General features: G+C 68.6%; 102 protein-coding genes and 1 pseudogene (1 of these 103 cut by a window edge). 47 read left to right on the top strand and 56 right to left on the bottom strand.

Going from position 1 to position 111694, the window contains the following annotated elements:
- The 4 genes in view from P7A99_RS15555 to fdhD are tightly spaced (at most 51 nt apart) and all read right to left on the bottom strand, a layout consistent with a single transcriptional unit that may run on beyond the window.
- Positions 1-302 carry the beginning of a transcriptional regulator gene (locus tag P7A99_RS15555; RefSeq protein WP_277794714.1) on the bottom strand. It extends 604 nt beyond the left edge of the window, so the window shows 302 of its 906 coding nt (coding positions 1-302); the start codon lies at positions 300-302; its stop codon lies beyond the left edge, outside the window.
- Positions 303-318: 16 nt separating this feature from the next.
- Positions 319-1482, bottom strand: coding sequence for a GNAT family N-acetyltransferase (locus P7A99_RS15550; protein WP_277794713.1), 1164 nt, complete (start codon positions 1480-1482; stop codon positions 319-321).
- Positions 1483-1533: 51 nt separating this feature from the next.
- Positions 1534-3843 carry an FdhF/YdeP family oxidoreductase gene (locus P7A99_RS15545; RefSeq protein WP_277794712.1) on the bottom strand — a complete coding sequence of 770 codons (2310 nt, stop codon included), beginning with the start codon at positions 3841-3843 and terminating at the stop codon, positions 1534-1536.
- On the bottom strand, positions 3843-4658 hold the full coding sequence (gene fdhD / locus P7A99_RS15540; protein WP_277794711.1) for a formate dehydrogenase accessory sulfurtransferase FdhD: 816 nt from the start codon (positions 4656-4658) through the stop codon (positions 3843-3845). Before fdhD ends, P7A99_RS15545 begins: the two co-directional genes overlap by 1 nt.
- 345 nt (positions 4659-5003) lie before the next feature.
- Here fdhD and P7A99_RS15535 point away from each other — a divergent pair, with 345 nt between their 5' ends.
- On the top strand, positions 5004-7862 hold the full coding sequence (locus P7A99_RS15535; RefSeq protein WP_277794710.1) for a TonB-dependent receptor domain-containing protein: 2859 nt from the start codon (positions 5004-5006) through the stop codon (positions 7860-7862).
- A 204-nt stretch (positions 7863-8066) separates the two neighbouring features.
- On the opposite strand, the gene P7A99_RS15530 is transcribed toward P7A99_RS15535, so the two are convergent.
- The 5 genes from P7A99_RS15530 to P7A99_RS15510 form a co-directional block, all read right to left on the bottom strand.
- A complete protein-coding gene (locus tag P7A99_RS15530; protein ID WP_277794709.1) occupies positions 8067-10142 on the bottom strand; it encodes a S9 family peptidase in 2076 nt (691 codons plus the stop codon).
- A gap of 106 nt (positions 10143-10248) precedes the next feature.
- Complete coding sequence (gene galA / locus P7A99_RS15525) at positions 10249-12762, bottom strand: beta-galactosidase GalA (protein WP_277794708.1); 2514 nt, start codon at positions 12760-12762, stop codon at positions 10249-10251.
- A gap of 130 nt (positions 12763-12892) precedes the next feature.
- Positions 12893-15598 carry a TonB-dependent receptor gene (locus tag P7A99_RS15520; RefSeq protein WP_277794707.1) on the bottom strand — a complete coding sequence of 902 codons (2706 nt, stop codon included), beginning with the start codon at positions 15596-15598 and terminating at the stop codon, positions 12893-12895.
- Positions 15599-15804: 206 nt separating this feature from the next.
- Positions 15805-17178, bottom strand: a complete 1374-nt coding sequence (locus P7A99_RS15515; RefSeq protein WP_277794706.1) for a glycoside hydrolase family 53 protein — start codon at positions 17176-17178, stop codon at positions 15805-15807.
- A gap of 86 nt (positions 17179-17264) precedes the next feature.
- Entirely contained in the window at positions 17265-18149 is an 885-nt protein-coding gene (locus tag P7A99_RS15510; RefSeq protein ID WP_277794705.1) for a LysR family transcriptional regulator, read from the bottom strand.
- A 75-nt stretch (positions 18150-18224) separates the two neighbouring features.
- On the opposite strand from P7A99_RS15510, the gene P7A99_RS15505 reads away from it, so the two are divergent.
- The 5 genes from P7A99_RS15505 to P7A99_RS15485 all read left to right on the top strand — a co-directional run bounded on the left by P7A99_RS15505 (position 18225) and on the right by P7A99_RS15485 (position 22572).
- On the top strand, positions 18225-19445 hold the full coding sequence (locus P7A99_RS15505) for an MFS transporter (RefSeq protein WP_277794704.1): 1221 nt from the start codon (positions 18225-18227) through the stop codon (positions 19443-19445).
- Positions 19442-20143: an alpha/beta fold hydrolase gene (locus P7A99_RS15500; RefSeq protein WP_277794703.1), complete on the top strand. Its 702-nt coding sequence runs from the start codon at positions 19442-19444 to the stop codon at positions 20141-20143. Before P7A99_RS15505 ends, P7A99_RS15500 begins: the two co-directional genes overlap by 4 nt.
- A gap of 1 nt (position 20144) precedes the next feature.
- Positions 20145-20471: a gamma-glutamylcyclotransferase family protein gene (locus tag P7A99_RS15495; protein WP_277794702.1), complete on the top strand. Its 327-nt coding sequence runs from the start codon at positions 20145-20147 to the stop codon at positions 20469-20471.
- A 180-nt stretch (positions 20472-20651) separates the two neighbouring features.
- The gene (locus P7A99_RS15490) at positions 20652-22322 is read left to right on the top strand and encodes an MFS transporter (protein WP_277794701.1); all 1671 of its coding nucleotides are present in this window, start codon (positions 20652-20654) and stop codon (positions 22320-22322) included.
- Between the two features lie 40 nt (positions 22323-22362).
- A complete protein-coding gene (locus P7A99_RS15485; RefSeq protein ID WP_277794700.1) occupies positions 22363-22572 on the top strand; it encodes a hypothetical protein in 210 nt (69 codons plus the stop codon).
- A 6-nt stretch (positions 22573-22578) separates the two neighbouring features.
- On the opposite strand, the gene P7A99_RS15480 is transcribed toward P7A99_RS15485, so the two are convergent.
- Entirely contained in the window at positions 22579-23979 is a 1401-nt protein-coding gene (locus P7A99_RS15480) for a helix-turn-helix domain-containing protein (RefSeq protein WP_277794699.1), read from the bottom strand.
- A 131-nt stretch (positions 23980-24110) separates the two neighbouring features.
- On the opposite strand from P7A99_RS15480, the gene P7A99_RS15475 reads away from it, so the two are divergent.
- From P7A99_RS15475 to P7A99_RS15465, 3 genes are all read left to right on the top strand, one after another.
- Positions 24111-25643: an acyl-CoA carboxylase subunit beta gene (locus P7A99_RS15475; protein ID WP_277794698.1), complete on the top strand. Its 1533-nt coding sequence runs from the start codon at positions 24111-24113 to the stop codon at positions 25641-25643.
- Between the two features lie 145 nt (positions 25644-25788).
- Complete coding sequence (locus tag P7A99_RS15470; protein ID WP_277794697.1) at positions 25789-27762, top strand: acetyl-CoA carboxylase biotin carboxylase subunit; 1974 nt, start codon at positions 25789-25791, stop codon at positions 27760-27762.
- A 101-nt stretch (positions 27763-27863) separates the two neighbouring features.
- Positions 27864-28283: a MerR family transcriptional regulator gene (locus P7A99_RS15465; protein WP_277794696.1), complete on the top strand. Its 420-nt coding sequence runs from the start codon at positions 27864-27866 to the stop codon at positions 28281-28283.
- 132 nt (positions 28284-28415) lie between these two features.
- Here P7A99_RS15465 and P7A99_RS15460 read toward each other — a convergent pair whose 3' ends face one another.
- Entirely contained in the window at positions 28416-29594 is a 1179-nt protein-coding gene (locus P7A99_RS15460) for a vWA domain-containing protein (RefSeq protein ID WP_277794695.1), read from the bottom strand.
- 128 nt (positions 29595-29722) lie between these two features.
- On the opposite strand from P7A99_RS15460, the gene P7A99_RS15455 reads away from it, so the two are divergent.
- Complete coding sequence (locus tag P7A99_RS15455; protein WP_277794694.1) at positions 29723-31174, top strand: MFS transporter; 1452 nt, start codon at positions 29723-29725, stop codon at positions 31172-31174.
- Between the two features lie 141 nt (positions 31175-31315).
- Here the strand turns inward: P7A99_RS15455 and P7A99_RS15450 are convergent, their stop codons facing one another.
- The 6 genes from P7A99_RS15450 to P7A99_RS15425 all read right to left on the bottom strand — a co-directional run bounded on the left by P7A99_RS15450 (position 31316) and on the right by P7A99_RS15425 (position 36394).
- Complete coding sequence (locus P7A99_RS15450; RefSeq protein WP_277794693.1) at positions 31316-32377, bottom strand: Leu/Phe/Val dehydrogenase; 1062 nt, start codon at positions 32375-32377, stop codon at positions 31316-31318.
- Between the two features lie 143 nt (positions 32378-32520).
- On the bottom strand, positions 32521-33555 hold the full coding sequence (locus tag P7A99_RS15445) for an alpha/beta hydrolase (protein ID WP_277794692.1): 1035 nt from the start codon (positions 33553-33555) through the stop codon (positions 32521-32523).
- Positions 33552-34136, bottom strand: a complete 585-nt coding sequence (locus P7A99_RS15440; RefSeq protein WP_277794691.1) for a uracil-DNA glycosylase family protein — start codon at positions 34134-34136, stop codon at positions 33552-33554. Before P7A99_RS15440 ends, P7A99_RS15445 begins: the two co-directional genes overlap by 4 nt.
- Before the next feature lie 38 nt (positions 34137-34174).
- A complete protein-coding gene (locus P7A99_RS15435; protein ID WP_277794690.1) occupies positions 34175-35284 on the bottom strand; it encodes a hypothetical protein in 1110 nt (369 codons plus the stop codon).
- A 60-nt stretch (positions 35285-35344) separates the two neighbouring features.
- Positions 35345-36001 (bottom strand): glutathione S-transferase family protein, encoded by a 657-nt coding sequence (locus P7A99_RS15430; RefSeq protein ID WP_277794689.1) that lies wholly within the window; start codon positions 35999-36001, stop codon positions 35345-35347.
- A 90-nt stretch (positions 36002-36091) separates the two neighbouring features.
- A complete protein-coding gene (locus P7A99_RS15425; RefSeq protein ID WP_277794688.1) occupies positions 36092-36394 on the bottom strand; it encodes a DUF3253 domain-containing protein in 303 nt (100 codons plus the stop codon).
- A 112-nt stretch (positions 36395-36506) separates the two neighbouring features.
- Between P7A99_RS15425 and P7A99_RS15420 the strand changes: the two genes are divergently transcribed.
- Positions 36507-36968 carry a PaaI family thioesterase gene (locus P7A99_RS15420; RefSeq protein WP_277794687.1) on the top strand — a complete coding sequence of 154 codons (462 nt, stop codon included), beginning with the start codon at positions 36507-36509 and terminating at the stop codon, positions 36966-36968.
- Here P7A99_RS15420 and phaH read toward each other — a convergent pair.
- The 3 genes from phaH to rlmJ all read right to left on the bottom strand — a co-directional run bounded on the left by phaH (position 36965) and on the right by rlmJ (position 39848).
- Positions 36965-37654 (bottom strand): phasin PhaH, encoded by a 690-nt coding sequence (gene phaH / locus P7A99_RS15415; protein ID WP_277794686.1) that lies wholly within the window; start codon positions 37652-37654, stop codon positions 36965-36967. The two genes, P7A99_RS15420 and phaH, sit on opposite strands and share 4 nt — an antisense overlap.
- Before the next feature lie 84 nt (positions 37655-37738).
- Positions 37739-39019: a chromate efflux transporter gene (gene chrA / locus P7A99_RS15410; protein WP_277794685.1), complete on the bottom strand. Its 1281-nt coding sequence runs from the start codon at positions 39017-39019 to the stop codon at positions 37739-37741.
- A gap of 4 nt (positions 39020-39023) precedes the next feature.
- Positions 39024-39848, bottom strand: a complete 825-nt coding sequence (rlmJ, locus tag P7A99_RS15405; protein ID WP_277794684.1) for a 23S rRNA (adenine(2030)-N(6))-methyltransferase RlmJ — start codon at positions 39846-39848, stop codon at positions 39024-39026.
- A gap of 70 nt (positions 39849-39918) precedes the next feature.
- On the opposite strand from rlmJ, the gene P7A99_RS15400 reads away from it, so the two are divergent.
- Both P7A99_RS15400 and P7A99_RS15395 read left to right on the top strand, forming a co-directional pair.
- A complete protein-coding gene (locus P7A99_RS15400; RefSeq protein WP_277794683.1) occupies positions 39919-40149 on the top strand; it encodes a DUF2945 domain-containing protein in 231 nt (76 codons plus the stop codon).
- Between the two features lie 5 nt (positions 40150-40154).
- Entirely contained in the window at positions 40155-41165 is a 1011-nt protein-coding gene (locus tag P7A99_RS15395; RefSeq protein ID WP_277794682.1) for a DNA topoisomerase IB, read from the top strand.
- 3 nt (positions 41166-41168) lie between these two features.
- Here P7A99_RS15395 and P7A99_RS15390 read toward each other — a convergent pair whose 3' ends face one another.
- Positions 41169-42152 carry a helix-turn-helix transcriptional regulator gene (locus P7A99_RS15390; protein WP_277794681.1) on the bottom strand — a complete coding sequence of 328 codons (984 nt, stop codon included), beginning with the start codon at positions 42150-42152 and terminating at the stop codon, positions 41169-41171.
- A gap of 74 nt (positions 42153-42226) precedes the next feature.
- Between P7A99_RS15390 and P7A99_RS15385 the strand changes: the two genes are divergently transcribed.
- The 3 genes from P7A99_RS15385 (at position 42227) to P7A99_RS15375 (ending at position 45282) form a co-directional block, all read left to right on the top strand.
- Positions 42227-42571 (top strand): hypothetical protein, encoded by a 345-nt coding sequence (locus P7A99_RS15385; RefSeq protein WP_277794680.1) that lies wholly within the window; start codon positions 42227-42229, stop codon positions 42569-42571.
- Positions 42572-42888: 317 nt separating this feature from the next.
- Positions 42889-43710 carry a flagellin gene (locus P7A99_RS15380; protein WP_109100344.1) on the top strand — a complete coding sequence of 274 codons (822 nt, stop codon included), beginning with the start codon at positions 42889-42891 and terminating at the stop codon, positions 43708-43710.
- 222 nt (positions 43711-43932) lie between these two features.
- On the top strand, positions 43933-45282 hold the full coding sequence (locus P7A99_RS15375; RefSeq protein ID WP_277794679.1) for a phosphatidylinositol-specific phospholipase C domain-containing protein: 1350 nt from the start codon (positions 43933-43935) through the stop codon (positions 45280-45282).
- 21 nt (positions 45283-45303) lie between these two features.
- Here the strand turns inward: P7A99_RS15375 and P7A99_RS15370 are convergent, their stop codons facing one another.
- Positions 45304-45855 (bottom strand): GNAT family N-acetyltransferase, encoded by a 552-nt coding sequence (locus tag P7A99_RS15370; protein ID WP_277794678.1) that lies wholly within the window; start codon positions 45853-45855, stop codon positions 45304-45306.
- A gap of 130 nt (positions 45856-45985) precedes the next feature.
- Between P7A99_RS15370 and P7A99_RS15365 the strand changes: the two genes are divergently transcribed.
- A complete protein-coding gene (locus tag P7A99_RS15365; protein ID WP_277794677.1) occupies positions 45986-46351 on the top strand; it encodes a c-type cytochrome in 366 nt (121 codons plus the stop codon).
- A 168-nt stretch (positions 46352-46519) separates the two neighbouring features.
- On the opposite strand, the gene P7A99_RS15360 is transcribed toward P7A99_RS15365, so the two are convergent.
- The 14 genes and pseudogenes from P7A99_RS15360 to P7A99_RS15295 all read right to left on the bottom strand — a co-directional run bounded on the left by P7A99_RS15360 (position 46520) and on the right by P7A99_RS15295 (position 61417).
- On the bottom strand, positions 46520-47509 hold the full coding sequence (locus P7A99_RS15360; RefSeq protein ID WP_277794676.1) for a hypothetical protein: 990 nt from the start codon (positions 47507-47509) through the stop codon (positions 46520-46522).
- Between the two features lie 73 nt (positions 47510-47582).
- Entirely contained in the window at positions 47583-47957 is a 375-nt protein-coding gene (locus P7A99_RS15355) for a Rieske (2Fe-2S) protein (protein WP_277794675.1), read from the bottom strand.
- Entirely contained in the window at positions 47954-48958 is a 1005-nt protein-coding gene (locus P7A99_RS15350; RefSeq protein WP_277794674.1) for a fumarylacetoacetate hydrolase family protein, read from the bottom strand. Before P7A99_RS15350 ends, P7A99_RS15355 begins: the two co-directional genes overlap by 4 nt.
- A gap of 25 nt (positions 48959-48983) precedes the next feature.
- On the bottom strand, positions 48984-50261 hold the full coding sequence (hmgA, locus tag P7A99_RS15345) for a homogentisate 1,2-dioxygenase (RefSeq protein WP_277794673.1): 1278 nt from the start codon (positions 50259-50261) through the stop codon (positions 48984-48986).
- 36 nt (positions 50262-50297) lie between these two features.
- A pseudogene (locus tag P7A99_RS25230) lies at positions 50298-50376 on the bottom strand (hypothetical protein); the annotation flags it as partial.
- Between the two features lie 43 nt (positions 50377-50419).
- Positions 50420-51481, bottom strand: a complete 1062-nt coding sequence (gene hppD / locus P7A99_RS15340; protein WP_277794672.1) for a 4-hydroxyphenylpyruvate dioxygenase — start codon at positions 51479-51481, stop codon at positions 50420-50422.
- 31 nt (positions 51482-51512) lie between these two features.
- Entirely contained in the window at positions 51513-52625 is a 1113-nt protein-coding gene (gene hisC, locus P7A99_RS15335; RefSeq protein WP_277794671.1) for a histidinol-phosphate transaminase, read from the bottom strand.
- 340 nt (positions 52626-52965) lie between these two features.
- On the bottom strand, positions 52966-53436 hold the full coding sequence (locus P7A99_RS15330; RefSeq protein WP_277794670.1) for an Lrp/AsnC family transcriptional regulator: 471 nt from the start codon (positions 53434-53436) through the stop codon (positions 52966-52968).
- Positions 53437-53779: 343 nt separating this feature from the next.
- Positions 53780-55333, bottom strand: coding sequence for a cell division protein FtsZ (gene ftsZ / locus P7A99_RS15320; RefSeq protein WP_165259004.1), 1554 nt, complete (start codon positions 55331-55333; stop codon positions 53780-53782).
- A gap of 419 nt (positions 55334-55752) precedes the next feature.
- On the bottom strand, positions 55753-55914 hold the full coding sequence (locus tag P7A99_RS15315; RefSeq protein WP_277794669.1) for a hypothetical protein: 162 nt from the start codon (positions 55912-55914) through the stop codon (positions 55753-55755).
- 82 nt (positions 55915-55996) lie between these two features.
- Positions 55997-57322, bottom strand: coding sequence for a cell division protein FtsA (ftsA, locus tag P7A99_RS15310; RefSeq protein WP_058346810.1), 1326 nt, complete (start codon positions 57320-57322; stop codon positions 55997-55999).
- 33 nt (positions 57323-57355) lie between these two features.
- The gene (locus tag P7A99_RS15305) at positions 57356-58261 is read right to left on the bottom strand and encodes a cell division protein FtsQ/DivIB (protein WP_277794668.1); all 906 of its coding nucleotides are present in this window, start codon (positions 58259-58261) and stop codon (positions 57356-57358) included.
- Positions 58262-58821: 560 nt separating this feature from the next.
- On the bottom strand, positions 58822-60228 hold the full coding sequence (locus P7A99_RS15300; protein WP_277794731.1) for a M20/M25/M40 family metallo-hydrolase: 1407 nt from the start codon (positions 60226-60228) through the stop codon (positions 58822-58824).
- Positions 60229-60334: 106 nt separating this feature from the next.
- The gene (locus P7A99_RS15295) at positions 60335-61417 is read right to left on the bottom strand and encodes a serine hydrolase domain-containing protein (protein WP_277794667.1); all 1083 of its coding nucleotides are present in this window, start codon (positions 61415-61417) and stop codon (positions 60335-60337) included.
- 148 nt (positions 61418-61565) lie between these two features.
- Between P7A99_RS15295 and P7A99_RS15290 the strand changes: the two genes are divergently transcribed.
- From P7A99_RS15290 to spt, 10 genes are all read left to right on the top strand, one after another.
- A complete protein-coding gene (locus P7A99_RS15290) occupies positions 61566-62228 on the top strand; it encodes a TetR/AcrR family transcriptional regulator (RefSeq protein WP_277794666.1) in 663 nt (220 codons plus the stop codon).
- 196 nt (positions 62229-62424) lie between these two features.
- The gene (locus P7A99_RS15280) at positions 62425-63699 is read left to right on the top strand and encodes a D-arabinono-1,4-lactone oxidase (protein ID WP_277794665.1); all 1275 of its coding nucleotides are present in this window, start codon (positions 62425-62427) and stop codon (positions 63697-63699) included.
- 3 nt (positions 63700-63702) lie between these two features.
- Positions 63703-64851 carry a DSD1 family PLP-dependent enzyme gene (locus P7A99_RS15275; RefSeq protein WP_277794664.1) on the top strand — a complete coding sequence of 383 codons (1149 nt, stop codon included), beginning with the start codon at positions 63703-63705 and terminating at the stop codon, positions 64849-64851.
- An 87-nt stretch (positions 64852-64938) separates the two neighbouring features.
- Positions 64939-65553, top strand: coding sequence for an LPS export ABC transporter periplasmic protein LptC (gene lptC, locus P7A99_RS15270; RefSeq protein WP_277794663.1), 615 nt, complete (start codon positions 64939-64941; stop codon positions 65551-65553).
- 12 nt (positions 65554-65565) lie between these two features.
- The gene (locus P7A99_RS15265; protein WP_277794662.1) at positions 65566-66726 is read left to right on the top strand and encodes a glycerophosphotransferase; all 1161 of its coding nucleotides are present in this window, start codon (positions 65566-65568) and stop codon (positions 66724-66726) included.
- A complete protein-coding gene (locus P7A99_RS15260) occupies positions 66723-68138 on the top strand; it encodes a lipopolysaccharide biosynthesis protein (RefSeq protein WP_277794661.1) in 1416 nt (471 codons plus the stop codon). The genes P7A99_RS15265 and P7A99_RS15260 overlap by 4 nt, the downstream gene beginning before the upstream one ends.
- Positions 68135-69847: a fatty acyl-AMP ligase gene (locus P7A99_RS15255; protein ID WP_277794660.1), complete on the top strand. Its 1713-nt coding sequence runs from the start codon at positions 68135-68137 to the stop codon at positions 69845-69847. The genes P7A99_RS15260 and P7A99_RS15255 overlap by 4 nt, the downstream gene beginning before the upstream one ends.
- 1 nt (position 69848) lies before the next feature.
- On the top strand, positions 69849-70805 hold the full coding sequence (locus tag P7A99_RS15250) for an NAD-dependent epimerase/dehydratase family protein (RefSeq protein ID WP_277794659.1): 957 nt from the start codon (positions 69849-69851) through the stop codon (positions 70803-70805).
- Positions 70806-70884: 79 nt separating this feature from the next.
- Positions 70885-71136 (top strand): acyl carrier protein, encoded by a 252-nt coding sequence (locus P7A99_RS15245; protein ID WP_101711242.1) that lies wholly within the window; start codon positions 70885-70887, stop codon positions 71134-71136.
- Between the two features lie 3 nt (positions 71137-71139).
- Positions 71140-72354 carry a serine palmitoyltransferase gene (gene spt, locus P7A99_RS15240; protein ID WP_277794658.1) on the top strand — a complete coding sequence of 405 codons (1215 nt, stop codon included), beginning with the start codon at positions 71140-71142 and terminating at the stop codon, positions 72352-72354.
- Between the two features lie 62 nt (positions 72355-72416).
- On the opposite strand, the gene P7A99_RS15235 is transcribed toward spt, so the two are convergent.
- From P7A99_RS15235 to P7A99_RS15225, 3 genes are read right to left on the bottom strand one after another with little or no spacing between them, the layout of a single operon-like run.
- Positions 72417-73331 carry a hypothetical protein gene (locus tag P7A99_RS15235; protein ID WP_277794657.1) on the bottom strand — a complete coding sequence of 305 codons (915 nt, stop codon included), beginning with the start codon at positions 73329-73331 and terminating at the stop codon, positions 72417-72419.
- Positions 73328-74239 carry a diacylglycerol/lipid kinase family protein gene (locus P7A99_RS15230; protein ID WP_277794656.1) on the bottom strand — a complete coding sequence of 304 codons (912 nt, stop codon included), beginning with the start codon at positions 74237-74239 and terminating at the stop codon, positions 73328-73330. The genes P7A99_RS15235 and P7A99_RS15230 overlap by 4 nt, the downstream gene beginning before the upstream one ends.
- Positions 74239-75291, bottom strand: coding sequence for a CDP-alcohol phosphatidyltransferase family protein (locus P7A99_RS15225; protein WP_277794730.1), 1053 nt, complete (start codon positions 75289-75291; stop codon positions 74239-74241). The genes P7A99_RS15230 and P7A99_RS15225 overlap by 1 nt, the downstream gene beginning before the upstream one ends.
- 151 nt (positions 75292-75442) lie before the next feature.
- Between P7A99_RS15225 and P7A99_RS15220 the strand changes: the two genes are divergently transcribed.
- Positions 75443-76333: a metallophosphoesterase family protein gene (locus P7A99_RS15220; protein WP_277794655.1), complete on the top strand. Its 891-nt coding sequence runs from the start codon at positions 75443-75445 to the stop codon at positions 76331-76333.
- A 142-nt stretch (positions 76334-76475) separates the two neighbouring features.
- On the opposite strand, the gene P7A99_RS15215 is transcribed toward P7A99_RS15220, so the two are convergent.
- Complete coding sequence (locus P7A99_RS15215; protein WP_277794654.1) at positions 76476-76847, bottom strand: DUF2141 domain-containing protein; 372 nt, start codon at positions 76845-76847, stop codon at positions 76476-76478.
- 188 nt (positions 76848-77035) lie between these two features.
- Here P7A99_RS15215 and P7A99_RS15210 point away from each other — a divergent pair, with 188 nt between their 5' ends.
- Genes P7A99_RS15210 through P7A99_RS15190 form a run of 5 tightly spaced genes read left to right on the top strand, consistent with a single transcriptional unit; the run spans position 77036 to position 81669 of the window.
- Positions 77036-77473 (top strand): HIT family protein, encoded by a 438-nt coding sequence (locus tag P7A99_RS15210; RefSeq protein WP_277794653.1) that lies wholly within the window; start codon positions 77036-77038, stop codon positions 77471-77473.
- A 41-nt stretch (positions 77474-77514) separates the two neighbouring features.
- On the top strand, positions 77515-78699 hold the full coding sequence (locus P7A99_RS15205; protein WP_277794729.1) for an LptF/LptG family permease: 1185 nt from the start codon (positions 77515-77517) through the stop codon (positions 78697-78699).
- A complete protein-coding gene (locus P7A99_RS15200) occupies positions 78696-79757 on the top strand; it encodes an LptF/LptG family permease (protein WP_277794652.1) in 1062 nt (353 codons plus the stop codon). The genes P7A99_RS15205 and P7A99_RS15200 overlap by 4 nt, the downstream gene beginning before the upstream one ends.
- Positions 79757-80911 carry a ceramide synthase gene (gene bcerS, locus P7A99_RS15195; protein ID WP_277794651.1) on the top strand — a complete coding sequence of 385 codons (1155 nt, stop codon included), beginning with the start codon at positions 79757-79759 and terminating at the stop codon, positions 80909-80911. The genes P7A99_RS15200 and bcerS overlap by 1 nt, the downstream gene beginning before the upstream one ends.
- Complete coding sequence (locus P7A99_RS15190) at positions 80908-81669, top strand: NTP transferase domain-containing protein (RefSeq protein ID WP_277794650.1); 762 nt, start codon at positions 80908-80910, stop codon at positions 81667-81669. The genes bcerS and P7A99_RS15190 overlap by 4 nt, the downstream gene beginning before the upstream one ends.
- Positions 81670-81832: 163 nt before the next feature.
- On the opposite strand, the gene P7A99_RS15185 is transcribed toward P7A99_RS15190, so the two are convergent.
- The 4 genes from P7A99_RS15185 to P7A99_RS15170 form a co-directional block, all read right to left on the bottom strand.
- Entirely contained in the window at positions 81833-82057 is a 225-nt protein-coding gene (locus tag P7A99_RS15185) for a hexameric tyrosine-coordinated heme protein (protein ID WP_277794649.1), read from the bottom strand.
- Positions 82058-82155: 98 nt separating this feature from the next.
- Complete coding sequence (locus tag P7A99_RS15180; protein ID WP_277794648.1) at positions 82156-82638, bottom strand: hypothetical protein; 483 nt, start codon at positions 82636-82638, stop codon at positions 82156-82158.
- Between the two features lie 56 nt (positions 82639-82694).
- Positions 82695-83906 carry an NO-inducible flavohemoprotein gene (gene hmpA, locus P7A99_RS15175; protein ID WP_277794647.1) on the bottom strand — a complete coding sequence of 404 codons (1212 nt, stop codon included), beginning with the start codon at positions 83904-83906 and terminating at the stop codon, positions 82695-82697.
- A gap of 34 nt (positions 83907-83940) precedes the next feature.
- Positions 83941-84600, bottom strand: coding sequence for a DUF1971 domain-containing protein (locus tag P7A99_RS15170; protein WP_277794646.1), 660 nt, complete (start codon positions 84598-84600; stop codon positions 83941-83943).
- Positions 84601-84704: 104 nt separating this feature from the next.
- Here P7A99_RS15170 and P7A99_RS15165 point away from each other — a divergent pair, with 104 nt between their 5' ends.
- Both P7A99_RS15165 and P7A99_RS15160 read left to right on the top strand, forming a co-directional pair.
- On the top strand, positions 84705-85127 hold the full coding sequence (locus P7A99_RS15165) for an RrF2 family transcriptional regulator (RefSeq protein WP_277794645.1): 423 nt from the start codon (positions 84705-84707) through the stop codon (positions 85125-85127).
- A gap of 136 nt (positions 85128-85263) precedes the next feature.
- A complete protein-coding gene (locus P7A99_RS15160; RefSeq protein WP_277794644.1) occupies positions 85264-86184 on the top strand; it encodes a phosphodiester glycosidase family protein in 921 nt (306 codons plus the stop codon).
- Positions 86185-86377: 193 nt separating this feature from the next.
- Here P7A99_RS15160 and P7A99_RS15155 read toward each other — a convergent pair whose 3' ends face one another.
- From P7A99_RS15155 to P7A99_RS15125, 7 genes are all read right to left on the bottom strand, one after another.
- Positions 86378-86815 (bottom strand): hypothetical protein, encoded by a 438-nt coding sequence (locus P7A99_RS15155; RefSeq protein WP_277794643.1) that lies wholly within the window; start codon positions 86813-86815, stop codon positions 86378-86380.
- Between the two features lie 170 nt (positions 86816-86985).
- A complete protein-coding gene (locus P7A99_RS15150) occupies positions 86986-87747 on the bottom strand; it encodes an NTP transferase domain-containing protein (RefSeq protein ID WP_277794642.1) in 762 nt (253 codons plus the stop codon).
- A gap of 187 nt (positions 87748-87934) precedes the next feature.
- A complete protein-coding gene (locus tag P7A99_RS15145; protein WP_277794641.1) occupies positions 87935-88729 on the bottom strand; it encodes a DJ-1/PfpI family protein in 795 nt (264 codons plus the stop codon).
- Positions 88726-89139 carry a hypothetical protein gene (locus P7A99_RS15140; protein ID WP_277794640.1) on the bottom strand — a complete coding sequence of 138 codons (414 nt, stop codon included), beginning with the start codon at positions 89137-89139 and terminating at the stop codon, positions 88726-88728. The genes P7A99_RS15145 and P7A99_RS15140 overlap by 4 nt, the downstream gene beginning before the upstream one ends.
- 25 nt (positions 89140-89164) lie before the next feature.
- The gene (locus P7A99_RS15135) at positions 89165-90880 is read right to left on the bottom strand and encodes a tyrosinase family protein (RefSeq protein ID WP_277794639.1); all 1716 of its coding nucleotides are present in this window, start codon (positions 90878-90880) and stop codon (positions 89165-89167) included.
- A gap of 126 nt (positions 90881-91006) precedes the next feature.
- Complete coding sequence (locus tag P7A99_RS15130) at positions 91007-93079, bottom strand: multicopper oxidase family protein (RefSeq protein ID WP_277794638.1); 2073 nt, start codon at positions 93077-93079, stop codon at positions 91007-91009.
- Positions 93080-93217: 138 nt separating this feature from the next.
- Positions 93218-93838, bottom strand: coding sequence for a TIGR02466 family protein (locus P7A99_RS15125; protein ID WP_277794637.1), 621 nt, complete (start codon positions 93836-93838; stop codon positions 93218-93220).
- Positions 93839-93915: 77 nt separating this feature from the next.
- On the opposite strand from P7A99_RS15125, the gene P7A99_RS15120 reads away from it, so the two are divergent.
- The 4 genes from P7A99_RS15120 (at position 93916) to P7A99_RS15105 (ending at position 97854) form a co-directional block, all read left to right on the top strand.
- On the top strand, positions 93916-94155 hold the full coding sequence (locus P7A99_RS15120) for a FitA-like ribbon-helix-helix domain-containing protein (protein WP_277794636.1): 240 nt from the start codon (positions 93916-93918) through the stop codon (positions 94153-94155).
- Entirely contained in the window at positions 94152-94433 is a 282-nt protein-coding gene (locus P7A99_RS15115; RefSeq protein ID WP_277794635.1) for a type II toxin-antitoxin system RelE/ParE family toxin, read from the top strand. Before P7A99_RS15120 ends, P7A99_RS15115 begins: the two co-directional genes overlap by 4 nt.
- A gap of 19 nt (positions 94434-94452) precedes the next feature.
- Positions 94453-96372, top strand: a complete 1920-nt coding sequence (uvrC, locus tag P7A99_RS15110) for an excinuclease ABC subunit UvrC (protein WP_431307679.1) — start codon at positions 94453-94455, stop codon at positions 96370-96372.
- 141 nt (positions 96373-96513) lie between these two features.
- A complete protein-coding gene (locus tag P7A99_RS15105) occupies positions 96514-97854 on the top strand; it encodes a lipocalin-like domain-containing protein (RefSeq protein WP_277794633.1) in 1341 nt (446 codons plus the stop codon).
- A gap of 39 nt (positions 97855-97893) precedes the next feature.
- Here P7A99_RS15105 and P7A99_RS15100 read toward each other — a convergent pair whose 3' ends face one another.
- The 3 genes from P7A99_RS15100 to P7A99_RS15090 form a co-directional block, all read right to left on the bottom strand.
- The gene (locus tag P7A99_RS15100) at positions 97894-99570 is read right to left on the bottom strand and encodes a sensor histidine kinase (protein WP_277794632.1); all 1677 of its coding nucleotides are present in this window, start codon (positions 99568-99570) and stop codon (positions 97894-97896) included.
- 146 nt (positions 99571-99716) lie between these two features.
- A complete protein-coding gene (locus tag P7A99_RS15095; RefSeq protein WP_277794631.1) occupies positions 99717-100994 on the bottom strand; it encodes an MFS transporter in 1278 nt (425 codons plus the stop codon).
- Positions 100995-101171: 177 nt separating this feature from the next.
- On the bottom strand, positions 101172-101915 hold the full coding sequence (locus tag P7A99_RS15090; protein WP_277794630.1) for an SDR family NAD(P)-dependent oxidoreductase: 744 nt from the start codon (positions 101913-101915) through the stop codon (positions 101172-101174).
- A gap of 155 nt (positions 101916-102070) precedes the next feature.
- Here P7A99_RS15090 and P7A99_RS15085 point away from each other — a divergent pair, with 155 nt between their 5' ends.
- The 5 genes from P7A99_RS15085 (at position 102071) to P7A99_RS15065 (ending at position 105501) form a co-directional block, all read left to right on the top strand.
- Entirely contained in the window at positions 102071-102739 is a 669-nt protein-coding gene (locus P7A99_RS15085) for a phytanoyl-CoA dioxygenase family protein (RefSeq protein WP_277794629.1), read from the top strand.
- A gap of 254 nt (positions 102740-102993) precedes the next feature.
- Positions 102994-103611, top strand: coding sequence for a CDP-diacylglycerol--glycerol-3-phosphate 3-phosphatidyltransferase (pgsA, locus tag P7A99_RS15080; protein ID WP_277794628.1), 618 nt, complete (start codon positions 102994-102996; stop codon positions 103609-103611).
- 71 nt (positions 103612-103682) lie between these two features.
- On the top strand, positions 103683-103952 hold the full coding sequence (locus P7A99_RS15075; protein ID WP_277794627.1) for a type II toxin-antitoxin system Phd/YefM family antitoxin: 270 nt from the start codon (positions 103683-103685) through the stop codon (positions 103950-103952).
- Positions 103952-104380 (top strand): type II toxin-antitoxin system VapC family toxin, encoded by a 429-nt coding sequence (locus P7A99_RS15070; RefSeq protein ID WP_277794626.1) that lies wholly within the window; start codon positions 103952-103954, stop codon positions 104378-104380. The genes P7A99_RS15075 and P7A99_RS15070 overlap by 1 nt, the downstream gene beginning before the upstream one ends.
- Before the next feature lie 68 nt (positions 104381-104448).
- Positions 104449-105501, top strand: a complete 1053-nt coding sequence (locus tag P7A99_RS15065; protein ID WP_277794625.1) for an alpha/beta hydrolase-fold protein — start codon at positions 104449-104451, stop codon at positions 105499-105501.
- Between the two features lie 3 nt (positions 105502-105504).
- Here the strand turns inward: P7A99_RS15065 and P7A99_RS15060 are convergent, their stop codons facing one another.
- Together P7A99_RS15060 and P7A99_RS15055 are read right to left on the bottom strand one after the other, a co-directional pair.
- Positions 105505-105651, bottom strand: coding sequence for a hypothetical protein (locus P7A99_RS15060; protein ID WP_277794624.1), 147 nt, complete (start codon positions 105649-105651; stop codon positions 105505-105507).
- Between the two features lie 112 nt (positions 105652-105763).
- A complete protein-coding gene (locus P7A99_RS15055; RefSeq protein ID WP_058346786.1) occupies positions 105764-105964 on the bottom strand; it encodes a hypothetical protein in 201 nt (66 codons plus the stop codon).
- Between the two features lie 280 nt (positions 105965-106244).
- On the opposite strand from P7A99_RS15055, the gene P7A99_RS15050 reads away from it, so the two are divergent.
- The 3 genes from P7A99_RS15050 (at position 106245) to carB (ending at position 111230) form a co-directional block, all read left to right on the top strand.
- Positions 106245-106454 carry a cold-shock protein gene (locus P7A99_RS15050; protein ID WP_277794623.1) on the top strand — a complete coding sequence of 70 codons (210 nt, stop codon included), beginning with the start codon at positions 106245-106247 and terminating at the stop codon, positions 106452-106454.
- Between the two features lie 151 nt (positions 106455-106605).
- The gene (locus P7A99_RS15045) at positions 106606-107790 is read left to right on the top strand and encodes a patatin-like phospholipase family protein (protein WP_277794622.1); all 1185 of its coding nucleotides are present in this window, start codon (positions 106606-106608) and stop codon (positions 107788-107790) included.
- Positions 107791-107936: 146 nt separating this feature from the next.
- Positions 107937-111230, top strand: coding sequence for a carbamoyl-phosphate synthase large subunit (gene carB / locus P7A99_RS15040; protein WP_277794621.1), 3294 nt, complete (start codon positions 107937-107939; stop codon positions 111228-111230).
- The last annotated feature ends 464 nt before the right edge of the window (positions 111231-111694 follow it).

Here is a 111694-nt window from a genome sequence, read left to right as displayed (position 1 = left end):
AGGGCCGGATACCAGGCCTCGGCCCGGCGCAGCTGCACCCAGATGCGGCCTTCCTTGACGCCTTCCAGCACCTCGCGGCCCGGCAGGCGGCCGCGAGCGCCCGTGCGCATGGTCGCCTGTCCCTCGGCGTCGAAGTCGAACAGGTTGATGTCGTAGAGCTCGGCCGGATAGGCGTCGAGCAGACGCGCCAGCGCGTCGTCGTCGAACAGGCCGGTCTCGGCCAGGTTATGGCGGAAAGTGATCGGGCTCTTGCGGAAGCCCTGGACCTGGTCGTCCGACCAGGGCGCGACGAGACGGGTCATAAGCCTTGCTCCTCCCTCAGTCGGCCAGAAGGCCGATGCTCAAACCAAGACCGATGCCGACGCCGATCCCGGCCCCGACGGCCGGATGACGCCGGCCCAGGCCGGTGACGAAACTGGCGCCGCCCTTGACCTGGCCGATCAGGCCGGGCTCGCAGGCGGCGATGCGGTCGAGACGGCGGGCCAGGCGCTTGCCGACCTCGTCGATGCGGTCAGCGCCGGGCGCGCCGCGCAGGTGGGTCATCAGCGACGGCCGCATGGCGACCGCCCCCTCCAGCACCGGCTCCATCGGCACGGCGAAGTCTTCCTTGTAGGCTTCCTCGCTGGGCCCGAAGTCGACGCGGACGATCCCGCGCCCGGCCGCCACCCGCAGGGTCTCCAGCGTCATCAGCGCGCCGGGCGAGTAGCGGGCGAAGGCCGGGTCGTAGATCGGGAACCACAGGTGATGGCGATCGCCGGCGGTGAGGCCGAGCTCGGCCGCCACGATCGTGCCGCCGGCGCGCAGCACGGCCAGGCGCAGGCCGAAGTCCGGGGCATCGCTTTCGGCCAGGCGGTTGAGCAGTTCGATGGTCCAGCCGCAGGCGAAGATGTCGTGCTGGTGCGTCCGGCGGATCTGGGCGCGCTTCTGGGCGACCAGCCAGGCCAGCAGGTCGAGCGCCGGCCGCTCGAAGGTGAAGACCATCTGGCCGTGGTCGCGCTCCAGGGCGCGGGCCCGGCGGCGCTTGTCCTTCAGGAAGGCGGAACTGCGGGTCGCCTGATAGGCCTCGAAGCCACCCGACAGGTCTGCCGCCATGGCGTAGCGCACTGAAAGCTCGGGCAAGGGCACGGGCGAGATCAGACCGCTGACCCGCATGCGCTCGACGCCCAGCAGGGCCAGGACGGCCGGCAGGCAGACGTCGGGCTCGGCGACCAGGCCGTGAAAATCGCTCATCGGCGCGCCGAGCGGCTGGATGGCCGAGCCCCGGCGCTGGAACGGCAGGAAGCCGACGATGCGACCGCCGCGCTCCAGCACGGCGATCCGCGAGCCGGGCGCGCAGGCCGCGGCCGCCTCGATGTAACGGAGATCGAAGTACGGGCCGCCCAGCACCGGCTCGGCGTCGCGCAGGACGTTCCAGCGCGCACGCTCGGCGGCGTTCAGCTCGGCGGCCTCGACGACCCGCGCCTGCAAACCCGTATCCAGCACCCTGCTCCCCGTCCTCGCGGACTACGCCGGGCGTGGATCAGCGGCCCTCCGTCAGGCGCCGTGCAGGGTTAACCTCACAGGCGCCGACTTGTAGGCCGGCGTACCACTACGCCGGTCGTGATCCTCAAGTGCTACTAGAGCATTGGTTTCCGGATAGTATGCGGCCACGCACCCGCGCGGAATTTTTCGCGCCACGGCCGTGAAGCCGCGCACAACTCGCGCGCCGGTTTCATCGAAGGCGGCCGCCAGGTCGATGCGCTGCCCCTCCTCGACGCCCAGCGCCGCGAGGTCTTCGGGATTGACGAAAACCACGTCGCGTCGCCCGAAGACGCCGCGATAGCGGTCGTTCTCGCCATAGATAGTGGTGTTGTACTGGTCGTGGCTGCGCAGGGTGGTCAACAGCATCGCCGAGGCGTCGCCCCGGCGAGGATCATCCAGCCCGGTGTGCGGCAGGAAGTTGGCCTTGCCCGACGGCGTAGTCCACTTGCGGTCGGCCGGCGGCACCGGCAGGCGGAAGCCGCCCGGCTGGCGGATGCGGGTGTTGTAGTCGGTGAACTGGGTCGGGAAGACCTGCTCGATCAGGTCGCGGATCTTGTCGTAATCGGCCGTCAGTCCTTCCCAGTCGACCGCGTCGTCCGGGCCCAGCGCCGCCCGGGCGATCCCGGCGACGATGGCCGGCTCCGACATCAGATGCTCGGAGGCCGGCTGGTTCAGGCCGCGCGAGGCGTGAACCATCGACATCGAGTCCTCGACCGTCACCGACTGGCGCACCCCGCCCTGCAGATCCATCTCGGTTCGACCCAGGCACGGCAGCAGCAGCGCCTCGCGGCCGACCAGCAGGTGCGTGCGGTTGGGCTTGGTGGCGATGTGGGCGACGAAATCGACCTTGCGCATGGCCACGTGGGTGCGGACCGGATCGGGCGCTGCGACGGCGAAGTTGCCGCCCAGGCCGACGAACACCTTGGTCTCGCCGGCGCCCATGGCCTCGATGGCCTCGACGACGGTGTGGCCGTGGTCGCGCGGCGGTTCGAAGCCGAACACCTTGGCCAGAGAGTCGAGCAGCGCCGTCGACGGCTTCTCCCAGATGCCGACCGTGCGGTCGCCCTGGACGTTGGAATGGCCCCGCAACGGACAGATCCCCGCCCCCGCCCGGCCGATGTTGCCGCGCAGCAGCAGGAGGTTCACCAGCTGCTGCACGGTGCTGGACGAGCTGCGGTGCTGGGTCAGGCCCATGCCGTAGCAGAGGATCGTGGCGCTGGAGCGGGCGTAGATGGCCGCGGCTTCCTCGATCTCGGCCCGCGACAGGCCACCGACGGCCACGACCTCGTCCCAGGACAGCGCATCAAGGTGCGCCGCAAGGACGTCGAGGCCCGCCGTGTGCTCGGCGATGAAGTCGTCGTCGAGCACAGCCGGCTCGTCGGCGCCGCGCGCGGCGCGGTCGAAGGCCAGGATGGCCTTCATCAGCCCCTGCACCACGGCCGCATCGCCGCCGACGTTCACCTGATAGTAGCGCGAGGCGATCGGGGTCGACGACAGGGTCGCCATCTCGACCGGGTCCTGCGGCGAGGCGAACCGCTCCAGCGCCCGCTCGACCAGCGGGTTGAAGGCCATGATCGTCGCGCCGCGCCGCGAGGCTTCACGCAGGGTGGCCATCATCCGCGGGTGATTGGTGCCCGGGTTATGGCCGAAGCACAGGATCAGGTCGGCGTGGTCGAAGTCTTCCAGGCTGACCGAGCCCTTGCCCATGCCGATCGAGTCCGGCAGGCCGACGCTGGTCGGCTCGTGGCACATGTTCGAGCAGTCGGGGAAATTGTTGGTGCCGACCTTGCGCCCCAAGAGCTGGAACAGGAAGGCCGCCTCGTTGCTGGCGCGCCCCGAGGCGTAGAACTCGGCCTGGTGCGGGCTTTCCAGCGCCTGGATCGCCGCGCCGGTGCGGGCGAAGGCCTCGCTCCATTCGATCGGCAGGTAGCGGTCGCTGGCGGCGTCATAGGCCATGGGATGGGTCAGGCGGCCCAGATCCTCGATGGCGTGGTCGCTCCAGGTCAGCATCTCGCTGACGGTGTGGGCGGCGAAGACCTCGGGCGTGGCGCGCTTGGCCGTCGCCTCCCAGGCCACGGCCTTGGCGCCGTTCTCGCAGAACTCGAAAGACGAGGTGTGCTTGGGATCGGGCCAGGCGCAGCCGGGGCAGTCGAAGCCCTCGGGCTGGTTGGCCCGCATCAGGGTCTTGCCGCCCTCGACGATGGTTTCCTGGTCGGCCAGGGCCCCGGCCACGGCCTTCAGCGCGCCCCAGCCGCCGGCGGGGGCGTCATAGGGCTTCACGCCCGGGATCTTGCCCGGCGCGGAGTTGGAATCATCGGCCATCACGCAACCTCCAGCGCCGCCTCGACCAGCCGGTCGGGACGGGAAAACACCATGTGGCCGTCGGCCCTCGCCAAAGCGACCAGGGTCAGGCCCGACTCCTCGGCCCGGCGCACGGCCAGGTCAGTAGGGGCCGACACCGCGACGATCATGCCCGCGCCCATGCGCACGGCCTTCTCGACCATCTCGAACGAGCAGCGGCTGGTGACCAGAACGAAGCCCACGCCGGCGTCTCGGCCCTCGCGGGCCATGGCCCCGGCCAGCTTGTCGAGCGCGTTGTGGCGACCGACGTCCTCGGCCAGCAACACGACACGTCCTTCCGGGTCGCAGAAGGCGGCCGCATGGGTGGCGCGGGTGCTGCGCCCGAGCGCCTGGGCGGCTTCGAGATCCGCCAGGGCCGCCGGTACGGTCTCGTGGGCGATGCGCACGCCCTCGACGGCGGCCGGCAGCGGCCGCACCGCGTCGGCCAGGCGCTGCACGCCGCAGAGGCCGCAGCTCGAACGGCCTTCCAGGTTGCGCGGACGGGCCTTGCGCCGGACCACGCCCTCGGAAAGGCGCACGTCGACCAGAATGCCCAGGTCCTCGGTGCGCGCCTCGACCGAGACGATTTCGTCGGCCCGGGCCACGCCTTCGGTGATGGTGAACCCGCGCGCCAGATCCTCGACCTGGGCCGGGGTGGCCATCAGCACGGTGTGGGGCCGGCCGTCGAAGGACAGGCCTACGGCCACTTCCTGGGGGGTCCAGCGGTCGGTCGGCGCGGCGCGCCCCGGCGCGCGCCATTCCAGGGCGGATCGAAGGCGGGCGGAAGCATCGGACATGGCCGAAAGACTACAGTTTGGGCGCCGCCGCCGCCATGGCGAAAGACGAACACGGTGTGTGGCCGCCGAGCCACGCGGACAGTTTGCGTCAAGCACAACATAAAACGGCGATTTGCTTCAAAGACAGGACGACAGATTGCCGCCCGATATCCAATCCCACTGCAAGTCTCCGGTATACGATTGGAGCTAAATCACATTCCGCCGTTCCTGTAATTCATCCGAACGTTACAGAACTTTCACCTCACAATCACGAAACAAACCCCGCCCATCCCTGCCCCACGGCGAAATTTTATTCCGCCACCATGGCCTTGGCCGCGAAGCCTTGGCGAATACTGGGGACTATGAATGGCTAGAAATACCTATCTGCTGGGCGCTTCCGCGCTCGTCATCGCCATGACGACCGCGCCGGTGCTGGCGCAGGCCCAGACGACCGACGACACCTCCGCCGTCGAAGAAGTGGTGGTCACCGGCTCGCGCATCGCGCGCCGCGACTACGTCTCCAACAGCCCGATCATGACCATGGGCCAGGACGCGATCGAGAAAACCGGCTCGGTCACGGTCGACACCCTGCTCAACCAGATGCCGCAGTTCGTGCCGGCCGTGTCGGCCACCTCGAACAACCCGTCCAACGGCGGCCAGGCCAACATCGATCTGCGCGGTCTGGGGACCCAGCGCACCATGGTGCTGATCGACGGCCACCGCGTGGTTCCGTCCAACTCGGACGGCACGGTCGACGTCAACATCATTCCCTCGGCCCTGATCCAGAACATCGAGGTGATCTCGGGCGGCGCTTCGGCGACCTATGGCTCTGACGCCCTGTCGGGCGTGGTGAACTTCAAGCTCAACAAGAACTTCACCGGCCTGCAGATGGACGCCCAGTACGGCGTCACCGAGCAGGGCGACGGCAAGGAAAGCTCGCTCAGCCTGACCGCCGGCGGCAAGTACGCCGAGGACAAGGGCCACGCCGTGTTCTCGGTCAGCTACTCGCAGCGCGGCGAGGTCTACAACGCCGCCCGCGACTTTGCGAAGATCTCGGGAGCCTCGTCGACCACCCCGTACGGCCGTTATGACGCCACCGGCACGAACCTGCCGACCCAGGCCGCCGTCGACGCCGTGTTCGCCAAGTACGGATATGCCGCCGGTACGGTGAAGGCCGCCTCGAACCTCGGCTTCAACAACGACGGCACGCTGTTCTACAACGGAGTCAACTACACCGGCTCGGACGCGATCGACTATTCGACGATCCCGGTGGACGGCACCTACAACACCGGCGCCCTGAACCTGCTTCAACTGCCGCTGACCCGCTACTCGGCCTATGCGGCCACCGAGTACGAGATCAACGAGCACGCCGAAGTCTACGGCTCGTTCAACTTCACCCACTACGACTCGCGCACCATCCTGGCGCCGTCGCCGGCCGCCAGCTCGACGGGCTTTACCGTGCCCGTGACCAACCCGTTCATCCCGGACGACCTGTCGACCATCCTGGCCAGCCGCGCCGACCCGACCGCCGACTTCCTGCTGCGCAAGCGCTTCACCGACGTCGGGGCCCGCATCTCGGAAACCACCTTCAACGTGTTCCAGCTGGCGGGCGGGGTTCGCGGCGCCACCGGCTTCAAGGACTGGACCTACGACCTCTACGCCTCGTTCGGCCGCTCCGAACAGAACGAGACCCAGTCGGGCAACGTCAGCCACTCGGCGGTGCAGACCCTGCTGAACGCGGCCGACGGCGGCGCCAGCATCTGCGACGGCGGCTACGACCCCTTCGGCAACAACGCCCTGACGGATTCGTGCCGCTCGTACATCTCGCGTACGACCAAGAACTGGACCGCCGCCGAACAGCGCATGGTCGAGTTGAACTTCCAGGGCGGCCTGTTCAACCTGCCGGCCGGTGAAGTACGCGGCGCCTGGGGCGCGGACTACAAGTTCGACAGCTTCCAGTACGTGCCCGACAGCCTGCTCTCGACCGGCGACGTCGTCGGCTTCAACGCCGCCGACGCCATCAACGCCTCGAGCGACGTCTACGAGCTGTACGGCGAAATCCTGGTGCCAGTCCTGAAGGACCTGCCGTTCGTCAAGTCGCTGAACCTCGACGCCGGCTACCGCATGTCGGACTACGAGACCATCGGCACCGTCGGCGCCTACAAGGTCGACGGCGACTGGGAAATCGTCGACGGCTTCCGCGTCCGCGGCGGCTACCAGCGCGCCGTCCGCGCCCCGTCGATCGGCGAGCTCTACTCGCCGCAGAACCAGGACTATCCGTCGATCAGCGGCGACCCCTGCGCCTACAACAGCAGCTACCGGACCGGCGCCAACGCCGCCACCGTCCGCGCGCTCTGCCTGTCGCAAGGCGTGCCGACGGCGATCATCGACAGCTACACCTACGCCAACAGCCAGGTGAACGCCCTGACCGGCGGCAACCCGGACCTGAAGGAAGAGACCGCCGACACCTACAATGTCGGCTTCGTCTGGACGCCGCGCTTCGAGAACCCGCTGTTCGAGCGCCTGTCGCTGTCGATCGACTACTACTCGATCGACATCAAGGACGCGATCGGCACCATCGACGCCGCCACCGTGCTGGACAAGTGCTACAACGGCGACGCCAACAGCGCCTACTATTGCAGCCTGTTCTCGCGCAACAGCTCGACGGGCGAGATCGACACCCTCACCCTGACCAAACTGAACCTGGCCCGCTACAAGACCACGGGCGTCGACTTCCAGGCGGACTGGGCCTTCGGCCTGGGCGCGGTCGGTCTCGACGACAAGTACGGCTCGCTGAAGTTCAACGTGGTGGGCAACTACCTCGACAGCTTCAAGGTCCAGAGCCTGGCCGGCGAAGAGTTCCAGGAGCTGAAGGGCACGATCGGCAACACCTCGATCAGCTCGGTCGCCGTCTCCCACCCCGAGTGGAAGTTCGCGGCCTCGGCGAGCTGGGCGCTGGGTCCGGTGGACCTGGGCGTGCGCTGGCGCCACATCGGCGAGATGGTCGACGCGGCCGACGCCTCGGAGAAGATCGACGCCGTCGACTACCTCGACCTGAACGGCAACTGGCAGATCAACGACACCTACGCCATCCGCGGCGGCGTCACCAACCTGACCGACAAGCAGCCGCCGTACTTCACCTCGAACGTGCAGGCCAACACCGATCCGTCGACCTACGACGTGCTCGGCCGCCGCTTCTACGTGGCGATCAAGGCCAAGTTCTAAGCCTTCGGGTCTAGGACGAGATCAGGCGGCGAGGTCGAAAGGCCCCGCCGCTTTTTCTTCGGAAACAAGATGCTCCCCCTGAAGGGGGAGTTGTCGCGGAGCGACTGAGGGGGAAGTGAACGCCGCCGCTGCGGCCGCTTCAACCTCATCAGGACCTTCCCCCTCCGGCCCTTCGGGCCACCTCTCCCTTCAGGGGGAGGATCATTACTTCGGCGGCGACTGGAACTTCTCGAACCAGGCCAGGATCGCCGAAGCCTTCGCCGCCGACTGCGAGGGCCGCACGGCCAGGCCGCCGTGGCTGGCGCCAGGCACCTTGACCAGGGCCGTGGGCACGCCGCGCAGTTGCAGGGCCTGATAGTACTGCTCGGACTCGGCCACCGGCGTGCGCAGGTCCTGGTCGCCGACGACCACCAGGGTCGGGGTCTTGACGTTGCCCACCAGCGAAAGCGGCGAGCGCGCCCAGTACCCTTGCGGGTCCTCCCACGGCATCTTGCCGAACCAGTACGAGGCCATGAAGCTGTAGGCGTCGGTGGTCAGCACCTGGCTGGACCAGTTGATCACCGGCTTCTGGGTGGCGGCCGCGGCGAAGCGGTTGGTCTTGCCGACGATCCAGGCCGTCAGGGCGCCGCCGCCCGAGCCGCCGGTGACATAGAGCCGGTCGGTATCGACGAAGCCCTTGGCGACAGCCGCGTCGACCGCGCTCATCAGGTCGTCATAGTCGTGGCTGGGATAGTTGCGGTCGATCTCGTTGGCGAAAGCCTCGCCGTACGACGTCGAGCCGCGCGGATTGGCGTAGACCACGATGTAGCCGGCCGCCGCGTAGAGCTGGTTGTCGGTCGAGAAGCTGGGACCATAGGCCGAGAACGGACCGCCGTGGATCTCAAGGATCAGCGGGTACTTCTTGGCGGGATCGAAGTTGGGCGGCGTGACGATCCAGGCGCCGATGTCCTTGCCGTCGAAGGATGACTTCACCGGCAGGGCCTCGACCTTGCCAAGGGTCTTGGCGCCCAGCAGGTCGGCGTTCAGCGCGGTCAGGCGCTTGGCCTCGCCGCCCTTGCGGGCGATGGCGATATCGGAGGGGCGGCTGGTCGAGCCCTGGGTGAAGGCCACCGTCCCGTCGCGGGCCACGCTGAACGCGCCGCCGCTATAGGGGCGGTCCAGGCCCGCGCCGGTCAGGCCGGTCACCACCGTCTCGACCTTGCCAGACAGGTCCACCCGCGCAACGCGCACCGAACCGTTCTCGTCATAGGAAAGATAGAGGCCGCGGCCGTCGGCCGACCACACCGGGTTATCGATCGAGCGGTCGAGATCGCCGGTCAGCACGCGGCTGTTGCCGCCGTCGATGTCCATCACATAGAGGCGGGTGTTCTCGTAGCCTCGGCGGCGGGCGTCGTCATAGCCGACATAGGCCACCTGGCGGCCGTCGGGCGACACCACCGGATTGGCGTCCGGACCCACACGGGTGGTCAAGGCCTTCAGCGAGCCGTCGGCCAGGGTCAGGCGCCAGACCTCGGCCTCGGCCGGATTGCGCTCCCAGCCCTCGGCGCGGTTGGCCGAGAACAGCAGGTAACGGCCGTCCTTGGTGAAGGACAGCGGCCCCCGGTCGTCGAACTTGCCGAAAGTCAGCTGGCGCGGCGCGCCGCCCTCGGCCGAGACGGTGTAGATCTTCGAGAAACCGGTCTTCAGCGTGCCCTCGCCGTCGCCCCGGAAGGTGACGCGAGTCTCGACGGTCAAAGGCGGCGCCCACTTGGCGTTCTCGGGCTTGCCCTCAGGAGCCGAGCCCAGCTTCGCGCCATCGTCGGGCGTCAGCATGGTGAAGGCGATGGTCTTGCCGTCGGGCGACCAGGTCAGGTCGCTGGGCGCCTCGACCAGGGTGGCCAGGCGCGCGGTGCGGCCGGTAGCGACCCACTGCACGTAGAGCTGGGCGCCGGCGTCGGGCGTGACCTGCACATAGGCCAGTCGCTGGCCGTCAGGCGACCAGCGCGGCGACATGGCGGACCCCTGCCCCGCCACCAGCGGCGTCTGGGCGCCGGTCTTGGTGTCGATCAGCCAGATCGAGCGCACGGCGCGGTCGACAATGATGTCGTTGGAGGCCCGGACATAGGCGATCAGGTCGCCGTCGGGACGGATCTGCGGATCGGAGGCGACTTCCAGGCCGAACAGGTCGCGGCCCGTAAACAGGGCCTGGGGCGCCTCGCGGACGGCCGCGGCGCTGGCCATCGGGCTCGCCGCCGCCAGGGCCAGCAGCGAAACGAGCAGCAGTTTGGTCGGGCGGCGCATGGGCGATCCTGGCGAAGCTTGCGAAAGAAGGGGTGGATACTGCCGCGCTCGCGCCCAGCGTCCACCCCTAATTCCACGCCTCGCGCAAGGATCTTGCGCGGAGCCCTTAGCCCGCCTTCAGCGCCAGCGAGGCCGGCTTCAGGCCGTGAGCCGAGGCCAGCACCCGCACTTCACCGGTCTGGCCGCGCTTGGTGCGCACGATGACCTGGGCCAGGCCGTTGAACACCTTGCGCTGGCTTGCGACATCGCTCTCGTGGCTGGTCGGGTTGCCGTTGCCGACGCCGATCACCTCGCCCGGGCCCGTCACCGAGAACGTGACCAGATCCTCGGCCTTGGGCACGACGCGGCCCTTGGCGTCGACCACCTCGACCTTGAGGATGCCGACGTCCTGACCGTCAGCAGCGAGCGTGGAACGCTCGGTGGTCAGGCGCACCGCAGCGGCCGGACCGGCCGTCTCGCGACGCTGACGCAGGATCACCTTGCCGTCCTTGTAGCCGTGAGCCTCGATCACGCCCGGGGCGTAGGGCACCGACCATTCGACGTGATGGTTGGCCTTGACCTCGCGCACGCCCTGGCTCTTGCCGTTTAGGAACAGCTCGACCTTGTCGCAGTTGCTGTGCACCCAGACCGGGACGGGCTTGCCTTCCTGGCCATCCCAGTTCCAGTGCGGGAACAGGTGCAGCAGCGGCTCTTTCCGCCACCAGGCGCGGTAGTAGTAATAGTTGTCCTTCGGGAAGCCGCAGGTGTCGAGCGCGCCGAAGTGCGAGCTGATGCTGGGCCAGCGGTTGAAGGGCGTCGGCTCGCCGCGATAGTCGAAGCCGGTCCAGATGAAGCCGCCGGCCATCCACGGACGGTCGGCCGCGTGGCTCCACCACTTCTCGGCCGTGGTCGCCCACCAGGGGTGGTCGGTGTCATAGGCCGGGACATAGCTCTTGGCGTCGCTGCGCAGGTACTCGCCGCGCGTGGTGACCGTGCTGCCGCTCTCGCTGCCGATGATCGGCAGGTTCGGGAAGCGGGCGTGGAAGTCGTCCATCTTCTCGTGGCGGTAGTTGAAACCGATGACGTCGAGCTCGGCGGTGATGCCGTCGCCGAAGCCGCTGTCCATGGCCGCCGTGACGCCGCGGGTCGGATCGAGGCGATTGACCAGGCGACGCATGGTCTTGGCCACCTTGCGGCCGCGCGCCGTGCCCTGCTGCGGCTCCTCGTTACCGATCGACCACAGGATGATGCAGGGGTGGTTGCGGTCGCGACGGATCAGCCGCTCCATTTCGTCCAGCGAGGTCGGATCGCTGGACATGCGGCGCGTCTCGGCGATGAACAGCATACCCAGGCGGTCGCAGGCGTCCATCAGCTCGGGCGTGGCCGGGTTATGCGAGGCGCGATAGGCGTTGCAGCCCATCGACTGCAGTTGCTCGATCCGCCAGGTCTGAAGGGTGTCAGGAATGCCCGCGCCGACGCCGGCGTGGTCCTGGTGGTTGCAGGTCCCCTGCAGCTTGACGTGCTTGTCGTTGAGGAACAGGCCCTCCTTCGGGTCGAAGCGCACCGAGCGCACGCCAAAGGTGGTGGCGTAGCGGTCGACCACGACGCCGCCGACCTTCACCTCGGTCGCCAGGGTATAGAGGTGCGGGTTCTCCAGCGACCACAGCACCGGATTGGCCAGGGTCACGGTCTGCGACAGCGACTGGCGCTGCCAGCCCGGCAGGCGGCCGGCCGCCGGGGCCACGGCCAGGGCCGGCTTGCCCGCGCCGTCCAGCACCGTGTGGACCAGGTTGAACTCGACGGCCTCGTCGCCTTCGTTGATCAGGTCGGTCTCGATCTCCAGCGTGCCGTCGACCTTCGACTTCACGAACACGCCCCACTGGGGCACGTGCACCGGGGCGGTCTTGACCAGCCAGACGTGGCGATAGATGCCCGCGCCTTCGTAGAACCAGCCTTCGCCCAGGCTGGCGTCGACGCGGACGGTGATCAGGTTCTCACCGCCCACATTGGCGATGTCGGTGATGTCGACGCGGAAGCTGGCGTAGCCGCTTTCCTCGCTCTCGAGGACGTAGCCGTTCACCATCACCACGGCGTCGCGCATCACGCCGTCGAACTCGATCGACAGGCGGGTCCCGGTCTCGACCGCCGGCAGGGTGAACTTCTTGCGGTACCAGCCGATGCTGTTCTGGGGGAACTCGCGGCCGATGGCCTTGTAGCCGTGGGCGGCGCGCAGGTCCTCGTCATCGGGCTTGCCGCTGGGCTTGTAGTCGGGGTTGTTCTCGAACGGCAGGGTGACGGCCCAGTCGTGCGGCACGGTCACCGGCGTCCAGGCGCTGTCGTCAAAGTCCTTCTGGGCGGCGGCGGCCACCCACCAGTTGGGCGCGTCGGCGCCGGCCTTGGCGTAGGTGCGCTGGTTGGCGCCGTAGCCGAAGTCACGGGCCGGATCCTGGGCGTGGCCGAGGTGGAACTTCCAGTCGAAGTCCAGGCTGGTGCGCTCGCGCGGGCCCAGGTCGACGACGACCGGCGCGGCCTTCTTGGCGGGAGCGGCGGCGGGCTTGGCGGCGCGGGCGGAAGACGCGGCGGCGAAGGCGGCGACGCCGGCGGTGGCGGCCAGGGCTTGCCGGCGGCTGAACTCGACCATCGGGGACCTCTCAAAGCAAAAAAGAAGGGAGGAAGCCGGCGAGGCTCCCTCCCCCAGCAAAGGATCGTCGGGGAGGAGTGACGTCCTGGAAAGAGCCCCTCGCCGAAGCGAGGGGAATGATAGGCGAAGCTTAGAACTTCACCGTGACGTCCATCAGGAAGCGACGACCATAGATGTCGTAGCGGCCCAGACGGTTCTCGTCGCCGTCGCGGTAGGTGCGCATGGCGCGGTTGGTCAGGTTGTTGGCCTGGAAGCGCACGCCGACCATGTCGTTGATCTGGTAAGAGGTGCTGAAGTCCAGGGTCTTTTCCGTGCCCAGGGTTTGCAGTTCCGAGCCGTTCCAACCGTAAATCACGGTCATCGGGCTGTGGTACTTGTAGCCCAGGCGGGCTTCGATCGGACCGTTGGAGTACCACAGGTCGACCGTCGCGGTGTGCTTGGCCAGGCCGGTCAGCGACAGCGGCTTGGTCGACGGCGTCATCTCGTTCAGGTCGGAGTCGACGAAGGCGTAGTTCGAGTAGATCCCGAACTTGTCCAGGCCCGACGGCAGGAAGAAGAACGGCGTCTGGAAGGTCGCCTCGACGCCCTGGATGTAGCCGCCGCCGCCGTTGACCGGGGTCGCAACGGCATAGGTCGTGCCGTTGTAGGTCTCAGGCGTCTGGGTCCAGCCGATGTAGGTGTCGACGTCCTTGTAGTAGTAGGCCAGCGCGAACAGGGCTTCCGGACGGAAGTACCACTCGCCCGACAGGTCGAACTGGACGGCCTTGAACGGCTTCAGGTCCGGGTTGCCGCCCGAGCCGGTGTACGGCGCCCAGGTGCTGAGGGTCTTGCTGGCGCGCAGTTCGTCCAGCGGCGGACGAGCCACGACCTGGGCCAGGCCCACGCGCACGACCTTGCCGTCGCCGAAGTCGAACTTGGCGTTCGCCGAGGGCAGGATGTCGGTGTAGTCGTTGTCGACCGTGACGGCGGTGAAGGTGCTGGCGCCGGCGTCCTGACGATAGCCGTCGCTGCTGGTCTTGGTGGTGACCACGCGCACGCCGACGTTACCCGTCAGCCACGAGCCGGCGAAGCTGTCGGCCGCGAAGTTCAGCTTGGCGTAGGCCTCGCCGACCTTCTCGTTGACCTTCCAGCGCTGGGCCAGGTTGTCGCGAGCGTTCGAGTAGTTGAAGGCGTTGTCGCCGTAGATCGCACGAGCAACCGCGTCGAGGTCGCCGGTGATGATGCCCGGAACGTTGAAGCCGCCGATGTTGTACGAGCTGAGCAGGTTGGCCGGCACGGTGGTCGACTGCAGGCAGTTGCCCCACTCGTCCTGCAGGCTGGCGTCGTAGATGTTGCTCAGGTTGCCGGGGTTGGCGCAGACGAACCACTGGCCTTGGCTGTGGTCCTTGGTGCGGTCCGACACGCGGAAGCCGAACTGCAGGCTCTTGAACGTGCCGCCCAGGTCGCGGGTGAAGTCCAGGGCCCCGGCGACCAGTTCGTCGTTCAGCTGCTCCAGGCCGTCGTTCTGGCCGCCGTTCTCGCCGGCCTTGCCGGCTTGAGCGGTCTGGACCATCGAGATCGGATCCTGCGAGGCGGTCACGAACGGCTTGGCGCCGGCGCGGACGTCATAGCTCAGCGACGAAGGCCAGCTGTCCATGCGGACGGCGCGCCAGTTGTTCTCGCGCTCGGCCTTCGAGTACGAGATGTCGCCGGCGATGACCCACTGGTCCTTGTTCCACTTGCCGTTCAGGCCGGTGGCGAACAGGGTCTTGTCTTCGGTGTAGCGGGCCAGGACCGAGGTGATCGAGCCGTAAGGCAGGGTCGCGGCGACGACGGCGTTGTTTTCCAGCGTGTAGGACGCGCCGGCGCCGTTGTAGTCGCCCCAGTTGCCGTTGTTCCAGTTGCCGCGGTTGCGGGCGTAGACGGCCTGGTCCTGGTCTTCGCGGATCTTGATGTTCGAGTAGAGGGCGTCGAACTTCAGTTCGAAGTTGTCGGTCGGCTTCCACTGCAGGCCAGTGGAGACGCCGTCGCGCTTCTGCTCGAGCTTCTTGACCTCGAGTTGCAGGCCCCACGGAGTGGCGTCGGCCACGCCGTCGCCGTTCAGGTCGCCGCTATAGTCGCTGGCGCCGACGGGGGTGCGGATGTTGGAGTCGTTCCAGCCCCAGCCTTGGAACGACACGTATCCGTTCTTCTGCTTCTGCGAGGTCAGGCCCAGCACCATGGCTAGGTCGTCGTTGAACTTGTGCACGAACGAGCCGCTGGCGCGGTAGCCGGTCTGGCCGTAGTCCGGGATGTCCTTGCCGCCGTCGTAATAGACGGGGCCGGCGCGCAGCACGACCGACGGACCGCGATAGTCCAGCGGGTCGATCGTCTGGATGTTGATGGTGGCCGCGACGCCGCCGGCGATCAGGTCGGCCGACTGCGACTTGTAGACCTGCACGCCCTGCACGACTTCCGAGGGATAGACTTCCCAGCGGACGTTGCGGTCGGGCTCGGACGAGGCGACTTCACGGTTGTTGATGGTGCCCAGCACGAGGCGGGCGCCGAGGCCGCGAACCACGGCCTGGCTGTCGTTGCCGCGGTCGCGGGTGGCGTTCACGCCGGGCAGGCGGGCGATCGACTCGGCGATCGTCACGTCAGGCAGTTGGCCGATGTCCTTGGCCGAGATCGCCTCGACCACCTTGTCGGAACCTTGCTTCACGCCCAGGGCGTCGCGCAGGCTCTTGCGCACGCCGGTGACGACGACTTCTTCGACCTGGGTATCGGCGGTAGCGGCTTCCTGCGCCCAGGCGGCGGAAGAAACGGCGAGCAGGCTCAGACCGCTGGCGGCGGCGAGCAGCATGGATTGTCGGGTCATCTAGTTCCCCCAATTCGGACGCGACGCCTTCTGCGGGCGTGGCTGTCTTCTGGTTTTGCGGAGAGGACCGGCGTCAAACGGCCGGATCAGTGGGGCGCGACGGTCCGCGCCAAAAGAGAGCCGCGCCTCTGACGGGCGCTGGCGCGACGGCTCTGCGGACCGTCGCGCCAGTGCTATTTATCATATCAATCGTATCTGACAAGCCGTCAGGGCTGAACCGGCAGGCGGACGGCGCTGGGCTTGCTGGAAATGGTCGCGGTAACCGCCGAGGCCGAGCCCACGGCCTCAGCCGTCGGAGCCGTGGCGGCGGTAACCGAAGCCCCCGGCATCAGGCGCGTGCGATACACGAAATCGGCGCCCTCGCGAACCATCGGACGCGGCCCGGCCCCGCCCAGGAAGTCGCCGTCGATGAAGGCCGTGGCCTTGTCGCCCGCCGCCACCTTGAAGGTCGTCTCGACCGGCATGGCGTAGGTGGTCGACAGCCACTTGATCCCCTCGACCGGCTGGCCCTTGAAGTCGAACAGGGTCGAGTTTTCCCAGTTCGAACCCGTGCCCCAGCGCGTCTTGCACTTGGTCGAGACCCAGGCCGGCTCCCAGTAGAAGACGCCCGTGCCGCCGTTGGCGAAAACCAGCTGGGTCAGGTCGATCAGGTACTTCTTCTGGCCTTCCTGCGTCGCCGGATAGCCCGGGATCAGAGAATCCTCGCCCAGCAGATTGGGCGAGCTGTCGGCGCCCTCCGTGGTGAACGCATAAGACGTCTCGACCACCACCACGTCGGCCGGATAGGTGTGGCGCAGGCGGTTGATCGTCTCGCCCAGTTGGGCCATCGAGCGCTTGGTCCATTTGCTGTAGTAGCTGATGCCGATCATGTCGTAGTCGGTGACGCCGGCCTTGGCGGCCGCGGCGAACCAGTCCTCGACGGTGTCGGGCTGGGCGATGTGCAGCATCACGCGCGGGTTCTTCGAGCCCTTGGCGCCGGCGTCGCGCACGGCCTTGATGCCGGCATTGAACAGCAGGGCGTTACGCTCCCAGTTGATCGGGTCCTTGGCCTTGGCCAGCGTCGAGACGATCTCGCCGTTGGTCTCGTTGCCCACCTGCACCAGGTCAGGCATCAGCCCCTGGGCGTCGAGCTTGGTCAGGGTGTCGTAGGTGAAGGCATAGAGGGCCTTGGCCTGCTCCGGCGTCGACAGCTTCTCCCACGCCTTGGGAGCCAGTTGCTTCTCACCGTCGGCCCAGTCGTCCGAATAGTGGAAGTCGAGCAGCACCTGCAGGCCGGCGGCCTTGGCGCGCTTGATGCTCTTGGTGACGTCGGCGATGTTGGAATAGTTCGTCCACTGCGGGTCGTTCCACAGGCGGATGCGGGCGATGTTCGAGCCGGCGTCCTTGAAGAACTGGTACTGCTCGACGGTCTTGTCGCCCGAGCGATAGACCGCGCCGCAGTCGTCCATCTCGTTGGCGTAGGAGATGTCGACGCCGAGATAGGTCTTCGGCCCCTTGGCGGGTTCGGCCGCGACAGCGGCGGTGGAGGCCATCAGGCCGGCGATGACGCCCAGGCCCAGCTTCCGAAGATGTCCCGACATGGCGAATACTCCCGTTCTGTCTTTCCCGGCCAATGAAGGCCCGGCCGGGATTTCGAGGCGGAATATCTTCGTATTGATATTACAAATCAACCCTCGGAGCCGAGCGTGATCCTGACAAAGTTTTGCAGGGCGGGTGACGGCGTTTTCCCAGTCACCAGGCTGAGTTGCGCGATCGGCGTTCCGCCGGCGATGGGCCGAAAGACCACCCCGTCCAGCGCCAGCCGCGCCATCGAGACCGGCACGATCGACACCCCGAGCTCGGCCGCGACCAGCGCCACCAGCGACAGCATCTGGGGCGCCGGCTGACCCAGGATCGGCTCGAAACCGGCGCGCCGGCAGGCCTCGACCGCCGCGTCGAAGACGGTGGGGCCAAGCCCCCGCGGCGTAAGGATGAAGGCCTCGCTCCTCAGGTCATGAAGATCGACCGCCTCGCCGGCCGCCGCCGGATGCGACGCCGGCAGCACCGCCACCATCTCCTCGCCGTCGAGGTCGTGCACCCGCAGTCCTGCCAGGTCGACGGCCCCCGGCCGCAGGAAGGCCGCATCCAGCGCCCCCTGCGCGACCTCGGCCGCCAGGTGGGTGCTGTTGGTCTCGCTCAGCGACAGCTCGACGTCCGGATAGCGCCGGCGATAGGCGCGCACCGAGGCCTGCACCGCGCGATTGAGCACAGCCGATCCCGTGAAGCCCAGGCGCAGCGAGCCGCTCTCGCCCCTCGCCGCCTTCTGGGCCTGGACGGCCGCCGCCCTGGCCTGATCGGGCATGTTGCGGACGGCCGCGTGGAACGCCCTGCCCGCCTCGGTCAGCTCCGCCCCGGTCGGCAGGCGCTTGAACAGGGTCACGCCCAGCTCGGCCTCCAGATCCTTGATCTGCTGGCTCAGCGGCGGCTGGCCGATGCCGATCTTCGCCGCCGCCCGCGTGAAGTGCCCTTCCTCGGCGACGACCAGGAAGTAGCGGATGTGACGCAGCTCCACATCATCTCCAAAAGCTATCGAAAATCCGATCGTCATATATTGGACTGTCAGGCGGCGGAGTTCTAGATCACCGCCATGACCGCCGCCGCCACCATCGCCGCCTTGCCCGCCAGGGACACCGGGCGCCTGCGCCGGATGTCGCTGGCGCTGTTCCTCGGCGGCTTCTCGACCTTCAGCCTGCTTTATTGCGTGCAGCCCCTGCTGCCGACCTTCGCGCGGACCTTCGGCCTGTCGCCAGCCCAGAGCGCCATGGCGCTGTCGCTGAGCACCGCCACGCTCGCCGTCGCCATCCTGATGGCGGGCGGCGCGGCCCAGCGGCTGAACCTCAAGACGCTGATGTTCGGCTCCATGGTCCTGGCCGCCACCTGCAACCTCGCCGCCGCCCTGGCCCCGAGCTGGCCGCTGCTGCTCCTCGCCCGCGCCGCCGAGGGCCTGCTGCTGGGCGGCGTGCCCGCCGTGGCCATGACCTACCTTGCCGAGGAAACCGAAGCCTCGGACCTGGCCGCCGCCATGGGCCTCTATGTCGCCGGCACGGCCTTCGGCGGCATGGCCGGCCGCGTCGGCATGGGCCTGCTGCTGGCGAGCTTCGACTGGCGCATGGCCATGGCCGCCATCGGGGCGATCGACCTTGTCGCCGCCCTCGCCTTCTTCGCCCTGCTGCCCCGGCCCCGCCATGTGCGCGCCACCGCGCCCGAGCGCCTTTCCGATCGTCTGTCGACCTGGCGCGAGCCCTGGCGCGAGCCCTGGCGCCGCCCCGGCCTGCTGGCGCTGTTCAGCCTCGGCTTTTGCCTGACCGGCGTGTTCGTGGCCCTGTTCAACTTTGTCGAGTTCCGGCTGGAGAGCGCGCCCTATCACCTGAGCCAGACCCAGGTCGGCCTGATCTTCCTGGTCTACGCCTTCGGCGTCTGGTCCTCGTCGACCGCCGGGCGGCTGGCCGAGCGCTACGGCCGTCGTCGCCTGCTGCTGATCGGCCTGGCCGTCATCCTGGCCGGGATCGTCCTGACCCTGCCGACCAGCCTTGTTTCCATCATCGCCGGCATCGCCCTGGTGACCACCGGCTTCTTCATCGCCCATGCGGTGGCCAGCGGCTGGGTCGGGCGACTGGCGGGACCGGTCAAGAGCCAGTCGGCGGCGCTCTATCTGCTGTTCTACTATGCGGGCTCGAGCCTGGCCGGCGCGGTCGGCGGCTGGTTCTGGCGGCACGGCGCCTGGCCCGCCGTCGCCGGCTTCACCGCCGCTCTCGTCCTGGCCGGCGTCGCCCTGGCCCTGCGCATTCCTCGGGAAGACCCGTCATGACCGACCGCCAGACCCTCGTCTTCCTGCCCGGCCTGCTGTGCGACGCCCGACTGTGGCGAGATCAGGCGGCGGGCCTCGCCGACATCGCCGAGCCGATCATCGCCGACCTGACCCTGGACAACAGCGTCGCGGCCATGGCCCAGCGCGTGCTGGCTGCCGCCCCGCCCACCTTCGCCCTGGCCGGCCTCTCCATGGGCGGCTACGTCGCCTTCGAAATCCAGCGCCAGGCGCCGCAGCGCGTAGAGCGCCTGGCGCTGCTGGCCACCAGCGCCGCGCCCGACACCCCCGCCCGCGCCGAAAACCGCCGCCGCGCCATGGCCGCGCTGGAGGTCGGCCGGTTCCTGGGCGTCACCCAGCGGATGCTGCCGCAGCTGCTGCACGCCTCGCGCCTGGACGAGCCGCTGGGCGCCGAGGTCAAGGCGATGGCCGCCCGCGTCGGCGGCCCGGCCTTCCTGCGCCAGCAGCGCGCCATCCTCGGCCGGCCGGACTCCTGCCCGCTGCTGCCGTCGATCACCGTGCCGACCCTGGTGGCCGTCGGCGACAGCGACCAGCTGACCCCGCCGGCCGAGTCCCGCGCGATCCACGCGGCGATCCCCGGCTCGCGCCTGCACGTCTTCCAAGACTGCGGCCACCTGCCGGCCATGGAACGCCCCGACGAAACGACCGGCCTGCTGCGCGCATGGCTGACGGAGACCTGAGATGACGACGCCCCGCCTGGCGGTCTACGGCTCGCTCGCCCCCGGCCGCCCCAATCACCATCACCTGGCGCCGCTCGGCGGGACCTGGACCCCGGGCGTCGTGCGCGGCCGTTTGGTCGCCGAGGGCTGGGGCGCGGCCATCGGTTTCCCCGGTCTCGTTCTCGATCCCGACGGCGAGGCGATCGCGGTGCAGATGCTGGAGAGCGACGCGCTGGACGCTCACTGGGTCCGCCTCGACGCCTTCGAAGGCGCCGGCTACCGCAGGGTAAGCGTCACGGTCGAGACCGGCGCCGGTCCCGTTGATGCCTGGATCTACGCCCTGGCCTGACCTCCCGGCGGGCTCGTCATGCCACCGGTGGCAGCATCGCCCGGGCCAATCCCCGAAAATCGTCGTTCGCAACCCTGCGTTCCACGAAAGTTCCCCTTTACGTAAGTCGCGAGGCGCCTGCCATCATCCCCCGCAACGATCAGCCGCGCAAAGCGGCGACGCTTTGAGGAGGATACGAGTATGGCGGACGCCGTAGCGACGTCAGGCGCGAAGAACGGAGAGACCGTTCAGCGCAAGGACGCCTTGGTCATCGGCGCGGCGTCGGTGGGCACGGTCTTCGAGTGGTACGACTTCTACCTGTACGGCTCCCTGGCCACCTACATCACCCACCACTTCTTCTCGGGCGTGAACGAGACCACGGGCTACATCTTCGCCCTGCTGGCCTTCGCCGCCGGCTTTGCCGTGCGTCCGTTCGGCGCGCTGGTGTTCGGGCGCCTGGGCGACCTGTGGGGCCGCAAGAACACCTTCCTCGTCACCATGCTCTTGATGGGCCTGTCGACCTTCGTGGTCGGCCTGCTGCCCAGCTACGAGCAGATCGGCGTCGCCGCCCCCATCGCGCTGGTCCTGATGCGACTGCTGCAAGGCCTGGCCCTGGGCGGCGAGTACGGCGGCGCGGCCACCTATGTCGCCGAGCACGCCCCGCACGGGCGGCGCGGCTTCTACACCAGCTTCATCCAGATCACCGCGACCTTCGGCCTGTTCCTGAGCCTGGTGGTGATCCTGGCCACCCGCTCGACCGTCGGCGAGGACGCCTTCCAGGCCTTCGGCTGGCGCATCCCGTTCCTGATCTCGATCGCCCTGCTGGGCGTGTCGCTGTGGATCCGCCTGCAACTGTCGGAAAGCCCGTCGTTCCAGAAGATGGTCAGCGAGGGCAAGGGCACCAAGCAGCCGCTGAAGGACAGCTTCGCCCGCTGGGGCAACCTGAAGATCGTGATCCTGGCCCTCGTGGGCCTGACCGCCGGCCAGGCCGTGGTCTGGTACACCGGCCAGTTCTACGCGCTGTTCTTCCTCGAGAAGATGCTCAAGGTCGACGGCGCCGTGGCCAACACCCTGGTCGCCGTCGCCCTGCTGATCGGCACGCCGTTCTTCGTGGTCTGCGGCTGGCTGTCGGACAAGATCGGCCGCAAACCGATCATCATGCTGGGCTGCGCGCTGGCCGCGCTCACCTACTTCCCGCTGTTCAAGACGCTGACCGCCGCGGCCAACCCGCAGTTGGCCGCCGCCACGGCCTCGGCCCCGGTGACGGTCATCGCCGATCCGGACGACTGCTCGTTCCAGTTCGACCCCGTGGGCAAGACGGTGTTCAACACCTCGTGCGACCTGGCCAAGTCGTATCTGGCCAAGGCCGGCGTCAGCTACGAGAACCAGCCGATCGCAGCCGGCGAAGTGGCCGAGGTCCGCATCGGCGAGACCACCCTGCCCTCGTTCCGCGGCGAGACCCTGTCGAAGGAGCAGTTCGCCGTCGAGAAGAAGGCCTGGGAAGCCAAGCTCGCGCAGGCCCTGAAGACCGCCGGCTATCCCGAGAAGGCCGACCCGGCCAAGATCAACAAGCCGCTGGTGATCTTCGTCCTGACCCTGCTGGTGATCTACGTCACCATGGTCTACGGCCCGGTGGCGGCCATGCTGGTCGAGCTGTTCCCGACCAACATCCGCTACACCTCGATGAGCCTGCCCTACCACATCGGCAACGGCTGGTTCGGCGGCTTCCTGCCGACCACGGCCTTCGCCATGGTCGCGGCTACCGGCAATATCTACTACGGCCTCTGGTACCCCATCGTCGTGGCCGCCGTGACGGCGATCATCGGCATGCTGTTCCTGAAGGAAACCAAGGACGTCGACATCGAGGCCTAGCAACCTTGCGGGCGCTGTCTCTCGGCGACATCCTCTCGGGATGACCAGCCAAGAACAGCGCCTGCTCTCCGCCCTCGCCTGGATGTGCGCCCAGTATCTTGAAGACCGCGGCGGCGAACTCGACCATCTCAGCATGTCCGCCGGCGAACGCGCCGTCGGGCTCCTCGTCGACTATGGCCTTGTCGCACCGTCGGGGCGCGGCGGAACCTGGACGGAAGCGGGCCAGGCCCTGCTCGACCGTATCGACTGAAGCTTCCTATCCCCGCAGCGAGAACGGCACCCAGCGGCGGTCGTCCTCGAACACCTCAAAGGCCCGGTCCACAGGCGGGAAGGCCCGCTGGGAACAGTCGTCGCGCTCGCAGATCCGGCAGCTGACGCCGATCGGCGCCGACGGCCCGGCCAGATCCAGCCCGTCCGCATAGACCAGCTGGTCGGCGTAGCGGGCCTCGCAGCCCAGCCCCAGGGCATAGCGCCGCTCGGCCTGGCGATAGGCGCCCGACGGTTTGACCACCCCGCGCGCGATGCAGACATAGCGCACCGCGTCGGGCATCTGCGCCAGTTGCACCAGCCACGCGTCGGGCCGGGCGAAGGCGTCGTGCACGTTCCAGAGCGGACAGGCCCCGCCGAAGCGGGCGAACTGCAGGCGCGTGGCGCTGTGGCGCTTGGTGATGTTGCCGGCCCGGTCCAGCCGCACGAAGTAGAACGGCACGCCCCGGGCGCCCGGCCTTTGCAACGTGCTGAGGCGATGGAACACCTGCTCCAGGCTGGTCTGGAACGACAGCGCCAAGCGCTCGATGTCATGCCGCGCCGTCCGCGCCGCCTCGCGGAACCGCTCGTAGGGCAGAACGAGCGCGCCGGCGGCGTAGTTCAAAAGGCCCGTACGGCAGACCTTGGCGGCGCTGTCGCTGCGAAAGCCGGCCGCCGCCAGTTCAGCCTCGACGATGTCGGGCAAGGTGAGCGCGGCGATCTGATAGGCCAGCTGGAAGCTGCGCGTCGCCTCCGGATGGGCCGCGCCGATGGTCACCGTGCGGCTGGCGACGTCCCAGTGACGCAGCAGGTCGGGCTCGGCGCCGCGCACCACCCGCACGCCGAGGCGGTCGGCCAGATAGGCCTCCAGCGCCCGCTCGCCGCCTCCGCCGATCTCGGTCGCCAACCCTTCGGCGGCGACGTCCAGGCTATGGATGTAGTTGTTCTTGTAGTGGAAGAAGTCACGGACCTCCTCGTAAGGCAAGAGCGCGCTGGCCGCCCCGCGCTCGTCCAGCGACACGGCCTCCTCGGTCGCCTTCAGCCGTTCGTCGAGGCGGCGATAGGCCCGGTGCAGGTCGAGATAGGCCTTGGCGAGATTCGGCGTATTGGCCACCGCCGCCTTGATCTCCGACAAGGCCGGCGCGTCACCGCCGACGGGCGCGTCGGCCGTGGCCTCGCGCAGGTCGGCGATCAGGCGCTGGTCGTCGGCGGCGTCCAGCGAGGCGGCGTCGACCTCGAACACCCGCATGACGTCGATCAGCACCCGGGCGGTGACCGGCCGCTGGTTGGCCTCGATCTGCGACAGGTAGCTTGCCGACAGCCCCAACTGTGCGGCGCAGGCCTCCAGCTTCCAGCCCTTGGCCTGGCGCAACAGCCGCAGGCGCGGCCCGATGAACAGCTTCTCGCCCATTTCGCAACTTTGCTATTTCACAAGATGCAAGTTCGCAAGCCCTCGCCACAGCCTCAATTTCCTTGAGACTGGAACCCGATACCACGCAAAATCCGTTCTTTGCGACGTTCACAGTCCGGTCGGAGTAAGCCTTGCAACACATCCTGGAAGAGCTGGAGCGTCGTCGCGAGCAGGCGCGGGCGGGGGGCGGCGAGAAGCGGGTGGCGAGCCAGCATGCGAAAGGCAAGCTGACGGCGCGCGAGCGGATCGATCTGTTGCTGGACGAAGGCTCGTTCGAGGAGTTCGACATGTTCGTCGAGCACCGCGGGACCGAGTTCGGCATGGCCGAGCAGAAGGTGCCCGGCGACGGGGTGGTCACCGGCTGGGGCACGATCAACGGCAAGGTCGTCTACGTCTTCTCGAAGGACTTCACGGTGTTCGGCGGCAGCCTGTCGGGCGCCCACGCGGCCAAGATCGTCAAGGTCCAGCGCCAGGCGATGAAGGCCGGGGCCCCGATCATCGGCCTGTTCGACGCCGGCGGGGCGCGCATCCAGGAGGGCGTCGACAGCCTGGCCGGCTATGCCGACATCTTCCTCGAAAACACCCTGGCTTCGGGCGTCATCCCGCAGATCAGCGTGATCATGGGCCCCTGCGCCGGCGGCGACGTCTATTCGCCGGCCATGACCGACTTCATCTTCATGGTGAAGGATACGAGCTACATGTTCGTCACCGGGCCCGACGTGGTGAAGACCGTCACCAACGAGGTGGTCACCGCCGAGGAGCTGGGCGGGGCGCGCGTGCATGCGGCCAAGTCGGGCGTGGCCGAAGGGGCGTTCGAGAACGACCTCGAAGCGCTCACCCAGGTGCGCCGCCTGGTCGACTTCCTGCCCTCGTCCAATCGCGAGAAGGCCCCGATCCGCCAAAGCTTCGATGATCCGCATCGCCAGGAAGCCAGCCTCGACAGCCTGGTCCCCGCCGACCCGGGCAAGCCCTACGACATGAAGGAGCTGATCCTGAAGATCGTCGACGAGGCCGACTTCTTCGAGATCTCCAGCGAGTGGGCCAGGAACATCGTCTGCGGTTTCGCCCGCATGGACGGCCAGACGGTCGGCGTCGTCGCCAACCAGCCGCAGGTGCTGGCCGGGGTGCTCGACATCGACAGCTCCCGCAAGGCCGCCCGCTTCGTGCGCTTCTGCGACGCCTTCGAGATCCCGATCGTCACCCTGGTCGACGTGCCGGGCTTCATGCCGGGCACCAAGCAGGAGTACGGCGGCCTGATCAAGCACGGCGCCAAGCTCCTGTTCGCCTATGCCGAGGCCACCGTGCCGAAGGTGACGCTGATCACCCGCAAGGCCTATGGCGGGGCCTATGACGTGATGAGCTCCAAGCACCTGCGCGGCGACTTCAACTACGCCTGGCCCACCGCCGAGATCGCGGTGATGGGGGCCAAGGGCGCGGTGGAGATCATCTTCCGCCAGGAGGCCAAGGACCCCGAAGCCCTCGCCGCCCGCGAGGGCGAGTACAAGGACCGCTTCGCCAACCCGTTCGTGGCCGCCTCACGCGGATACGTCGACGACGTCATCATGCCCCACGGCACCCGCAAGCGCATCGTCCGGGCCCTGCACTCGCTGAAGGGCAAGGTTCTGACCAACCCCTACAAGAAGCACGACAACATTCCGCTGTGATCGAAGATCCTCCCCCTGAAGGGGGAGGTGGCCCGAAGGGCCGGAGGGGGAAGACCCCGCCACCGCCCGATCAACTTCCCCCTCCGTCGGCTTCGCCGACACCTCCCCTTTCAGGGGGAGGATCTGGTTCCAAGGACCGCCGCCGATGTTCAACAAGATCCTGATCGCCAACCGGGGCGAGATCGCGGTGCGGGTGATCAAGACGTGCCGCCGGCTGGGGATCGCCACGGTGGTGGTCTATTCGGACGCCGACGCCGACAGCCTGGCGGTGGAGATGGCCGACGAGGCCGTGCACATCGGGGCTTCGCCGGCCGCGCAGTCCTACCTGGTCGCCGACAAGATCATCGAGGCCTGTAAACGGACCGTGGCGCAGGCCGTGCATCCGGGTTTCGGCTTCCTGTCGGAGAAGGCCGAGTTCGCCCAGAGGTGCGCCGACGAAGGGATCGTCTTCATCGGCCCCAATCCCGGCGCCATCTCGGCGATGGGCGACAAGATCGAGAGCAAGAAGTTCGCCGCGGCGGCGGGGGTCAGTTGCGTGCCGGGCCATATCGGCGAGATCGCCGACACCGCCGAGGCGCTGACGGTCTCCGAGACCATCGGCTATCCGGTGATGATCAAGGCCTCGGCCGGCGGCGGCGGCAAGGGCATCCGGGTCGCCTGGAGCCGCCAGGACGTCGAGGAAGGCTTCCCGGCCGTGCGGGCCGAGGCGGCCGGCGCCTTCGGCGACGACCGCATCTTCATCGAGAAGTTCATCGAAAGCCCGCGCCACATCGAGATCCAGGTGCTGGGCGACAAGCACGGGAACGTCGTCCACCTCTTCGAGCGCGAATGCTCGATCCAGCGGCGAAACCAGAAGGTCATCGAGGAGGCGCCCAGCCCGCTTCTCGATCCGCAGACCCGCGCGGCCATGGGCGCTCAGGCCGTCGCCCTGGCCAAGGCCGTGAACTATGACTCAGCCGGCACCGTCGAGTTCGTCGCCGGCCAGGACAAGAGCTTCTACTTCCTGGAGATGAACACCCGCCTGCAGGTGGAGCATCCGGTCACCGAACTGATCACCGGCCTTGATCTGGTCGAGCAGATGATCCGCTCGGCCTATGGCGAGCCGCTCGCCTTCGGCCAGGACGATCTGGCCATCAACGGCTGGGCGATCGAGAGCCGGATCTACGCCGAGGATCCCTACCGCAAGTTCCTGCCCAGCATCGGCCGCCTGGTCCGCTACGCCCCGCCCGCCGAGGGCGAGAAGGGCGCGTACACCGTGCGCAACGACGCCGGGGTGCGCGAGGGCGACGAGATCTCGATGTTCTACGACCCGATGATCTCCAAGCTCTGCACCTGGGCCCCGACCCGCATCGAGGCGGTTCAAGGCATGGCCCGGGCGCTGGAGGACTTCCACATCGAGGGGCCGGGCCACAACGTGCCGTTCCTGGCCGCGGTGATGGACCAGGACCGCTTCGTCGCCGGGGCGCTGGCCACCAGCTACATCAAGGACGAGTTCCCCGACGGCTTCTCGGGGACTGAGCCCACCGCTTTCCAGGCCGACCTGCTGACCGCCGTCGGCTGCGCCATGCAGCGTATTCAGGCCCAGCGACTGGGCCGAGCCCGCGCCGACTGGACCGTGGTGGTCGGCCACGGCAAGCAGCGGGTGCATCTGTCCGGCGAGGGCCAGTCCCTGACCGTCGACCTGCTCGACGAGGGCCGTAGCCTCTCCCTGACCGACATCGCCTGGCGGCCAGGCCTGCCGACCTTCCGCGGCGTGCTCGGCGGAACCGCCTTCACGGCGGAAGTCGCCCCCGCGCCCGAGGGCTTCGTCATCCGCCACCGCGCCGCCAAGGCCCGGGTGCTGGTGCTCACCGCCCGCAGCGCCGAGCTGCACGACAAGCTGCCCGCCAAGGCCCCGGCCGACACCTCAAAGCTGGTGCTCTCGCCGATGCCCGGCCTTGTCGTCTCCATGGACGTCGCGGTCGGCCAGCAGGTTCGCGAAGGCGAGGTCGTCTGCGTGCTCGAGGCCATGAAGATGCAGAACATCCTGCGCGCCGAGCGCGACGCCGTCGTCAAGACCGTCAACGCCAGGCCCGGCGACCCCGTCGCCGCCGACCAGGTGCTGGTGGAGTTCCAGTGAGCCTCGCCGACCTCGCCATCCCCGGTCCACGGACAAAGGCAGCTCTCGCCCTCGCCGAACGCCGCCGCCGGGCCCAGACGACCATTCGCAAGGGAGTTCAGATGCAAGCCGTCCACACCGCCCCCTCGAAGGCCAGCGCCGCCGCGACCGCCCCGCGATTTTCGCTGCGGTCGTCGGAACTGCCGATCGGCGTCGTCGCCGAACAGCTGGGCCTGACCCTGCGGGCCATCCGCCACTACGAGGAGATGGGCCTGATCACCTGCGGGCGCGGCCCAAAGAACGTCCGCACCCTGGGGACCTCGGCCCGCGCGCGGCTGGCGGCGATCGCCGACCTCAAGGCGCTGGGTCTGCCGATCTCCGAGATCGTCGACCTGCTGGGCGAGGATGGGGCGTGCCCGGATCGCCTGAAGACCCGGCTGCGGGCGCAACTGGAGGCGCTGGACGCGCGACGGACGGCGATCGCGGGGTATCTTGTTTCCCTCTCCCAGAGGGAGGGGCCCGCGCAACGCGCGGGAGGGTGAGGGGTTACACCGCTCACCGTTTACCCAAGGCATTCATTCGAGGCGAGGTGATGGGACCGCCGACTTTGAAACCCCTCACCCTCCCATGCTTCGCATGGGCCCCTCCCTCTCCCTATGGGAGAGGTTCTTCTTCTACCCCCGCACCAGTTCCCGCATCGCCTTGTCCAGGCCGTCGATGGTCAGCGGGAACATGCGGTCGTTCATCAGCTGCTTCATGACCCCGATCGACTGGGTGTAATCCCAGTGGCGCTCGGGCGTGGGGTTGAGCCAGACGCAGCTCTGGTAGATGTCGGTGACCCGGCTCATCCAGATGGCGCCGGGCTCCTCGTTCCAGTGCTCGACGCTGCCGCCCGGATAGGTGATCTCGTAAGGACTCATCGTGGCGTCGCCGACGAAGATCACCTTGTAGTCGGCCGGGAACTTGTGGAGCACCTCCCAGGTGGCGACCTTCTCGGTGTGCCGGCGCTTGTTGTCCTTCCACACGCCTTCGTAGAGGCAGTTGTGGAAGTAGTAGAACTCCAGGTTCTTGAACTCGGTCTTGGCGGCGGAAAACAGCTCCTCGCAGAGCTTGATATGGCCGTCCATCGAGCCGCCGATGTCGAAGAAGATCAGCACCTTGATGGCGTTGCGGCGCTCGGGGCGCAGCTGGATGTCGAGATAGCCCTTCTCCGCCGTGCCGCGGATCGTGCCGGGCAGGTCGAGTTCCTCTGCGGCCCCGGTGCGGGCGAACTTGCGCAGGCGGCGCAGGGCGACCTTGATGTTGCGGGTGCCCAACTCGACCGAGTCATCGAGGTTCTTGTACTCGCGCTTGTCCCAGACCTTCACGGCCCGGCCGTGACGGCCCTTGTCCTGGCCTATGCGCACGCCTTCGGGGTTGTAGCCGTTGTTGCCGAACGGCGAGGTGCCGCCCGAGCCGATCCACTTGCTGCCGCCCTGGTGGCGCTCTTTCTGCTCGGCCAGGCGCTCGCGCAGGGTTTCCATCAGCTTTTCGAAGCCGCCCAGGGCCTCGATCTGGGCCTTCTCCTCGTCGGTGAGGAACTTCTCTGTCAGGGCCTTCAGCCACTCTTCCGGGATGTCGGCCGTGATCCCCTCGCCCACCGTCTCCAGCCCCTTGAAGACGTGGCCGAACACGCGGTCGAACTTGTCGAGGTTCTTCTCGTCCTTCACCAGGCTGGCGCGCGACAGGAAGTAAAAGTCGTCGATCGAGCGGTCGATGACGCCCTTGTCCAGCGCCTCCATGAGCAGGAGGTACTCGCGCAGGGACACCGGCACCTTGGCCTGGCGCAGCTCGGAGAAGAAGCGAAGGAACATTGCGGGGTTCTCGAACGTCTGTTTGGCAGGATGAAGCCTTCCGCCCTCCGACGCAACGGCGACCGCTCCCGCGCTCGTGAACGGCGCGCGGTTGAAGCCTGGCCAGGAGGGGCGTAACCCCCACCTCCGTGTCCGACCTCGCTTCAGATCCCCGCCAGCCGCCCCTCACCGAAACCGAGACGGGAGAGGCGCCGATCTCGCCCTGGACCACCCGCCTCGTCTCGCTGGCCGTCGCCAGCGCGCTCCTGATGGAGTTCATCGACTCCACGGCCCTGTCGACCGCACTGCCGCGCCTGGCCCAGGCGTTCTTGGCGGACCCGATCCACCTGAAGCTGGCGCTCACCTCCTACATCCTGGCGCTGGCCGTGTTCACCCCGGCCAGCGGCTGGGCGGCCCAGCGCTATGGCGCACGAAGGGTGTTCCTGATCGCCATGCTGGTGTTCCTGGCCGGCTCGGCGCTGTGCGGCCTGTCGCAGAACCTCGGACAACTGGTCGCCGCCCGCATCGTCCAGGGCATAGGCGGGGCGATGATGACGCCGGTGGCCCGGCTGATTGTCGTGGGCTCGACGCCCAAGGACAAGCTGATCAGCGCCATGGGCTGGTTCACCATGCCGGCCATGGTCGGGCCGCTGATCGGCCCGCCGATCGCCGGCTTCGTGCTGTCGGTCGCCGACTGGCCGTGGATCTTCTACCTGAACCTGCCGATCGGCGTGGTCGGCGCCATCGCCGTGCGCCGCTTCGTGCCCAAGGGCGCGCCAGACCCGGAAGCCGGGCGCTTCGACACCCTGGGCTTCGTGATGAGCGCGATCGCCCTGTCGGGCCTGATCGGCCTGGCCGAGACCGCGGGGCTGTCGCTGCTGCCGCCGCCGGTGCAGGCGCTGCTGCTGGCCGTGTCACTGGGCGCGGGCTGGCTGTACCTCAAGCACTGCCGGGCCCAGGCCAAGCCGATCCTCGACCTGACCCTGCTGCGCTATCCGACCTTCCGGGCGAGCCTGGTGGGCGGCACCTTCGTTCGCTTAGGCATTGGGGCCAGTCCGTTCCTGATGCCGCTGCTGCTGCAGGTGGCGCTGGGCTGGAGCCCGCTGAAGGCCAGCGGCGTGACCATCGCCACGGGCCTGGGCGTACTCGTCGCCCGCCCCTTCGCCGGCGCGCTGCTCAAGCGCTACGGCTTCCGCACCGCGCTGGCGGTCTTCGTGGTCGCCACGGCGCTGATGACCGCCGTGCCGGGCTTCTTCACGGCCGCGACCCCGATGTGGCTGATGATCGTGCTGCTGCTGGTCGGCGGCTTCGCGCGGTCGAGCCAGTTCATCGCCGCCAACACCATCGCCTATGCCGACGTGCCCCAGCCGCGCGTGGCGGCCGCCTCGACCCTGGCGGCGGTCAGCCAGCAGGTGGGCCTCGCTTTGGGCGTCAGCTTCGGCGGCCTGATGCTGCACCTGACGCGCGGCGCGGGCGACCACGCCCTGACGCCGGCAAGCTTTGTCTGGCCGTTCGTGGCGATCGGCGTGGTGACGCTGCTGGCTCTGCCGGTTTATCTGCGGCTGGACAAGGACGCGGGGGCGAGTTTGAGCGGTAGATAGAGAACCTCCCCCTTTGGGGGAGGCGGCCGAAGGCCGGTGGGGGGCCGTTTTCAGCTGCCGCGGCATTGGCCAATACGGCAACCGATCCCCCCACCGATCGCTTCGCGATCACCTACCCCACAGGGGGAGGTTCCATCAGGATCAGGAACGCGCCGCCGCGATGCGGGCGCGGGCGATCTCGTCGGCGACCAGGTTGGCCGGGCGCTTTTCGGCGAGCGACTGGTCGAGCACTTCGCCCAGGGTCAGGGCCAGGCGATCGAGCTTGGTCGCCACCCATTGCGGATCGAAGGCGCCGCCGGCTTCCAGGGCGCGGATCTCGGCGGCCACGTTGATGATGCCGCCGCCGTTGATGACGTAGTCGGGGGCGTAGAGGATGCCGCGATCGAACACGGTCTGGCCGATCATGGCGTCGGCCAGCTGGTTGTTGGCGCCGCCGGCGATGACCTTGACCTTCAGGCGCGGCAGGGTCGCGGCCGAGATCGCGCCGCCCAGGGCGCAGGGGGCGAAGACGTCGGCTTCCACGTCGAAGATGGCGTCGGTCGACACGATCTCGGCGCCGGTCTTTGCGGCCACTTCGTTCAGGGCCACCTGGTTGACGTCGGCGATGATCAGCTTGGCGCCGGCGGCGTGCAGCTTCTCGGCCAGATAGGCGCCGACATGGCCGACGCCCTGGATGGCGACCTTCACGCCCGTCAGGTCACGGCCCAGCGCACGCTCGACGCACAGGCGCACGCCGCGGAACACGCCCTCGGCGGTGACCGGCGAGGGATCGCCCGAGGCGGCCGCGTGGCCTTCCAGGCCGGCGACGTAACGGGTGGTCTTGCGGGTGCTTTCCAGGTCGGCCGGCGAGACGCCGACGTCTTCGGCCGTCCAGTACGAACCGCCCAGGCTGTCGACCGCGCGGCCGAAGGCCTCGAACAGTTCCGGCGTCTTTTGCTTGCGGCTATCACCGATGATCACGGCCTTGCCGCCGCCGAAGTCGAGATCGGCCATGGCGTTCTTGTACGACATGCCGCGCGACAGGCGCAGGGCGTCGGTCAGGGCCGCCTCGCTGCTGGCGTAGTCCCACATCCGGCAGCCGCCGGCGGCCGGGCCGCGCGCGGTGGAGTGGATGGCGATGATCGACTTGAGGCCCGTCTTTTCGTCGTAGAACGAGTGGACGCCTTCATGCCCTTCGAAATCGGGCAGATCGAACAAGGTCATTGCCGTGGGCCTCGCCTGAGCCTGGAAAACAGTGCGCCGGGGTGTACGCCGCCCCGAGCGCCGCCGCAAGGATCACTTCATCGGCTTTTTGTCACATAGACCGATGATCGTTCATACCGCACTGCAATATGCCGGACGTTCGACTAGCGTCCGGCCGGAACACCCTGAACTTTGACGACATTCGGCGCGGTCGGCGCACCCGGGATCGGCGGCGCGCCCGATGGTAGGTCGGCCTGCGGATCCTTCATGAACGCGGCCGCGTCGCGCCAGACGACTTCAGCCTGCTTGTCGACCAGCAGCAGATGGTAGCCGTTGGCGTAGAAGGCCGAACGATCGTCGGGCTTCAGGCGGCGGGCGGCCTGCTTCGTCGGCTCCTCGGGGATGATCTCGTCGCGCTCGCCGTAGAAGTAGGCGACCGGGACCCGCACCTTGCCGAGCGACGCCCAGGCCCGCTCCATCAGGCCGACCAGGCCATAAAGCGTGTCGGACCGCGCGCCCCAGATCATCAGCGGGTCGCGGCCCATGCGCCGCAGCTCTTCCATGTTGTCGGTCGGCAGCACCTTCTGCACCAGCCATTCGGGCGGCTTGACCACCCAGCTGCGGGCGGTGTGGGCGCTGATCCACAGGCTGGTCTTGTAGGGCAGAGGCTGGGCCGACCACCCCCAGACGGCGGGGGCGAACAGCAGAAGAGAGTCGGCGGCCGGAGGATTGTCGGTGGCCATGGCGGCGATGGCCAGGCCGCCGCCCATGCTGACGCCGGCCAGCGAGACCTTGGCGCCTGGGTGCGCCTCACGCGCCAGCGACACCAGGGTGCGGACATCCTCGATCATCAGGTCGGTCGAGGCCCAGACGCCCCGGCGCGGCGAGCGGCCAAAGCCTCGCAGGTCCAGCGCATAGGTGGCGATGCCCTGTCCCGCCCACCAGTCGGCTGCCAGGTGATAGGCGTTCGAATAGTCGTTCATGCCGTGCAGGCCGACCACCACGTGGGTGACCTGTCCGTCCTGCGGCAGCCAGCGCTTGAGGCCCAGCTTGGCGCCGTCGAAGGCGACCATCCAGTCATCCTGCAGCCGGGCGCCGCGCAGGCCGAGCGGCGCAATGGCGGGGCGCTGGGTGATGGGGGCGCAGGCGACGGCGAGGCCCGAAGCCCCGACGGTGAGAAGAAGGCTCCGGCGGTTCATGCTCCAAGAATGCCCGCGACACGGCGGCGAAGATAGGGCGTGACCTCGTCCTCGAACCATGGATTGCGCTTGAGCCAGGCGGTGTTACGCCACGAAGGGTGCGGCAGGGGCAAAACGCCTTGGGCGGCGTATTCGCTCCAGGCGGCCACGGTCTCGGTCATCGAGGGCTTCATGGCTGCGCCGAGCGCCCAGGCCTGGGCGTAGCCGCCGACCAGCAGGGTCAGCTCGACATTTGGCAGCAGGCCCAGCAGGTCCTTGCGCCACAGGGCGGCGCAGCGGGGCGGCGGCGGGTAGTCGCCGCCCTTGGGGTTGGTGCCCGGAAAGCAGAAGGCCATGGCCGCCACGCCGATCTCCGGGCGGTCGTAGAAGGTGTCGCGATCGACGCCCATCCACTGGCGCAGACGGTGGCCGGAGGGGTCGTTGAACGGCAGGCCGGTCTCGTGAACCAGCCGTCCCGGCGCCTGGCCGCAAATCAGCAGGCGCGTGCCCTCCCCCACCCGCACCACCGGACGCGGCTGCGGGATCTCGCCGGCGCAGGCCCGGCAGGCGCGGATCTCGGAAAGCAGGGCGTCGAGCGACATGGCCGGCAGTTAGGACGCCGCCGGCCGCGCGCCAAGGGTCAGGTCGCGGCGACCTCGACCAGCACCGAGACCGGAACGAACTCGGCGGTGTGCTGCACGGCCAGGCCCATGTCGACCCGCAGCTTGCCCTGCCCCATGTAGGGACCGTTGTTGCTCATGTCGCAGACGACATAGAACGACTCCGTCGCCTTCGAGCCGATCAGGCCGCCGGCCTTCCAGATGTCGCTCAGGAAAGCCGACACCTGCTGCTGCACGGTGACGAACAGCGCCGGCGACGGCGCTTCGGTCGCCGCCCAGGCGAGGCCTGCCTCGACGCTGTCCTCGATATGATCGACCAGTCGCCGCGCGGGCACGTAGCGGAAGGTGTCGCTGACCCACGAGAGGGTTCGCACGCCCCAGATGACGGCGTCGTGGCCCGGGAAGCTTCGAAGCGCATTGAGCCCGCGCGCCGACAGCGCCGCGTTGTCGCCGTCGGTCAGGAAGCGCTGCGGAACGCCGCTGACAAAATCGGCGCGGATGCCGGCGGGCGCGGTCCAGACGCCGTCCTTGCGGTCGGTCCTCGCCCAGATGCCGGCGACGGCGCCGCCCGACGGACGCGGGCCGCCCTCGTCGAGCAGGCGCGAGACATAGCAGGCCATGCGCGACTGCTGCGGTTCGGAGAAGTAGCCGAGCGCGTCGACCGTCATCTCGTCGATCTTGGCGGTGGCCCAGGCGGCCGGGGCCTCGAGGATCATCATCGCCTCGCGCTCGAGCACGAAGGCCGCGGCGGTCTCGCGGGCGAAGACCGGGACATCGCCTTCGATCTGGTCGGGCGACAGGTAGAGGATGTTGAACGGCGTGTTCTTCAGCGCGGCCAGGGCGCTGTCCAGGGCGCTCTGGGTGATGGCGTCCTCCGGCAGACGGACGATCACCGCGGCCTCGCCGCCGTTCGCGAAGAAGTCGGCCACGGCCAGGGTCAGGGGATAGGCCCGATCAACCGGGCCGTAGGCGGCTTCGAACGCCGCCTGACCATCGACGGGCGCGGCGACGCCCGCCGCCCCCTGGCCGGTCCGGCCGACGAAGGCCGTCACCGCCGTGGGCAGGCCCACGATCGGCCGGACCGGAGCGATCTCCTGGACGTACACGCCCGGGGTCTTAAGTTGCGACATCGAAGCTACTCCATACTCGACGTCGCAACCTCCGATAGCCGAGCCGGACTTGGCAAGGCTTCAGGCGGCCTCGGGCGGCGCAAAGGCCGCCAGCAGCGCTTCCTCGCCAGCGATGAGGGCGGCATAGGCCGGCCGGGCCAGGACGGCGTCGGTATAGGCCTTGGTGCGCGGCCAGCGCGACAGATCCAGCTTCAGGTGGCGCAGATTGACGAACGGGCTGGCCACGGCGATGTCGGCCAGGGTCAGGCGATCCTCGAGCAGGAAGCCGCCGGCGTCCGGCACGATGCGCTCCAGATAGTCGAGGGCCGGCGGCAGGTCCTCGGCCTCGGCCTTGGCGGCCACGGCCTCGTCGCCGGGCCGGCGCATGAAGCGCGGCGCGACGATGCGGTTGAAGAAGATCTTGCCGCCCGCCGCCACCAGGATGGTGTCGGCGTACTCTTCGAACCAGACGGCCCTGGCGCGGGCGCGCGGGTCGGCCGGGATCAGGTTCGGCTCCGGATGCAGGGCTTCCAGATAGGTGATGATCGCCGTGGAGTCCGAGATGCGGAAATCACCATCCTGGAAGCCCGGAATCTTCCGGAACGGACTGCACTCGGCGAACTCGGGGTCGAGGGTCCCAGGCGGCGACACTCGGTTCTCCAGCTTCAGGCCCTTCTCGGCTCCGAAGGCCAGGGTCTTGCGCACATAGGGCGATAGCGACGAACCGAAGACGATCATGAGCGAACCTCCCCTGATGTATTTGGGAGGCTCATAGTTCACCGATTGGGTTTCTTTTCAAGACCCACCTTTCGGCGGGCCTCGAAGCGATCAGTCCTCGGCGTCGTCTGCGCCGTCGTCCGCCACGTCCGGGAAGCTGGTCGGATCGCCTTCCATCGGCAGGCGCAGGCGATAGACGCCGCGGAACTTGTCGGGGTCGGCCGGCTTGTTGTGGCGGAGGATGACGATCTTGCCCTGCTTGGCCAGTTCGACGGCGTCGGTGCGGATGTGGCCCAGCAGGCGCTGCCAGCGCTCAGGCTGGAGGGCCTTGGCCACCGACATCGGGTCGATGGACTTGCCGGCCGGTACAGCGGCCAGCTGAGAAAGGATGGTGTCTTGGATCGGGGTGGTCATGGGAAAGCCATGCCACGGTTCGGGCCTCGACGTAAGCGGGCCGCTTGCCTCAACGCGCCGCGGGGGCTTAGCTGAGCCGCAATAACAACGAGAAAGTACGGGAGCGCAGGGCATGGACGGCGGCAACGAGATCGTCAGCGGGCCAAGGCTGATCGAGGACGGCGAGTGGGCCGGCTGGCGCACCTGGGCGGGGCTGGATCCGTTCGAGGACCAGACCGGGCCGTTCTATTTCAGAGAGCACGACGGCAAGGTGCGCTGCGCCTTTCGCGCCGAGCCGCGCCACATGAACGGCGGCGGCTTCATGCACGGCGGCTGCATGCTGACCTTCGCCGACTTCTCGCTGTTCGCCATCGCCTGGCGCGAGCTCGACAACGCCAAGGCCGTCACCGTCTCGCTGAACGGCGACTTCGTCGGCCCGGCCAAGGCCGGCGACCTGGTGGAGGCGACAGGCGAGGTGGTCCGCGCCGGCGGCTCGATGATCTTCGTGCGCGGCCTGCTGTCCACCGGCGGCCAGCCGATGCTGACCTTCTCCGGCGTGATCAAGAAGATCTGGACGATGGGCGGTCCGGCCTAGGCCCCATCCGCCAGCCGCTTGGCCTGGGCCACCCAGGCGTCGCGTTCGGCGCGGCCCTTGAGGCTCAGGAGCTTGTCGTAGCTGTCAAGCTCGTCGGCGCTCCAGGCGGCGATCTGACTGAAGCGAGTAACGCCCAGGTCGGCCAGCGAGGCGGCGAGCTTGGGCCCGATGCCGACCAGCAGGGTCAGGTCGTCGGCTACGGCCTTGGCGGTTTCGACCACCGGCGCGGCGGCTTTTTCGACCACCTCGACGGGCTCGGCCACGATCTCGGCGACAGGCTCGGGAACGCTCTCGACGACGGCTTCGACCACCTCGACCGAGGCTTCGACGACGGCCGGCGGAACCTCGGCGGCGGCCTCGACGACCTCGGCGGTCGCTGCGGCTACGGTCTCGACGACCGGCTCGACCTCGGCCACCACGGCCTCGACCGCCTTGACCGGCGTCTCGACCAGCGCCGGAGCGGGCTCGTCGATCACGCCGCGCGACACGGGCTCGGGCGCGATGGCGATCAGGGCCTCGAGGTTCACCGCCTCGCGCCAGCGGCTGGACCACCACCACCAGGCGGCACCCGCGGCGGCCGCGCCGCCGAACACCGCCCATAGGGGCGAGGCCGCACCGACGAGCAGGTTGGTCGAAGGAGTCTGGGAATTTTCGGAAGACGAGGTCGGGAAGGACGAGGAAACCATGGCCGTTCACTCCGTCGATCGAGATTGTGCGGCGCAGCATAGCATGGAACGCCGTTTCGCAAGCGCAAAAATGCTACCCTTGCGTCAGCCTCCCAGCAGCATCGAGCAGGCCGCGCCAGCAAGCGTCATCACCGCCACCAGGACCAGGATCGGCAGCCGCATGGCGAAGGTCAGGGCGCAGGCCAGCGCCACCAGGCCCAGGGCGGCCGGATCAAGACTGGCGGGGTCGGGCAGCGTCGCCCTGAACGGTCCCCACGCCGCCTCGTTCCCCGTCCGAAACAGCAAGTGAACGGCGAACCACAGGGCCAGGCTGGCGATTACACCGACCACCGCCGCCCCCACCCAGGACAGGGCAGCGACCGCTCGGGCATGACCGCGCAGGCGCTCGACGAACGGCCCTCCGGCGAAGATCCACAAGAACGACGGCGCGAAAGTCGCCCAGGCCGCCATCAGCCCGCCCAGCACCGCCATCGGCCAGGCCAGCGCCGGATCGGCGTCGCGCCAAGCGGCCACGAAGCCGACGAAGACGAACACCAGCACCAGCGGCCCCGGGGTGGTTTCGGCCAGGCCCAGGCCGTCCAGCATCTGGCCCGGCGTCAGCCAGCCGAGCTCGCTTGACACCTGACCCACATAGGCCAGGGCCGCATAGGCGCCGCCAAAGCTGACCACCGCCAGGCCGCTGAACGCAGCCCCGATCTGGGCCAGGGCCGAGCCCGGCGCGAGCAGAAAGGCCAGGGCCACGGGGCCCAGCCAGGCCGCCAGGCAGACCAGCGCCGCCCTCCGCGCGCCCTTCAGCGGCGGAGTTTCGACAAAGGCCGCGATCGGCCCGTTCCGCCCGCCCCACAGCCAGCCGCCCAGGCCGGCGACCAGGATCACCAGCGGAAACGGCGCGATGGTGAAGGTCAGGGCCAGGAAGGCGAGGATCGCCGCCACCGCGCCGGCCCGCCCCCGCGCCGCGCGTCCCGCCATGCGCAGCAGGGCCTGCAGCACCAGGGCCACCACGGCCGCCTTCAGCCCCAGCAGCACCGGCGCGGCCCAGCGCGCCTGCCCGTGAACGACATACAGCGCCGACAGGCCCAGCATGGCCAAGAGGCCCGGCAACACGAACAGCAGGCCTGCGGCCAGGCCGCCACGCACGCCGTGCAGCCGCCATCCCAGCCAGGTGGCCAACTGCTGGGCCTCGGGGCCGGGCAACAGCATGCAGAAGCTCAAGGCATGGGCGAAGCGGTCCTCGTCGACCCAGCCGCGCCTTTCGACCACCTCGCGGTGCAACAGGGCGATCTGCCCGGCCGGCCCGCCGAAACCCAGGCAGCCGACCTTCAGCCAGACGGCGCAGGCCTGCCTGAGGCTGGGCGCGCCGCTCATGTTGTCAGGCGCGCCAGACGCGGGCGGCCGCGCCGGGCTCGCCCAGGCGCTCGGCCAGGAAGGTGGTGATCTCGCTGACCTTCGGCTCGATCGCCGCCGGGGCGCCGACCAGCACCATGGCGCTGCCGTTCATCTTCATCGGATCCCGCAGGGGCCTCAGGCGAAGCTCGGCGATTAGCGCGTCGTCGGTGACGTTTTCTAGCGCGCGCACGAAGGCGTCGAAGGTCTCCAGGTCCTTCAGCGGGGTCCAGATGGCCAGGACGGCGGCGGGATCGACCTTGCGCACGGCCCGCACCGTGGCCACGCACTGGGCGTAGTCGTCGGGCCGCTCGAACGGCGGATCGATCAGCACGAAGGTGCGACCGCCACGCCCGGCGCGCGCCTCGGCCGTGGCGTAGCCATCGGCCTTAAGGCCTTGGGCGAAGGCATAGGGGCCCAGCACCTTGCGCAATTGGTCGAAGTCGTCGTCGCGCAACTCGCAGGCGGTGTAGCGGTCGCTGCGCCGCAGGGCGCGGGCGATCAGCAGCGGCGAGCCTGGATAGAGCGGCGCATCGGCCGCGCCGACGTTCAGCTCTTCCACCGCCTTCAGCAGCGGGGCAAACGGCGCGGGCGCATCGCCCTCGGCCAGCAGCCGGCCGATACCGGCGGCCGCTTCCTTGGATTTCTGGGCCATGTCGCCGCGCAGGTCGTAGGCCCCGGCGCCGGCATGGGTGTCGATCACCGCCAGCGGCGCCTCGTCGACGGTCAGGGCCTCGAGCAGGGCCAGCAGGATCGCGTGCTTCTGCAGGTCGGCGAAGTTGCCGGCGTGAAAGGCGTGGCGGTAGTTCATTGCGGCGTGACGCTCCCGGAACAGAGGCTCCGTCTATCACGTTGGCCGGAATTAGGTTGGGAGCGAACGCATGGCCCGGCATTTTTCCGAGCGCGCGACAGTGACCTGGCGCTGGGGCGCCCACGAGGCTCGGGGCAAGGTGCTCCAACGCTTCGACCGCAGGGTCACCCGCACCATCAAGGGCGAGAAGATCACCCGCAACGGCAGCCCCGAAGAGCCGGCCTACCTGGTCGGCCAGGCGGATGGCGGCCGGGTTCTGAAATCGGAATCCGAACTCTCAGCCCATGACCCGAGCCGGTGAGCGCCATGGCCCGCGACACCACCGAGACCCCCGCCGCCGAGAAGACGCTGCTGGCCTATGTCAATGATCAGGAGCAGGGCCTCGCCCGCCTGGGCAGGCCCGGCGCGTTCTCCTACGCCGACGCCGACGGCCGCCGGGTGAAGGACGAGGCGACGCTGGAACGTATCCGCCTTTTGGCCATCCCGCCGGCCTGGACCAGCGTCTGGATCTGCCCCGACCCCAACGGTCACATCCAGGCGGTCGGCCGCGACCAGAAGGGCCGCAAGCAGTATCGCTATCACCCCGACTGGCGGGCCGATCGCGACGCGCGCAAGTACGAGCGCATGGCCGCCTTCGGACGCGCCCTGCCCCGGCTGCGCAAGCGGGTAGAGGCCGATCTTTCGCGCCGCGGCCTGCCGCGCGAAAAGGTCTTGGCCGCCGTGGTGCGCCTCCTGGAGCTGACCCTGATCCGGGTCGGCAACGACGAATACGCCAGGGCCAACAAGAGCTTCGGCCTGACCACCATGCAGAAGCGCCACCTGAAGCTGGCCGGCGGCGGCGCGGTGTTCGAGTTCAAGGGCAAGAGCGGCAAGGTCCACCGCACCGGGTTTCGCGACCGACGGCTGTCCCGCATCATCGGCGCCTGCCAGGAGCTGCGAGGCCAGCGCCTGTTCCAGTATCTCGACGAGGACGGCCAGCGTCGCTCGATCGAGAGCCACGACGTCAACGACTACATCCGCGCCGCGGCCGGCGAGGACTTCTCGGCCAAGGACTTCCGCACCTGGTACGGCTCGCTGGCGGCCCTGGAGGCGCTGAGCCTGCAACCCGCCCCGGCGACGAAGACCGAGGCCAAGAAGGCCCTGAATCTCTGCATCAAGGCGGTCGCGGGCCTCCTGGGCAACACCCCTGCCGTCTGCCGGGCGGCCTACATCCACCCCCGCGTCCTCGAAGCCTTCGAGGCCAGCGCCCTGCCCCGACGCCGGGCCAGTTCGGCTAGGGCGCAAGAATTGGCGCTGCTGAGGCTGGTGACGAGCTGAGGCCTATCCCCGGCGATGCGCCGCCAACGCCTTCTCCAGCTCTTCGACCATCCTGTGCTTCAGGCTCTCTGGCGAGACGATCTCGACCGCGTCGCCCCAGGTGAACAGGTGCCAGGCCAACTCCAGCATGCCGCTGGCCCGGAAGGTCACGGTCACCACGCCGTCCGCCCCTTGCGTCACGGTCTGGTTGGAGTGGAAACGCCAGCGCAGGGCGTCCTCGGCGCGCTCGGGCTTGATGCGCAGGACCACGTCCTCGATCTCGCCGTGATAGATGCCGAAGCTTTCGTCGGCGAAGGCCTGCAACGAAAAGTCCGCCGGCGGCGAGGCCGGCTTGTCCAGCGCCACCACCTCGCTCATCCGGTCCAGGCGGAAGGTGCGCGGCCGCGGGCTCTGCCCCTCCAGCGAGACCAGATAGTTGCTGCGGCCGAACAGAATGCCCAGCGGCGTGACCGTGCGGGTCCGCCCAGGCTGACTTCCGCCCTCATAGCGGAACGACAGCGCCGTCAGCCCCTTAACCGCCGAGCGGATCTCGGCCAGCACGCCCTGGTCCTCGAACGGGCGAGGGCCGGCGTGAACGGCGATGGTCTCGGCCTGGACCAGCGCCTCGACGTCTGGGGCCACGCGCCGGCGGGCCGAGCCCTTCAGGGCCGACAATAGTTTTCCCTCCAGGGCGTACAGCGCCGCGGCCCGCGCTTCGGCGCCGGCGGCGGCGTTGGAGTCGGCCGCCGTGCGCAACGCCGCCAGTTCCTCGGCGGTCGGGGTCTGGAACAGGCTGTCGAGCCCTGACGGAATGCGAAAGCGCCGGGTCGGCGGATCCTCGATCGACTCCATCTGCGGGAAGGCCGCCCATACCGCATCGCGCATACGCTCGGCGGTCCGCCGCCCCACCTCCATCGCCTGGGCCATCTCGTCGAGGGTCAAGCCCTCGGAGGAACTGGCCAGCCGACGGGCCAGGTCGAGCAGCTTCGTAGCCTTCTCATGTCTCATTCCGGATCATTACGACCGTTTTTGACGCAACGCACGTGGAAAAGAGATCATCGCAATCGTTCGGAGAAACCGACATGAGCCGCCTCGCCTGCCAGTCCTGGCACGTCCGCCCGGTCAGCGCCGCGATGATCTCGGCCGTGCTGGCCTTCGCCGACATCCACCGCGACATGGGCGGCGGCCGCACCCTGATGCGACTGAGCCCCGAACGGGCGGCCAAGGCCGACGTGATCCTGCTGCTGGGCGGCGACGCCGAGCGAGCGACCGATGTCGGTCTCGTCTGGAACGACCGCGAGGACCAGCTGGTGCGGGTGATCGACGACGCGGCCCTGCGTGAAACCCGACTGGCCGCATGGGAAGAGGCCTTCGACATGTTCGACGCCGACGAACCCGAGGCCGAGCCCACCCGCCTCTGCGCGTGACTTTATCGGCGCTCCGCGTCGAGGACAGTTTGAATCATCGATCATGAAGGCCGGGTCGTACGCCCGGCTTTCGTCGTTCAGGACAATGCTTCCAGAGACTAGACGGCGCGCCCAAGAGTCTCAAAGCCTCGCCCGGCCCGAGCATTCGATTCAGTCGCGGGACTGCGTCAATTTCAGTTAACGAACCACTACAGTAAACGCTGCGGTAACCGCGACATTTTCACTCAATGTCAAGAAGATTACGAAACATTGCAGTGGGGCAAAAAGCCCTCCGGCCGTCAAAATGACGCCGGACACCTCAAGAAGGAGTCTTCGTAATGGCGCTGAACAGCATCAACACGAACTCGGGGGCGATGATCGCCCTGCAGAACCTGAACTCGACCAACAGCGAGCTGCAGATCTCGCAACAGCGGATCAATACCGGCAAGAAGATCGGCTCCGCCAAGGACAACGGCGCCATCTGGGCCACCGCCAAGAACCAATCGGCCACCTCGTCCTCGATCAACGCCGTGAAGGACTCGCTGCAGCGCGGTCAGTCCACGATCGACGTCGCGCTGGCGGCCGGCGACACGGTGACCGACCTGCTCGGCAAGATGAAGGAAAAGGCCCTGGCCGCTTCCGACACCTCGCTGAACACCGCGTCGTTCAACGCGCTGAAGGCTGACTTCAACTCGCTGCGCGACCAGATCACCAAGGCCGTCTCGAACGCCAAGTTCAACGGCGCCAGCATCATCGACGGCAAGACCGCCAAGCTGACCTACCTGGCCAACTCTGACGGCTCGGGCATCACCGTCAACTCCAAGACCCTGTCGCTGGCCGGCATCGGTCTGTCGACCACGACCACCTTCACGACCGCCGCCGCGGCCAAGACGATGATCACCACCATCGACACGGCCCTGCAAACGGCGACCAACAAGCTGGCCTCGCTGGGCACCAGCTCGACCGGTCTGGACACCCACCTGAACTTCGTCGGCAAGCTGCAAGACAGCCTCGACGCCGGTGTGGGCAACCTGGTCGACGCCGACCTGGCCAAGGAAAGCGCCAAGCTCCAAGCCCTGCAAACCAAGCAGCAGCTGGGCATCCAGGCGCTCTCGATCGCCAACCAGTCGTCGAGCTCGATCCTGAGCCTGTTCCGCTAAGCGGACCTGCGACCAAGACTACCGGGGCGAGCCGCTATGGCTCGCCCCACTCTTCGCGCCGGGGCGCGACTGGGCTTGAGCAAGGCTCGCCCAAACTTTTTCCATAAATTGTATTTCGTGACGCTTCTTGCATAGCGAGCAGCCGCACCGATGCCCGAAAACCGACGGCGGATCGACGCCTCTGACCACGTCCCTGTGGTCGTCGGCATAGTGGAGCTGCCCATGAGCATCGACTGCACCCTGCAGATCATCAACATGACCGATCAGCCGGTCGAGATCACGACCACGCTCATTCACGCCGGGGACTGGGCCTCACCGGGAGAGCGCAATCCCCTGGTGTTCAGCGGCGGCCAGATTCCCCCCTACGGAAGGACGGCCGCCAGCCCCCAGACGCTCGCCCAAGGCCACAACTCCGCCGAGTTCCGCCTGAGCTTCTCCACGCCGTTCGGCGAAGTCGGCACGCTGGCCGACGCACGCCCCGTCACCGCGCCCGATCTGGCGAAGAACATGGGCTGCCGGAAGGGCTACCTGCCCACGTTCGGTGACGCCGCGCCCCATTTCCAGGTGCTGGAAGCCCAGCACCCCGCCTCTTCGGACGGGAACGACGGCAAGCTGACCATCGTCCTGATCCCGAAGATCGATCCCAGGACCTGGATGTCGAAGCTTTCCGACGACCTCTATCTGCGCGACCTCACCCTCCCTGGCTCCCACGACGCAGGCACCGCCGCCTACATCCTCGGCCTCAGCCGCTGCCAGGACCTGTCGATCGCCGAACAGCTCGACAAGGGCGCCCGCTACTTCGACATCCGCCTGGATTCCACCTACCCGCTCGAAATCGTCCACGGCGGATCGAACACCGGGAAGTACTTCGAAAAGGACTGCCTCGCGCCGATGGCCGAGTTCCTCAAGCACCGGGGAACCAAGGAAACGATCGTGATGTGCATCAACTCCGACGCCGAGAACTACTTCCAGGACAGCGTCATCAGTCTGGTGCGCCGCGCGCTGAACAACACCTTCGGCGGCGACAACTGGCTGGACCATTTCGAGATCGACACCCACCAGAAACCCCTGAAGGATCTGCGGCAGAAGATCGTCTTCATGCGCCGCTATCCCTTCGACACGGCCAGCACCAAGTATCTCCACTGCCGCGGCATCGAGATGATCGAGTTCAAGAACCAGACCGGCTCGGACACCTTCAAATGGCCCGACGACAGCGACAGCTTCACCGAAGCCGGCGGATACCTGTTCAACTCGGCGGGCGAACCCTATGCGATCCAGGATCGATACGGCCTCAATTCGTTCCTGGTCCCTGACAAGGTCGCCCTGATCGAGAAGTACCTGGCCGGTTGGCAAAAGGGCGCGTGGTTCCTGAACTTCCTCAGCGGCTCGAACGCGGTGGATTTCCCGCGCGGCGTCGCCGAGGGCTTCTACATGATCAACGCCCACATCTTCGACTACATCATCGAGAACGGGGTCACCCCCTACGGGACCCTGCCCATGGACTTCATGACCCAACCCGAAGGCCTGCTCGACCTGATGATCGCCAGCAACCAGAAGCTCTTCGTGAAATGAGCCGGCGGCCGGCTCCGGCGCCTAGCGCGCCGGGGCCGGTCCCAAGGCCTTGCCCATCCGCGCCAGCGGCACGTCGTAGCCCTTGGAGGTCGGCGCGGTGAACGGCTCGATCAGGTGATAGCCGCAAGCCTCGTACAGCGGCACGCCGCCCATGGTCGCGGCCATTTCGGCGCGGGTGAAGCCCTCGCCGGCCGCCGCCTGCTCGCAGGCGGCCAGGATCATCCGGCCGACGCCTTTGCGCACATGGTCGGGGTGGGTATACATCGCCCGCACCCGGGCGGCGTCGCGCGCCGGATCCAGCATGGCCGCGTCGCGCCCCGCCGAATGATCGCCGCCGAACAAGGTGGCGCGCCGACTCCAGCCCCCGCAGCCGGCGATCTCTCCCTCATCCTCCACGACGAAATAGGTGCCGTCGGCGATCAGCTGGCTGTCCAAGCCCATGACCTCGAACGAAGCCGCCACACCCTCCGGCGGCAGGAACGGCGTCAACAGCTCGGCGATCGCCGCGTTCATCAGCGCGGTCAGGGCGGGAATGTCTTCCGGCTTGGCCAGGCGCAGGATCAGGTCGGTCATCCGTCGGACATAGCCCCCCTGGAACACGGCGCAAGGTCCAGCGCCTATCTCCGGACAGCCCGCCTCGGCTACCCTGCGCCGGACGGAGCCGACGCCGTCGAGTCGACGACACCCTCCCCGGGGAGACCTGATGTACCGCAACACGCTTTTCACCGCCCTGGCCCTGACCGCGGCCGCCCTTCCGGCCGCCTCGGCCCTGGCCGCTCCGCCCCCTGGCCGGACGCTCTACGCTGACAACTGCGCCGCCTGCCACCAGGCGAGCGGCAAGGGCGTCAAGGGCGCCTACCCCGCCCTGGCGGGCACGCCGCTGATCCAGGGCGACGCCAAGCCCCTGCTCTCCATCGTGCTGAACGGCAAGAACGAGATGCCGGGCTTCAGGGACGACATGACCGACGCCGATCTCGCGGGCCTTTTGACCTATGTTCGCTCCTCTTGGGGCAATACGGGCAAGGCCGTCACCCCGGCCGAGGTCGCTACGGCGCGCCGTCGGAAGTAGCCGACGCCACGCTGACCAACTATTTTCGCCGAAAAATTCATGACAACGTTGTCACGCGCGATCGAAGCCGCTATATAGGTCCTGCCCTTCCTGGGCGTTTCCTCCCAATTCACTGGGCCGCCTTCTTCTCCTGGAGGGCGGCTTTTCTTTTGCCCGCAGGCTCCGGCGTCACGGCAGACCCAGCAGGGGTTTCAGCGCCGCGGTCGCGATCGGCGCCGCAACCTTCTCGGCCACGCCGAGCGCCCACTTTCCCGCGCTCTTCAAGGCCTTCAGCGCGCCGCTTTCGTCGCCCGCCTTGGCGGCCGCCTGGGCCGCCGCCACGGCGCCGATGGCCACGTCTTCCTCCGCCGCCCCGGTCGCCTGCGCCTTCATCGCCGCGCGCAGCGTGTCCAGTTCCGCGGCAAGGGCGGCCAGATCGATGGGCGCGCCCTGCTGGAGGCTGACGTCGCCCGTCGTCGCGCCCGCCCCTATCAGCACGGAGTTATCGCCGGTGGTGTAGGTATGCTGCTGCCTCTGATCGACCATCAGCGAGATCTCCTTGACCACGAGGGACGGCGGCCGTCCGTCCCTCAGCATCTCCATCAGGCCGGCCTGGCCGCTGAGGCCGAGTATGCGATTGGTGAAGGCGCTGAGATCGGCCAGGTCGCGCCTGACCTGGGCGCCCGCCTCCGAGGCGATCTCCCGCAGCGATTCCAGGTCGGCGGGACCGCGAGCGTGATCCAGCGCCTGCGACAACCGCCAGAGTTCCTCGCGGATCATCCGGATGATGCCGCCCTCCCGATCCTCGATCAGGTCGAACAGCGCCCGCCACTGACCGCCCGCGTCCTGGCCCACCAGGCCCAGCAGATCCGAAAGGTGAGCGTCGCGCAGCGTTCTTAGCCGACTGCATATCTCTTCGGCGTCGCGATAATGGCTGGTCTCCAGAATCCGCTCGGCGCGCCGCTGGAAGTCCCTGATCTCACCGGTCTGAAAGGCGTCATCGCCCACGTACTTGACGTCGATCAGCAGGGCCAGGACATCGCGATAGGCCTGGTCGACGACGTGGGCGACCTTGGACAGGAAGGCCAGCACCCGGGACGAGACCACGGGCGGCTGGCGCTGCGCGACCTCGAGCGCGACGCCTTCGAGATCGTCGACGATCCCCGAAAGTCCGGTCATGCCCTTCTCCCGATCCCGCTTCACGAAACCACCGGGATCGGCGCAAATCAACCTGGACGTGCTTATACGTATTTTACGCGGTCAGCAGGCGCCCGTTCTCGACCCGCACCGGCCAGGGCGTAAGCCGCCCGCCGGCGCAGGGACCGCCCAGGCAGGCGCCGTCCTCGATGGCGAAGACCGCGCCGTGCCAGGAGCAGGCGATCATGCCGCCATCAGGCGTCAGGTACTGATCCAGTTGCTGCGCCAGCGGCAGGCCGGCGTGCGGGCAGCGGTCGACATAGCCGAACGCCGCCTCGCCCCTGCGCACCACGAAGCCATGGAAACGATTGGCGCCGATCTGCAGCACGTAGTTGCGCGCCGCGCCGTCGGCGATCAGGTCCAGCGGGCCGAGATTGATCCCGGCGCGCGTCGACCAGACTCGTCCAACCGTTTCGACTTCGTCGTTCAAACCCGCTCGACCGTCTGCTCGATGGCGCCGAAGATGGTGTGACCCTTGGCGTCCTTCATCTCGATGCGCACGGTGTCGTCACCCAGCAGGAACGGCGTCTGGGGCGCGCCGTGCAGGATAGTCTCGACGGTGCGCACCTCGGCCAGGCACGAATAGCCAAGGCCTCCTTGCGAAATCGGCTTGCCCGGACCGCCGTCGGCGTCGCGGTTCGAAACCGTGCCCGAGCCGACGATGGTGCCGGCCGCCAGGGCGCGGGTCTTGGCCGCGTGAGCCACCAGGGTTCCGAAGTCGAAGGTCATGTCGACGCCGGCGTCCGCCTTGCCGAAGTCCTTGCCGTTCAGCTCGATCAGCAGCGCGCCGTGCAGCTTGCCGTCGCTCCAGCCCGGCAGGGCGTCGGGCGAAACCGCCACCGGCGAGAAGGCGCTGGCCGGCTTTGACTGCACGAAGCCGAAGCCTTTGGCCAGTTCGGCCGGGATCAGGTTGCGCAGGGAGACGTCGTTGCACAGCATCACAAGGCGAATGGCCTCCAGGGCCTCCTTGCGGCTGGCGCCCAGCGGCACGTCGCCGACGATCACCGCCACCTCGCCCTCCAGATCGCAGCCCCAGGCCGCGTCGGCCAGGGGGATGGTGTCGCGGGGGCTGAGGAACCCGTCCGACGCGCCCTGGTACATCAAGGGATCGGTCCAGAAGCTGTCGGGCATCTCGGCCCCGCGCGCCTTGCGCACCAGCTGCACGTGATTGACGTAAGCGCTGCCGTCCACCCACTGGTAGGCGCGCGGCAGCGGGCTCAAGGCGTCGTGCTCGTGAAAGCGCTCCTTGGGCACGCCGCCGTGCTCAAGGCTCTCGGCCAACCCGCGCAGCAGCGGCTCGCAGCGCTCCCAATCGTCGAGCGCGGCCTGCAGCGTCGGCGCGATCGTCCCGGCGTCTGAGCACCAGGCCACGTCGTTCGACACCACGACCAGCCGGCCGTCGCGGCCGCCCTTCAGAGACGCGAGCTTCATTCGGCGCTTCCTCTTCTTGTTCTGGTTACGGCAGGCGGGCCTTGGGGAACCCGTCCCAGCACGCATCATAGTCGACCTGAAGCGCGCGATGCTCCAGCGCGAACTTCGTCGGGGCGATCACCCAGCGGCTCTCGAACATGAAGGCCAGGGTGTTGTCGATCTTGTGCGGGCCAAGCTCGGCCTCGGTGGCCTTGCGGTGACTGGCCACGTCCGGCCCGTGATCGCTCATGCAGTTGTGCAGGCTCGCGCCGCCGGGGGCGAAGCCGCCCTCCTTGGCGTCGTAGGCGCCGTGCACCAGCCCCATGAACTCGCTCATCACGTTGCGGTGGAACCAGGGCGGGCGGAAGGTGTGCTCGGCCACCATCCAGCGCGGCGGGAAGATCACGAAGTCGACGTTCGCCGTCCCCGGCGTGTCGCTGGGCGAGGTCAGCACCGTGAAGATCGACGGATCGGGATGGTCATAGCTGACCGTGTTGATCGTGTTGAACCGCGACAGGTCGTAGCGATAGGGCGCGAGATTGCCGTGCCAGGCCACCACGTCCAGCGGGCTGTGGTCCCACTGCGCGCTCCACAGCTCGCCCTGGAACTTTTGGATCACCTGCGTGGGCGCATCGACGTCCTCGAAGGCCGCCACCGGCGTCTCGAAATCGCGCGGATTGGCCAGGCCGTTGGAGCCGATCGGCCCCAGCTCCGGCAGGCGCAGGGCCGCGCCGTAGTTCTCGCAGACATAGCCGCGCGAGGGCCCGTCCACCTCGACCCGGAAGCGCACGCCACGCGGGATCACCGCGATGTGGCCGGGACCGGCCTTCAGGCGGCCCATCTCGGTGACCAGGGTCAGCACACCCTGCTGCGGCACGATCAGCAGTTCGCCGTCGGCGTCGTAGAACACCCGGTCCTTCATCGAGGCGTTGGCCAGATACAGATGCACGCCCATGCCGGCCTGGGCCGCCACGTCGCCGTTGCCGGCCAGCGTCATCAGGCCGTCGACGAAGTCGGTCGGCTCGGCCGGGATCTCGATCGGGTCCCAGCGCAGGCGGTTGGGCGTCACCGGCCCGTCGAACGTGCTGGCCAGGCGCGGCTGGTCGTAAGGCTTGTAAGGCCCGTGCCCGGCGCTGGGCCGCAGGCGATAGAGCCAGCTCCTGCGGTTCTCGTGCCGGGGCGCGGTGAAGGCCGTGCCCGACAGTTGCTCGGCATAGAGACCGAACGGCACGTGCTGCGGCGAGTTCTGCCCGACCGGCAAGGCGCCGGTCACGGCCTCGGTGGCGAAGTGAGCGCCGAAGCCGGTCTGGTAGCGGAGGTCCATCGACGCCCCTCTCGTACTTTCGGGTGCAACTAGATCGTCATCCCGGACGGCCTGCAAGGCCGATCCGGGACCCAGGGGCGGTGCGCACGGCCCCTGGGTCCCGGCTCTTCGCGCTATGCGCTACGGCCGGGATGACGGGCGTGGGGTATGGGTGCGCCTTACGCGTCGACCGTGATCACCCCACGGCGGATCTGGTCCAGCTCGATGCTCTCGAACAGGGCCTGGAAGTTGCCGTTGCCGAAGCCCTCGTTGCCCTTGCGCTGGATGATCTCGAAGAAGATCGGCCCGAACAGGTTCTCGGTGAAGATCTGCAGCAAGAGGCCCTCGTCGCCGACATTGCCGTCGATCAGGATTCGGTTCTTGCGCAGGCGCTCCAGATCCTCGCCGTGGCCGGGCACGCGCTTATCGACCAGCTCGTAATAGGTCTCGATCGTGTCCTGCAGCTTCACGCCGCGGGCGCGCAGGCGCTCGACGGTGTCGTAGATGTTCTCCGTGGTCAGGGCGAGGTGCTGGATGCCCTCGCCGTTGTACTGGCGGATGAACTCCTCGATCTGGCTCTTGTCGTCCTGGCTTTCGTTCAGCGGGATGCGGATGGCCTTGTCCGGCGCGATCATCGCCTGGCTGAACAGGCCCGTCGCCTGGCCCTTGATGTCGAAGTACTTCTGCTCCTCGAAGCCGAAGACCTGGTTGTAGAAGGTCGACCAGGTGCGCATCTGGCCGCGCTTGACGTTGTGGGTCAGGTGGTCGAGCAGATCCAGGCCCACCGAATTGGCGGCTTCGGCCTGCTCGGCGCCCAGCACCGGCATCCAGGCGTCGTAGATGCTCCCCTCGCCTTCGACGAGGTACAGCAGAGAGCCGCCGATGCCTTCCAGCACCTTGGCGTCCGCACCGAGCACCGAACGCGACGCGTCGGCGGCCTTGGCGCCGCGAGCCAGGGCGTCGGCAAAGGCCTGCTCGGCGTTGTCGACGCGGAAGGCCATGCCGTTGGCCGACGGGCCGTGGGCGGCGCGGAAGTCGGCGACCTGGCCGGCGGCTTCCTCATTGACCAGCAGGTTGATGCGGCCCTGCTTGTAGCGGGTCACGGCCTTGGTCGGATGGGTGCTGGCGGGCACGAAGCCCAGCTGCTCGATGATCGCCTTCATCGCCGCCGCATCGGGGCTGGTGAATTCGACGAACTCGAAGCCGTTCAGGCCGAGGGGGTTGTCGGTCGTGACGGGCATGGAAGCCTCCCTAAGGCTCGTTCTGATTTGACTATTTGGCCAGCGCGGCCGGCAGGCCGGCGATCAGGCGGTCGTTGTCGGCGGGCCTGCCGATGGTGATGCGCACCCAGCCGCCCTTGACGGGCGTGGGGCGGACGATGAGCCCTTCGTGCAACAAACGCATGGCGGTGGCTTCGGGGCCAGCGGGGGTGCGCAGGAACACGAAATTGGCTTCCGAGCGGGTGTGCTCGACGCCCATCTCGTCCAGCGCCGCCTCTACGCGGGCGCGCTCGGAAAGGGTCAGAGCAACCGTTGACGCCAGATGCTCACGATCCTCCCAGGCGGCGAGCGCCGCGGCCTGGCTGACGGCCGTCACGTTGAACGGCGGACGCAGACGGTCGAGATAGGCGATCAGCTCTTCGCTCGAGGCGATGCCGTAGCCCACCCGCATGCCGGCCAGGCCATAGGCCTTGGAGAAGGTGCGCGCCGCGATCCACGGGCCGCCCCAGGTCTCCAGAACGGCCAGCATGTCGTAGGCCTCGTAATACTCGCGATAGGCCTCGTCGACGAACACCAGGGTGGTCTTGGGCGTGGCGGCCAGCACCGTCTCGACCGCTTCCTTGGAAAGCGCATTGCCGGTCGGGTTGTTGGGCGTGCAGAGGATCAGCAGCTTGGGGCCCTTGGCGGCGGCCGCCGCCACGGCCGGCACGTCGAGGTCGAAGTTGGCCAGGCGCGGCACGTCGACGATCGTCGCCTCGGCGCACTTGGCGAAAATGTCGTAGGCCGGGAAGGTCGGCGAGGAGAGCAGGATCGTATCGCCCGGCGCCAGCACGGCGCGGAACACGTAGTCGATCAGAGCTTCGGAGCCCGGCGACACCAGCAGACGGCCGGTAGGCACGCCCAGGCGCTGGCCGATGGCGGCGCGCAGGGTCTCGCAGTAGGGATCGGGATAGATCTGCGGCTCGGCCACGGCGGCCATCACCGCGTCGGCGACCTTGGGGCTGGCGCCCAGCAGGTTCTCGTTGCTGGCCAGCTTGGCGAAATCGGACAGACCCGTGCGGCGACCGGCCTCGGCCAGGGTCATGCCGGCCTTGTAGGCCACGACGCCATCGAGGGCGGCGCGCATGGGCGCGGCGGCTTGAGGCTTGCGATCGAGAACCAGCATGGCGGCCGCTCCGGGAGTCGGGGATACGGACGTCAGTATAGGTCAGGCGCGGAGACGTGTTGTGGCTATGATGACCGCCTTTGATGCCCATTGGGTCATTTTATGACCTTTCAAGGGCGTCATCCAAGTTTCCGAGGCCGCGCCTAAAGCACCTCTCCCGTGGGGAGAGGGAGGGGCCCGCCGCGAAGCGGTGGGAGGGTGAGGGCGTACGCCGCCAGCGGTCCCATCACCATTGATCCGCGCCTCGTCCGGATAGGTCTAAACCCCTCACCCTCCCAGGCTTCGCCTGGGCCCCTCCCTCTCCCTATGGGAGAGGTTTCTGTTGTTCGGGAGAAAGTCCCTACTCCAGATAATCCAGCGGCAGCGCCGTGGAGTCCTTGATCGTCTCCAGCACGAAACTCGACTGGATGTCCTTGACCGCCGGCATCTTCAGCAGGCGCTTCATCGTGAACTCGGCATAGGCGTCGAGATTGGGCGCCACCACCCGCAGCAGATAGTCATAGCTGCCGGTCATGGCGTGGCAGCCCACCACCATCGGCTCGCGCAGCACGGCTTCCTTGAAGGCCTCGGCAGCGGTCTCGTTGTGACGGTCGACAGCCACCTCGACATAAGCCAGCAGGTCCAGCTTGGCCTTGCGCCGGTCCAGCAGCGCCACATAGCCGCTGATCAGGCCGGCGGCCTCCAGTTGCTTGACCCGGCGCAGGCACGGGCTGGCCGACAGCCCCACCCGCTCGGCGAGTTCGACGTTCGTGACCCCGCTGTCGCGCTGCAGGACGTCGAGTATCTTCTTGTCGGTGCGGGTGAGCTTCATCGTGACCGGATCAGGTGATTTACCGGCAGTATATGACGATCTTGCTCAGCAATCCTCCCCCAAGAAGGGGGAGGTGCCCCTACTCCTCCCCCGAGAAACGGGGGAGGTGGCGCGCTGCGAATACGCAGCGTGACGGAGGGGGCGAGTGACAGAGCTCCGAGCTTGAACTCGCCCCCTCCACCGCGGAGCCTGTCCTCGGGCGCGCGCTTCGCGCGACCCGGGGGCGGTCCCCCTCCCCCGCAAGCGGGGGAGGATGAAAAAGCAAAACGCCCGGGGCAGAGACCCCGGGCGCTTCGACTTACGCTTACGCTTACTGTTACGCTTACTGGTACTAACTCGACTTTCAGTTGGCCAGGCGACGCAGGAAGGACGGGATCTCGAGATCCTCGCCATCGTCGGCCTGGGGCGGATCGATCGGCTGCAGTTGCGGGCGGGCCGAACCGGTCTGGCGGGCCTGCGGCTGCGGGGCCGGCTCGTAGCGTTGCTGGCGACCGCCGCCGAACAGGCTCATCCAGCCGCCGCTCTTCTGCTGACGGCGATCTTCGTAGTGATCGCTGTACAGCGGCTCGTCATCGGCCTCGGCGACCATCGGGTCGACGATGCGGGTGACGCGGGGCGCGGGGGCCGGCTCATAGACCGGTTCCGGCTCGTAGGCGGCTTCCGGCTGGGCGTAGAGATCGGCCTGGGCGTGCGGCTGCGGGGCCGGCTCGTAGGCCGGTTCCGGATAGGCCGTGGCGGTCGGGCGCTCGATCGGACGGGCCTCGTAGCGCGAACCCGGGCGGATTTCCGGCTGGGCCGGAGCCTGGGCGACCGGCTGCGGGGCCGGGGCGGGTTGCGGCGCCGGTTGCGGGGCGGGACGCGAGGTCTCGGCCAGCAGCGGAGCGGCATGGGTGTTGCGGGCGGCCGGCTTGGGCTCGATCTGCTGGATCGAGGCGCCGTCCATGCCGGTGGCGACCACCGACACGCGGATCACGCCGTCCAGCGACGGATCGAAGGCCGCGCCGAAGATGATGTTGGCTTCCGCGTCGACCTGGTCGGAGATCGCGTTGGCGGCCTCGTCCACTTCGAGCAGGGTCATGTCCATGCCGCCGGTCACGTTGACCAGCACGGCCTTGGCGCCCTTCAGCGACACTTCGTCGAGCAGCGGGTTGGCGATGGCGTTCTGAGCGGCCATCAGGGCGCGGTCTTCGCCGGTGCCCTCGCCGGTGCCCATCATCGCCTTGCCCATCTCGGTCATGACCGTGCGGACGTCGGCGAAGTCGAGGTTGATCAGGCCCGGCAGGACCATCAGGTCGGTGATCGAACGAACGCCCGAGTGCAGCACCTGGTCGGCCATGCCGAAGGCTTCGGCGAAGGTCGTGCGCTCGTTGGCGACGCGGAACAGGTTCTGGTTCGGGATGACGATCAGGGTGTCGACGTAGCGTTGCAGCTCCTGGATGCCGGCGTCGGCCAGGCGCATGCGGTGACGGCCTTCGAAGTGGAAGGGCTTGGTCACCACGCCGACGGTCAGGATGCCGCGTTCGCGAGCGCACTTGGCGATGATCGGGGCCGCGCCGGTGCCGGTGCCGCCGCCCATGCCGGCGGTGATGAACACCATGTGAGCGCCTTCGAGGTGCTCGCCGATCTCGGGGAAGCTTTCTTCGGCGGCGCTCATGCCCACTTCGGGGTGCGCGCCGGCGCCCAGGCCCTGCGTGATCTGCACGCCGAGCTGGATGCGGCGATCGGTCTTGGCGAACTGGAGCTGTTGGGCGTCCGTGTTGGCGACGACGAACTCAACACCCTCGAGGCCCGCCTCGATCATGTTGTTGACGGCATTGCCGCCCGCGCCGCCAACGCCGAAGACCACGATGCGCGGCTTCAGCTCGGTGGTGCGCGGCGCCGAAAGAGAAATAGCCATGGGGACCCTCGCGTCCTTACGCCGAATTCGCCAAATCAACCGACCGCAAGTCGGTAACGCCTCGACGATCGGGTTAACAGAACAACCACCATCGTTAACTGGCGGTTAAAGCCATAATCTGAGTCGGCTGCAGGTCGATCCCGCTTAACCCGAAAAAAGCGAGTTATCCAAAGGAATTGCTTGGAACTCCTTGGTTTCCAAGCTGGGCCGCACCCCCTGTGCGGCGGAACGCCGCTGGCGCGTTTTTTGCGTCCAGACCCTCGGATTCGGGGGCGCGAAACTACACTGTTTGGCCATTCAGGCACTTAGAAAGTTAAACGACAGGGTTAATTCACCCCTGGGGTGATTTGGCTGGACGCGCCTAGCCGCCACCAATGTTCGCGGGGGTTTGAGACCCGTCCCGCGCCGAAACAGCCTCGTCAGCGCAGCAGGAAGGTCACGATCGCGCCCGCCGTGAGGGCGAGCAGCCCCCACTTCACGAAGCCCCAAGGCCAGGCGCCGACGATCTCGCAGGTCTCGCAGACGGAATCCAGGCGCGGGCCCGGGATCCGTTTACCGCAACGCTCGCACGCCTCGATCATGGAAAGCCCCCGCCTCCGGACACGACAAGGCACCGTCGCGCTCCAGGCGCGCCGGCGCAAGCCATTCAGCGGAATGCCAGGGCTAGAGGTTGTCGCGCAGCCAGGCGGCGGCCTTGGCCACCGGCGAGGCGTTGGGGTCCATCGGACGCTTGCGCATCTGGGCCCCGGTCAGGGCCTTGGGCGAGACCACCTCGCGCGGACCGAAGGCCGTGCGGTGCAGGACGCCGGCGGCGGCGCAGAAGGCGGGACCCGAGGCGGCGTCGGCCAGATGCGGCACCCGGCGCGGACGGCCAAGGCGCACCGGACGGTCGAACACCCGCACCGCCACCTCGCGCACGCCGGCCAGCTGGCTGGCGCCGCCGGTCAGGACGATGCCCGCGCCCGGCTCCACCGGCGCGCCCGAGGCCTTCAGGCGCTCGCGCAGCAGTTCCAGCGTCTCTTCGACGCGCGGCTGGATGATGCCCTTGAGCAGGGACCGCGGCGCGATCACCGGACCCGCGCCCGGATCGTCGCCCCGCGGCGGCGCCTCGATCATCTCGCGGTCCTCGTTGGCCGAGGCGATTGCGCTGCCGTGAAGGGTCTTGATGCGCTCGGCGCCGGCGACCGAAGTCTGCAGGCCCCGCGCGATATCCTGCGTCACGTGTCCGCCGCCGACGGCCAGGCTGTCGACGTGGCACAGGGCGCCGTTGTTGAACACCGCCACAGAGGTCGAGCCGCCGCCCATGTCGATGCAGACGGCGCCGAGATCCATCTCGTCCTCTTCCAGGGCCGCCAGGGCCGAGGCGAAGGGCGCGGCGACGATGCCTTCGAACGACAGGTGGGCGCGTTCGACGCAGTGGGCCAGGGTGTGGAAGATGTTCTCGTTGACCGAGACGACCAGCAGCTCCAGGCCGAGCGACCGGCCGAACATGGCCCGCGGGTCGCGGATGCCCTTCTGGCCGTCGACCGACCAGGCGATCGGCAGCAGGTGGATCGGCTTGCGGCCCGGCAGGCGCACCTGGGCCAGGGCCGAGGAGATGGCGCGCGAGAGGTCGCCGTCGGCGATGGGCCGGGCGCCCAGCGAAACCTGGGTCTGGACGCGATGGCTGGCCAGTTGACCGCCGGCCGTGCAGACCGACACGCCCTGGACGCTGACGCCTGCGACGGTCTCGGCGCGCTCCACGGCTTGGGCGATGGCCTGGGCGGCCTCGTCCAGATTGACGATCGCACCGCCGCGCACGCCGCGCGACTGCACATAGCCGACCCCGGCGGTCGTCAGGGTGCGGTTGTCGCGGTGGACGCCGTCCGCCTTCATGATGAAGCACGTGACTTTCGACGCCCCCAGGTCCACGGCCGCGACCGCGGGCTGACGCACGAGCGTCGCCTTCAGGCCGTCACGGGCCTGTCTCCGGTCCTCAAGTCGCGACATGGTCAGGGTCACCTCAGTCCATCGTTTCTGTTCTTAAGCCCCGTTGGCCACCAGCTGCCCGGGCAGCGCGGTGTCTCGAGGCCGGATCGCCACCATCTCGGGATCGCGCAGGTCGATGCGCGCGAAGCCGAGATCGAGGATGCGTTGCCGCTGATCCAGTTGATCCAATTGAATCAACGCGGATTCTTCGTCAATGGCCGGCAGCTGGATCAGCGAGCCATCTTTCAATCTCAGGTCCCAGCGGCGGTCGTCGACGCGCACCAGCGCTTCGAGACGATCGCGCAGGCGCGGCCTCGCGTTGACCGCCGGCAGGATGTTGCCCGCGGCCTGGTCGGCGCCCTGCCCCACCACCAGCGGCAGGTGCGGGAAGCGCGCGGCGTCGGCCTCGCGGATGATGCGGCCTTCGGCGTCGATCACCTTCAGACGGCCCGAGTGCTGCCACACGGCCAGGGCCGGGCGCTCCTCGACGGCGATCATCACGGTGTCGGGCAGCAGGCGGACCACCTTGGCCGACTTCACCCAGCCCACGCCCTCGACCTTGGTCTTCAGGTCCACCAGATCCATGCCCAGCGTCGGCTGGTCCTGATAGAGGCCGCTGGCCTTCAGGATATCGGCCTGGGCGGTCGGCGAAGCGCCGGTGACGTGCACGGCCTTCAGCTTGAAGCCCAGGTTGGCGAACTCGCCGTCGACGCCGTGGACCATGGCCTGGCCCAGGCGCTCGGCGCGGTGGCCGGTGGCCAGGGTGACGATCAGGGCGAGCGCCAGCGCGCCGCCGGCGACGCCCAGGGCCAGGGTCGGCGACACGCCGACACCGCCGCGCGCGGCATGCAGCTTCCCCGCCGGCTGTTGCTGAGCCGGTCGAGCCTTGTTCGGACCTGCGGGCGCTTCGGCCCGGGGGCGCGCTGGCTTGCGCGGTCCCCCCCGCACTGCCGCGGGCATAAGCGTCCTCCACCATCAGACACTGGAAAAACGGAACCCTTCGGCTCTTCTCCGAAGCCCGACCGTCGTTCGACGACGGAGCGGTTTCGGGCGAAGCGCCTACGGAGGCGTAGAAAGGCCCGAAGGTCGTTAATGCCGGGATAACGAAGCGCCGGTCGCGTTACGCCTCGGCAACCAAGACGCGCACCATTCTGGGACAGGCGTTAACGCCTCGCCGCCTTGCGCCATCAGGGTTTACGGCGCGTTTTCCCTGTTGCGGGAGGCGTTTGCGGCCCGATGATGCGGCGCCGCAAATCTGTGGATGAGCACATAAAGTATGAACGGCGCGCTTTGCGGCGTTTTGACTCACCCGACGGTCGCGGCGACGCGCCGCACGCGCGGGGAGTGTTTTAGCTTCGCTCGTCATCCCGGCCGAAGCGAAGCGTAGAGCCGGGACCCAGGGGCCGCCGCTGTGCGTCGGCGACCGCTGGGCGCCCAGCCCAACCACAAAGCCCAGTCCCCTGGGTCCCGGATAGCCGCTGCGCGGCTTCCGGGATGACGATGGAGATGGGCAGGAAGGGCTAGTGCCCCGCCGACGCCGGCGCCGCCGCGCTCAGGGCGCGGAAGTCGATGTCGCTGTCGGCGACGAGGTAGATGAAACTCGTCCAGGCGGCGACGTTCTGGGCCAGCTGGATCGGGTCCACCTTGTCCAGGGTGTCGTCGGCGGTGTGGTGGTAGTCGAAGTAGCGGCTGGCGTCCTGGTTCAGGTTCACCACCGGTACGCCCGCGCCCTCGATGCCGCCGATGTCGGCCCCGCCGTGAGCGGCGGGGTTCTTGTCGAAATAGATCTTCAGTGGGCTGAGCGTCTGGATCGCCGCCTTCATGGCCGGATGGCCTTCCGAGCCCTTGGGCAGTTGCAGGCTGTAGATACGGTCCGCGCCCGTGTCGCTCTCGCCGGCCAGGACCAGCTTCTCCAGGTTGGACTTGTTGGCCGCCAGGAAGGCGTCGGACGAACCGCCGCTCTCTTCCGAGCCCCACATCACCACCCGGATGGTGCGCTTGGGGTGCTTTGGCAGCTCGCCGATCAGCTTGGCGGCGGCCGTGGTGATGGCGATGCCCGCGGCGTCGTCGAAGGCGCCGGTGCCGACATCCCAGCTGTCGAGGTGGCCGCCGATGACGATCACCTCGTCAGGCTTTTCCGAGCCCTTGATGTCGGCCGAGATGTTCCAGGCCACATCGCCGGCGTCGAGGGTCGAGGCCAGCTTCAGCTTGATGCGCAGCGGGCCCTTCTTGGCTAGGCGCTCCAGTTGCTCGGCCTCCGGCACGCCCAGGGCGGCGGCGGGGATGGTGACGACGTCGGCGCCGTTGGTGGTCACGCCTGTGTGCGGCACGGTCGAGCTGGAGGTCGAGACCGAGCGGATCAGCAGGGCCACGGCCCCGCGCTTGGCCGCCTCGACCGGACCGGCGCGGCGCGAGATGCCGGCGACGCCGTAGCCGGCGCCGTCCTGGGCGCGGACCATCGGCTGGGTGATGACGACGATCTTGCCCTTGATGGCGCTGGCGGGCGCGGCGACCATCTCGGCATAGGTGGAGAACAGCGCCACCTCGGCCTCGATACCTTCGGCCGGCGTCGGGATCGTGCGGCCCAGGCCCACGATCGACAGCTTCATCGGATAGGGCGCGACCAGTTCGGCGCTTTCTTCACCGCGCGTCCACGACGGCTTGGCGAACTGGTCGACCTTGATGTTGGTGAAGCCCAGGGCCTTGAACCTGGCCACGCCCCAGTCCTTGGCGCGCTCCATGCCCGGCGAGCCGACGAGGCGCGGACCGATGTTGGTGGTCAGGTCCTCGGTGATGTTCCAGGCCAGGCGATCGGTCAGGGCCTTGTCGCGCAGCGCCTCGGCGGTCTTGACGTCTTGGGCCTGGGCTGCGCCCACGAGCAGGGCGGAAGCGGCGACGGCGGTCAGCAGGCTGCGGATCATGAGCAGGATTCTCCCCTAAGAGGCAGCTGTCATAGCACTGCTCTCCCGGTGGAGAACCCCGCCCGGCGCCCACTTTTGTCAGCAGCCGTCAGCCAGTGCGAAAATCGCCCACTCAGGCCCTTGGCGCTGCGCCCAGCAGCTTGTCGGCGAAGAGATCCAGCGCCTTCTGCGACAGGTCGGTGTTGTTGAGGATCACCACCGTATCGCCCGTATCGAGCCTGTGGCCCAGCACCGAACGGTAGCCGGCCGTGCGGCCGGTCTCCCAGCCAGCCGGCTTGACCTGGCCGTCGATGGTCAGGCTGCGCACCCGCCCGCCCAGCGCATAGTCCTGCTCGGGCACGAGGATCGTGGTCAGGGCCTTGCGCGAGGCCTCGGACAGGAACGGCGTGTCGAAGACGATGTGCGCCGCGACCAGCAGGTCGTCGACGGTGCTGAAATAGCCGCCGCCGGCCGCCATCACCGAAAGCCGCGGGTTCTCGCGGCGCGCAAGCGGCGGCCCCGCATAGTAGGAGGCCGCAACGCCGGCCTCGGCGTCGATCCGGCCCGCGCGGGTATGGCTCATCTTCAGCGGCCCGGTGACCAGCTCCTCGACCACCGCCTGGAACGGCTTGCCCGTCACGGCCTCAACGATGGCCGTCACCACGAACCAGTTGGTCAGGGCGTAGTCGAACTTGCTCCCCGGCGGAAACAGCGGATCGCCCTGACAGAACAGGATCACCGCCTGCGCCGCCGACAGCTCGCGCTTCAGGATCTCCGGATCAATCTTCAGGGCCGGCGTGAAACCGTTCGGAACGCCGCTGGTGTTGGACAGCAGATGCGTCAGGGTCACCGTCTTGCCGGTGTCGGGCCGCTGCCTCGGCAGCCAGGTCGCGATTGGCGCGTCGAGAGAGAGCTTGCCCTGCTCCACCAGCCGCAGCACGGCGATGGTGGTCAGCCACTTCGAGATCGAAGCGATCGCATAGACCGTGTCGCGCGTCGCCGGCTTCTGAGCTTCGATATCGGCCATGCCGAAGGCCCGGACGTAGGACGCCCTGCCCTTGCGCCCGATCATCACCACGCCCTGGAACTTCTGCTCGGCGACGAAGGCGTCGACCACCGGGTTGTCGGCGCCGAGCCTGGCCGGCGCCGCCAGGGACAGGCCGGGCGCGGCGCACAGCGCCCCGGCGGCGGCGAACAGGCCGCGACGATCGATCATCGGAAAACTCCCCACACACCGCCGCCCCAGCGATGGCGGCGACCCTGGCGCAGCGCGGCGCCCAAGTCCCGTTAAGCTTTGGCAATGAGCGAACATTGGCATTCGACGAGAAGCGCTCTAGGTCTGGTGGGGACTTCAGGAGACCCCGATGCCCAAGCCGACGGTCGAACCGGCCGCCGACATCCCGCTCGACGCCAAGCTGCGGCCGACCCAGGCCCGCGCCCAGGACACCTACGAGGTGGTGCTGGCCACCGCCGGCGAACTGCTGATCGAGTCCGGCTTCGAGCAACTGACCACCAACGCCATCTGCAAGCGCGCCGGCCTGACCCCGCCCGCGCTCTATCGCTACTTTCCCAACAAGTACGCGATCCTGAAAGAGCTCGGCGACCGGCTGATGCGCCTCCAGGACGAGGCCGTGTTCGCCTGGATGGAGGCGGGCGGACTCGAGGGTGAGACGGCGTCCGAGCGCGTGGCCAAGACCGCCGCCCTGCTGACCGACGTCATCGACATGACCCGCCGCTTTCCCGGCGGCGCGGCCATCGGCCGGGCCCTGCGGGCGGTGCCCATGCTCCAACAGTTGCGCTTCGCCTCGCGCGACATGGTCGCCGGCCAGTTCGGCGAGGTGCTCACCGCGCGGTTCCCGAGCGTGTCGCCGATCCGGATCCGCACCGCCACCCGCATGATGGTCGAGCTGACCTACGCCGCCACCGAAATGGCGGTGGAGGAGCCGGGCCAGGACGCCCGCGCCCTGGCCGAAGAGATCGGGCGGCTGTTCGACTGCTATTTCGAGACGTTCGACGCTGAGCTTTAGCTCCTCCCCCGCTTGCGGGGAAGGGGGACCGCGAAGCGGTGGAAGGGGCGAGACCGGGCGCCGCGCTCTGTCACTCGCCCCCTCCGTCACGCTGCGTATTCGCAGCGCGCCACCTCCCCCGCTTCGCGAGGGAGGAGTAGACTTGCAATAACGATAGTTTTTACTATCGTCAGTCCATCGCAGCGGGGGAACGCCGATGGAGGGCTGGAAGAACTGGTCGGGCAGCGTCACAGCGACGCCCAGCAGGATCGCCAGACCGCGCACGCTGGACGAGCTGTCGAGGCTGGTGCGCGAGGCCGACAAGGTGCGCGTCGTCGGGGCCGGCCACTCGTTCATGCCGCTGTGCGAGACCGGCGGCCTGCTGCTCGACCTCTCTGACCTGGAAGGCGCCGTCGAGATCGCGCCCGACCGCAAGACGGTGTGGGCCCCCGCCGGCTGGAGCCTCAAGCGTCTGACCGCCGCCCTGTGGGCCGAAGGGCTGTCGCTGATCAATCAGGGGGACATCAATCCGCAGTCCCTGGCCGGGGCCACGGCCACCGGCACCCACGGCACCGGGGCGGAGCTCGGCAGCCTGTCGGCCCAGGCCTGCGCTTTCCGGCTGATGACCGCCGACGGCCGGCTGGTCGAATGCGGCCCCAACCTCGAGCCCGAACTCTACCAGGCCCAGCGCGTCTCGCTCGGTCTGCTGGGCGTGGCCATCGCCATCCGCATCAACGTCGTCCCGGCCTACTATCTTGAGGAACGGGTCAGCCGGATGCCGCTCGCCGAGGTCGCCGAGCGTCTCGACGAACTGGCGGCCGCCACCCGCCACATGGAGTTTTGGGTCTTTCCCTACAGCGACGACGTCATCTTCAAGACCCTGCACCCCGTCGCGCCCGAGGCGGCCGACCAGACCCTGGGCAAGAGCGGCGAAGGCGACGAGGACACCTTCCGCACGATCTGCGACCTGTGCGCCGCCCTGCCCGTCCTGACCGCGCCGTTGCAGAAACTGATGATGAAGGTCGCCGGCAAGCCCGCCCGCCGCGCCGGTCCGGCCTATGAGGTCTTCCCCTCCGAGCGGAACGTCCGCTTCGAGGAGATGGAGTACGAGATGCCGCGCGCCGCCGGCCTGCCCACCCTGAAGGCGGCCATGGCCCATATCCGCAAGCGCCGCCTGCCGATCACCTTCCCGTTCGAGTTCCGCCTGGTGGCCGGCGACGATATCTGGATGAGCCCGTTCAACATCGGCGCGGGCGCCTCGATCTCGTTCCACCAGTACGCCAAGATGCCCTGGCGAGCGGCCTTCGCGGAGGTCGAGCCGGTGCTCGCCGCCGGCGGCGGTCGACCGCACTGGGCCAAGCGCCATACCCTCACTCCCGCCGACGTCCACCGTCTCTATCCCCGCGCCGGCGACTTCCTGCGGGTGAGAAAGACGTGGGACCCGACCGCCAAGTTCGCCAACGCCCACCTCACCCAGCTGCTGGGGATCTGATCCATGACCGACATCGCCCTGCACGCCGGCCTCGTCGGCCAACAAGGCTCGCGCGAGCAGCTCAACACCCCCGTCCTCGTCGTCGATCGCGCCGCCCTGTGCGCCAACATCTCGACCATGGCCGCCTTCGCCGCCTCCAAGGGCCTGAAGCTTCGCCCCCACGCCAAGACCCACAAGAGCGCCGACATCGCCCGCCTGCAGCTGGAAGCCGGCGCGGTGGGCCTGTGCTGCGCCAAGATCGGCGAGGCCGAGGCCCTGGCCGCGCAGGGCGTGTCGAGCGGCCTGCTGATCACCTCGCCGGTCGTCTCCGCCCCGGCGATCGCCCGGCTGGCCGCGCTGAACCTGACGACCGAGGGCCTGAAGGTCGTCGTCGACCATCCGGACAACGTCGCCGCGTTGGGCGCCGCGGCCAGCGCGAGCGGCAAGCCGCTTGAGGTGCTGATCGATCTGGATCCCGGCATCCACCGCACGGGCGTCGCCTCGCCGGGCGCCGCCGTCGCCCTGTTCGAGGCGATCCAGGGTGAAGCCGGGCTCAGCTACGCCGGTCTGCAATGCTATTGCGGCGTCCAGCAGCACATCGAGGCCTTCGACGTCCGCAAGACGGCGCTAGAGGACCGCGGGGCCTATATCCGCGAGGTGATCGACGCCCTGGCCGCCGCCGGCGGCGCGCCCGCCATCGTCAGCGGTTCGGGCACCGGCTCGCACCGCATCGACGCCGAACTCGGCCTCTTCACCGAGCTCCAGGTCGGCTCCTACGTCTTCATGGACGACCAGTACCTGGCCTGCGACCTGGCGGGCGAAGGCGCCGACGCCAGCCCCTACCAGCGCTCGCTGTTCATCGACGCCCGCGTGGTCAGCGCCAACAGCCCCGGCATGGTCACACTCGACGCAGGCTTCAAGGCGATGTCCACCGACGCCGAGCCGCCCCAGGTCGTGGCCGGCGCGCCCGAGGGCTCACGCTACTTCTTCATGGGCGACGAGCACGGGGCGCTGGTTCCGTCGTCGGGCTCGCCGCCGCCCCTGGGCGCCCGCGTCACCCTGGCCGCCCCGCACTGCGACCCGACCGTGAACCTCTACGACGCCTACCACGTGGTCGACGGCGACACGCTGGTCGCCATCTGGCCGGTCACGGCGCGCGGGCGGTCGCGGTAACAGCGCGCCATCGCCTTCAGAAAAACCCCTTTGGCGTCGGGCGCGTTGAAGACTATCCATGGCGTCCGTTCTGGATCGTCCGCCCGCATGACCACCGCCGCCCTCTCCGCCGCCCCCGCCAAGAAGCCTCGCCGCAACCGGCGTCGGCGCTCGGCGCGCTGGGCGCGCGCGGGCCTGCTGGTGCTGGCGGTCGGCGTGTCGGGCGTGGTCATCGGCCAGACGACCCTGCGCATGCTCGACACGCACAACGCCTCCAAGGTCGCCGCCGCCGCGCCGCTGGCCATGGACAATCCGCGCTTCACCGGCGCCATGCGCGACGGCCGCGCCTTCCTGATCACCGCCCGCCGCGCCGAACGCGACGCGGCCGATCCAAACAAGGTCAAGCTGGTCGAGCCGACCCTGGTGCGCGGCTATGGCGCGCCCGACGCCAGCAAGGTGACCTCCAAGGACGGGATCTACCAGGAAGCCCAGAACCTGCTGGTGCTGACGAAGGACGTGCAGATCGACAACGGCCAGGGCTATCAGTTCGCCTCGCAGGAGGCCCGCATCGACACCAAGACCGGCGAGGTCGTCGGCGGCGCCCCGGTCTCCGGCGCCGGTCCGCGCGGCAATGTCAGCGCCGACAGCTACAGCGTCAGCGACAAGGGCGATCGCGTGGTCTTCAAGGGCCGCGTCCGCACCCGCGTCCAGCCCACCAACTAGGCCAGCCGACCGATGAACGGCCTCGGCCTCCTGGACCAGCAGCGCGCCCGCGCGACGCGCGTGTGCTTTCTCTACATCGCCCAGCCGCACCAGGTCTGGCACAGCCTGTCGATCGCCGTCGCCATGGCCCGCGCCTGGCCCGAGATCCGGGTCGAGATCGCCGCCACCTCGGCCGGTCACCTCGACTACATCCAGGGCATGCTCGACGGCCTGGGCGGCGCGCCTCTCACCCTGCGCCTGCTGCCGCCGGCCTGGCTTCGGCGGATATCCAGGACCGCCCCGCCGCCCAAGGCGCTGATGCTGGCCCTGAACGCGGGCCGACTGTCGGCCTACGACGCCGTGGTCACGCCCGAGCGAACCACCGCCCTGCTCCGCAAGTTCGGCGTCCGCCGCACCGCCCTGGTCTACACCCAACACGGCGCGGGCGATCGCGGCGGTCCGTTCGAGCCCCGCCTGCGCGCCTTCGATCTCGTCATGGCCGCCGGCCTCAAGCAGCGCGACCGGATGATCGACGAGGGCTGGGTCCGCCCCGAGGCCTGCGCCATGGTCGGCTATCCGAAGTTCGACCTGGTCGACGCCCTGCCGCCCAGCGTGATCCCGGCCTTCGCCCAGTCCCTGCCGACGGTCGTCTACAACCCCCATTTCCACGAGACCCTCGGCTCGTGGAGCGCCTTGGGGCTGTCGATCCTCGAGCAGTTCGCCGCCGACGAGCGGTTCAACCTGATCTTCGCCCCGCACGTGCGCCTGTTCGAGACCGCCTCGGAGGCCGACCGCCGCGCCATCGCCCGTTTCGAAGGGCATCCGCGCATCCATGTCGATCTTGGCGGTCCGGCCGCCTTCGACATGACCTACACGCGGCTGGCCGATCTCTATCTCGGCGACGTCTCCAGCCAGGTCTACGAGTTCCTGCGCACGCCCAAGCCCTGCCTGTTCCTCAACCCGTCACGCGCCGACTGGAAGGGCGACGAGAGCTTCCATCACTGGCTCTACGGGCCGGTGCGCGAGACGGCCGACGGCATCTGCGACGCGGTCAGCGCCGCCATCGCCGGCCACGGCGACTTCCTGGACGCGCAGAAGACGGGCGTGGCCCAGACCTTCGACATCACCTCCGTCCCTTCGTCGCAGCGCGCCGCCCGCGCCATCGTCGACCGCCTGGCCGTCCTCGACCGATGACCGCGGATCGCAAGGGTGCGGCGACAAACGACGCCGCCAAGGTCAATCCCCTGGCCAGGATGCTGGCCAATGTCGGAGCGCTGCTGAGCGGACGCGGCCTCAACGCCATTGTCGGCCTGGCCTATATCGCGGTGACCACCCGCAGCCTCGGCATCGAGGTCTTCGGCTTTCTCACCCTGATCAACGCCTTCGCCCAGGCCCTGGGAGAGATGGCCAAGTTCCAGTCCTGGCAGACCGTCGTTCAGTACGGCGCCAAGCCGCTGATGGACGGCGACCGCAAGACCTTCCAGCAGGTCATGCGCTTTGCCCTGGTGCTCGACGGCATCGGAGCGCTGGTCGGCGTCGCCATCGGCGTGGCCGGCAGCCTGCTGTTCAGCCACTATATGGGCTGGCCCGACGAGCTGGCGCCGGAGGCCGCGCTCTACTGCCTGTCGATCGGGGTCATGACCTCGGCCACGGGCGTTGGCCTGCTGCGCCTGTTCGACCGCTTCCGCATGCTGGCCGCCGAGCAGGTGGTGTCGTCCATCGTCCGCCTGATCGGCTGCGCGATCGCCGCGGCGACGGACGCGCCGATCGAGATGTTCCTGCTGGCCTGGGCGGCCGGCACCGTCGCCTCTTTCCTCTATGTCGCCGTCATCGCCGTCTGGAGCCTGCTGCAGCGCGGCCTGCTGGATGGCTTCAGCCTGTTCGGCCCGCTCGGCGCCGGGCTGCCGGGCGTCTGGCGCTTCGCCTGGGCGACCAATTTCAGCAGCACCATCGAGGTCGGCTTCACCCACGTCCTGACCCTGGCCATCGGCGCCCTGGTCGGCCCGGCGCCGGCCGCCATGTGGCGCGTCGGCCGACAGGTGGCCGACGGCATGGCCAAGCCCGCCCGCCTGATGCTGCCGGCCCTGCATCCCGAGTTCGCCCGCCTGCGCGCCCAGAAGGACGACGCGGCCATGCTGCGCCTGGCCCGTCAGATCGCTCTGATCGGCGGCGGCGTCGCAGGCGTGCTGCTGCTGGTCTGCCTGCTGGCCGGTCCCTGGCTGCTGACCGTGATCATGGGCGCCGAGTACGCCTCGGCCGCCGGCATCATGAGCTGGCAGGTCGCCGCCGCCGCGATCAGCATCATGGCCCTGCCGATCGAGCCGATGCTGGTCTCGATGCACGCGGCCGGCGCCGCCCTGCGGGTGCGCATCGTCGTCATCGCCATCTACTTCGCCGCCCTCGTGCCCCTGCTGCAGATCTTCGACCTGACCGGCGCCGGCGCGGCCCTGGTCCTGGCCTCGACCTGCATGGCGATCGGCATGTTCATCACCCTCCGGTCGCGTCTCGCTGCGGAAGCCGCCGCAGAGCGCGAGGACAAAAGCGCCGTCATGCTTGAACAGACTTGCGCGGAACCCCTGAACGAGCGCAAAGGCGATCCGCAATGAATACGCCAACCGCTTCCGGCAGGACCGTCCGTCTCGCCGACTTTCCGACCCTGACCGCCGCCCTGGATTTCGCCGCGACCGGCGAGACCGGGATCAACCTGCATTCGCTGCGCGGCGAACTGGTCGAGGCCCTCAGCTACGCCGCCCTGCGCGAACAGGCCCAAGGCCTGGCCCGCCGCCTGCTGGCCACCGGAGCCAAGGTCGGTGACAGCGTCGCCCTGATCGCCGAGACCGACGGCGATTTCGTGCGCGCCTTCTTCGCCTGCCAGTATGCGGGCCTGGTTCCCGCCCCCCTGCCCCTGCCCGCGCCGCTGGGCGGCCGCGAGGCCTATATCGAGCAGATCGGTCGCATGTGCGCCTCTGCCCATGCCAAGATCCTGATCGGCCCGGCCGGCATGGCAGAATGGCTGAAGCAGATCGGCGACGCCGCCGGCCTGGCCTTCGCCGCCCCTCTGTCGGAACTGCCGGAAGACGCCGGTGCGCAGTTGCCGCAGATCACGCCCGAGCATCCCTGCTATCTGCAGTTCTCGTCGGGCAGCACCCGCTTCCCGACCGGCGTGCTGGTGACGCAAAAGGCCCTGATGGCCAACGCCGTGGCGATCACCCGCGACGGCCTGCAGGTGAAGCCGGAAGACCGCGCCGTATCGTGGTTGCCGCTCTATCACGACATGGGCCTCATCGGCTTCCTGCTCAGCCCCCTGACCAGCCAGATGAGCGTTGATCTGCTGCCCACGGGCGCCTTCGTGCGCCGGCCGCTGCTGTGGCTCGACCTGATCAGCCGCAACGGCGGCACGATCGCCTACAGCCCGACCTTCGGCTACGAGCTGTGCGCCCGCCGCGCCGAGGCCGCCTCGATCGACCACCTCGACCTGTCGCGCTGGCGCAGCGCCGGCCTGGGCGGCGACATGATCCGCACCGCGCCCGTCGAGGCCTTCGCCGAACGGTTCGCCGCCGTCGGCTTCTCGGAAAAGGCCTATGTGGCCAGCTACGGCATGGCCGAGGCGACCCTGGCCCTCTCCATGGCCCCGCTGGGCAAGGGCCTGCGCGTCGAGATCCTCGACATCGAGCGCCTGGAGCGCGACGACCTGGCTGTCACGGTCGGCGCCGACGCGCCGCGCGCCCGGGCCTTCGCCCGCTGCGGTCCCGCCCTGCCCGACCACCAGCTGGAAGTGCGCGACGCCGACGGCAAGCCCGTGGCCGAGCGCCAGGTCGGCCGCATCTTCGCCAAGGGCCCCAGCCTGATGGGCGGCTATTTCGAACAGCCAGAGGAGACCGCCCGCGTGCTCGACGCCGACGGCTGGCTCGACACCGGCGACCTCGGCTTCCTGGTCGAGGGCGAGATCGTCATCACCGGCCGCGCCAAGGACCTGATCATCCTCAACGGCCGCAACATCTGGCCGCAGGACCTGGAATGGACCGCCGAGCGCGAAGTCCCCGGCCTGCGCAGCGGCGACGTGGCGGCCTTCTCGGTGCCCGGCGACGCGGCGGAAGAAGAGATCGTCACCATCCTGGTCCAGGCCCGCGGCGGCGACGCCGACAGCCGCGCGGCCCTGGTCGAGACCGTGGCCGGCGTGCTGCGCTCGCGGCATGGCGTCGAGACCCAGGTCAAGCTGGTCGGCGCCCACGCCCTGCCCCAGACCTCGTCGGGCAAGCTCAGCCGCTCCAAGGCCAAGGCCGCCTACCTGGCCGGCGCCTACGAGCGCGCCTGAGGTGAAGAGCCCGGGACCCAGCGTCGTCGCCGTCACCGGCGCGACCGGCTTCCTGGGCCAGCACCTCGTCCGCGAGATCGCCGAACGGGGCCTTGTCCCGCGCATCCTGTCGCGCCGTGATCCAGTCTCGCCGTTCTGGCGCGGGATCGAGCCGCAAGTGGTGCTGGGCGACCTCGCCCGGCCCGAAGCCCTCGCCCGCCTGTGCGACGGCGCCGACGTCGTCATCCACCTGGCCGGCCTGATCAAGGCCGCCGACCGCGCCGCCTTCGACAAGGTCAATGTCGACGGCGCGCGAGCGGTAGCGCAGGCCGCGACCGCCGCCGGCGCCCGGTTCGTGCTGGTTTCCAGCCTGGCCGCCCGCGAACCCCAGCTTTCCGACTACGCCGCCAGCAAGCGCGCCGGCGAAGATGCGGTACGAGCCATAGCGCCTGAGACCTTGATCATCCGCCCGCCGGCCATCTACGGCCCCGGCGACCGCGAAACCGTCGGCCTGTTCGCCGCGGCCCAGGCCAGCCGCGTCCTTCCGGTCCTGTCGCCCGCCTCGCGGGTGGCGATGATCGAGGTGCGCGACGCCGCCGCCCAGATCCTGGACCTGGTCGAGAGCGGCCGTTCGGGCCTGGCCTCGATCTGCGACGCCCGGCCGGACGGCTATGGATGGACCGAGATCATGACCGCCGCGGCGGCCGCCGTCGGCGCTCCGCCGCCTCGTCTGCTGCGCGTGCCTGAAGGCCTCATACGCGCGGCCGGCGGCGTCGCCGATCTGGCGAGTAAGCTGTCAGGACAACCATCGGTGTTCGGACCGGGCAAGGCGCGCGAACTGTCGCATGCGGATTGGGCGTTTTCGGACGATCCATCCCTTGCGTCGTCGCCGAGTCGTCACGATGTTGCCCGCGGCTTCGGCGACACCGTCGGCTGGTACCGGTCGGTCGGATGGTTGTCGAAAAAATACAGCGACTAGTTCAATTGTGGCAGATATCTGACAGAGACACTGTTACGGTGCGGTCACAGTGCTTTGACGGGGGCGTCTGGCGTTTGGCATGGATACAGTGACAGATCTGAGTTTGCGTGAGATCGGGCTGGCGACGAGCAAGGTGCTCGGCCGCACGGTCGAGGTGACGAATGACACCCACATCGGCCGCGACCTGGCCGTGGACTCCCTCGCCCTGATGAACATCGTGATGGAGCTCGAAGACGCCTTCGACATCTCCATCCCGCTCGATCGCCTCGCCGCGGTGGAAACCGCCGGCGACCTCTCCAAACTGATCAACGATCTCCGAACCAAGGCTTGACCGATGGGTCTGTTCGACAAGCACCTGGCCTATCGCGACGCGTACAAGGCCATCCAGCAAGCGGGCGCCGACCCGTTCACCGTCCGCTTCGACGCCGTGGTCTCGCCGACCGAGGGCGTCGTCGAGGGGCGTCCCACGATCCTGCTGGGCACCAACAACTATCTGGGCCTGACCTTTGACGAGAAGGCGATCGCCGCCTCGGTCAAGGCCGTCCAGGAACGTGGCACCGGCACCACCGGTTCCCGCATCGCCAACGGCAGCTTCGAGGCCCACGTGGCCCTGGAGACAGCGCTCGCCAAGTTCTACGGCCGCAAGCACGCCATGGTGTTCACCACCGGCTACCAGGCCAACCTGGGCGTCCTGTCGACCCTGGTGGGCCGCGGCGATCACCTGATCCTCGACGCCGACAGCCACGCCTCGATCTACGACGGCTCGCGGCTGGGCCACGCCGAGGTCATCCGCTTCCGCCACAACGACCCTGAAGACCTGGCCAAGCGCCTGCGTCGCCTCAAGGACGTGCCCGGCGAGCGCCTGATCGTCGTCGAAGGCATCTATTCGATGATCGGCGACACCGCGCCGCTCAAGGAAATCGCCGCCGTGAAGCGCGAGATGGGCGGCTACCTGCTGGTCGACGAGGCCCACTCGATGGGCGTGCTCGGCGCCACCGGCCGCGGCCTGGCCGAAGCCGCGGGCGTGGAAGACGACGTCGACTTCATCGTCGGCACCTTCTCCAAGAGCCTGGGCGCCATCGGCGGCTTCTGCGTCTCCAGCCTCGACGACTTCGAGGTCATGCGGGTGATCTGCCGTCCGTACATGTTCACCGCCTCGCTGCCGCCGGCCGTGGTCGCCTCGACCCTGGTTGCGCTTGAGCAGATGATCGCCAAGCCGCAGCTGCGCGAACAGCTCAACAGCAACGCCTGCCGCCTGTACGACGGCCTGACCGCCCTGGGCTTCGTCACCGGCCCGGCCGCCAGCCCGATCGTCGCGGCCACCATGCCCGACGTCGAGCGCGCCATCGCCATGTGGAACGGCCTGCTGCAATCGGGCGTCTACCTCAACCTCGCCCTGCCGCCGGCCACGCCCGACAGCCGCCCGCTGCTGCGCGCCAGCATCAGCGCCGCCCACACCCACGAGCAGATCGACCAGGTCCTCAAGGTGTTCGCCGAAGTCGGCACGGCGCTCGGCGTCATCGACGGCCAGCAACGCGCCTTCGCCTAAAGGCGCGGCGCACCGCCAAAGAACGAAGCCCCGGCCGCAAGGTCCGGGGCTTTTTCTTTTGCTCAGCGCTCTCTCGCCCTGCGCCACTTCCACAGGCCCAGCAGGATGCCGGGCGCGGCCAGGACCGGGTGGCGCTCGCGCCAGGGGGTCAGTGCGACCTTGAAGCCGGTGTGGCGCTCGATCTTCCAGGCGGCGTAGCGGGCCGCGCCCTGGAAGGTGAAGGCCGCCTTGATCAGGCGGGCCACGTTCAGCGACTTGCCGAGATTGCGCCGCAGCCGCCAGGCGGCCTTCAGGCGCTTGCGCTCAATGGCCGACATCTGCGGCGCCGGCCGCCCCTCGCCGTCGAAGCGCCCGTCGTCGGCCCAGCAGGCCGGCAGCAGGCGCTGGTAGTGCGCCGGATCGAAGGCCAGGATCGAGGCCTCGCGCCCCGCCTTCTCGACCCGGAACTCGGCGGCGTAGGTCTCCTGGAACAGCGCCGTCCAATAGGCCTCGGGCGGCCCCTCCTCGGGTCCCAGGGCCGTGGCGAAGCGCGCGGCGGTGCGGGCGGCGCGGCGCACGGCCTCGACCACCGCCTCGCGCGCGGCCGCGTCGACGGCCCAGACGAGGCCCGAGGGCTGCACGAAGCGGGTCCAGAGGGTGGTGTCGATCCCCCGGCCCTTCACCGCCTGCGAGAACCGCGACAGCGTCATGGAGGCCGCCTTGGCCCGCAGGGTGACGCCCTCGTGCTCCAGCTCGTGATAGCTGACGTCGGGCCAGAGAATGCGGGTGGCCACGCCACGCAGGCCGCGCGGCGGCCGCTGCGTGAGTACGTAGAAGTCCAGCACGCCCGACAGGTCGCCGGTGCGCAGGATCGAGCCGTAGAACAGCACCGCCTGGGCGGTCGGGAAAAGGCCCGTCAGGTATTCGGCGAAGGCGCGGATCGGCGCCGGGATCGCCTGCGCCAGCTCGGCCTCGACCAGCGGCCGGACCGCGCTCATCCGACCACGAACCGCAGCGGCGCGCCCAGGGCCAGCGCCAGCTTGCCGCCCTCGAACACCTCGCCGTCGAGCACGAAATCGAACTGGCCCGAGGCGTAGAGCGCCGCTGGGTCGCGCCGGCGATAGCCGCGCGCCTCGAGGATCGGCTTGTCCTTGCCCGACACCACCGTGGGCACCATGCGCAGCAGGCGCTTGGGCGGGGCGTCGACGTCCAGCACCTTCAGCCCCTCGCGCGGCGGCCCGAAGGGCTTGAGATTGAACGGCAAGCGCTTCAGCGCCGTGGCCAGCAGCACGAAGCGCTCGCCTTCGGGCTGGACCTCGCCGTCCATGGCCACCTTCACGGCCACGCCCTGGCGCCACTGGTCGCGCGCGCCGCCGAACAGCGCGCCCAGGGTGGCGCCGGCCAGGGTCACGGCCACCGACAGGCTCTGGAACACGCCCATGCGGTTGACGCGCTTGGACAGCGCCGTGGCCCGCACCAAGGCCCCCAGGCCGAAGAAGAAGCCCCGCAGCGGCGGACGGCCGTCGGCGAAACGCACCTCCAGAGGGGCCCGGATCTTGATGCGCGGTTCGGCCTGGGCCGCCGCGGCCAGGGCCTCATCCAGCCGCCAGTCGCGCGGCGCGCCAAGATCGATGGCCAGCACGTTGGTCTTGCCCGACGGCAGGATCGCCAGCATCGGCATGTCGTCGCCGAAGGTCGACGGCGTCAGGCCCAGCACGTCGCGCACGGTGCCGTCGCCGCCGTCGATGACCAGCAGATCGATCTTTTCCTCGGCGAAGCGGGCCAGTTCCTCACCAAGGGCTTCGCGCGTCGCCGGTTCGACCACGCGCACGCCTTCAGGCGTGGGTGCATGCACCCGGCCCTGGTTGGCGTGGCTGCGCGGGTTACGGACGACGCCGACGCGCATCACCGCGACAGCCAGGACTGGATCGAGCCCTTGGGGGCCAGGGCGCCCTGCACGATCTGAAGGGCGTGGACGAGGAAGCAGATCGCCGTCCACGCCGCCACCAGCACGAAGCCGACGTCGGGACGGCCGACCAGGACGCTGCCGGTCAGCAGGATCAGGTTGGGATTGCGACGCGCGGTGATCAGCCGGAAGAAGCTGTCGAACGGCCGCCAGGCGTGCATCTCCAGCTTGAAGAGGGCCAGGAAGATGCCCTCCTCGACCCGCTGGGCCACATAGCCGCCGACAACGATGGCCAGCAGCCACGGCGCATAGGGCATCGACAGGCCGACGGCGAACACGCCGACGTACCAGGCCCACCACCAGAACGGCGGGTGCACCAGGTCGATGCCGTGGTCGAAGACATTGCCCCACTTGGACGAGGTCAGGGTCACCCGGGCCAGCTTGCCGTCGACCGTATCGAGGAAGGTCATGATCCAGGCGCAGACCAGGCCCCAGCCGAACTGGCCGCGCCAGAACAGCACGAAGGCGGCGATGGTCAGCAGGAAACCGATGAAGGTCACCTGGTTGGGCGTCATCTTCGCCAGCGCGCACCAGCGGGTGACGATCCGCGCCGGGGTCGGCCAGACGTACTTGGTGACCAGGTCGGTGACGCCCTTGTACGAGCCCTGGAACAGGCGCTTCTCGACGGCGCGCACGCTGTCCTTGGTCAGGCGCTCCAGCACCGGCGGCTCGCGCTTGCGCAGCGCGCTGTTGTAGGCCGAGCCGAGCTCCAGCGCTGTCAGGCGCACGAAACGGGGATCGACCGTCGAGGGATCCTTGCCTTCGGCCAGGGCCGCGACCGCCGCTTCGGCGACCTCGGCCGGGGCGTTCACCGCAGTCGGGGCGCCGGCCTCGTCGACCAGAACCGCCCAGGGGCGACCGGCCAGGGCCTTGATCAGCGACTCGTCGAACACCCAGCCGGCGTGCACGGCGATCGCGTCGCCGCCCGCGCCCGACTGTTCCGACACGCCGATCCGGCGATAGATGCGCGACAGCCGCTCGCCCGAGGTCATGCCCCAGATGCGCGCCTCGCTGTCGCCCACCGTCACGGCGCGCGAAGCGACTGGATTGATTTCGCCGGTCACCGGTACTTTAAACCCCTTGAAAGCCGAGGCGATTGATAAGCAGCTTCGCCGAAATTCGCCACAATCGCGCCGGTCCCTCTTGTCGATATTCCGCCTCGCCCATCTGTCGGACCCTCACCTGCCGCCGCCGCCGGGCGCCTTCGGCTGGCGCGATCTCGCCTCCAAGCGGCTGCTCAGCCGCATCGCCTGGCGTCGAAAGCACAAGATCCATCGTCCCGAAGTCCTCGAAGCCCTGGTCGCCGACCTGAAGGCCCACGCCCCCGACCATGTGGCGATTACCGGCGATCTCACCAACTTCGCCTCGCCGGTGGAAATCGCGGCGGCCACGCGCTGGCTGCAAGGGCTGGGCCCGGCCGAGACCATCACCGTCAGCCCCGGCAACCACGACGCCCTGGTCGGCGAGACCGCCCAGGCCCGCTTCGCCCCCTGGACCGCCTGGCTGGGCGACGACGAACAGGCCGCCTTCCCGCAGGTGCGGCTGCGCGGCCCTGTCGCGCTCTTCAACCTGTGCTCGGCCTTGCCCACCGCCCTGCACCTGGCCACCGGACGCCTCGGCGCCGAGCAGCTCGAGAAACTCGACGCCCTGCTGGCCGACCCCGCCTTCGCCGACAGGTTCAAGGTGGTGCTGCTGCATCATCCGCCGATCGCCGGCGCGGTCTCGGGCCGCAAGTCGCTGGACGATCAGGGCCCCCTGCGCGACGTCCTCGCCCAGCGCGGCGTCGACCTGGTGCTGCACGGCCACGCCCACGAGTCGCTGACCGCGACCATTCCGGGCCCAGGCGGCCGATCGATCCCCGTACTGGGCGTGCCCTCGGCCTCGGCCTGGGTCGGCGGCCACTCGCCGGCCCGCTGGCACGCGCTGGAGATCGAACCGCGAGAAGGCGGCGGCTTTTCGCTGCGGGTGATCGCGCGGGGGCTCGATCCGCAGACGGGCGGGATCAGGGAGCTCGGACGCTATTCGCTGATTTGAGACCTTCCCCCGAAGGGGGAGGTGTCGGCGAAGCCGACGGAGGGGGACGTGACTGCTGAAGCAGCCCCCGAACAGAATTCAGAAGGGACTTCCCCCTCCGGCCCTCCGGGCCACCTCCCCCTTCGGGGGGAGGAATTCATGCCTACCTCCCGTAGCGCATCCGCACCCGGATCGTGTTCTCGCCCGACTTCACGCTGATGCGCGCCGAATCGAAGGACGGCACGCCGAACCGCGACGGCGCGTCGTTGGAAAAGCCATAGCCCTCGGTGGGCAGGCCCACGGCGTTGCGGTCGAAATCGTGGTTGCCATTGGCGTCGTGATAGACCGCCACGGCGTAGATGTCGGCCTTGGGCAGGTTGAAGCAGGCCTCGGTCGTCGGCGCGCTGGCCGGCACCCGCAGGCGCAGCAGCTTGCCGCGCGGCGCCAGGAACCGGCTCGGATCAGACGGATAGATCGTAACCGTCACCTCGCCCGTCTCGGACTTCAGGCGGCCGACCTCCACGGTCAGCCGCACGCCTGTGTCTCGACCGACGCAATCCTGCTTCGCCGCCGCCGGCGCCGCCATCCCCAGCAAACCCAGCAGCGTCCCTAGCGCTGCAAGGCCTGGAAGAACGGTTCGTGCTTCCATGTAAAAGGCCGTGTCCCTATTGTCGCCCCGACGCGATCAGCGCCCGCAGACTCGCCTGAAGTATCGGTTGCCGCATGCCCAATCCCACAGCCCTCGCATTCGGCTTTCCGCGCTCGAAAGTGGCCGAGACCGACCACTGGTTGGTCCTTGTACGTCCCAAGCAGCCGACTTTCGGGTCTCTTGTCCTGGTATGCAAGGAACCCGTGCAGGCCTTCTCGGATCTGAGCGCCGCCGCCTTCGCCGACATGCAGGTGGCCGTGGCCGGCATCGAGCGCGTCCTGAAGGCCAAGGTCGCCTACGAAAAGATCAATTATCTGATGCTGATGATGGTCGACCGCGACGTGCATTTCCACGTCCTGCCCCGCTACGAGGGCGCCAGAGAACACAAGGGACAGAGCTTCCCTGACACCGGTTGGCCCGCCGCTCCGGCGCTGGGCGCCGCTGTCGCGCTGGACGACGCCGCCGTCGAGCGCCTGGCCCAGGACTTCGCAGCTGCGTGGGCCGCCGCGTGACCAAGCTGAAGAAGAAGTTCGACGTGCGGCGCATCACGGCCATGGGCCTGATCGACCGTTACCTGCTGCGCCTGCTGGGCTGGCCGCTGGCCGGGTGCCTTGGCCTGACGGTGGTGGCCCTGCTGCTCGAGCGCGTGCTGCGCCTGCTTGACCTGCTGTCGCAGAGCGCCGCGCGCTTCGACTACGTCACCCAGCTGGCGCTGAACCTGCTGCCCCACTACCTGGGCCTGGCCTTGCCGGTGGCGTTCTTCGTCGCCCTGTTCATCGTCATCAGCAAGCTGTCGGACGGCTCGGAGATCGACGCCCTGCTGGCCGGCGGCCAGTCGCTGGAACGGATCGCCGCGCCCTTCGTGTGCGTGGGCCTGGCGCTCAGCATCTTCAGCGTCGCGGTGTTCGGCTACGTCCAGCCCTACAGCCGCTACGCCTATCGCGCGGTGATGCACGCGGCCGTCAACGCCGGCTGGAACGGCCGCCTGTCGGGCGGAGCCTTCATCGACGACGACGGCTCGCTGATGACCGCCGACGCCGCCGACCTGGCGGGCCAGAGCCTGACCCGTGTCTTCATCCGCCGCCCCGACGCCGCCGGCCACGAAGAGCTGATCACCGCCGCCAGCGCCACCTTGCAGGTCTCGGCCGACGGCAAGACCGTGACCATGCGCCTGAAGTCGGGACGCCGCATCGGCAGCGACGCACGCGGCAACTACCGCAGCCTGGCCTTCGACGACCTGACCACCGAGGCGCCGCTGAAGGCCGCCGCCAGCCTGCTGCGCGCCCGCGGCGGCGACGAGCGCGAGCTGACCCTGGGCGAACTGCTGCATCAGGCCAAGTCGCCCAACCCGGTCGTGCCCAAGGCCACCCTGATGGCCGAGTTCTACGGACGCATCGCCCGCGCGGCCTTCCTGCCGTTCCTGCCGCTGCTGGCCTTCCCGCTGGGCCTGGCCGCCAAGCGCGGCAACCGCGCGCCGGGCCTGCTGCTGGCCGGCGTGCTGCTGCTGGCCTTCCAGCACAGCCTGCTGCTGGGGCAGAGCCTGGCGGAGTCGGGCCGCATTGCTTCCCTGCCCGCCGTCGGCCTGCCGTTCCTGATCTTCACGGGCCTGGCGGTCTGGCTGTTCGTCGGCAGCCGCACGCGCCCCGGCGACACCCCGATATCGCGCCTCGTCCTGGCCATGAGCGCCCAGTTCCGCCGCGCCCTCAAGCCGTTCCAGCGCAAGGAGCGCGCCGCATGAAGCTGCAGCTCTACGTCCTGCGCACGGTGGCCACGCGCGTCCTCGGCGCCGTGCTGATCCTGATGGCCATCCTGCAGATCCTCGACCTGCTGGAAGTCACCACCGACATCCTCGACCGGGGCCTGGGCGTCGGCGGGGTGTTCTACTATGCCGCCCTGCGCGCCCCGGCCCTGTTCCAGCAGGTCGCGCCGCTGGCGGTGCTGGCGGGGGGCCTGTTCGCCTTCTCGCAGCTGGCCCGCGAGAACGCCGTGGTGGCCATGCGCGCGGCCGGCATCTCGGGCTACCGCATCGTCGCCATGGCTGTGCCCGTAGCGATCGCCGTGCTGGCGCTCGACGCCCTGTGCGCCCAGGTCGTCTCGCCCCGCACCGACCCGACGCTCAGCGCCTGGTGGGCCGCAACCACCCCCGTCGCCGATCGCAAGGCCCCGGCTTCGCGCACCTTCCGGGCCGGCGAGGACCTGGTCACAGCCAAGGAAGCCAGCCCCAACGGCGCGCGCCTGACCGAGCTGACCATCTATCGCCGCGACAACTCCGGCGCCCTGACCGAGCGCGTCGTCGCTCCGTCGGCGCAGTTCCAGGCCGGCGCCTGGCGTCTGCAAAACCCGGTCACCACCCGCTATCTCGGCGACCGGGTCGAGCCGATGACCGCCGCCTCGGCCACTTGGCCCACGGCGCTTCGCCCGGCCGACGTCCAGGCCCTGTTCGCCGACGCTCCCGCCCCGTCCGCCGCCTCGGCCCGCCGGGCGCTGGAGAACGGCGGCTCGGACCGCCCGCAGAGCTTCTACGCCACCCGCTTGCAGACGGCCTTCTCGGGGCCGATCGCGGCGCTGGTCATGCTGCTGCTCAGCGCCCCCGTGGCCTGGGCCAATTTCCGCAGCGGCCAGGGCGCCATCCTGCTGACCTCGGGTCTGGCCGCCGGCCTCGTGTTCCTGGTCGCCGACGGCCTGCTGTCGGCCCTGGGCGAGTCCGGCGCCCTGTCGCCGCTTCTGGCCGCCTGGGCCGCCCCCGTCGTCTTCGCCGCCCTCGCCGTGCGCGCCTTCGTATCCCTGGAGGGATGATGCCTTTCGATTCCGCGGCCGAGGCGATCTCGGTCCTGCCCGTTCGCACGCCTGAAGAGCTGAAGCGCTTCATCGCCCTGCCCGCGCGCCTGAACGCCAAGGATCCAAACTGGATCACGCCGCTCTTCCTGGAGCGGACCGAGGCCCTTTCGCCCAAGACCAACCCGTTCTTCCAGCACGCCGAGGTCCAGCTGTTCCTGGCCGTGCGCGGCGGCCGCGACGTCGGCCGGATCAGCGCTCAGATCGACGAGCTGACCCCGCAGAAGACCCCCGGGCGCCTGGACGGCCACTTCGGCCTGATCGCCGCCGAGGACGACGCCGAGGTCTTCGCCGCCCTGCTGCGCGCGGCCGAAGCCTGGCTGCGCGAGCGTGGCCGCACCCACGTGATGGGTCCGTTCAACCTGTCGATCAACGAGGAGGTCGGCCTGCTGGTCGACGGCTTCGACACCCCGCCGATGGTGATGATGGGCCACGACCCGGCCTACGCCGGCGGCCGCGTCGAACAGCAGGGCTATGCCAAGGCCAAGGACGTCTACGCCTACTACGCCCCCATGCAGGCCGACCTGCCGCCCGCCGTGCGCCGCCGCGCCGAGCGCCCGCCGGCCGAGGGCGTCGTGCTGCGCCAGCTCGACATGAGCCGCTACGACGAGGAGGTGGTCACCCTGACCGAGATCCTCAACGACGCCTGGAAGGACAACTGGGGCTTCACCCCCACCACCGAGGCCGAGACCGCCCAGCTGGCAAAGGCCCTCAAGGCGGTGATCGACAAGCGCCTGACCTGGTTCGCCGAGATCGACGGCGAGGCGGCCGGCTTCCTGGTGTTCCTGCCCAACGTCAACGAGGCGATCCGCGATCTTGGCGGCAAGCTCCTGCCGTTCGGCTGGGCCAAGCTCCTGTGGCGGCTGAAGGTCAAGCGCGTGAAGTCGGCTCGCATCCCGCTGATGGGTGTGAAACGCAAGTTCGCCGAGAGCATCCGCGGCCGCATGCTGCCGTTCCAGATGATGCACGCCGGCCGCACCTCGGCCATCGCCCTTGGCTACGAGCGGTTCGAGATCTCGTGGGTGCTGGAAGAGAACATGCCCATGCGCCGCATCGCCGAGTCGCTGGGCGCTGAGATCTACAAGACCTACCGGATCTACGAGAAGGCGCTGTGACCCAGAGCTTCAAGGCCCTCGTCCTGGCCGGCTCGCGGCCGGGCGAGATCGACAGCGCCGCGGCCTATGCCGGCGTCTCCCACAAGGGCCTGATCACGCTACAGGGCGCCACGCTGCTCGACCGCGTGCTCGGCGCGGTTCAGGCGGCGGGCGCGCAAGCGATCGGGGTCTCCACCTCGGACGCCGCCATCGTCTCGGCCCTGCCCAAGGGCGTCGCGGCTATCGCCGCCTCGACCGAAGGCCCCAGCCAGAGCGTGCGTGAAGGCGCGAAGGCGCTGGGCTTCCCCCTGCTGATCACCACGGTCGACCACGCGCTGCTGAAACCCGAGTGGATCACCCAGTTCCTGGCCGACGCGCCGGCCGACGCCGACGTCTGCCTGATGCTGGCCCCGGAAGAGCGCGTGCGCGCCGCAGCGCCCGACACCAAGCGCACCTATCTGAAGTTCCGTGACGGCCGTTTCTCGGGCTGCAACCTCTTCCTGTTCCGCTCGGAAGCCGCCCTGCCCGCGATCGCCCTGTGGCGACGCGTCGAGCAGAACCGCAAGCAGCCCTGGAAGATCGCCGCCATGCTCGGCCCGGGCCTGCTGATGCGCTATCTGCTGGGCCTGCTCACCCTCGACGAGGCCATCGCCCGCCTGGGCGCCCTGGCCGGGGTCAGGGCCGCCGCCGTGCGCGCCCAGGACGGCTTGGCGGCGGTGGACGTCGACAAGCCCGCCGACCTCGACCTGGTACGCAGGATCGTCGGCGAGACGGCCTAGGTCGGAACTCTAGCCGTTTTCTACCGAGGTTCCCCGCGAAGGTGGGAATCCAAGCCGCGTTTCGGGGCGAGGCGCGGCCGTGAACGACCCGCAGATTCAGCTTGGGTCCCCGCCTTCGCGGGGAAGAACGGATTTGGGGACCGTGGCGGGGTGACTGTGGATCCTAGCGCCAGTACCCGTTCGCCGCCGCCACGGTGGCGAAGTTCACGGCCACCACGTGCGAGACGGCGGTCAGAGCCTGAGCGTCGTTCTCGTAGATCGCCCGCAGCCGGGCGCGAACCTCATCGGAGGGTTGGGTCTTCTTGACCGCCATGCGCGAGAGCTTGACGGCGAGGTCGTAGCCCTCCTCGGGCGTGGCGGTGATCAGGCTGGGCAGCCAGGTCGGCATCGGCGTCGCTCGCGTTGTTGCGCCCGAAAGCTAGACCGCCGGGTCGCCGCGACGATTGGACGGAAAGCTCCACCGTTCCATCCAATCGCGCCAAGACATCAGGCGCTGAGCCTGACGATGACCCCAAGACCCGCCGCCGCGATGGCCAGCGCGACGGGGATGGTCAGGATCTGGGCCAGGGCCGATCCCGCGCTGACCCGCCCCGTCCAGGTGGAAAGCCCCTGACGCAGGAAATCGGCGAGGTCGGGACGGGTTTCCGCCTTCGGCTCCATGCGCAGGATCACCGCCGGCACGCCCAGATAGACCGCCAGGTAGGCCGCGCAGACCCCCAGCACCAGGCCCACCTCGGCGTCGCCCAGGAAGGCCAGGGCGAACGCTCCGAGGATCGCGCCGTAGGCGCCGACGATCATCCAGCCCACCGCCTTGGGCAGGTCGGGCGTCGAGGGTTCGGGCGCCTGGGGCGTCCGGGCGGAGGGCTCGACCGCCGCCGGAACCGTCCGCGCGCGAGGCGCGGGCGGCTCCCAGGACGGGCCTTCATAAAAGGCGTAGGTCAGCGGCGTGGTGGTGGAGACATAGTCCATGACAGGCTCCTTCGGCCGCTCGGCGGCCGGGTTCAGGGGAGGAGAAACACGCGCACTCAGACGGCCAGGGCCTCGTCGGCCGGGCCGAAGAACTCGAAGTGGATCCGTTCGGACGCCACCCCGGCCCGCGACAGCCCGCCGACGAAGGCCTTCAGGAAGGGGCGCGGCCCGCACAGGAAGAAGTCGGCGGTCTCGAACGGGGTATTGGCCTTCAGCCAGTCGACGGTGATCAGGCCGTCGTGGTCATGGGTGCGGCCGGCTTCGTCATTGGCCGCCGGCTGGGCGTAGAAGGTCGCCACCGAGGTCTTGCCATGCGCCTTGGCCAGGGCCCTGACGTGGCCGTCCATGGCGTGGCTGGCGCCGTCCAGCGCGCCGTGCACGAAGGCGGTCTGAAGCTCCGGATGCTTGTCGGCGATGGTTTCCAGCATGCTGACCATCGGCGTCAGCCCCACCCCGCCCGACAGCAGCACCACCGGCCGCTCCTGCGCCTGCGGCAGGAAGAAGTCGCCCGACGGCGGGGTCAGCAGGATCTCCGTGCCGACCTGCGCCACGTCGTGTAGGAAGCGCGAACCGCCCTGCCCGCCCTCCTCGCGCTTGACCGAGATGCGGTAGGCCGTCTCATTGGGCGCGTTCGAGATCGTGTAGTTGCGGCGGATCTCGCCCTGGTCGGGCGTCGTCAAGCGCAGGGTCAGGTACTGGCCGGGCTTGTGCGGCAGCACCTTGCCGCCGTCCTTGGGGCGCAGCACGAACGAGGTGATCACCGCGCTCTCGACCGTGCGCTCGGCGATCTCGAAGGCGCGCCAGCCGTTCCAGCCGCCGTCGATCGCCTCGATCGCCTCGCGGATGCCGTGCTCACGTTCCTGAAGCAGGCCGGCCAGGAACCAGTAGGCTTCGCCCCAGGCGGCCAGGATCTCTTCGTTCACCGCCTCGCCCATCACCTCGGCGATGGCGCCCAGCAGGGCCTTGGCCACATAGGGATAGTGCTCGGGCAGTACGTGATAGCCGACGTGCTTCTGGGCCATGCGCTCGATCGCCGGGATCAGCGCCTCCAGGTTCTCGATGTTCAGCGCGTAGCCGACGATCGCGCCCGCCAGGGCATGGTGCTGCTGACCGCTGGCCTGGTTGGCGTGGTTGAACAGCGCCCTGATGTGGTCGTCCTGGAAAAGCCGGGAGTACATCGCCTTGGTCACCTCGGTGGCCCGCGCGGCGACAGCCGGGGCGGTGGCCTTGACGTGCGCGATCGTTTCCGCGCTCAGCGGCTTGGGCATGGTCTTGCTCCTTGGAAAACTCAGATGTCAGGGATCAGGCGGCGAGCGCGGGTTCGCGGTCGTAGAAGTCCACCTGCATGCGGATCGGCCCCAGCGGCTCGACCCGATGGATCTGTTGCGGCCGCACCAGCCCAGACACGCCGGGGCTCAGTTCGACCGACGGGAGGTCGGCGTCGTCGTAGTGCAGGACGAGCCGGCCCTCGATCAGGCGGATCACGCCCCAGACGCCGGCCCGGGTGCTGTGGTCGCGACGCAGGCCATCGGGCAGCGTCGTCTCGTCGAACACCGGGGTCGAGCGGTACGGCGCGTCCGGCGCCGGCCGGCGGCTTTCCAGCGCGCCGTTCAGGTTCCGGGCCATGCGCTGCGCCTTTTCCTGCAGCTCGGCCGCGTGCCGGGGCGGCACGAAGGTGTCGGTCGCCTGGCGCCACAGCGCCAGCCAGCGGTCGAACATCTCAGGCTCGATCCGCTCCACATGCTTCATGTGCGCGGCCAGCGGATTGCCCTTGTAGCGGGCCGAGGCGCGCATCACCGACGACCAGAAGTCGGCCAGCCGGTCGAGATGCTCGTCCCAGTCCTCCACCGCATCGGCGAAGACGGGGCCAAGCTGCGGATCCTGGCGCACGGCGGCGTAGAAGCTGGTCAGCAGCGCCGGCAGGACGGTGTCGTCGAAGTCGAAGACGGGGTTGGCGGACATGACGCCCTCAATTCATTCATCTAGAATGCATCTATTCCCGCGACCGAAAACATGCAATCAGAATGCATGATTTATCCGCGACGCCGAACCCTTAAGGGGAGCCCATGAAGCTCACCCGCTACACCGACTACGCGGTGCGCACGGTCATCTACCTGGCCAATAACGACGGCCGCCTGGCCTCGATCGCCGAGATCGCCCGCGCCTACGACATCTCGCAGAACCACCTGATGAAGGTGGTGCAGCAGCTGGCGAGCGCAGGCTTCGTCGAGACGGTGCGCGGGCGCGGCGGCGGCCTGCGCCTGGCCCGCCCCGCCGACCAGATCAATGTCGGCGCCCTGGTGCGCGAGACCGAGGGCGGCTTCGACCTCGTCGACTGCTCGTCCTGCCTGGCCGCGCCGGGCTGCGGCCTGCCGCGGATGCTGGCCGAGGCGACACGAGCCTTCCTCGCCGTGCTCGACGGCTACAGCGTCGCCGACATCTCGCGTCAGCCCGAGGTGCTGCACCGGCTGTTCGCCCAGGCAAGCTGAGGCCTTCACGCCACAGCGCGAGAAAACACGGCGTTCGGCTTTGCATGCGGCGACGGCCGGACCTATGTGCCGGGCGAAAGCCGCCGGTTCCCGCGATCGGCGGCGACTTTTGTTTCGTCCGTTCGAAGTCTGTCCCTTGTCGTCTTTTCTCCGCCACGCCGCCGCCCTGGGCGCCCTGCTCCTGCTGTCGGCCTGCGCCAGCGTCGACCTGCCCGCCTCGCCCAAGGCCGCGTTCAGCCGCAGCGCCTCCAGCAGCCTGTCCCAGGGCGTGACCTACAGGAGCGAGACGCGCGAAAACCCGCTGCGGCAGGTCTATCACGTGGTGCAGCTGGATCTGGCCGATCCCAAGGTCGAGCTCTTTGTCTCGCCGCCCAATGACGGCGCGGGCCAGTACCACGCCCGCACCACCTCGGAATTCGTCACCGCCTCGGGCGCCCTGCTGGCCGTCAACGCCAGCTACTTCGTGCCGTTCAAGGCCGGCTCGCCGGGCGGCGAAGACTTCGTGCCCCACGCCGGCCAGCACGTCGATCCGGTGGGCAAGGTGATCGTCGGCGGCCGCGAGGTGGCCCCGCCGGACGATCCGGAGGTCGACCCGCGGGTCAACGCCATCCTCTGCATCCACCCGTCCTTCGTCGAGATCCGCTCGGGCGCCACCTGCCGCTGGGACGTGGTCGACGCGGTGGCCGCCGGCCCGGTGATGCTGGTCGACGGCGCCGAGCAGTCGTTCCAGAACGCGGGCCCCAAATACGCTCGCGACCGCCACCCGCGCACCGCCTTCGGCGTCTCGGCCGACGGCCGCACCGGCTGGCTGGTAGTGGTCGACGGCCGCCAGTCCGTGCTCAGCGAGGGCGCGACCCTGGTCGAGCTGACCGCCTTCTTCCGCGACCTGGGCGCGGCCGACGCCATCAATCTCGACGGCGGCGGCTCGACCACCCTGGCCGTCGACGACGGCTTTGGCCGCCCTCGCGTGCTGAACTCGCCGATCCACACCGGCGTGCCCGGCCGCGAGCGCCCGGTCGCCAACCAGATCGGCGTGCGGATGCTTAGCGCGCCGTAGGGCCTGCCCCTCCAGCAAGTTCGACATTCAGCAATCCTGCCGTTTTCCACCGAGCTTCCCCGCGAAGGCGGGGATCCAAGCTGCGGCCCAGGAAAAGGCGCGGTCGTGAGTGACCCGCAGAGTCCGCTTGGGTCCCCGCCTTCGCGGGGAAAAACGGATCTTGGGACGCCCATCGAGTGAATGCCGATCCGCCCTAGAACCCGGGCGAAAGAAAACTGGCCGCGACGTTGCTGAGCGGACCGGGCCAGTCGCCGAACACGATCGAGCCCGACAGCGGGTCGCTCGACATCGACGGGAAGCACAGGTTGAGCCTGAACTTCAGCAACTCGTCGCTGGTGCTGGTGGCCATGATCGACAGCGGAAAGCCGATGGCCGGGGCGTTGTCGTAGATGAACATCGCGCCGGTGAACGGCGAGATCACCGGCGCGGCCGGATTGGGGAACGACAGCGTCCCCGTCACCGGAACCACCTCGCAGCGCGCGGTCGACGTCGCCTCGAGCGCGGCGTCGCTACTGGCGAGGCTCTTCCCCTCCGGGATATCCAGGGTCAGCTCGTATTCGAAGCCCACCTGGCCGTCGGCCACGATGTCGGGCTTGTAGACCGTCAGTTTCAGGGCGCCGGTTTGCTGCATGAGCGCATCCTCGATCTGGGCGGCGCGACGAAGCTCGCGCAACCTATGATCGCATCAGCGCATGACACATTCTTTGAGGGAACGCCGATCTACCGGATCGCCACGCCAATCGCCCGCCTGCGCACGGCGCGGGCGGGTGGTGACGCTTGGAGACGCAAGAGCCGGCCGTCTCAGGCCGGTGTCGCCTCGGCCGCCGCCCAGCGCGCAGCCAGTTCGCGGTTCTTGGGCAGGTCTTCGGGGAAGTCCATCTCGGCCCAGTCCAGCCCCTTGATCGAACGCACGGCCACGGCGTCGTGGGCGCGGGCGATCTGGTCGATGGCCGACAGGTACCAGCGGCGCAGACCCTCGGGCGTACGCAGCGAGCGCTCGACGATGTCGGTGAACAAAGCCGCGCCTTCCGGCTCGAAGCGCAGGAAGCCGATCGACTCGGCGTCGTAGGTGGTGATGGTCTTGCCGATCTCGCGCAGGGCGTCGCCTTCGGTGCGCACCTTCATGTCGTCGGAGTCGTAGCCGCCGTCCTTGCGGTCGATGGTCACCGTGATCGGGGCCGACGGGGCCGACAGCAGACGCTCGGCGATGGCCGGCTCGAACAGGGTGTCGCCGTTCAGCAGCAGGAACGAGCCCTGCATCTCGCCGCGCGCCATCCACACCGAGGCCAGGTTGTCGCTGACGCTGTAGAACGGATTGAAGATCGTGCGCAGGGTCAGGCCCGGCAGGCGCAGCTTGGCCAGCTCGGCCTCGACCAGGTCGGCGTTGAAGCCGGTGACGACCACCACCTCGGTGACGCCGGCGCGGTGCAGGTGGCGGATCTGCCATTCCAGGACCGAGCGGCCCGACAGGTCCACCAGGCACTTGGGACGGGTGTCGGTCAGCGGCGACAGGCGCTTGCCCTGTCCGGCGCTGAGGATGATGGCTTTGACCGGCGACTGCATGGCGAAAACTCGGGCGCGCCGCGAAGACGGCGGCGAAGACGGGGGTGAAAAGGGCGAGAGCACGACTCGAAACGAGCCATATCAGCGCAGATCGTGCGCGACCATAGCCCTGGCAAGGGCCGCCCTTCCGCAAAACGCCGCTTGCGACAATGTGCGCGGCCCGCGGGGCCCGCGCCCTGCCCCGTCCTCAGGCGTCGACCGTCGCCTTGTAGGCGCTCTCCGCGACCGGATGCAGCCGCGCCTCGATCGCCGCGTCGAGCTTGGCCCGGAAATCGACCATGCCGGTGTTCACCGGCTCGAACACCTCGAAGCCGACCGAGCAGGGATCCCCGCCCGGGAACGGCGGATCGGGGTTGTACTGGATCGACAGCTGCGCCTGCTGCGCGGCCAGCTGCGCCTTCTCATCGGCGTCCGGACCGCCGGCCAGGTCGGCGACGATCGTCTGGACCATGAACAGCGACTCGTCGATCGACGACGAGATCCCCGCCCCAGTGATGCGGTTGCCGTCCTTGACCCAGCGCGGGCAGCCGTTGACCACCGTCACCCTGGGGAACAGCTTGAGGCACTCGATGAAGCCCCAGTGGGTGGTGGCCTTGTAGCCGTCCAGCAGGCCGGCCGACGCCAGCAGCAGGCCGCCCGTGCACACCGAGACGACATAGCGCGCCTTGCCGGCCCGATCGTTCAGGAAATCCAGCAGCGCCGTGTCGCCGATCGCATCCTGCAGGCCATAGCCCCCGCCGGGCACGAACAGCATGTCGATGTGCGGGGCGGCGTCATACGTATACTGCGCCACCACCTTGAGCACGCCCGAGGTCTGGATCGGATCGGTCGTCGCCGCCACCGTCGCCACCTGGATCGTCCGGCCGATCACCTCGCCGTCGAAGAAGGCGAACACCTCGTGCGGGCCGGCGACGTCGAGGATGTCGACGCCCGGATAGAGCACGATGCCCACCGTGAACGGCGGAAGCCCCTGGGCGGTCATTGCCACACCGCGATGAACGAGGCCGTCACGCCCGCCGGCTCGCCGTTGTGCGGCTTGGCCCGGACGATTGTGCCGACGATGGACGGAACCTGGTCCACGCCGTCGGGCCACATATAGCCCGGCCAGCCGTAGTAGTCGTACTCCCAGCCGGTCGTGGGCGTGCCGTCACGGCCAAAGCCCCGGATGACGAGCGTGGTCGGCCCCTCGCACTCGGGGTCGACCTCGCCCTTCAGGTCCAGCACGTAGCCGCCGCCCATGTCGAGCGTGCCGACGAGCGTGCGCGGCGTCGGGGTCTCGAAGGTGAACACCCCCTCGCCGAAGATCAGGCTCAACGCCGTCTGGGCGTCGTCGCCCACCAGCTCGGGATTGTTCAGGTAGCTGCGATAGGTCCACTTGCCGGCCAGTTGCATGGCTGCTCTCCCTTCCGCTCCGCCCTCAGTAGGCGTGAACCTCGACGCCCAGCAGTTCCGGCTCGGCCCGCGTGGCGCCCGTCGCCGCGCCGTGATCGTGGCCCGGCGCGGCATTGGCCAGCATCGGCGGCTTCAGACGCACCAGCCGGATGTTCAGTCCCGAGGCCGGCGCCGCGGCGCTCAGCCCCTTGGCCATGGCCAGCTTGGCCAGCGGCGGCGACAGCGGCACGGTGAAGGTGACCGGTCGGGTGACCAGATGCTGGCCGAACATCGAGAGCGTGGTGACGAAGCCTGGCGAATTGACGCCCACCGCCTCGCTCTCGGGGGTGTTGACCACCACCGCCAGGTCGTGGCCGTGTTCGAACGGCGGCAGCTCCACCGTCAGTGTGGCCAGCAGCTTGGGCCCGTCGGCCTTGACCGACTGCGTCAGCAGCGCCTGCGGCACCGCGACGTCGCCCGAGGCGAGGCTGGCGTTGCCGGGGATCTTCAGCTTGGCCGAGAACTGCTGGGGCTTGGCCGCGACGGCCGCCTTCAGCTTGCCCGCGGGGCGCGGCGGCGGCACGACGTTCTCGCCCGAGCCCGGCTGGTAGTCGTAGTCGAAGGCGCCGATCGTCTCGTAGGCGCCCGCCATCTGCTGGGCCGGCGGCAGCGGCTGGCCGTCGGCGTTGCGGAAGAACAGGAACGGCTCGGCCCGCCATTGGCCAAGGTCGCCGCGCGGGTTGAGATAGTTGGGGTTGTCGTCCGGCAGGGTCGGATAGCCGTAGCCCTGCTGCTTGCGCGTCCAGACGTCCCAGATGCGGTCGATATTGGCGTGGTGCAGGAAGAACAGCGGATCCACCGGCGACAGGTTCGACTGCATGAAGCCGTCGCCATAGGTCGTGTTGCCGTTGGGGTCGGTCCAGATGCCGCCGACGCAGTTGTGCACCTTGTTGTGCGGCTGGCCTTCCATCACCCCGAAGCCGGTGATGCTGCTGTGGAACTGCGACTTGGGGCTGGCGAAGCCGATGAAGTCGCGCGGCGCCAGGGCGTTTTCGAGCATCCAGGACGAGACGGCGCGGCTGGTGACGTCGTCGAAGCCGGGGCGCTGCGGCGTCGATCCGCGCGACTTGGGCGGCGCGAAGAACATCGGCCCGCCCTGGGGCCCGATGTCGAACAGCAGGTCCGCCGGGAAGCGCAGGCCGCGGATCAGCAGCTGCTGGTTCTGGGCCTGGCTGAGGCCGCCCCAGAACTTCTCGAGCACCGGCCCGAAGGTCTTGTTGAAGGCGTCCAGGCTCTGGATGTAGCCCGGATAGGTGCTGGGGTTCAGCACGCCCTGGAACATCTCGGCCGGAACCTGCGGGTTGGCCGTCCAGTCCCAGTAGGGGAAGGCGAAGCTGCTGTCGCCGCTGAGCTTGCGGACCACCTGCTCGAACCAGCCCACATAGCCGCGGTGCCAGACCACGAACCACCAGTTGCCGTGCGGGCAGTCGATGGTGTGGGTCAGGGCGTGGTTGTACCAGTTGTAGGGATGCTCGGGCGGCAGCTTGAGCATGATGTCGATGGCCCGGGCGTAGCTGGCCAGGGCGCGCTTGCCTTCGGGGCTGCTGACGTTCCAGCGCCGCCAGCGGGCCTTGGTCGGCGCGGCGGGCTGGGCCAGCGCCTGGCCGGCGGCCACGGCGCCCACGATCGCAGCGCCGCCGGCCATCAGGTCGCGACGCGAGGGAGCTGAGAACGGGCCGGTGGCCATGGGATCCTGGGTCATGTGACGGACTCTTTCTCGGGATCGGAAGGCTTGCTTGGGATCGGAAGCTTGGCGGCGCCGGCCTGAGCTTGGCGCAGCGCGGGAAGGCAGGCGGCGCGGCCGCGAGGGGCCGCGCCGGGCGGATCGTCAGTGGTGGCCGTGGGATACGCCGCCGGCGCCGTCAGGCAGCACGATCTGGACGTTCTGCATCATGCCCTGGTCCTCGTGGTCGAGGATGTGGCAGTGCAGGACGTACTCGCCGATATAGCGCTGGTAGCGGGTGCGGACGATCAGGGTGTAGGGCAGGTAGGGACCATTGTCGGTCTTCTGCACGCTCTTGACCCACAGGGTGTCCTTCCAGGCGCCTTTCAGGCCCGGATACTGCGGGTCGGGCGGGCCGGGGCCGAAGTCATCGACCGCGCCGGGCGCGCTGACGTCCTTGCCGTTCGGATCCAGGATCTTGACGATCTGGAACGGGTTCACGTGGATGTGGAACGGGTGGCTGACGAACTCCGAGCGCAGCTCCCACTCCTGGGCCGTGCCCAGCACCAGGGTGCGGTCGACGCGGTCGGGGGCGTAGGGCCGCGGCGCATAGTCCTGCGAGCCCACCTCGAACTGCACCGGCATGTTGGTGTTCTGGCCGGGAATGGCGATGTTGAAGAGCACCTTCTCGGTCTCGGAACCCTTGATCTCGGCCTCGGTGATCGTCGGGTGGGGCACGAAGCGGGTCAGCTTCAGGCCGTTGCGCAGGTCAGCGATGACGCTGGCCTTCACGTCGGCCGGCATCTGGGCGTTGGCCGCAGCCACCAGTTCGCTGGTGACGAAGGCCGGGATGTCCCTGACCTCCTGGCCGGGCGAGACGCTGACCTTGCCCAGCAGGCGCGTGCCGACAGCGATGCTGTTGACCGTGGCGCTGGGCGCGGTGTCGGCGTCGAGCATGCAGTAGTTGCCCGGCTTGGGGAAAACCACCAGCAGATCGTTGCGATAGCCCGGTTGCAGGGTGGCGACCGTGGTCTTGCGCGCCTGGGCGTCGGTCAGGCCGTCGTCGGCCACGATGTAGAACGGCACGGGATCGCCGATGCAGTAGGTCTTCTGGAAGGCCGGGCCGTCGGCCGCCGCCAGCCGCTCCATCGCCGCCGGACCGCCGTCGGCCATCTTCACGAACTGCAGCGAGATGGTGTCGCGCACGCCGGCGTGGATCATCCGCCAGCGGGCCAGCTCGCCCTGCCTTGCCGGCAGGGTGGCCAGCACCTGGCCGTTGATGCTGGTGTAGCGGCCCGACTGCCCCCAGCTGCCCGGCCCGAAGCCGTTGCCGTTGGCGTCGCTGTAGAACTCGATCACCCCGGTGTCGCCGGGATCGCAGACCCACTCGACCACATTGCCCTTGGCGTCGGTCTTGACCTTGATGTTCCCGTCCTTGCCCAGGCAGGCGTACTGGATCTGCTGGAACACCAGCAGCTTCTCCGGGATCGGCGCGCCGTTCTTGTAGAGCAGGGTGTCGAGGTCGCCGTTGGCGCTCGGGGTCGGCTTGCGGTCGCCCTTGATGACCAGGGCCCCGGCCATGCCGCTGGAGACCTGCAGAGCCGTCGAACCATGCCGGTGGGTATGGTACCAGAAGGTGCCGGCCGGATGGTCGCGGGGGATATTGTACTCGTACTCGAACTTCACCCCGGGATTGATCGACAGCAGGACGTTGTCGCTGTTGCCGGTGGGGCTGACCCACAGGCCATGGCTGTGAAGGTTGGTGCCGTTGTAGCAGTGCGGCACGTTGATCAGCCAGTTGGGGTCGGTGCAGCTGGGATCGGCCGGCAGCCGGTTGTCCAGAGCCACCCGCACCGTCTCGCCCGGCCGCGTCAGGATCGTCGGCGCCACATAGGGCGTGGTCGGCGAGACGTCGGTGCCGTTGTAGCTGCGCAGGTGAACCTTGTCGTAGCGGCCGTTGGCGGGGTTGTAGAGCCGCCCGTCGGTGTAGACGATGTTCAGGGCCAGACGCTTGTCGGCGGTGATCGCCGCGGTCGACGGCGGGATGACGTAGCTCTTGTCGCCGGAGGCCGTGCCGGTGATGGCCAGCAGGCTGGTCGTTCCCTTCTGCGCCGCCTGGGCCGTCGCCTCGATCGGCGCGCCCAGCAGGCGGGGATTGTCAACGACCCGGTCCTGCGCCGCGGCGGTCCCCGCCTGCAGGCCGATCGCGGCCAGGGCCGCCCCTAGCGTCAACGTCAAGCGCGCTTCACGCGCGCGCCAACCAGCACCGCTCATCGCAGCCTCCCCGAACAGCGTTCCCCGAGGCTGGATACTACCTGGACGATACTGAAGGTGAAGGCTAAATTTTTGTGATCTTTCGCACAGCCGACGCGTGCGTCAGCGCCAGGCGTAGTTGAAGCTGAGGCTGATCCGCTGTTCCTCGGCCTGGTTGGGCGTAACCTCGTGGCGCAGCCAGCTCTCCCACATCAGGATCGTGCCCGGCGCGGGCTGCACGTAGACGAACGGCTGCAGGCTTTCGGGCGCGTCGTCCTGGCGGGTCGGCGCGGCCATCATCATCGGCAGCCGCGGATCCTCGAACTTCAGGGCCGAGGCCCCCTCTGGAATGGTGACGTAGACCGTGCCGGAGATCACGCTGTGCGGATGGATGTGGCCGGTGTGCTGGCCGCCCGGATCCAGGATGTTGATCCAGAAGCTGTCCATCACCAGCTTGCCGCCGGCCAGGTCGAAGCGCAGGTCCTTGGCGAAGGCCGCCGCGTGCTTGTCGAGCTTCTTCTTCAGGTCCGCGAACAGGCTGTCGCGCTGGGCCAGGTCGTCCAGCGAGGCGTAGGAGGTGTAGCCCAGATAGCCCTTGCGCTCGGCCCAGGCCTGGCCGGCCTCGTCGTCCTCGGCCACCGCGATGCAGGCGTCGTGTAGGTCGTCGATGAAGGTCTCGAACCCCTTCTCGCCGGACAGGGTGGCTTCATAGAGCGGGGTGACGAAGAGCGAGCGGGTGGTCATGGGGCGGGGTCATACAGCCCACTGCGATTGACGACAAACAGCGAATGGAACATCATGGGAACATGGCTGGTGACGGAATGACCGTAGAGATCGACGAAGCGCTCGCCGAGAGCCTGCGGGTTCGCGCGGAAGCAGCTGGCCGATCCGTTGAGGACTATGTTCGCCATCGCCTTGAGGAGGACGATGCCGCGGTCTGGACCGAGGTGGACGCCATCTGCGACGCCGTCGTTGCGGAAGGCGACGGGATACCTTTGGGTGAGCTTGGCGACTGGATGAACGGCTGGGGCAAGCCTGACGGACCACCGCCGCCAAGATGAAACCTGTCCAGGTTTCGCCTCGCGCCTACAGCGACATTCGATACTTGGAGCTCTGGCTTGCCGGGCGCGCGCCAAAGGCTGCCTTAAGGGTCGGCCCTGCACTGTTCGCGGCGATGAAGTCTTTGGAGGAGTTTCCAGAGCGCGGCAGAAAGGCGGCCGGATTTCGAGGTCGCGAACTCTTCGTCCCCTTCGGCTCACGGGGTTACATCATCCGCTACCGCGTCGAGCCGGACCGCATCATCATCGCGACGGTTCATCACAGCCTCGAACGTCGCTGACTCCGCCGGACTCGCCTATATCTGCCTCGTGACCGACACCACCGCCGACATCCCCTCCCCCGCCGAACCGGCCAAGCTCGCCGGCGCCGCCCTGATCAAGGACGAGGTCACGCGCCTGCCCGATGCGCCTGGCGTCTACCGGATGATCGGCGAGGCCGACGAGGTGCTCTATGTCGGCAAGGCCAAGAGCCTGAAGAAGCGCGTGGTGCAGTACGCGCAGGGGCGCTTTCATACCAACCGCATTGCTCACATGGTCGACGCCACGCGGGCCATGGAGTTCGTCACCACCCGCACCGAAGCCGACGCCCTGCTGCTCGAGATCAACCTGATCAAGCAGCTGAAGCCGCGCTTCAACGTGCTGCTGCGCGACGACAAGAGCTTTCCCGAAATTCTGATCCGCCGCGACCACGACGCCGCCCAGCTTCGCAAGCACCGCGGCGCCCACACCACCAAGGGCGACTATTTCGGGCCGTTCGCCAGCGCCTGGGCGGTGAACCGCACGCTCAACACCTTGCAGAAGGCCTTCCTGCTGCGTTCATGCAGCGACAGCGTCTACGAGACGCGCGACCGGCCCTGCATGCTGCACCAGATCAAGCGCTGCGCCGCCCCCTGCACCGGCCTGATCAGCCTGGATGACTACGCTGGCCTGGTCGACCAGGCCGAGGCTTTCCTGAGGGGGAAGTCCCGCGCAGTCATGGGCCAGATGGCCAAGGAGATGGAGGCCGCGGCCGAGGAACTGGAGTTCGAGCGCGCCGCGCGCCTGCGCGACCGCATCCGAGCGCTCGCCGCCGTGGCCCAGGAAAGCCAGATCAATCCCGAGACCGTGGAAGAGGCCGACGTCGTCGCCCTGCACGTCGAGGGCGGCCAGGCCTGCGTGCAGGTGTTCTTCTTCCGCGCCGGCCAGAACTGGGGCAACCACGCCTACTTCCCCCGCATCACCGGCGCGGCCGAGGACGAGGAGGAAGGCGTCACCGAGGAACAGCGGGTCATCACCGCCTTCCTGGGCCAGTTCTACGACGACAAGCCGATCCCCCGCCTGATCCTGGCCAACGTCCAGCCGGCCAACTCCGAGCTGCTGAGCGAGGCCTTCGCGCTTAAGAGCGGCCGCAAGGTCGAGATCGCCGTGCCCAAGCGGGGCGAGAAGGCCGACCTCGTGGGCCACGCCCTGACCAACGCGCGCGAGGCCCTTGGCCGCCGCATGGCCGAAGGCAGCGCCCAGACCAAGCTGCTGGCCGGCGTCGCCGAGGCCTTCAAGCTGGACGCTCCCCCCGAGCGGATCGAGGTCTACGACAACAGCCACATCCAGGGCACCAACGCCGTGGGCGGCATGATCGTGGCCGGCCCCGAAGGCTTCATGAAGGGCCAGTACCGCAAGTTCAACATCCGCTCGACCGAGCTCACGCCCGGCGACGACTACGGCATGATGAAGGAGGTGCTGAAGCGCCGCTTCTCCCGCCTGGTCAAGGAAGAGGAAGAGGGCGACGACGCCAACCGCCCCGACCTCGTGCTGGTCGACGGCGGCAAGGGCCAGCTGGACGCGGCGCTGGAGATCATGGCCGACCTGGGCGTCGACGACATCACGGTCATCGGGGTGGCCAAGGGTCCTGATCGTGACGCGGGTCTGGAGCGGTTCTTCATCCCCGGCCAGACGCCGTTCATGCTCGAGCCCAAGTCGCCGGTCCTGTACTACCTGCAACGCCTGCGCGACGAGGCCCACCGCTTCGCCATCGGCGCCCACCGCACCCGCCGCAGCATGGACCTGAAGAAGAACCCGCTCGACGAGATCGAGGGCGTGGGCCCCGGCCGCAAGAAGGCCCTGCTGCACGCCTTCGGCTCGGCCAAGGGCGTCGGCCGGGCCAGCGTCGAGGACCTGGTCAAGGTCGACGGCGTCAGCCAGGCCCTGGCCGAACGCATCCACGCCTTCTTCCGCAAGGGCTGAGCCCCCTTACCCAAAATGCGCCCCGCGCGATTGACAACAACGTTCGCTGAACACAACCTCAAGCCGCTCTGGAAAAGCATTCAACCTGCCACGCAGCGCGACTTACGCGCCGCGCCGGAGCCGTTTGGGGGAAACATCGCCATGACCATTCTGCCGTTCCTGCGGGGCCGCGGCTTCGCGCGCCCGCTCGCCCAAGCATGCGCCGACAGCGACGCGCCCCAGCCGATCCCGCGCGAGCTGTCGGTGATCCGCCTGCCGGCCGACCACTACCTGCACCGCGACGCCCCCACCGAATGGTGGTGGCACATCGGCACGCTGAAGGCCGGCGACCGGGTGTTCGGCTTCGAGATCAACGCGGCCTCGTTCCAGGGCCGGGGCTTCGGCTTCTCGCAGATCATGCTGACCGACGTCGCGACCCAGAAGCACTACCAGCGCACCACAACCTTCACCCCGCCCGCCGGCTATGATCCGGCCACCTGGGCCGAGCACGACGTCAACCGCGACTGGCGCGTGCGGCTGGGCGACCCCAACAGCCGGCTGACGGCGATCAAGGTGACCAATCCGGGCTCGGGCTACGATCCCATCGCCACCACGGTCACCGTGACCGGCGGCGGCGGCTCGCAGGCCATCGCCTGGCCGCTGGTCGACCCGGCCACCGGCGCGATCCTGTCGATCCAGCTGACCAATCCGGGCCGCGGCTACACCTCGCCGCCGCACATCGTCATCAACGGCAAGGGCTCGGGCGCCACGGCCGAGGCGGTGCACACCTTCATCACCATGGACGCCGCCTGGGGCGATCCCACCCAGAACATGGCCGTGGTCTCCAAGCTGACCGACGAGGCCACCGACACCGAGATCGTCTTCGACCTGACCCTGTCGCAGAAGGGCGCGCCGTTCGTGGTCTGGGGCACCGGCGTCACCCAGATCCTGCCGCCGGCCAGCGGTTCGCACCTGCAGACCGGCAACTATTACTACTCGCTGACCAACATCGCCGCTTCAGGCACGATCACCATCGACGGCGAGATCTTCGAGGTCACGGGCAAGACCTGGATGGACCACGAGTACGGCTTCTTCGGCACCGCCCAGAACCCGGTGAAGTGGATCCTGCAGAACGCCCAGCTCGACAACGGCTGGTCGCTGTCGAACCACTACGTGCTGGCCGGCGGCAACAAGCGGCCAAATCCCGGCGAGCCGGTCGTCTGCGAGGTCACCCTGCAGGACCCGGAGGGCCAGATGTACGTCGTGCCCGGCGTCATGACCGCCGAACGCCCGTGGACCAGCCCGGCTTCCGGCGTGGTCTATTATCTCGACTACCAGCTCGACATCGCCGGCTTCGACGCGGTGCTGAACTTCAAGGCCCTGCTGGCCGACCAGGAGTTCCCGCTGCCGACCGGCTCGATCTACGAGGGGATCGCCTCGGCCGAGGGCAGTTTCCAGGGCAAGGCGGCCAGCGGGACCGGCTGGATAGAACAGGCCCTCTGAGCCTGGCGACGCGGGGGGCTCAAGCCCTCCGCGACCCATTCAGAAATCGTTGTTCCAGCGCTGCACCGAGGCCAGCGGCAGCCACGCCTCGAACACCAGGCCGTCGGCGCGGAAATCGAAACGCGAGCGCCCTTTCAGCTCTCGCTGGGTCAGGTTCTCGATCAGCCGCGCGCCGAAGCCCAGGCGCTCGGGCTCGCTGACGGCCGGACCACCGCTCTCGCTCCAGGTCAGGCGCAGCTGCCGTGCGTCCTGGTCGAGGCTCCAGCGCAGGGTCACCCGCCCGCCCGTCGCCGACAGGGCGCCGTACTTGGCGCTGTTCGTGGCCAGTTCGTGCAGCACCATCGACAGCGATACGGCCACGTGCGGGCTCAGCGCCACGCCGGGTCCGGAGGCGTCGATGCCCTCGCCGTGGGCGCGCACGCAGATCGCCGCCACGTCGGACAGGTCGGCCTCGTTCCAGCCGGTGCGGGTCAGAAGGTCGTGCGCCGCCGAGAACGCCACCAGCCGTTCGGTGAAGATCCGCACCTGCTCGGCGTCGAGCTTGGCGAAGGTCTGGCGGGCCAGCGACTGCACGGTGGCGAGGTTGTTCTTCACGCGGTGATTCAGCTCGTTGATCATCACCGCCTGGCGGGCCTCGCGGGCCTCCAGTTCGTGCGAGGCGGCGACCAGGGCCTCGCGCACGGCGACGATCTCGGCCAGGCCGCCGGCCTTGCTCGCCTCGAGCGGCCGCCCCTCGCCGATCGCTCCGGCGTCCTCCACCAGGCCCACCACCTCGCGATTGATCCGGTTGGCGAAGAACAGCGCCATGCTGATGCCCAGCAGCAGCAGCAGCGGGAAGATCGCCGCCGTGCCCCAGGCGGCCGCCACCCCCACCTTGGCGACATCGGCCCGGGGGATGGCCACCACCAGCGTCCAGCCGGTGCGGGGCGATCGGGTGTAGGCCACGCGGGTCTTTACGTTGTCGAGCGAGACGCTCTTGCTGACCCCCTCGTTGGAGCGGGCCAGGTTGCGGGTCATGTCCGGCGAGGCGCTGGCCCCGGTGAAGCGCTCGTTGCGCACCGAGCGGGCGATCACCTTGCGCTGGTTGTCGAGGATGGTGGCCACCCAGCTTTCGGGCGCGCGCTGCTGGCGGAACACCGAGGTGAAGCTGGCCGCCTCGACCACGTACGACACCACATAGGCCTCGCCCTTGATGTCGACCGGCGCGCCGACGGTGATCACCGGGCGCTGGGCCAGGGCCCCCATCCGCAGATCCGACACCTGGGTGCGGCCGGCCGCGCGGGCGGCGGCCATGTAGGCCGGCGGCGGGGTCTTGGGCAGCGGCTCTCCCCAGGCGACCAGGGTGTTGACCAGTTGCTGGCCGTCGCCGCGCGTCACGGCCACCCAGCCGGGCCGATTGCCGGTGGCGCGCCTGGCCCGGATGTCGAAGGCCTTCCAGTCGCCGTTCAGCAGGGCCTGGTCGGTGGCCAGGGTTTCGGCCACGGCGACGCCCTCGGCCACCTGCCGGTCGACCGCGCCCGACAAGGCCCGCGCGGTGGCCAGAAGTTGCACTTCCAACTGGTCGCGGTTCTGGCGGTTGGAACGCTCGAGCAGCAGGGCCGTGGCGGCGAGCGCCGGCACCAGCAGGCTGACGGTCAGCAGCACCAGCAGGCCGCGGACCGAGCCGCGCAGGCCCCGGTGCGAAGCGGCCGGGGTCTCGGAAGAAGTAGGCGCCATGGGCGGATTTACGCGGCGAGCGCCAGGAGGTTGCGGACAGCCCCGTGGATCGCGCCGTTCGTCAGCCCCGCCATGCCCTGCTCCCCTGCCCGGATGACGCGACCTTACGCGATGCGTCGCCGCTGTCACCCGGTAAGAAACCCGCGTTATGCCTCGGTGCGCGTCTTCAGCACGACGAGGGCGATGAAGCTGATCCCGGCGGCGACCACCAGATAGATCCCGACGGGAACCAGACCCGCCTGGTCCGCCAGACCCTTGGCGATGATCGGCGTCAGCCCGCCGCCGATCACCCCGCCGATGTTGAAGGCCATCGAGGCGCCGGTATAGCGCACCCGGGCCGGGAACAGCTCGGGCAGCCACGAGCCCAGCGGTCCGTAGACGAAGCCCATGGCCAGCAGGGCCAGCGACAGGAAGGCGCAGATCAGCACCAGCGAACCGGCGCCCATCATCAGCGGCAGCAACGCGCCGGCGGCCACGGTCATGGCGCAGCCGGCCATCAGCACCCGGCGCGGCGTCGTGGCGTCCGACCAGTAGCCCGAGGCGACGATGCCGCCGGCCATGAACAGGATGGCCAGCAGCTGCACGCCCAGGAACACCTCGCGATCGTAGCCCAGGGTCTGAACCCCAAAGGCCAGCGCGAAGGCCGTGGTCAGGTAGAACAGCGCAAAGCAGCAGACCACCGCGAAGGTGCCGCCCAGGGTTTCCTTCCAGTGCAGCTTCAGCAGCTCGGCGAACGGCACCGCCGGCGGCGGCTCGTGGGCCAGGGCGGCGGCGAAGGCCGGGGTCTCGGTCAGCTTCAGCCGCACCCACAGGCCAAGGCCGACGAGGATGGCGCTGGCCAGGAACGGCAGGCGCCAGCCCCAGGCCATGAACTGCTCCGGGCTCAGCAGAAGCCCCAGGATCAGGAACAGGCCGTTGGCGGCGATGAAGCCCACCGGCGCGCCCAGTTGCGGGAACATGCCGAACCGCGCCCTCCAGCCGGGAGGAGCGTTCTCGACGGCCAGCAGCGCCGCCCCGCCCCACTCGCCGCCCAGGCCGAAACCCTGCCCGAACCGCAGCACGCACAGCAGCGCCGGCGCCAGCCAGCCGGCCATCTGGTAGGTAGGCAGGAAGGCGATCAGCAGCGTCGAGCCGCCCATCAGCATCAGCGACGCCACCAGGGTCGACTTGCGGCCGATGCGGTCGCCGAAATGACCGAAGGCGATCGCGCCCACCGGCCGGGCGAAGAAGGCCACCGCCAGGGTGGCGAACGAGGCCATCTGCTGGGCCGACGCCGAGCTCGACGGAAAGAACAGCGGCCCGAACACCAGCGAGGCGGCCGTGGCGTAGATGTAGAAATCGTAGAACTCGACCGCCGTCCCCACCAGGCTGGCCAGCAGCACGCGGCGGGAGGAGTTGCTGGTCGGTGCGGCGCTGGCGGTCATGTCGTCCTCGGAAACTTGACCACGGCTTGGCTCCCCGCGCCCGCTACGTCAACCTTCAGAGGGAAGAAAATCACCCGACAGAAACAGGAAATTGGCGCGAACCAATCAGATTTCTTCGCGCGAACCTCGTTTCAAGGAAGAGGATTGCCCCGCCGCGTCCGCGACGGGGCCGTATCCTCAGCGGGCCGAGAACCCGCCGTCCACCAGATGATAGCTGCCGGTGATGAACGAGGCGCGGTCCGACAGCAGGAAGCAGGTCAGGGCCGAAACCTCTTCCGGGCGGCCGAGGCGCCCGGCCGGATGCAGGCCGATCAGGCCCGCGCGGGCCTCGTCGGTCATTTCAGAATGGATCAACGGCGTCTCGATGAAGCCAGGACCGACGGCGTTGATGCGCACGCCCTGGGGGGCGTACTCGATGGCCGCGGTCTTGGTCATGCCGACCACCGCGTGCTTGGACGCGACATAGGCGCCCGAGCCGGCCCAGCCGTGCGTGCCCAGGATCGAGGCCATGTTGACGATCGAGCCGCCGCCGGCCGCCAGCATGGCCGGGATCTCGTATTTCATCGAATAGAGCACGCTGTTCATGTCGACATCGACCACCCGCTTCCACTGGTCGAGCGGATAGTCGGCCGTCGGCAGATTGGGACCGCCGATGCCGGCGTTGTTCACCGCCAGGTGCAGCGCGCCGTAGGTGTCGACCGCGAACCTGACCATCGCCTCGACCTGGGCGGGGTCGGCCACATCCACCTTGAAGGCGCTGGCCGAGCCGACCTCCTTCGCCAGCGCTTGCGCCGCGTCGAGGTTGAAGTCGGCGATCACCACCTTGGCGCCGCCGGCCGCCAGTTCGCGCACCACCGCCTCGCCGATGCCCGAGGCGCCGCCGGTGACCAGGGCGACCTTGTTCGCGAATTCCGTGCTCATGAGGCTCTACTCCACTAAGTGTTACACTATACGCCCCGCGTCCTATTTGGGACCGCACGGTCCCAAGCGCCACCACCGCCGCCGCCCATTTTTCCCCTCGCGCCTTACGTACGCGACGCCCTTGCGAGCCTAGGGGTTGAGTTCTACGCAACCTGATGAGTACCGCTTTGACGTCGACCAAGGTCGGCTCGCTGGCCGCGGATCAGGCCGCCCTTTTTGACCACGACGGCTATCTGCTGCTGCGCGGCGCCGTACCCGAGGCCTGGCGCGATCTTCTGCGCGCGGCCTTCGACGCGGGCGTTGGGACGGGCGAGCAATGGACCGCCCCAAAGGCGCCCGGCTGGCGCTACGCCCAGATCGACCTTGATCCGACCGTGCGCAAGACCTGCCGACTGCCGGCCCTGCTGACGGTGGCGGCGCACATGCTCGAGGGCCCGTTCTTCCTCGCCCAGGTCGAGGGCCGCGAACCGCTGGAGGGCGGCGGCCACCAGCCCCTGCACCGCGACGGTGCGGGCCTGCGCGCCGTCGCGGCGATGGTCTTCCTCGACGACTACGGCCCCGCCAACGGCGCCACCCGCGTGCTGCCACGACGTCTGGACACCGGCGAACCCGACGAGACCCTCTCCCTGACCCTGGCGGGCGAGGCCGGCGACATCCTCGTGTTCGACGCCGACCTGCTGCACGGCGCCACTCGAAACGTCTCGGGCGCGCGGCGGCGCTCGCTGCTGCTGAACTTCCTGCCCGAAGGCGATCGCACGGCCCAGGACGCCTCGCGCGCCATCCGCGACGTGCGCATGGACAACGGCGAGGTCTTCATCCCTTAGGGCGGATCGACACTCGTACGGCCACCAACTCCCACACCGTCCTTCCCCGCGAAGGCGGGGACCCAAGCGGCGCCTGCGGTTCGTTCAAGGCCCCTCCCTCTCTTGAAATGCAGATTGGATCCCCGCCTTCGCGGGAAGCTCGGGAAGAAGGGTCAGTGTTGGTGAAGTCCAATCCCTGCTTGAGGCGAAAGGCTTGGCCGCAACCGCGCATGCGCCATAGCCCTCTCCCGCGCTCATGCGTTAAGAACGGCGCCATGAAAGCCCTGCCCAACATCCTGACCTCCGCCCGCCTGGTCATCGCCCTCTTCATGTTCGTGGCCCTGGCCGCCGCCGCCGGCGGCGTACCGTGGCTCAGCGAGCGTCTCACCGGCGACCAGCAGTTCTCGCTTCAGCGCTGGGCGTTCTGGGCTTTCGCCGTGGCCGCGATCACCGACTTCTTCGACGGCTGGCTGGCCCGCAAGCTCGACGCCGTCAGCATCTGGGGCGCGATCCTCGACCCCATCGGCGACAAGATCCTGGTCTGCGGCGCCCTGCTGGGCCTGATGGCCCTGGGCCCCAATCCGCTGGTCATCCTGCCTGCCGGCCTGATCCTGTTCCGCGAATTCGCCGTCAGCGCCCTGCGTGAGGTCGGCGCCGGCAAGGGGATCAAGCTGCCCGTCACCCTGCTGGCCAAGTGGAAGACCACCCTGCAACTGGTGGCGATCGGCGGCGAGCTGGTGGTGGTCTCCTGGGGCGCTTTCAACCTGCCGCAGGACCCGGCGATCATCGAGCCCGTTTCCTGGGCCGTTCATGGCCTGCTCGGCGTCGCCGCCATCGTCACCCTGATCACCGGCGCCCAATACTGGGAAGCCGCCCGCAAGGCGCTGACCTGATCGCCAGCCGGCGTCATTGTTCCGCCTGACAGGTTGTAGTAACGTAACTACATCCTGTCAGGCAGATCGACATGCCCATCACCACCCTCTCGAGCCGCGAGTTCAATCAGGACGCCAGCGGCGCCAAGAAAGCCGCTGCCAACGGCCCGGTGTTCATCACTGATCGCGGCCAGCCTCGCCATGTGCTGCTCAGCATCGAGGAGTATCGCCGGCTGACCGGCGACCGGCGCAGCATCGTCGACGCCTTGGCCCAGCCCGACGCCGAGACCCCCGTTTCAGACTTCGTCGAGTTCGAACCTCCGCGCGTAGCCATCGGCAGCCGCCCGGCCGATTTCGATTGATGTTCATCCTCGACACGAACGTCGTCTCAGAACTCCGCAAGGCGCGGCACGGCCGGGCCGATCCCAATGTCGTAGCGTGGGCCGAGCAGGTCGACGCCGCCGTCCTCTACATCTCGGCGATCACCGTCCTCGAGCTCGAAGCCGGGGTCCTGCGGATGGAGCGCTGCGACCCGCAGCAAGGCGCGGCGCTTCGCGCCTGGCTCGACCAGCAGGTGCTGACCGAGTTCAAGGATCGCGTCCTGCCGATCGACACAGCCGTCGCCAAACGCTGCGCGAACCTGCACGTGCCGGATCCTCGCGCCGAACGAGACGCGCTGATCGCCGCCACGGCCCTTGTCCACGGGATGGCTGTGGTTACGCGCAATACAGCGGACTTCACCGCTACCGGTGTGGCGCTGATAAACCCGTGGCGCCTGGACGCGTCCTGACCGCCCCAAATCCGACACACGCATAGGGCGACCATCGTTCTCCCAACACCTGCGACGGGGGCGGTGCGATGCGTGGCGTGCTGTGGTCGTGCGTTGTGTTCCTGCTGCCGCTTGCGCCCCTGGCCGCGCGGGCGGAGGGGCGGCTGGTGGATTTCGAGGTCGCGTCCCGGCGCTTCGACGGCGCCAAGGTCGCGATCTCGCCGATCCGAAAGGTCGTCGCCTACCTGCCCGACGGCTATGAGGCCGGATCGCGGCGCTACCCGGTCGTCTACTTCCTGCCCAACCTGTTCGACGGCCATCGCGCCGTCTTCGACCGCGACGGCGCCAAGGCCGTGCTCGACCGGGCGATCGCCGACGGAACCGTCCCGCCGCTGATCCTGGTCAGCGCCGACTTCTCCACCCCGGCCGGCAGTTCGTTCTACGCGACCTCGCCGGTGACCGGCGACTGGACCGGCTTTCTGTCGAAGGACCTCGTGGCCGCCGTCGACGGCCGCTTCCGCACCCTGCCCGCCCCGGGCTCTCGCGGCCTGTTGGGCGATCGCATGGGCGGCTATGGCGCGATCCGCACCGCCATGGTCGCGCCGGGGGTGTTCGGCGCGGTATACGCCCTGCATCCGGTCGGTACGGGCGTCGGGCTTCAGACCATGAACTCGCGCCCCAACTTCGAGCGACTGGCCGCGGCCCGGTCGCTGGACGACCTCGGCGACGACGGCTTCTCACGGGTGTTCCTGGGCATGTACCAGGCCTTCCTGCCCAATCCGGACAAGGCCCCGCTCTATGCCGACCTGCCCGCCAGCGGTCGCGGCGAGAGCCTCGCGACCGATCCCGTCCTGACCGCGAAGCTGCAGAACGCCTTTCTACTGGACCGGCTGCTGCCGGCTCATGCGGCGGACCTGAAGGCCTTGCGCGGCTTGATGTTCGACTGGGGCCGTTTCGACGGCAACGCCGACCATGTGGTCGCCAACCGCGCCTTCGCCGGCCTGCTGGAAGAGTTCGGCGTCTCCAACGAGGCCGAGGAATATCGCGGCTGGTGGGGCGAGCGTCACTGGACGCCCAACGGCCGTGTCGAGGCCCGCGCCCTGCCGTTCTTCGGACGGACGCTGGCGTTCGCGCCGGAGTGAGCTCTACTCGCCCGCGATGATCTCGCCGTCGTCCTCTTCTTCGGACGGGCCGTACATCAGCCACTCGCTGTCGGGCCGCTCCTCGCCGCCGGCTCGCTCGGCCTGCATCATCAAGGCCAGCCAGCGCGTCCCCGTCATCCGCAACACCATGATCGCCTCCAGGACTCAAGGTCGTTATTGAGATTGACTCGCAATAACGACCTGATCAAGACGATTTCGATGCCCGAGGTTCCCAGGACGCCCTTAAGTCGCCGCTTCTCCTCTAGAAACGCGCGGTCGCCGCGCGGCGCGCCATCAACACGCGCTCGCGACGACGCGAGGCTTCGCGCTCGAGATGGGGGGCAACCTCGGCGGCGCGGCGACGTTCCTCGGGGGTCCCGCTGACATCCAGGCGGCGCACATTGCTCAGCAGTTGCGCCAGCTCGGCGTCCTTCAGATTGGGGATACGGTCGATCAACGTCATGGCCACGTTCCACTCAATTCAGCAATGTCGATAACCACAACGCCCGAAGAGCTACGAAGGTCATGCTTGAAGATCGAAAAATAAAATTCCGATATATCGCTTGCATGTAGTTTGACGACCGACTAAAAGAAGCCCATCGAATTCGCTGCCGCTCGATCTGCTATTCCATGCTTCTTTGATGAAGAAGCGCCGGGCCAGCCCTCCGACCTCCAACGAAATTGATCGCTTCCCGGCGCACGCCGCGAGGCGCCCTGCACTACGATCTATAAGGACTACCCCAATGGCTATCGGCACCGTGAAATGGTTCAACGGCACCAAGGGCTTCGGCTTCATCCAGCCTGAAGACGGCGGCAACGACGTCTTCGTGCACATCTCGGCCGTCGAGCGCGCCGGCATGACCACGCTGAACGAAGGCCAGAAGGTCAGCTACGAGCTCGAGCAAGACCGCCGCAGCGGCAAGGTCTCGGCCGGCCAGCTGCAGTCGGCCTAATAGGCCCGCTGCATAAGCGACCCGCGAACGGGCCGGCCCTGCGCCGGCCCGTTTTGCGTTTCGGCGTTCAGTTTTGAACAAGCACGCCATTGAGTGGACGCGAGGCCCGGCCACGCCTAGGTTCGCGCCGTTCAAGCACCGCCGGCTTCCCATGCTTCCGATCCGCCTCGCCCTCGCCGCCCTCGCCCTGATGGCCCTGACCGCCTGCGGCTCGGTCTCGCGCGACGCCTTCAAGGCCAGCGATCTCGCCGGTCCGCCGCCGTCGGGCCTGTCGGACATCCGCTTCAACGCCAGCGACAGCGCCGCGGGCATCCGCTTCGCCGACGCCGCCCGCAACCGCGCCCGCCACCAGCAGACCTTCGACGTGCTGGCCCTCTCCGGCGGCGGCTCCAACGGAGCCTATGGCGCCGGCGTCATCACCGGCTGGACCAAGACCGGCGAGCGGCCCGAGTTCGACATCGTCACCGGCGTCTCCACCGGCGCGCTGACCGCCCCCTTCGCCTTTCTCGGCCCCACCTGGGACGCGCGCCTGGCCGAGGTCTATACCGGCGAGGCCGCCGACCGGATCCTCCAGCCGCGCGGCCTGGGCGTCCTCTTCCACCCCAGCTTCTACGACAGCCGGGCGCTGAGCGGCCTCGTCGACAAGTACGCCGACGCCAACATGATGCAGGCCATCGCCGCCGAGCACGCCCGCGGCCGCCGCCTCTTGATCGCCACCACCAATCTCGACACCGAGGAGACGGTGATCTGGGACATGGGCGCCATCGCCAGCAAGGGCGACGAGGCCTCGCGGGAGCTGTTCCGCGACGTGCTGGTCGCCTCGGCCAGCATCCCCGGCGTCTTCCCGCCCGCCCTGATCCAGGTCGAGGGCCACGGCCGGCGCCTGTCGGAGATGCATGTCGACGGCGGGGTGACCATCCCGTTCTTCGTCGCGCCGGAGTCGCTCCTGCTATGGACTGCCGATCGCGGCAAGGCCAAGCCCGGCCGGATCTTCGTCGTCGTCAACGGCCAGGTCGGCGGCGTCTTCGGCTTCACCAAGGGCGGCGCCCTGTCGATCGTCGGCCGCTCGTGGCAGACCATGAGCAAGGCCCTGATCCGCACCCACCTGGCCGCCAGCGCCGGCTTCGCCCAGCGCAATGGCGGCCAGCTGTTCTACAGCGCCATCCCGGACGCCGCCGAGGCCGACACCTCGGGCCTGGACTTCGCCGCCGGCAACCGCAAGGCCCTTTACCGCATGGGCTATGACCGCGCCGTCGCCGGCTGGGCCTGGAGCCTGGCGGCCGCTCCCGCCGAGCCCCCGCACGTCGCCGCGCCGCCGGCCAAGAGCGGACGCTAAGCCACACCGCTAACAGCGCTTTTCCAGTCTCCCCGACTCTGGGGTTGCGCCCGCCTGACTCCGTCTCTAAAGGGGCGGCTTAACCTGCAAGATGGTCGACAGCGGGCGCGCGGATGTGCGCGACCGTGTCTTTGCGCGAGTTAGCCATGCCCAAACGTACCGACCTCTCCTCGATCCTGATCATCGGCGCTGGGCCCATCGTCATCGGTCAGGCCTGCGAGTTCGACTATTCGGGCGTCCAGGCCTGCAAGGCGCTGCGCGCCGAGGGCTACCGGATCATCCTGGTCAACTCGAACCCGGCCACGATCATGACCGATCCGGACGTGGCCGACGCGACCTATATCGAGCCGATCACCCCCGACATGGTCGCCAAGATCATCGAGAAGGAGCGCCCCGACGCCCTCCTCCCGACCATGGGCGGCCAGACGGCCCTCAACACCGCCCTCGCCCTCGAGGAAGCCGGCGTCCTGAAGAAGTTCGGCGTCGAGATGATCGGCGCCAAGGCCGAGGTCATCGACAAGGCCGAAGACCGCCAGAAGTTCCGCGACGCCATGGACAAGCTGGGCCTCGAGAGCCCGCGGTCCAAGGCCGCCCACACCATGGACGAAGCCATGGAAGGCCTGGATTTCGTCGGCCTGCCGGCGATCATCCGTCCGTCCTTCACCCTGGCCGGCACCGGCGGCGGCATCGCCTACAACCTCGAAGAGTTCAAGGAGATCGTCGAGCGCGGCCTGGACCTGTCGCCGACCACCGAGGTGCTCATCGAAGAGAGCGTCCTGGGCTGGAAGGAATACGAGATGGAAGTAGTCCGCGACACCGCGGACAACTGCATCATCGTCTGCTCGATCGAAAACATCGACCCGATGGGCGTCCACACCGGCGACTCGATCACCGTCGCCCCGGCCCTGACCCTGACGGACAAGGAATACCAGTGGATGCGCGCGGCCTCGATCGCCGTGCTGCGCGAGATCGGCGTCGAGACCGGCGGTTCGAACGTCCAGTTCGCCCTGAACCCGGCCGACGGCCGCATGGTCGTCATCGAGATGAACCCGCGCGTGTCGCGCTCGTCGGCGCTGGCGTCCAAGGCCACCGGCTTCCCGATCGCCAAGGTCGCCGCCCGCCTGGCCGTCGGCTACACGCTGGACGAACTGCAAAACGACATCACCGGCGGCGCCACCCCCGCCTCGTTCGAGCCGTCGATCGACTACGTCGTCACCAAGATCCCGCGCTTCGCCTTCGAGAAGTACCCGGGCTCGGAGCCCCTGCTGACCACGGCCATGAAGTCGGTCGGCGAAGTGATGGCTATCGGCCGCACCTTCAAGGAAAGCGTCCAGAAGGCCCTGCGCGGCCTGGAGACCGGTCTCGCCGGCTTCGACGAAGTGGAAATCCACGGCGCCGATGACCCCGACACCGGCAAGGCCGCCGTCGTCCGCGCCCTGGGCGTGCCGACGCCGGACCGCCTGCGCGTCATCGCCCAGGCCTTCCGCCACGGCCTGACCGTGGAAGAGGTCAACGCCGCCTGCTCGTATGAACCCTGGTTCCTGCGCCAGATCGCCGAGATCGTCCGCCAGGAAGGCCTCGTGCGCGCCGGCGGCCTGCCCAAGACCGCCCAAGGCTTCCGCGAACTGAAGGCCCAGGGCTTCTCGGACGCGCGCCTGGCCAAGCTGACCAACGGAACCGAGAAGGCCGTCCGCGCCGCTCGCCAGGCCCTGAATGTGCGCCCGGTGTTCAAGCGCATCGACAGCTGCGCCGGCGAGTTCCTGGCCTCGACGCCCTACATGTACTCGACCTACGAGTTCGGCGCCCTGGGCCAGATCCCCGAGTGCGAAAGCGAGCCGTCGGGCGCCAAGAAGGCCGTCATCCTGGGCGGCGGTCCCAACCGCATCGGCCAGGGCATCGAGTTCGACTACTGCTGCTGCCACGCCGCCTTCGCGCTCGACCAGATCGGCGTGGAGTCGATCATGGTCAACTGCAACCCCGAGACCGTCTCGACCGACTACGACACCTCCGACCGCCTGTACTTCGAGCCGCTGACGGCCGAAGACGTGCTGGAGCTGCTGCATGTCGAGATGAGCAAGGGCGAGCTGGCCGGCGTCATCGTGCAGTTCGGCGGCCAGACCCCGCTGAAGCTGGCCCACGCCCTGGAAGAGGCCGGCGTGCCGATCCTGGGCACCAGCCCCGACGCCATCGACCTGGCCGAGGACCGCGAGCGCTTCCAGCAACTGCTGAACGGTCTGAACATCGCCCAGCCGGAAAACGCCATCGCCCGCAGCTGGGACGAGGCCCGCGCCGAAGGCGAGAAGATCGGCTTCCCGTTCGTGATGCGTCCGTCCTACGTGCTGGGCGGCCGTGGCATGGAGATCATCCGTGATCACGAGGCCATGGAGCGCTACATCGCCGGCGCCGGCGAGATCTCGCTCGAGCACCCGATCCTGCTCGACCACTATCTGAGCCGCGCCACCGAGGTCGACGTCGACGCCCTGTGCGACGGCGAGAACGTGTTCGTGGCCGGCGTGCTGGAGCACATCGAAGAGGCCGGCGTCCACTCGGGCGACAGCGCCTGCTCGATGCCGCCCTTCTCGCTGAAGGCCGAGACCATCGAGGAACTGAAGCGCCAGACCGTGCAGATGGCCCTGGCGCTGAACGTGCGCGGCCTGATGAACGTGCAGTTCGCCATCGAGGAGCCGCACGGCGACGCCCCGCGCATCTACGTGCTGGAAGTGAACCCGCGCGCCTCGCGCACCGTGCCGTTCGTCGCCAAGACCATTGGCCAGCCGGTGGCCGCCATCGCCGCCAAGCTGATGGCGGGCGCCAAGCTTGCCGAGTTCGGCCTGAAGGACGAGCCCTACGACCACATCGCGGTCAAGGAAGCCGTCTTCCCGTTCGCCCGCTTCGCCGGCGTCGACACGGTGCTCGGCCCGGAAATGCGCTCGACCGGCGAGGTCATGGGCCTCGACTGGATCCGTGAAGGCGAAACGGGCCTGGGCCCGGCCTTCGCCCGCGCCTTCGCCAAGAGCCAGCTGGGCGGCGGCGTGAAGCTGCCGACCTCGGGCACCGCGTTCGTGTCGGTCAAGGAAAGCGACCGTCCGTGGATCGTCGAGCCGGTGAAGCTGCTGCAAGCGGCCGGCTTCAAGGTGATCTCCACCGTCGGCACCCGCGCCTACCTCGCCGAGCAAGGCGTCGAGGTCGAGCTGGTCAAGAAGGTGCTGGAAGGCCGTCCCAACATCGTCGACGTGATGAAGAACGGCGGCGTGCAGCTCGTCTTCAACACCACCGAAGGCAAGCAGGCCCTGGAGGACAGCTTCGACATCCGCCGCACGGCGCTGATGATGAAGGTGCCCTACTACACCACCAGCGCCGGCGCCCTGGCCGCCGCCCAGGCCATCGCCGGCGCCCCGGCCGAGTCCCTCGACGTGCGCCCGCTGCAAAGCTACGCGTAAGGCCAAGGCCTCGTCCCCGAGACGCGAAGAAGCCGCCCGGAGCGATCCGGGCGGCTTTTTCGTTGCCCCCTCCCCCTCTGGAGGAGGTGTCGCCAAAGGCGACGGAGGGGGAAGTTCCTGATGAGGTCAGTGCATCCCCACCAACCAATAAGTCCCGCCTCCCTCGCCCCTGTGGCGAGGGCCCATGCCGGCCGCTGCTCAAACGGCGGCCGAACGCGGAAGGTCTGAGCAGGTTGACCGATGGATCCTCGCCACAAGGGCGAGGAAGGCGTGAGTTGGGTTAGGCTCAAAAAGTGGACCGGACGGGGATGGAGCAGCGTCTATCCACGGCGAATTCACAAAAGAACCTAACGAACTCAGCCCCTTACAACTTTCTCATCCAATTCAATCAGACGCGCTCAAACCGCCCGCATAATCAAACCCGTCCCCGCCATGGGGAGGGCTCTTGGTACCGGCCCAAGCGT

This window comes from Caulobacter endophyticus, assembly GCF_029543245.1.
Classification (GTDB): Bacteria; Pseudomonadota; Alphaproteobacteria; order Caulobacterales; family Caulobacteraceae; genus Caulobacter; species Caulobacter endophyticus_A.
Note: the sequence above shows the minus strand (reverse complement) of the source record. Positions and strands in the feature narration are given on the sequence as shown.

Excerpts from the sequence above, each read along its gene's own strand:
- P7A99_RS15470 (WP_277794697.1), top strand. The coding sequence starts at position 25,789 with ATGTTCAACAAGATCCTGATCGCCAACCGGGGCGAGATCGCGGTGCGG.
- P7A99_RS15375 (WP_277794679.1), top strand. The coding sequence starts at position 43,933 with ATGAGCATCGACTGCACCCTGCAGATCATCAACATGACCGATCAGCCG.
- P7A99_RS15050 (WP_277794623.1), top strand. The coding sequence starts at position 106,245 with ATGGCTATCGGCACCGTGAAATGGTTCAACGGCACCAAGGGCTTCGGC.
- P7A99_RS15135 (WP_277794639.1), bottom strand. The coding sequence starts at position 90,880 with ATGACCCAGGATCCCATGGCCACCGGCCCGTTCTCAGCTCCCTCGCGT.
- hmgA (WP_277794673.1), bottom strand. The coding sequence starts at position 50,261 with ATGGACCTCCGCTACCAGACCGGCTTCGGCGCTCACTTCGCCACCGAG.
- spt (WP_277794658.1), top strand. The coding sequence starts at position 71,140 with ATGGGTCTGTTCGACAAGCACCTGGCCTATCGCGACGCGTACAAGGCC.
- P7A99_RS15245 (WP_101711242.1), top strand. The coding sequence starts at position 70,885 with ATGGATACAGTGACAGATCTGAGTTTGCGTGAGATCGGGCTGGCGACG.
- P7A99_RS15075 (WP_277794627.1), top strand. The coding sequence starts at position 103,683 with ATGCCCATCACCACCCTCTCGAGCCGCGAGTTCAATCAGGACGCCAGC.
- P7A99_RS15435 (WP_277794690.1), bottom strand. The coding sequence starts at position 35,284 with ATGTCGCAACTTAAGACCCCGGGCGTGTACGTCCAGGAGATCGCTCCG.
- P7A99_RS15360 (WP_277794676.1), bottom strand. The coding sequence starts at position 47,509 with ATGACCGGACTTTCGGGGATCGTCGACGATCTCGAAGGCGTCGCGCTC.
- P7A99_RS15530 (WP_277794709.1), bottom strand. The coding sequence starts at position 10,142 with ATGCGCCGCCCGACCAAACTGCTGCTCGTTTCGCTGCTGGCCCTGGCG.
- P7A99_RS15185 (WP_277794649.1), bottom strand. The coding sequence starts at position 82,057 with ATGCCGACCTGGCTGCCCAGCCTGATCACCGCCACGCCCGAGGAGGGC.
- P7A99_RS15385 (WP_277794680.1), top strand. The coding sequence starts at position 42,227 with ATGAGCCGCCTCGCCTGCCAGTCCTGGCACGTCCGCCCGGTCAGCGCC.
- P7A99_RS15365 (WP_277794677.1), top strand. The coding sequence starts at position 45,986 with ATGTACCGCAACACGCTTTTCACCGCCCTGGCCCTGACCGCGGCCGCC.
- P7A99_RS15105 (WP_277794633.1), top strand. The coding sequence starts at position 96,514 with ATGACCATTCTGCCGTTCCTGCGGGGCCGCGGCTTCGCGCGCCCGCTC.
- P7A99_RS15480 (WP_277794699.1), bottom strand. The coding sequence starts at position 23,979 with ATGGGCGAGAAGCTGTTCATCGGGCCGCGCCTGCGGCTGTTGCGCCAG.
- P7A99_RS15545 (WP_277794712.1), bottom strand. The coding sequence starts at position 3,843 with ATGGCCGATGATTCCAACTCCGCGCCGGGCAAGATCCCGGGCGTGAAG.
- P7A99_RS15165 (WP_277794645.1), top strand. The coding sequence starts at position 84,705 with ATGAAGCTCACCCGCTACACCGACTACGCGGTGCGCACGGTCATCTAC.
- lptC (WP_277794663.1), top strand. The coding sequence starts at position 64,939 with ATGACCACCGCCGCCCTCTCCGCCGCCCCCGCCAAGAAGCCTCGCCGC.
- chrA (WP_277794685.1), bottom strand. The coding sequence starts at position 39,019 with ATGAGCGGCGCGCCCAGCCTCAGGCAGGCCTGCGCCGTCTGGCTGAAG.
- phaH (WP_277794686.1), bottom strand. The coding sequence starts at position 37,654 with ATGGTTTCCTCGTCCTTCCCGACCTCGTCTTCCGAAAATTCCCAGACT.
- P7A99_RS15210 (WP_277794653.1), top strand. The coding sequence starts at position 77,036 with ATGCCCAATCCCACAGCCCTCGCATTCGGCTTTCCGCGCTCGAAAGTG.
- ftsA (WP_058346810.1), bottom strand. The coding sequence starts at position 57,322 with ATGTCGCGACTTGAGGACCGGAGACAGGCCCGTGACGGCCTGAAGGCG.
- P7A99_RS15275 (WP_277794664.1), top strand. The coding sequence starts at position 63,703 with ATGACCGACATCGCCCTGCACGCCGGCCTCGTCGGCCAACAAGGCTCG.
- P7A99_RS15400 (WP_277794683.1), top strand. The coding sequence starts at position 39,919 with ATGGCCCGGCATTTTTCCGAGCGCGCGACAGTGACCTGGCGCTGGGGC.
- P7A99_RS15315 (WP_277794669.1), bottom strand. The coding sequence starts at position 55,914 with ATGATCGAGGCGTGCGAGCGTTGCGGTAAACGGATCCCGGGCCCGCGC.
- P7A99_RS15265 (WP_277794662.1), top strand. The coding sequence starts at position 65,566 with ATGAACGGCCTCGGCCTCCTGGACCAGCAGCGCGCCCGCGCGACGCGC.
- P7A99_RS15305 (WP_277794668.1), bottom strand. The coding sequence starts at position 58,261 with ATGCCCGCGGCAGTGCGGGGGGGACCGCGCAAGCCAGCGCGCCCCCGG.
- P7A99_RS15120 (WP_277794636.1), top strand. The coding sequence starts at position 93,916 with ATGACCGTAGAGATCGACGAAGCGCTCGCCGAGAGCCTGCGGGTTCGC.
- P7A99_RS15180 (WP_277794648.1), bottom strand. The coding sequence starts at position 82,638 with ATGGACTATGTCTCCACCACCACGCCGCTGACCTACGCCTTTTATGAA.
- hisC (WP_277794671.1), bottom strand. The coding sequence starts at position 52,625 with ATGCTGGTTCTCGATCGCAAGCCTCAAGCCGCCGCGCCCATGCGCGCC.
- P7A99_RS15065 (WP_277794625.1), top strand. The coding sequence starts at position 104,449 with ATGCGTGGCGTGCTGTGGTCGTGCGTTGTGTTCCTGCTGCCGCTTGCG.
- P7A99_RS15380 (WP_109100344.1), top strand. The coding sequence starts at position 42,889 with ATGGCGCTGAACAGCATCAACACGAACTCGGGGGCGATGATCGCCCTG.
- P7A99_RS15070 (WP_277794626.1), top strand. The coding sequence starts at position 103,952 with ATGTTCATCCTCGACACGAACGTCGTCTCAGAACTCCGCAAGGCGCGG.
- P7A99_RS15060 (WP_277794624.1), bottom strand. The coding sequence starts at position 105,651 with ATGGTGTTGCGGATGACGGGGACGCGCTGGCTGGCCTTGATGATGCAG.
- P7A99_RS15495 (WP_277794702.1), top strand. The coding sequence starts at position 20,145 with ATGACGACGCCCCGCCTGGCGGTCTACGGCTCGCTCGCCCCCGGCCGC.
- P7A99_RS15225 (WP_277794730.1), bottom strand. The coding sequence starts at position 75,291 with ATGACCTCGGGCGAGCGGCTGTCGCGCATCTATCGCCGGATCGGCGTG.
- ftsZ (WP_165259004.1), bottom strand. The coding sequence starts at position 55,333 with ATGGCTATTTCTCTTTCGGCGCCGCGCACCACCGAGCTGAAGCCGCGC.
- P7A99_RS15045 (WP_277794622.1), top strand. The coding sequence starts at position 106,606 with ATGCTTCCGATCCGCCTCGCCCTCGCCGCCCTCGCCCTGATGGCCCTG.
- P7A99_RS15460 (WP_277794695.1), bottom strand. The coding sequence starts at position 29,594 with ATGTTCCTTCGCTTCTTCTCCGAGCTGCGCCAGGCCAAGGTGCCGGTG.
- P7A99_RS15155 (WP_277794643.1), bottom strand. The coding sequence starts at position 86,815 with ATGCAGCAAACCGGCGCCCTGAAACTGACGGTCTACAAGCCCGACATC.
- P7A99_RS15390 (WP_277794681.1), bottom strand. The coding sequence starts at position 42,152 with ATGAGACATGAGAAGGCTACGAAGCTGCTCGACCTGGCCCGTCGGCTG.
- P7A99_RS15280 (WP_277794665.1), top strand. The coding sequence starts at position 62,425 with ATGGAGGGCTGGAAGAACTGGTCGGGCAGCGTCACAGCGACGCCCAGC.
- P7A99_RS15200 (WP_277794652.1), top strand. The coding sequence starts at position 78,696 with ATGAAGCTGCAGCTCTACGTCCTGCGCACGGTGGCCACGCGCGTCCTC.
- P7A99_RS15490 (WP_277794701.1), top strand. The coding sequence starts at position 20,652 with ATGGCGGACGCCGTAGCGACGTCAGGCGCGAAGAACGGAGAGACCGTT.
- P7A99_RS15485 (WP_277794700.1), top strand. The coding sequence starts at position 22,363 with ATGACCAGCCAAGAACAGCGCCTGCTCTCCGCCCTCGCCTGGATGTGC.
- P7A99_RS15440 (WP_277794691.1), bottom strand. The coding sequence starts at position 34,136 with ATGTCGCTCGACGCCCTGCTTTCCGAGATCCGCGCCTGCCGGGCCTGC.
- P7A99_RS15500 (WP_277794703.1), top strand. The coding sequence starts at position 19,442 with ATGACCGACCGCCAGACCCTCGTCTTCCTGCCCGGCCTGCTGTGCGAC.
- P7A99_RS15230 (WP_277794656.1), bottom strand. The coding sequence starts at position 74,239 with ATGCGCGTCGGCGTCGTCCGTAACCCGCGCAGCCACGCCAACCAGGGC.
- P7A99_RS15170 (WP_277794646.1), bottom strand. The coding sequence starts at position 84,600 with ATGTCCGCCAACCCCGTCTTCGACTTCGACGACACCGTCCTGCCGGCG.
- P7A99_RS15145 (WP_277794641.1), bottom strand. The coding sequence starts at position 88,729 with ATGACCGCCCAGGGGCTTCCGCCGTTCACGGTGGGCATCGTGCTCTAT.
- P7A99_RS15150 (WP_277794642.1), bottom strand. The coding sequence starts at position 87,747 with ATGCAGTCGCCGGTCAAAGCCATCATCCTCAGCGCCGGACAGGGCAAG.
- hppD (WP_277794672.1), bottom strand. The coding sequence starts at position 51,481 with ATGCCCGTCACGACCGACAACCCCCTCGGCCTGAACGGCTTCGAGTTC.
- P7A99_RS15085 (WP_277794629.1), top strand. The coding sequence starts at position 102,071 with ATGAGTACCGCTTTGACGTCGACCAAGGTCGGCTCGCTGGCCGCGGAT.
- P7A99_RS15235 (WP_277794657.1), bottom strand. The coding sequence starts at position 73,331 with ATGAGCGCGGTCCGGCCGCTGGTCGAGGCCGAGCTGGCGCAGGCGATC.
- P7A99_RS15370 (WP_277794678.1), bottom strand. The coding sequence starts at position 45,855 with ATGACCGACCTGATCCTGCGCCTGGCCAAGCCGGAAGACATTCCCGCC.
- P7A99_RS15100 (WP_277794632.1), bottom strand. The coding sequence starts at position 99,570 with ATGGCGCCTACTTCTTCCGAGACCCCGGCCGCTTCGCACCGGGGCCTG.
- P7A99_RS15420 (WP_277794687.1), top strand. The coding sequence starts at position 36,507 with ATGGACGGCGGCAACGAGATCGTCAGCGGGCCAAGGCTGATCGAGGAC.
- P7A99_RS15395 (WP_277794682.1), top strand. The coding sequence starts at position 40,155 with ATGGCCCGCGACACCACCGAGACCCCCGCCGCCGAGAAGACGCTGCTG.
- P7A99_RS15115 (WP_277794635.1), top strand. The coding sequence starts at position 94,152 with ATGAAACCTGTCCAGGTTTCGCCTCGCGCCTACAGCGACATTCGATAC.
- carB (WP_277794621.1), top strand. The coding sequence starts at position 107,937 with ATGCCCAAACGTACCGACCTCTCCTCGATCCTGATCATCGGCGCTGGG.
- P7A99_RS15425 (WP_277794688.1), bottom strand. The coding sequence starts at position 36,394 with ATGACCACCCCGATCCAAGACACCATCCTTTCTCAGCTGGCCGCTGTA.
- P7A99_RS15515 (WP_277794706.1), bottom strand. The coding sequence starts at position 17,178 with ATGTCGGGACATCTTCGGAAGCTGGGCCTGGGCGTCATCGCCGGCCTG.
- P7A99_RS15255 (WP_277794660.1), top strand. The coding sequence starts at position 68,135 with ATGAATACGCCAACCGCTTCCGGCAGGACCGTCCGTCTCGCCGACTTT.
- P7A99_RS15295 (WP_277794667.1), bottom strand. The coding sequence starts at position 61,417 with ATGATCGATCGTCGCGGCCTGTTCGCCGCCGCCGGGGCGCTGTGCGCC.
- P7A99_RS15290 (WP_277794666.1), top strand. The coding sequence starts at position 61,566 with ATGCCCAAGCCGACGGTCGAACCGGCCGCCGACATCCCGCTCGACGCC.
- P7A99_RS15125 (WP_277794637.1), bottom strand. The coding sequence starts at position 93,838 with ATGACCACCCGCTCGCTCTTCGTCACCCCGCTCTATGAAGCCACCCTG.
- galA (WP_277794708.1), bottom strand. The coding sequence starts at position 12,762 with ATGGTCGAGTTCAGCCGCCGGCAAGCCCTGGCCGCCACCGCCGGCGTC.
- P7A99_RS15450 (WP_277794693.1), bottom strand. The coding sequence starts at position 32,377 with ATGACCTTGTTCGATCTGCCCGATTTCGAAGGGCATGAAGGCGTCCAC.
- hmpA (WP_277794647.1), bottom strand. The coding sequence starts at position 83,906 with ATGCCCAAGCCGCTGAGCGCGGAAACGATCGCGCACGTCAAGGCCACC.
- P7A99_RS15535 (WP_277794710.1), top strand. The coding sequence starts at position 5,004 with ATGGCTAGAAATACCTATCTGCTGGGCGCTTCCGCGCTCGTCATCGCC.
- P7A99_RS15430 (WP_277794689.1), bottom strand. The coding sequence starts at position 36,001 with ATGATCGTCTTCGGTTCGTCGCTATCGCCCTATGTGCGCAAGACCCTG.
- rlmJ (WP_277794684.1), bottom strand. The coding sequence starts at position 39,848 with ATGAACTACCGCCACGCCTTTCACGCCGGCAACTTCGCCGACCTGCAG.
- pgsA (WP_277794628.1), top strand. The coding sequence starts at position 102,994 with ATGAAAGCCCTGCCCAACATCCTGACCTCCGCCCGCCTGGTCATCGCC.
- P7A99_RS15095 (WP_277794631.1), bottom strand. The coding sequence starts at position 100,994 with ATGACCGCCAGCGCCGCACCGACCAGCAACTCCTCCCGCCGCGTGCTG.
- fdhD (WP_277794711.1), bottom strand. The coding sequence starts at position 4,658 with ATGTCCGATGCTTCCGCCCGCCTTCGATCCGCCCTGGAATGGCGCGCG.
- P7A99_RS15140 (WP_277794640.1), bottom strand. The coding sequence starts at position 89,139 with ATGCAACTGGCCGGCAAGTGGACCTATCGCAGCTACCTGAACAATCCC.
- P7A99_RS15505 (WP_277794704.1), top strand. The coding sequence starts at position 18,225 with ATGACCGCCGCCGCCACCATCGCCGCCTTGCCCGCCAGGGACACCGGG.
- P7A99_RS15330 (WP_277794670.1), bottom strand. The coding sequence starts at position 53,436 with ATGAAGCTCACCCGCACCGACAAGAAGATACTCGACGTCCTGCAGCGC.
- bcerS (WP_277794651.1), top strand. The coding sequence starts at position 79,757 with ATGCCTTTCGATTCCGCGGCCGAGGCGATCTCGGTCCTGCCCGTTCGC.
- P7A99_RS15465 (WP_277794696.1), top strand. The coding sequence starts at position 27,864 with ATGCAAGCCGTCCACACCGCCCCCTCGAAGGCCAGCGCCGCCGCGACC.
- P7A99_RS15445 (WP_277794692.1), bottom strand. The coding sequence starts at position 33,555 with ATGAACCGCCGGAGCCTTCTTCTCACCGTCGGGGCTTCGGGCCTCGCC.
- P7A99_RS15055 (WP_058346786.1), bottom strand. The coding sequence starts at position 105,964 with ATGACGTTGATCGACCGTATCCCCAATCTGAAGGACGCCGAGCTGGCG.
- P7A99_RS15350 (WP_277794674.1), bottom strand. The coding sequence starts at position 48,958 with ATGAAGCTCGCGTCTCTGAAGGGCGGCCGCGACGGCCGGCTGGTCGTG.
- P7A99_RS15260 (WP_277794661.1), top strand. The coding sequence starts at position 66,723 with ATGACCGCGGATCGCAAGGGTGCGGCGACAAACGACGCCGCCAAGGTC.
- P7A99_RS15520 (WP_277794707.1), bottom strand. The coding sequence starts at position 15,598 with ATGACCCGACAATCCATGCTGCTCGCCGCCGCCAGCGGTCTGAGCCTG.
- P7A99_RS15090 (WP_277794630.1), bottom strand. The coding sequence starts at position 101,915 with ATGAGCACGGAATTCGCGAACAAGGTCGCCCTGGTCACCGGCGGCGCC.
- P7A99_RS15205 (WP_277794729.1), top strand. The coding sequence starts at position 77,515 with ATGGGCCTGATCGACCGTTACCTGCTGCGCCTGCTGGGCTGGCCGCTG.